Here is a 111,324-nt window from a genome sequence, read left to right on the forward strand (position 1 = left end):
CGAGCAGGGGCAGCGGCTCGGAGGAGGTGACCAGGTCCCGCAGCGGATGGCGGGCCAGGACCGCGTCCACCTCCGGCGTCAACGCCGCCGCCAGCCGGGTGGCCACGGGCAGCGTGTCGTCGAGCAGGGTCGCCGCCGCGGCGAGCACCACCGCCCGCCCCGCTCCCTCCGGCACCCCCGCGGCGGCCCGCCGGTACAGCTCGGCCCCCTCCTCGAGCACGAGGCCGGCGTCGATGCCGGCCGGGACCTTGATCCGTGCGGTGTGCCGCCAGGTGGCGACGGGGTCGCTCCACGCCTCCACCCGGTACGTCCAGTTGCCCGGCGCGCCCGGGGTGACCTCGGCGCCCCAGCGGTCGGTGCCCGGGGCCAGCTCCCGCATCGGCGTCCAGGGGCCCGGCCGGCCCTCGGGGTCCTTCAGCACGACATTGGCGGCCACCGCGTCGTGCCCCTCCCGGAACACGGTGGCGGTGACCTCGAACGTCTCTCCCGTCACCGCCTTCGCCGGACGCCTGCCGTGCTCCACCACCGGCTGGACGTCCCGGACCGGGATACGTCCGATCCCCACGGTCGCGCTCATCCGCATCTCACCTCCGCCGTGCTCGGGGCCGGGCGCGGGCCCGGCCGATTGGGTTGGGCCGAAAGGCTCAGGCCGCGCCGGAGGGGGCCTTGAACCCCGACGGGGCGAGGCGCTCCGGCTGCTCCTGCGCATGGGTGACCAGGTTCGTCCGCAGATACCTTTCGGCGGCGTCCGCGGCCTCGCGTGCGCACCGCTTCCCCATCAGCACGCAGAGGGTGTAACCGGAGTCCTCGAAGGTGGTCCGGACGGTGACGTCCGTGGGGGACGCCAGCATCGAGCGTTCCCAGGCGCGGTAATGCCGCAGCTGCCGGGCGACTTCGCTCTTCGCGGGGAGCAGCATGGCCGGTCACCTTCCGGACGGTCCGGTGATACGGACGATCGAGTTCTTCACACATGGTGCACGGCCGGTCACCCCCCGTCTTGTTGGATCTTCAACCGCTTTCCGTCGCCCGCTCCCGCCCGGATTCCGACCCCCGGACCGCTCGTGTTGCACGAATGGACTACCGCTCCCACTCTGGAGTGACTCAGAAGCGATCAGCGCTCACGCTTCGTGATCGGGGAGCCCGTCCCCCAAGGGACGAGGAGGAGCGAGAGCCTTCGCGGTGAGGAGCCACGACGATGAAGACCGCAGTGCCCTGCTACTACCACCTCGACGTGGAAGTGAGCCCGGAACGGGTCGGACAGGTCAGGCGCATCCTGGCCGCCCACCTCCGGTTCTGGAATCTGGAGCACCTCGTCGAACCAGTCTGCTCGGGCGCCGAGATGCTGCTCCGGGCGATCGACGAGCACGCCGGCGACAAGAACACGTCGATCGAGATGTGGTGGAACCACCAGCACCTCATCACGGCAGTGGGGGGCAACGACCGGGCGCTCCGGGTCGACCAGGACCTGCGCACCTGTCTGCAACACCTCGCCGCCAACAGCGACGGCTGGGGCTGCTGCGCCACCGACACCGGGGCGAAGGTCATCTGGTTCTCGCGCCGCGCCCGCGCCGGCGAACGCGTTCCGCTGGTGGCGAGGCCGCCCGAGCCGATCACCCAGGAGGGGCTGGAAGTGCCGCGAGAGATCATGCCGGTGGCCCGGGTGGCGGGCCGGGCGCGTACCCGCGAGGGCGTTCTGGAGGAGGCCCGGTGACCCGCGCCAGGCCGAAGTGGAAGGGGTCGCCCGTGTGGAGCGGGCACCCCTACCCCCTGGGGGCCGCGTACGACGGACAGGGCACCAACTTCGCCCTGTTCAGCGAGGTCGCCGAGCGGGTCGACCTGGTGCTCGTCGACGACGACGGCAACCACGTCGTCATCCCGCTGCCCGACGTGGACGGTTTCGTCTGGCACTGCTACCTGCCCGGCGTCGGTCCGGGGCAGCGCTACGGCTACCGGGTGCACGGCCCGTGGGCCCCGGCCGTCGGGCACCGCTGCAACCCGGCCAAGCTGCTCCTCGACCCCTACACCCGGGCCGTGGACGGGCTGGTGGACAACCACGCCTCCCTCTTCGAACGGGCCAAGGGCAGGGCCGATCCGGGCGACAGCGCCGGGCACACCATGCTCGGCGTGGTCACCGACCCCTTCTTCGACTGGGGCGACGACCGACCGCCCCGGCGCCCGTACTCGGAGAGCGTCATCTACGAGGCCCACGTCCGCGGACTCAGCAGCCGCCACCCCGAGGTGCCCGAGGAACTGCGGGGCACCTACGCGGGGCTCGCGCACCCGGCGGTCGTGGAGCACCTGACGTCCCTCGGCGTGACGGCCGTGGAGCTGATGCCGGTGCACCAGTTCGTGCACGACGGCGTGCTCCTGGACCGCGGCCTGTCCAACTACTGGGGCTACAACACCATCGGCTTCTTCGCGCCCCACAACGGCTACGCCGCCCTCGGCACCCGCGGCCAGCAGGTCAGCGAGTTCAAGTCGATGGTCAAGACCCTGCACGAGGCCGGCCTCGAAGTGATCCTCGACGTGGTCTACAACCACACCGCCGAGGGCAACGAGAAGGGCCCCACCCTCTCCTTCCGCGGCATCGACAACGCCTCGTACTACCGCCTGGTGGACGGGGACTGGCAGCACTACTACGACACCACCGGCACCGGCAACAGCCTGCTGATGCGCCACCCCTACGTGCTCCAGCTCATCATGGACTCGCTGCGCTACTGGGTCACCGAGATGCACGTCGACGGCTTCCGCTTCGACCTCGCGGCCACCCTGGCCCGGCAGTTCCACGAGGTGGACCGGCTGTCCGCGTTCTTCGACCTCATCCAGCAGGACCCGGTGATCAGCCGCGTCAAGCTGATCGCCGAGCCCTGGGACGTCGGCGAGGGCGGCTACCAGGTGGGCAACTTCCCGCAGCTGTGGTCGGAGTGGAACGGCAAGTACCGCGACGCCGTACGGGACTTCTGGCGCGCGGAGGACCACTCGCTCGGCGAGTTCGCCTCCCGGCTGACCGGCTCCTCCGACCTGTACCAGCACAGCCGCCGCCGCCCGCGCGCCAGCGTCAACTTCGTCACCGCGCACGACGGCTTCACGCTGCGCGACCTGGTCTCGTACAACGACAAGCACAACGAGGACAACGGCGAGGACAACCGGGACGGCGAGAGCCACAACCGGTCCTGGAACTGCGGCGCGGAGGGTGAGACCAGGGACCCGGCGGTGCGCGAGCTGCGCGCACGGCAGCAGCGCAACTTCCTGGCCACGCTGCTGCTCTCGCAGGGCATCCCGATGCTCTGCCACGGCGACGAACTGGGCCGCACCCAGCACGGCAACAACAACGCCTACTGCCAGGACAACGAGATCTCCTGGATCGACTGGCGGCTCGACGCCGAGCAGCGCGCGCTGCTGGACTTCGCCCGCCGCCTCATCGCGCTGCGGGCCGACCACCCGGTGCTGCGCCGGCGCCGCTTCTTCCGCGGGGAGACCCTCACGCACGCGGATCAGCCGCTGCCCGACCTGATGTGGCTGCTGCCCGACGCGCGCGAGATGACCGACGACGACTGGCAGCGCTCCGACGCGCACACCGTCGGCGTCTTCCTCAACGGGGACGCCATCGCCGAACCCGACTCCCAGGGCCGGGCCGTGGTCGACGACTCCTTCCTGCTGCTGCTCAACAGCCACTGGGAGCCGGTCGACTTCCGGCTGCCGGACGCCGCCTACGGCGAACGCTGGACGGCCCTGGTCGACACCGCCGACCCGGACGGCCTCCCCGACGAGGCCGAGTACAAGGCGGGCACCCGGCTCACCGTCGGGCAGCGCAGCCTCGTGCTGCTCTCCCGGCCGTCCCGCACCGGCCGGTGAGCCCGTGAGATCAGCTGCCGAGGCGGCGCGCGGTCACCGTGAACTGCGCGCCGTCGGCGTCGCGGAGCACCGCCTCGTCCGTATCCAGCACAAGCACACTGCCCCCGTGCCGCTCCGCGGCGCGGGCGCAGGCCGTGACGTCCTCGACCGCGAAGTGGACCTGCCAGTGCGGCCGGACGGCCGGGTCGGGAGCCGCCCCCAGCGCTCCCGACTCGATGCGGGCCACGACCTCGCCCTCGTGGCGCAGGACCACCTCGTCGCCCTCGTAGCGGACCTCGCAGCCCTGCCCCGACGCCCACTCGAAGATCTCGCCGTAGAAGATCGCGGCGTCGAAGGCGTCACGGGTGTGCAGGCGGATGAAGGCGGGGCGCTTGGTGCGCCAGGTGTCCCAGTCCGAGAACAGCTCGCCCTCCCAGATGCCGAAGGTCGCGCCGTCCCGGTCGGCGAGCAGGGCCGCCCGCCCCGGCGGCAGGGAGATCGGCCCGACCGCGGCGGTGCCGCCGCGCTCCTGCGCCCGCGAGACGGCCTCGTCGGCACTGCGCACGGCGAAGTACGGCGTCCACGCCACCGCCATCTGCCACATCGCGGCGACGGCGGCGATCCCGGCCACCGGCACCCCGTCGGCCAGGGCGATCCGGAAGGGCTCGCCCAGCCGGACGGGCCGCCACTGCCAGCCCAGCACGGCGGAGTAGAACTCCTCGGTGGCCTTCAGATCACGGCTGGTGAGACTCACCCAGCAGGGGGCCCCGTACACGGAGTGCGTGGACAGGAGGCTCTCCCCGCGGGTGGAGGAGGTCGTGTCGTGGTTCATGGCAGTCGCGTCCTGGTCTCGTCCACCGGCAGCCACCGGCTCCACACCAGTGTCCGGCCGGGAGTGCGGCGGGCGCCTGGCGAGTACCCCGCACAGGGCGCCGAAACGGTGGCGTGCCCGCCCCGGACGGCCCAGTGGCGCGACGGCGCGGGGCTGGCCAGGATGGAGGCCCGGAGGTGAGCGTGCCCCCCGCCGACGTGTGCCCGGGCCCCGGCCCGGATTCCGACCCTGACCAGATCTTCCGGTTGCAGGAGCAGGTCCGGCAGCTCAAGGAGGCGGTCGTCTCGCACGCCGTCGTCGACCAGGCGATCGGTGTCGTCATCGCGCTCGGCGGGGTGACGCCGGACGAGGGGTGGATCGTCCTGAAGGAAGTTTCCCAGCATACGAACATCAAACTCCGCAATGTGGCGGAAACGATACTCATCTGGAGGCGCACCGGAGTGATGCCGCCGCAGATGCTGGCCGCCCTGGAGGACCGCCTCGGGCGGCCGGGGGTCGACGGGCCCCCGCTCGACGGGCCCGCGCTCAGCGGGCCTCCGCCAGGATCTCCTCGCGTATCCGGTCGAAGCAGCCGGTGAGCAGCCGGGAGACGTGCATCTGGGAGATGCCGAGCTGCTGGGCGATGCGGCTCTGTGTCATCCCGCCGAAGAAGCGCAGGTAGAGGATGGTGCGCTCGCGTTCGGGCAGCGCCTGGAGGCAGGGCCGGACGGCCACCCGGTCGACGACCGCGTCGAAAGCGGGATCGGGACCGCCCAGCGCGTCACCCAGGGCGTACCCGTCGGTGCCGGGCATCTCCGCCTCCAGCGACAGCGCCGAGAAGCACTCCAGTGCCTCCATGCCGGTACGCACCTCGACCGTGGTCAGCTGGGCGTGTTCGGCGATCTCCTCCACGGTCGGGGGCCGCCCCGGCGTGGTCTGCGCCAGCTCCTTGGCCGATCTGCGGACCCGGTTGCGCAGGTCCTGGATGCGGCGCGGCACGTGCAGCGTCCACATGTGGTCGCGGAAGTGCCGTTTGATCTCGCCGGTCACGGTCGGCACCGCGTACGCCTCGAAGGCGTGGCCCCGGCCGGGGTCGTAGTGGTCGACGGCCTTGACCAGGCCGAGGGCCGCCACCTGGTAGAGATCCTCCAGGTTCTCGCCGCGGCCCCGGAAGCGGACGGCGATCCGCTCCGCCATGGGCAGCCAGACCCGGATCAGTTCGTCCCGCAGCGCCTTGCGCTCCGGTCCCTCGGGCAGCCCGGCGAGCCGGTCGAACGCCGCGGCGGTGTCGGGGGCGTCGTCGTGCGGGTGGGGCTGGGTTCTGCCGGCGACACGCATCACGCGCACCTCCCTCAGCAGGGGTGCTGGCAAGTCCTCGTATATATGGATACTGAGCGCGAATGACGCAAACGGCCACTCGAACGGCCGCGTACCGGTGCGGTGCGCCCGCCCCGTCGCGGGACGTGATGTGCGGCACGCTCCCGGTGATCGTGCGGACCGGTGCCGGCGGATCGTCCCTGCGCAACGCTTGATCATCGATCAAAAGCGACGAAGCCCCTGGCCACAGCGCATTCCGCTCATTTGACAGTGCGCTGAGCGTGCGGATAGGAAGCAGCGTCGAGAGGTCGAGAGGGGCACCGTGTACGAGCCGAACGTGGTCGGGGACTGGCAGGAGTACGACGAGCACCCCGGCCTGCGGGTCCGCGTCCACCGTCTTGAGCCGGCCGAGCCGCCGCGCGGCCGCGACGACGCCGCCGAGGGGCTGACGTACTTCCGGGTCCGGGTGACCGTCGAGAACCGGGGCGGGCGGCACCTCGGCATCCACCTGGAGGACGGTCAGATCGACGTGCGGACCGGACCCGAGGGGGAGAGCGCCTTCCTGGACTGGCGCAACTGCCAGTTCATCGAGGGCTTCGACGTCTACCCGCTGCGCCGGGCCACCGCCGTGCTCTACGCGGCCGGTCCGGAGGCGAGCCTGAGCCAGGTGGACGTGCAGGTGCAGCTGAGGGTGGACGAGGAGTGGGCCGACCGCCGGCTGTGGAGCGGCGCGCTCGGGCTGCCCGACGGCGCCGGCGCCACCCCGTGCGGCGGGGTGCGGGAGGAGGGACTCGCGCACCAGGTGAGCGCGTTCCTGCGGGGCCAGTCCGAGGAGGGCTCCGCCTGACCGGCAGGCGGCCGCACCTCAGTGGGCGATGCCGTCGATGATCTCCCGGGCGCCCTGCCTGAGCAGGGCCACGGCGACCGAGGTGCCGAGGGTCGCCGGGTCGAGCCGGCCCGCCCACTCGTGCGCGTTCAGCCGGGTCTTGCCGTCGGGGGTGAAGACGCAGGCCCGCAGCGAGAGTTCCCCGCTGGGGTCCATTCGGGCGTACCCGGCGATCGGGCTGTTGCAGTGCCCCTGAAGGACGTGCAGGAACATCCGCTCGGCCGTCGCCTCCCGGTGCGTCGCGGGGTGGCCGAGGCCGCTCACCGCGTCGATCAGGCCGCTGTCGCCCTCCCGGCACTGGAGGGCGAGGATGCCCGCGCCGATCGGCGGCATCATCGTCTCGGGGGAGAGGACCTCGCTGATCACGTCGCCGCGGCCGATGCGTTCCAGACCGGAGACCGCGAGCAGCAGCGCGTCCGCCTCGCCCGCGGCGAGCTTCGCCAGCCGCCGGTTGGCGTTGCCGCGGAAGGGCACGCACCGCAGGTGCGGGTGGGTGGCGGCCAGTTGGGCGACCCGGCGCACCGAGGAGGTGCCGATGCGCGTGCCCTCCGGCAGCTCGTCCAGGGTGAGCCCGTCGGGGTGGACGAGCGCGTCCCGCACGTCGTCCCGCTCCAGGAACGCGGCGAACACCGTACCGGCGGGCAGCGGCCGGTCGGCGGGCACGTCCTTGACGCAGTGCACCGCGAGATCGGCCTCGCCCGACAGCAGGGCGGCGTCGACCTCCTTGGTGAACGCGCCCTTGCCCTCCACCTGGGAGAGGTCGCCGAGCCACTTGTCGCCGGTGGTCTTCACCGGGACGACCTCGGTGCGCACGCCGGGGTGGAGGGCCGTGAGCCCGGCCCGTACGCGCTCGACCTGAGCGAGCGCCATGGGGGAGTCGCGGGAGACGATGCGGATCAGTTCGGGGGCGGACATGCGGACACGATAGTGCCCCGGGGCGCCCGGGGCGCACATCCCGCCCGAGCGGCCCCGGTTCGCCCCCTCGTCTCAGGCGTTCGGATCGAAGGGGATGCCTGCGGGCTTGGCGGCGGCCAGGTGGGAGGCGAAACTGCCGTCCTTGAGGCCGAAGTTGGCGCTGCCGAAGTCATAGGCGCTCAGCCTGTCGCGCAGGCCCGCCGGATAGCCGTTCCAGCCCACCAGCGCCGGGTACTGCCAGGTGCCCTTGTGGTTCTCCGGCGGTTCGTCGCCCGAGGTCGCCAGACGGAAGCAGTGGGTGCCGATGCCGTCCTTGTGGTAGACGATCTTCGGATGGGTGCCGTCGAAGCGGACGGCCGACCGCTCGTGCACGCTGAACGAGCCGTGGTTGGACGTCGACACGTACTGCACGGTGTCCTCCTTCACCCACACCACCACGTGCTCCCAGTCGTGCCGGTGGCCGCCGAGGCTCGTGCCGGGCAGGGCCTGGTCCTTCTCGAAGTAGAGCCCGTACATGTAGGCGCACCAGCCGTTGTCGCACTTGGCGCGCGCGTAGCCGTTGGTGTTGTCCAGGTCGGAGGCGTCGCGGCAGTTGCCGTTGAGGGCACCGGTCGGGTTCAGCCCGCCGTTGACCGCTCCGTCGGCGCCGATGGCCGGGGTGGGATAGCAGCCGTCGGTGTCGTAGTCGTAGGCGGGCTGGTACGCCCGCTCCAGAGCGTCGGCGTTGCCGGGCAGGCCCGGGGGCGGGGCGGCGAAGGCGGTGGCGGGGAAGGCCACGACGAGGGCGAGGGCACCGAGCGGTACGGTGAGCCATCTCCTGCGCGGTGTTGCGGCGGTACGCGGCGGCATCGCGTTCTCCTCAGGCTGCGGCAGCCCAACGGCTTTGGGGGGAAGGGGAGTTCAGGGTCCCTTCTTTTCCCTCCGGCGCCAAGGGCGCACACGCGTCCCCGCGGTGAAGGGCAGCCCAACACCTGACCGCGCGTCACCCGCTCACACCAGGTCGTCCGGAATGTCCGCGGCCGACTCCTCGGGTGCCAGGTCCGGGCGGAGCCTGAGCCAGGAGGGCTGGCGCAGCATGCCCTCCCGGGTGCGGGTGCTGTAGCGGACCTCGCCGACCAGCCGGGGCACGACCCAGCGCGCCCCCGGCACCCGCGGTACCGGGTCGAAGGGGCAGACATCACTCGCGGCGGTCGCCAGCAGCGCGGCCAGCTCGGTGCGCTCGCCCTCGCTCCAGCCGGTGCCGACCCCGCCGACGTAGCGCAGTCGGCCCGCGGCGCGCTGGCCGACCAGGACGGCACCGGGAAGGCCGCCGAGCCGTCCCCTGCCGGGCAGCCAGCCGCCGACCACGACGTCCTCGCTGCGCATGTTGCGGATCTTGATCCAGGCCCGGGAGCGGACCCCGGGCTCGTACACCGAGTCCAGCCGCTTGCACACCAGCCCCTCCAGGCCGTGCTCGCGGGTGGCCCGCAGGGCCTGTTCGCCGCGGCCGACCAGCGCGGTCGGGGTCGACCACGACGGGCCGCCGAGACCGAGGTCCGTCAGCCGCTCGCGGCGGCCGGTGTAGGGCAGGCGCAGCAGGGAGCGTCCGGCCAGGTGGAGGGCGTCGAACAGGACCAGGTGGACGGGGGCCCGCGCCGCCCGGTGCGCGGCCCGGGCCGGGGCGTGCGCGAGGCCCATCCGGGACTGGAGCAACTGGAAGTCGGCACGGCCCTGTTCGTCCAGGGCCAGTACCTCGCCGTCCAGGACGGCGGGGGTCCGGCCGAGCGCGGTGGCGAGCGGCGCCAGTTCCGGATAGGCGGCGGTGATGTCCCGGCCGGAGCGGGCGCGCAGCAGGACGCTCCCGTCGCCCGGCAGGTAGACCACCACACGCTGCCCGTCCTGCTTGGTCTCGTAGGCCCAGCGCGCGTCCTGCCCGGCCGACGGCAGGGCGCCGGGGGTGGCGAGCATCGGAGGGATCAGCGGCAGCTCCACGGGTCAGTACTCGACCCGCCCGGGTGCCCTTACGCGCGTTGCCCGCCAGGTTCGCCTGAACGGCGCCGGTCCCCGGTCCGGCCGGCGCCGTCGCGGTCAGCGCACGGAGGCGGGCTCCGTCGCGGCCCCGTCGGCCGGTGCCGGGTCGGCGACCGGACCGGCCGGGCGGTGCCGGGGGATGAAGGACGCGATGGCGGCGGCCAGCAGGGCCGCGCCGGCGCCGATGGCCATGACCACCTTGAACGCGTTCTCGGACGGCAGGGCGAAGCCGCCGAGGTCGATGGTCAGCTGGGCCAGGATCACACCGGCGATGGCGCTGGCGACCGAGGTGCCCAGGGACCGCATGAGGGTGTTGAGGCTGTTCGCGGCGGCCGTCTCGCTCGGCGGCACCGCACCCATGATCAGCGACGGCATGGCGCCGTAGGCGAAGCCGATGCCCGCGCTGATGACGCAGGAGACCAGGACCAGGTGCCAGACCTCGGCCATCAGCACGATGTTCAGGGCGTAGCCGGCCGCCACGATCAGGGCGCCGATCATCAGCGTCACCTTCGGCCCCCTGGCCTTGGAGACCTTCGCGGAGACCGGGGCGAACGCCATCATCACCAGACCGGACGGCGCCATGACGAAGCCCGTGGTCAGCAGGGAGCGGCCGAGCCCGTAACCGGTGGCCTCGGGCAACTGGAGCAGCTGCGGAAGGACCAGCGACATCGCGAACATCGAGAAGCCGATGGCGACGGACGCCAGGTTGGTGAACAGCACCTGGCGGCGGGCGGTGGTGCGAAGGTCCACCAGGGGCTCCAGGGTGTGCAGCTCCCACCACCCCCAGACCAGCAGGATCACCACGGCCGCCGCGAACAGGCCGAGGACGGTGCCCGAGGACCAGCCCCAGTCGCCGCCCTTGGAGATGGCCAGCAGCAGGCTCGCCAGACCCGCGGCCATGCCGAGGCCGCCGAGCACGTCGAAGCGGCCGCCGGAGCGCACGGCCGACTCGGGCACCAGGGCCAGGACCAGTACCAGGGACACCGCCCCAAGGGCGCCGGCGAGCCAGAACAGCATGTGCCAGTCGAGCTTGTCCGCGATCAGCGCGGCGGCGGGCAGGCCGAGCGCGCCGCCGACCCCGAGGGAGGCGCTCATCACCGCGGTGGCACCGGCCAGCCGCTCGACCGGCAGTTCGTCGCGCATGATGCTGATGCCGAGCGGGATCACGGCGGCGGACAGGCCCTGCAGGGCGCGGCCGACGACCATGGGCACGAGCGTGTCGCTCAGTGCGCAGACCGCCGAGCCGGCGATCAGCAGCACCAGGCTGAGCAGCAGCATCCGCCGCTTGCCGAACATGTCGCCGAGCCGGCCGACGACCGGCGTGGCCACCGCGGAGGCCAGCAGCGTGGCGGTCACCGCCCAGGCCGCGTCCGAGGCCGACGCGTCCAGGAGCTTCGGCAGCTCCGGGATGATCGGGATGACCAGGGTCTGCATGAGCGCGACGACGATCCCGGCCAGGGCCAGGACCCCCACTACGGCGTTCGGCCGTGGTGAGGCGGGGGAAGCGGGCATGGAGAAGCCTTTCCAGCGATGAGTGGTGGTGCGACGAGTACCGGAGGCAAACTTTAAGTCAGTCGCTTGAAGTATCGTACGGGGTGATGCGCGGGAACGCCCGTCCGGGCCGAGCGGTGACCCGGCGCCGCCGCGCCGTAGGCTTTCGTCACGACCCGCCGCACCTCGGCGGACCTGCGACGACTCGAGGGACTGGTCGTCGTGGGCGGTAAGGAGAGAGTCCCGCGCGGTGGTGATCATGGCGGGCAGGACGGTCCGGACGGAACAGGTCAGCGCGACCCGGCAGCTGATCCTGACCACCGCTGAGCGGCTGTTCGCCGAGCACGGGGTGTACGCGGTCTCCAACCGTCAGGTCAGCGAGGCCGCCGGACAGGGCAACAACGCGGCGGTCGGCTACCACTTCGGTACGAAGACGGACCTGGTCCGGGCCATCGCGCAGCGCCACTCGGGACGCGTCGAGGAACTGCGCGCCCGGCAGCTCGCCGCCCTCGGCGACTCGGCCGACCTGCGCGACTGGGTCGACTGCCTGGTGCGCCCGCAGTTCGACCACCTGGCGGCGCTGGGCAGCCCCACCTGGTACGCGCGGTTCTGCGCCCAGGTCATGACCGACCCGTCGCTGCGGCAGATCATGACCGAGGAGTCCCGGGCGTCGGACTCGCTGCGGGCGATCATCGAGGGGCGCGACCGCTGCATGCCGGCGCTGCCGGACGAGGTCCGCGCGGAGCGCGGCGACATGGCCCGCCACCTCATCGTGCACACGGCGGAGGAGCGCGAGCGGGCCCTGGCCGAGAACCGTCCCACCCCGCGGGCCAGCTGGCAGGACGCCGCCGACGGGCTCGTCGACGCGATCGTGGGCATGTGGCTGGCGCCCGTCACGCCCCGGGGCGAGGGGTGACGGGCGCCGGGGCGTGAGGCGCGCGGTCCGGCCCGCGAGCCGGATCCGGGTCCCGGCGTCCTCGGCGGCGCCGACCGGCCGCACGGCGGCTGACCGGGTCCGCCGCTCTGCCGCCGGCGGGATCGGTGACCGGGGTGGCGGGCGCCGCCTGCCTCGCCGGCTGCCGCGTGCCTCGCCGGCTGCCGCGTGCCTCGCCGGCTGTCGCGTGCCTCGCCCGGCTGCCGTGCGGGGAGTGCGGCGGCTTCGGGCCGTGACGGGCGGGTGGCCGGCCGGTGGGCGGTGCTGCTGGGGCAGCGGTGCGGCCCGCTGGGGGAGTGGGCTCTGGAGCTGCGGTCGCGCTGTGGTGGGCGGCTGACCGGCCGGTGCGGGCACTGTTGTCGCGGTGCGGGTGCGGCCGAGTTGGGGCGAGTGGGCTCCGGAACCGCCGTGGCCAGGGCGGCCCGAAACGGCTCCCCGGGGGCTCATCGAGGGGTCTTCGGGGGCTCTTCGGGGGCTCACAGCCCATCGGCGTCCTGTGCCGTCCTCCTCCCCGTGCACCCCCATCCGGCACTTCCGCCGCGCGCTGGACTGCCCGCCCGGGGTTCGCGACCGCCGGACGCGAACCGTTGCCCACCGGTTCTTACCGTCGAGTAATATCGCGCGCCAGGCCCCCACGAGGAGGAACCGTGCCACGGTCCGAACGCTCACCCCTGCTGCTCGCCGGCCTGCTGGCCACCGCGGGTGTCGCCCATTTCGCCCAGCCCCGCCCCTTCGACGCCACCGTGCCGCGCTCCCTGCCGGGCACACCCCGGGCGTGGACGTACGCCAGCGGCGTCGCCGAACTCGCGCTGGCCGCCGGGCTCGCCGTGCCGCGCACCCGCAGGGCCGCCGCCTGGAGCGCCGCGGCGTTCTTCGTCGGGGTGTTCCCGGCCAACGTCAAGATGGCCTGGGACTGGCGCCACCGCCCCGCCCCTGCACGGGCCGTCGCCCTCGGACGGCTGCCCGTGCAGGTGCCGCTCGTGCTGTGGGCCCGCGCCGTCGCCCAGGGCGACGGGGGCCGGTCATGAGCGCGCTCCCCGCTGTGGGCGACACCGTGGAGGACTTCACGCTGTCGGACGAGACCGGCGCCCCGCGCCGCCTGTCCGAACTGCTCGCCGACGGCCCGGTCGTCCTCTTCTTCTACCCCGCCGCCCTGACCACCGGCTGCACCGCGGAGGCCTGTCACTTCCGCGACCTCGCCGCCGAGTTCGCCGCGGTCGGCGCCCGGCCCGTCGGCGTCAGCGGCGACCCCGTCGAGCGCCAGCAGGAGTTCGCCGGGCGCCACACGCTCGGCATGCCGCTGCTGTCCGACGCCGACGGCACGGTCCGCGAGCGGTTCGGGGTGAAGCGGGGCCTCAGCCTGGCCCCCACCAAGCGGGTCACCTTCGTCATCGGGCAGGACCGCACGCTGCTGGAGGTCGTCCGCAGCGAACTCAGGACGAACAAGCACGCCGACCGCGCCCTCGCCGCGCTCCGCGCTCACCGACAGTGACGTGACCACCCGCGCCCCGCCCCGGTTGATACCGCATCGTCCTGGGATGATCCTGGACGACATGGAGGATTCCTCCGCCGCGATGATCGTCGACGCCCGCGGACTGGTGACGGGGTGGAGCGACGGCGCGCGGCGGCTCACCGGATACGCCGCCGAGGAGGCCGTGGGGCGCCCCGCGCGGGACCTGCTCGCGCGAGGCGTCCCCGCCCGCCCCCAGGGCCGCACCGACCCGAACGGCACCGACCCGAACGGCACCGGCGCGACCCGCACCGTCGTGGTCCGGCACCGGGACGGCCACCCCGTGAGCCTGCGGCTGCGGGTGTGCCCGTTGCTGGGCGCCGACGGCGCACCGGACGGCTACCTGGCGACCGCCGACGTTCCCGGCGGCCCGGCGCCCTCGCTGGTCGACGATGCCGTGCGGCAGGCGTCCCTGTCCATGTCCGTCCTCGATCCCGACCTGCGCTTCGTACACGTCAACGACACCGCGTGCCGGATGATGGGCAGGTCGGCGGAGGAACTGGTCGGCCGCCACCTGCCCGAGGCCGTGGCCGAGTTCGAAGGCGACCCGCGAAGCTTCCTGCACCACCTTCGGGTGGTCGCCGACCGAGGGCGGCCCGTCCAGTACGAGAGCTACTCGTCCGCGCCCGCGGGCAACCGCATGCACGCCTGGACCGTGGAGATCTGGCCGGTCCACGACGCCTCCGGCAGGCTCACCGCCGTCGCGATGGCAGCGGTGGAGAGCACCGAACAGCACCGGGCCCGGGAGGGCCTGGCCCTGCTGAACGCGGCCGGGGCGGTCGGCAGCACCCTGGACGTCGTCCGCACCGCCGAGGAACTGGTCGGTCTCCTCGTGCCCCGGTTCGCCGGTTTCGCCAGCGTCGACCTGCTCGACTGGGTGCTCGGCAGCGACGAACCCCTCGCCGTACCGACCGAGACGGGTGAACTGCGCCGGGTGGCCCACGCCTCCGCCACCGAGGGCTTCCCCAGCCCCGCCGTGCACCTCGGCGGGCACGAGGTCCACCCGTTCGACAGCCCACCCGCCCGGGCGGTGCGGGAGGGCCGCGTCGTCCTCAGCGGCCCCGGCGACCCGGACTTCGACCGGTGGATGCGGGCCCGCGAGGCCGAGGCCCCGCACAACCGCCCGTTCCGCGAAGCCGTCTGCTCGACCCTGGCCGTGCCGCTGCGCGCCCGCGGCACCACCCTGGGCGTGGCCCTTGCCGTCCGGACCGCGCCCCGGGAGCCGTACGCCGTGGAGGACGCCGTACTGGCCGAGGAACTGGTTTCGCGGGCCGCCGTCTCCGTGGACAACGCCCGCCGGTTCGCCCGCGAGCGCTCCACCGCCCTGGCGATCCAGCACAGCCTGCTCCCCAGGGACCTGCCCGGACAGGCCGCGGTCGAGGTGGCCCACCGCTACCTGCCCTCCGCGTCCGCGGCGGGCATCGGCGGCGACTGGTTCGACGTCATCCCGCTCTCCGGCACCCGCGTCGGCCTCGTCGTCGGCGACGTCGTGGGCCACGGCATCCCGTCCACGGCGACCATGGGCCGCCTGTGCACGGCCGTCCGCACCCTCGCCGACGTCGACCTGCCCCCCGACGAGCTCCTCACCCACCTCGACGACCTCGTCACCCACCTCGCGGCCGGCGCCGCGGACGACAGCGGCGAGACGGAGATCGCGGAACTGGGCGCCACCTGCCTGTACGCCGTGTACGACCCGGTCTCCCGCCGACTGGCCCTGGCCGCCGCCGGCCACCCCGCGCCCGCGCTCCTGCTGCCCGACGGCACCACCCGTCTCGTCCCCATGACCGCAGGGCCGCCGCTCGGCGTGGGCGGACTGCCCTTCGAGGCCACCGAGCTGGAGGTGCCGGAGGGCTCCGTCGTCGCCCTCTACACCGACGGACTGGTCGAGGACCGCGACCGCGACGTCGACCACGCCACCGCCGAACTGTGCCGGTCGCTGGCCGCGCCCGCGACCTCGCTCGACGCGCTGTGCGACGGCGTGCTCAAGGCCGTACTGCCCGATGAGCCCGGCGACGACGTGGCGCTGCTGCTGGCCCGCACCCGGGCCCTGGGCGAGGACCGGGTGCGCATCTGGGACGTCCGCCCCGACCCGTCGGGGGTGGCGGCCACCCGGCGGTCCGTCGGCGAGCAGCTGACGGCGTGGGGGCTGGACGACGCGGCCTTCGTCACCGAACTGGTCGTCAGCGAACTGGTCACCAACGCGATCCGGTACGGCGAGCCGCCCATCCAGTTGCGCCTCATCCGCCACACCACCCTCATCTGCGAGGTCTCCGACGCCAGCTCCACCTCGCCCCACCTGCGCCGCGCCCACGCCTTCGACGAGGGCGGCCGGGGGCTGCTCCTGGTCGCCCAGCTCACCCAGCGCTGGGGCAGCCGCCAGACGGACACCGGCAAGACCATCTGGGCGGAACAGCCGCTTCCCATGGACTGAGCCTTCCGAACCGTCTGAACCGTCTGAACCGCATGAACCGCCCCCTACCCCTGGCCGTCCTCCGCCGTCACCCGCGCCAGCGTGCGGCCGGTGCGCGCGGACCGGGCCCGGCGGGGGTCCGGGGTGCCGTGCCCGCGTCCGCCGCCGGCCGTCTTCACCAGCAGCCACGCCGCGTCCCCACCGTCGCCGTCCGGGCCGCCGCGGAACCGGGTCAGCGCGTACTCGCCGCGCAGCTTCGCGCCGTGCAGCCGGAACCTCGCGTGCCCGTGCGCCAGCGACTCGGCGAAGTCGACCGGTCGGCCCCGGCGGTCGTGGCTCAGCGGCTCGTAGGTGCCGTGGTCCCACACGATGACCGTGCCGCCGCCGTACTCACCCGCCGGGATCACGCCCTCGAACTCCTCGTACTCCAGCGGGTGGTCCTCCGTCGGCACCGCGAGCCGCTTGTCGCGCGGGTCCGCGGACGGCCCCTTCGGCACCGACCAGGACTTCAGCACGTCGGCCACCTGCAGCCGGAAGTCGAAGTGCAGGGTGCTCGCGTCGTGGATCTGCACGACGAAGCGAGGCGCCCCGCCGTCAGCGGGGCCCGCGCCCTCGCCGGGCGCCGCCGCTCCGGCGGGCTCACCGGTCCGGCCGAAGTCCCGTTTGCCGTGGTAGTCCCGCAGCCCGTCGCCCTCGCCGTCCACCCGCCGCCCCTTCCCGAAGACGCCCGAATTCCGCCGGCCCGGACCGGGTACCCCGCTCAGAACTCCTCGTGCGCCTCCGGGTCGCCGCCGATCCGCCGGAGCGCGCGGTCCGCCACGGCGCGCATCTGGGCGGCGTCCAGCTCGAAGCCGAAGACGTCCAGGTTGGCCCGCTGCCGCGCCGGGTCGGCGGACTTCGGGATCGGCACCGCGCCCAGCTGGGTGTGCCAGCGCAGGACCGCCTGGGCCGGCGTCACACCGTGGGCCGCGGCGACCGCGGCGACGGCGGGGTCGTCCAGCAGGTCGCTGCCCCGGCCCAGCGGGCTCCAGCTCTCGGTGCGGATGCCCTTGCGCTCGTGGAAGGCGCGCAGCTCGTCCTGGGGGAAGAGCGGGTGCAGCTCGATCTGGTTCACGGACGGCAGGACACCCGTCTCCTTCTCCAGCCGCTCGATGTGCTCCGCCGTGAAGTTGGAGACGCCCACCGAACGCACGAGACCCTCCTCGCGCAGCTTGACCATGGCCTTCCAGGAGTCGACGTACTTGTCCACGCGCGGCAGCGGCCAGTGGATCAGGTACAGGTCGACGTACTCCACACCGAGGCGGGCGCGGGACTCCTCGAAGGAGGCGAGCGTCTCCTCGTAGCCGTGGTGCCGGCCGGGCAGCTTGGTCGTCACGACGATCTCCTCGCGGGGGAGACCGGCGGAGGCGACCCCGCGGCCGACGCCGGTCTCGTTGCGGTAGTTCGTCGCCGTGTCGATCAGGCGGTACCCCGCCCGGAGGGCCTCGCGGACCGCCCGCTCGGCCTCGTCGTCCGTCATCGGCCAGGTGCCCAGCCCCAGGGCGGGGAGGGTCGTGCCGTCGTTGAGTGTGTACGCCGGGATGCTGATCACCGTGGGACCTTCCCTCGACTGTGCGCGGCGGTGTGCCGCCCCTCCAGCCTCGCCCACGCGCGGACCGGTGATCAACCGGACGGCGCGGCGGAGGTTCTGCCACGATCTCCGCATGACGACGGACAGCGCCAGGGACACGGCAACGGACAGCACGACGGGAATCGAGGTGGAACCCGTCGCCGGGCACATCGGCGCCGAGATCCACGGCGTCGACCTCGCGGCGGGCCTCGACTGCGCACAGGTCGCCGCGGTACGGGCGGCGGTCCTGCGCTGGAAGGTGGTGTTCTTCCGCGACCAGCGCCTCGACCACGCCGGACACGTCGCGTTCGCCCGCCTCTTCGGCGAACCGGTCGTCCTGCCCCGGCGCGGCAAGGCGTCGCCGGACGGCTTCCCGGAGGTGGAGACGACCGCCGACCGGCTGGAGCTGGGCGGGCGGTTCGGGATGGAGCACGAGGAGTGGCTGCGGCGCCGGCGCCACACGCTGCTGCGCGGCTGGCACTGCGACCACGGCGCCCGTGTCGACCCACCCGCGGCGACGATCCTGCGCGCCGAGACGGTGCCCCCCTACGGCGGCGACACCACCTGGGCGAACCTCGCCGCCGCCTACGCCGGACTGTCCGCCCCGCTGCGCGCCCTCGTCGACACGCTGCGGGCCGAACACCGCCTCGGCGTCGGCTACCAGCCCCGGCCCGGCGACGACGCCTACGTCCGGCACCTCCTGGACCACCAGACCGCGACGGTGCACCCCCTGGTCCGCGTCCACCCGGAGACGGGGGAGCGGGTGCTGTTCGTCAACGGCTACTACGTCGAGCAGATCACCGGGCTCTCCCGCCCCGAGAGCGCGGCGATCCTGGAACTCCTTCTCGAGCAGGCCACCCGCCCCGAGTACACCGTCCGCTTCCGCTGGGAAGCGGGCAGCGTCGCCTTCTGGGACAACCGGGCCACCATCCACCTCGCTCCCGGCGACCACGCCCACCTCGACCACCCCCGGACCATGCACCGGGTGATGCTCACCGGCGAGGTGCCGGTGGGCGTCGACGGCACCCCGTCGGAGCCGGTGGTCGGCAGCGAGGCGGGCCGCTGGTGAGCCGGGATTGCCGAGCGGCGAGACGCGCCCCGGTCACACCAGTGGGATCGTCACCTCGTCCTCGACCGGCGGCTCCTCCTCCTGCGCCCGGTTGCCCGTGGCGGCGTAGCAGCGCAGCCTGACCGCCTCCGGCGTCACGTCCAGGCGCAGGAAGCACTTGAAGAAGGGCGGGCTGTACGTCGCCGAACCCGGCGAGAACAGCGAGGTGTAGATCTTGCGCACGGGCAGCCGGAACCGCTTGCGGCGCTCGGGCCGCCGCGCGGTGCCGAGCAGCCCGGCCACGATCCGGGTGCGCAGGGTGATCCGCGCTCCGTCGCCCGGGGCGCGGCCGGTGCGGATGCCGAGGCGCTCGGCGATCACGGCCGTCGCCTCGGCCTCCGTCAGGGTGAAGAAGCGGCGCAGCCGCAGTCGGCGGCCGTACAGCGCGCTGTAGAAGGCGAGCGAGTCGCCGCGCAGCGGATAGGAGCGGAAGTCGTCCTCGGTGACACCGGCCACCGAGACGCGCGGGATGGTGTGGGTGGCGTGCATGAACGCGCCCCCGCCGCCCGCCACGACGTACTGCACGGTGCGGCCGGCGACGTCGACCGGGTAGCGCTGGTAGTTGTGGATGTCGCCGCCGATCGCCGCGACGTAGTGGTGGGCCGGGTCGCGCACGATGTCGTCGACCGTGCCGCCGCCCTCGATGGCGCACGGGTGGTACGCGCCGTCCACGTACAGGGGCGAGCCGGTGACCAGGATCTTCGGCCGGTCTCCCGCCGACACCTCGCGCAGCCAGGCGCCCTGCTCGGCGTCGACGGTGCCCAGCAGCCCCGTGTCGATGCCGACGATCCTGACCGGACCGGCGTCGACGGCCCAGTACGGTCCGGGCTGTTCGGCCTGCTGGGCGGGTGCCGGGCGCAGCTTGCGCGCCTCGTCCAGGTGCCGGCCGTCCTCCGGACGCGGCCGGTGCCACAACAGGGACCGCAGCCACGCGGGGCTGAACCGGCGCGGTGGGGGTCCCGGCGGCAGGGGCGGGGCGTCGTCGCAGAAGACGCGCATGAACGCGCCGAGGTCCTCGTACCAGTCGTGGTTGCCCGGTATCGCGTATATGGGCGCCGGGTAATCGCGGTAGGGGCGGAAGAACTTCGTGCCGTAGTCGTCGGCACTGCCCACCGGGTAGATCACGTCGCTGGCGAGGACGGCGAACCGGGTGTCCCGGCCCGCCCTCAACAGCCCCGGCACGACGGCGTACTGGGGATCGTCGCCCTCTCCCGTGTCGCCGATGACGAGGAAGGAGAACCGGTCGGGGTCGTCGCGCCGGATCACCTTGTCGGCCGGCGCCCCGGCCGCCGCGCGCTGGGCCACCCAGCGGGAGCGGGTCTCGCCCGTCGGGTCGCCGAACCAGGAGGCCAGCACGCCGTTGCGGGCGGCCCAGAGGGTACTCGGGTTCAGCCAGGACAGCTTTTCGGTGCGCGCGGGCATGAGCGCCCGGTAGGCGCCGGGCTCGGCGGAGCCCCAGCCGGCGCCTTCGGCGGAATCGCGTGAGGAGTTGGACACCGGGGCACGGTAACAACGCCCCGACCGGGGGCCGGTGGGCGGGAGGCTCGCCAACTCCCGTCCACCGGTGGCCGTATGGCGGCGAACCGGGTCAGAAGGCCCGCTTCAGGAGGTCGAGCAGGGCCGCCCAGTGCCGCTCGGCCGCCTGTGGGTCGTAGGCCGCGGTGTCGGCCTGCGTGTAGCCGTGGTGGGCGCCGGCGTAGACCTCGCAGCGGTGCCGTACACCCGCCGCCGTCAGGGCCGCCGCCAGGCGCTCCTGCTGCGCGGCGTCCATGCCCGGGTCCTGGTCCGCGTGGGCGAAGTACGCCTCGGCGGTGATGTCCCCGGCCACCAGGTGCGGACTGGCCGGCCCGTCCGTGGCGAGGTTCGCGCCGTGGAACCCGGCCACCGCGGCGACCCGGTCCGCGAAGGCGCCGGCGGTGCGCAGGGCGAGCCCCGCGCCCATGCAGTAGCCGACGAGCGCGACCGGGCCGTCGGCCGCGGTCCCGGCCGCCGCCAGCCGGCGCAGATAGGTGTCGGCGTCCAGCATCGCCCGGTCGGGGGTCAGCGACCGCATGATCGGCCCGAGCCGTCGGAAGATCTCCGGCCGTGCCCCCGGGTCGATGAACCCGGGCAGCTCCACGACGGGCGCCCGTCCGGTGCGGTAGAAGACGTTCGGCACCAGGACGGTGTACCCGGCGCCGGCCAGCCGGTCGGCCATCGCCCGCAGGGACGGGCGCAGCCCGAAGGCGTCCATGTACAGCAGGACCGCCGGGTACGGTCCGCCGTCGGCGGGGTGGGTCAGGTAGGCGTCGGCGGTGCCGTCGCCGGTGGGGATGTCGACGTCGGTTCCCACGGTGGGAGTCATCGGGTGTGGTCTGCCTCTCTCGGGTGCTCGGCCGGTGGACGTCTGCTACTCGAACCGGGCCGTGTCGCCCGCGCCCCGCCGCACGATCTCCGCCTCGCCGCCGGAGAAGTCGACGACCGTGGTCGGCTCGGTGCCGCAGTCCCCCGAGTCGACGACCGCGTCCAGCACGTGGTCGAGCCGGTCCTTGATCTCCCAGCCCTGGGTCAGCGGCTCCTCCTCGTCGGGCAGCAACAGCGTGCTGGACAGCAGCGGTTCACCGAGCTCGGCGAGCAGGGCCTGGGTGACGACGTGGTCGGGGATGCGTACGCCCACGGTCTTCTTCTTCGGGTGCTGGAGCGCGCGCGGCACCTCCCTCGTCGCGGGCAGGATGAAGGTGTAACTGCCGGGCGTCGACGCCTTGATCGCCCGGAACACGTCGTTGTCGATCTGCACGAACTGCCCGAGCTGAGCGAAGTCCTGGCAGACGAGGGTGAAATGGTGCCGGTTGTCCAGCTGACGGATCGACCGGATCCGGTCGATGCCGTCGCGGCTGCCCAGCCGGCAGCCCAGCGCGTAGCAGGAGTCCGTCGGATACGCGATCAGCGCGCCGGAGCGGACGCTGTCGGCGACCTGGGCGATGCTGCGCGGCTGGGGGTTGTCGGGGTGCACGTCGAAGTACTTCGCCATTCACCGAGCTTATGCCCGCCTGCCCGCCCCGCCCGACAGGCCCGGCGCGCTGCCCGCCGCCGACGCCGGAGGGGAGCCGCGCACAGGACCATGGGGTAACGTCCCCGGCCTGGGCCGGGGGGCGAGGCGAGACGAGGAGAAGGCCGACGTGACGGGCCGAGAGGACGGCGGACGACAGCGGACATCCGGGGCCGACGAGCAGTCGGGCTGGGCACAGGAACTGCTCGAACACCTGCGGCCGGCCGGACGCGACCCGAACCGGGTCGTGGCCTGGCTCGCGGGCACCGCGCAGGCGACCGTCTCCTTGCAGGACGCCACCGGCCGACTGCTGGCCGGGACCCGCTTCCCGCTCGACGAGGCCCTGGCCGCCGACGTCACCTCGGGCCGGATCGCCTCCGCCGCGCTGGAGGACCGGGGCCGCCACCTGCGGCTGGTGCGCGTGGAACGGTCCCGCCCGGCGCCGGCCGCCGTCCTCGCGGTGGCCCGCGTACGGCCCTTCGACCGGCGCGTCTCCGAGATCGTCACGCACGCCGCCCAGGTGCTGGAGCTGCTGCTGGCCGGCCACGAGTCGACCGCGGCCGGACACCGGCTGCGGCGGGCCACCTCCGACCTGCGCCTGGCCATCCTGCAACTGCTGATGGTGGAGGACACCGTCTCCGCCCGCCGCGTGGCCGCCGGACTCTGGCCCGGACTCCTCGACACCGACACCGCGTGCGTGTACGTGGTGGAGAGCAGCCCCGCCGAACGGGACCGCCTCGCCGAGGAGTGCCTGTCGGCGACGGGCGAGCGGGCGCTCGTCGTGCGGTGCCCGGCGGTGGACGGCCACGTCATCGTGCTCGCCCCGCGCGACACGGCCGGACCGGAGCTGCGCGCGCTGGTCGGCAGCCGCCCCGGCGTGTTCGTCGGCGGCAGCACCCGGCAGGGCCTCGCCCGCACCGCGGCCGCCTACGGGCAGGCCGTCAGCGCCCTGGCCGTGGCCCGGTTCCACCCGCGTCAGGCGGCCCTGTACGCCGAGCGGACCCGCCCCGAGCGGCTGATGGACCCGGCGCGGCTGCACGACTGGACGGCCGGCGTACTGAGCCCGCTCGACCGGCTGTCGCACCACACGCGCGCCGAACTGCTCGCCACCACCCGGCTCGGCCTGGAGTTCACCGCCGTCAACACGGCGAAGATCCTCGGTGTCAGCCGCAACACGGTCCGGGCCCGCATGGACCGGGTCGAGTCGCTGCTGCGCACGGACTTCGCCGACCTGACCGTACGGGCCGCCGTCCACCTGGCCCTGAACGCCCAGCTGGGCCTCGCCGAACCCCCGCCGGGCGCCGGAGCACGGGCGGTACGTGCCGCCGGGCTCACCGACCTGCTGTCCGGGCCCGCGCTGCGCACCTGGGCCGTCGACCTGCTCGGCCGCCTCGACGAGGACGGCCGGGCCCTGCGGCGCAGCCTGCGCACCTGGATCGCGGTGGGCGGCAACGCCGAGCGCGCCGCCCAGAGACTCGGCATGCACGCCCAGACCGTCCGCGAGCACGTCCGCAGCGCCGAGCCCGTCCTCGAACGCCAGCTTCTGGCCGCCGGCAGCGACCTGTACGAGGTCGTGCTGGCCCACCTGGCGGCCGGTGACCTCGACCAGCCGGTCCTGCACGGGACGAAAACGGGCCATCCGGACTCACCTGTGCACGAGTGAGTCCTCGGGGCCGGGCAGCGGGCACCGGCACGATTCACAACGGCGGACCCGTCCACGTAGGTTCGACGGGACAGGGGGCACGACCGGAACGGGGGACCGGTCGCGCCCCCCCTGTGCTCCGTCAGCCGTGCGGCAGGATCACCGCGCGGCCGTTGACCTTCCCCTCGTGGAGGCGCTCGTAGGCGAGCGGGGCGTCGTCCAGGGAGTACGTCTCGGTGTGCACCGACACGGCACCCGAGCGGGCCAGGTTCAGCACCTCGATCAGCTCGCTGCGGCTGCCCCAGTAGGGGGCGTTGACCGACACCTCGAACGGCAGCATGCCGAAGCCGACGGGCAGCGACCCGCCGCCGATGCCGACCAGGGTGACATCACCCTCGACGGCCGCGACGGCACCGGCGGTCTTCACCGTGGGCGCCACGCCGACGAAGTCGAACACGGCCTCGGCGCCGAGACCCCCGGTGAGCTCGCGCACCGCGTCCGCGGCCTTCGCGTCGGAGAGCACCGCCTCGTGCGCGCCCACCGCACGGGCGAGGCGCAGCTTCTCCTCGCTGACGTCCAGGGCGACCACCCGGGCGGACGACAGGGCGCGCAGCAGCTGGATGGCGACGTGGCCGAGACCACCGGTGCCGATGACCACCGCGGTCGACCCGGGGACCAGCTTGGGCAGCGACCGCTTGATCGCGTGGTACGGCGTCAGTCCGGCGTCGGTGAGCGGCACCGCCGCGACCGGGTCCAGTCCGTCCAGCGGGACCAGGTGCCGGGGGTCGTCGATGAGCAGGTACTCGGCCATGGAGCCGGGGCGCCCGAGTCCCGGCGGGCGGATGCCCAGCTCGTCGGCGCGCAGGCAGTAGTTCTCCTTGCCCTCCGCGCACTTGGCGCAGGTGCCGCAGCCCCAGGGCCCGTACACGGCGACCGCATCGCCCTCGGCGAGCCCGGTGACGCCGGCGCCGAGCGCGGCCACGGTGCCGACGCCCTCGTGGCCGAGGGTGAGCGGCAGCTCGTACGGGAAGCCCTCGGCGGGCCAGCTCATCACCGCGATGTCGGAGTGGCAGACACCGGCCGCGGTCACCTTCAACAGCACCTGGCCGGGACCCGGTTCCGGGTCCGGGACCGTGACGACCTCGGGCGGGGCCCCGATGGTGCGGTACTGCAGTGCCTTCATGATCGAACTCCTTTGTTCTCTCCCCCCGGGGCGGTTGGGCGCCGGTCAGACGGCGGTGTAGGCGCCGTCGACCAGGTGGTAGCTGCCGGCGACGAAGGACGCGCGGTCCGACAGCAGGAAGGCGATCAGCTCGGCGACCTCCTCGGCCTGTCCGAGGCGACCGGCCGGGTGCAGGGCGACCAGGCCGTTGTAGGCGGCCTCGTCCATGGTCTTCAGCAGCGGGGTGTCGATGAAGCCCGGGCCGACCGCGTTGATCCGGATGCCCCGGGCGGCGTACTCGGCGGCGGCGGCCTTGGTCAGCCCGACCACGCCGTGCTTGGCCGCGACGTAGGCGGGGGAGCCGGCGAAGCCGACCGAGCCGAGGATGGAGGCGACGTTGACGATGGCGCCGCCCTTGCCGGCCGCCTCGATGGCGGGCAGTTCGTAGCGCATCGAGTAGAAGACGCCGTCGAGGTTGGTGCGCACGACGCGCTGGTAGGCCTCCACGTCGTACTCGCCGGTCGGGGCGCTGGGGCCGCCGATGCCGGCGTTGTTGACGGCCAGGTCCAGCGAGCCGTACGTGTCGACGGTGAAGCCGACGGCCGCCTCGACGGACTCCGGGCGGGTGACGTCCAGTTCGACGGCGGCGGCCTCGACGCCGGCGGCCCGCAGGTCGGCGGCTGCCTTCTCGGCGCCCTCGGCGTTGTAGTCGGCGACGACGACCCGGGCGCCGCCGGTGCCGAGCCGGCGGGCGGTGGCCAGGCCGATGCCGGAGGCGGCGCCGGTGACGAGGGCGGCGCGTTTGGCGAACTCGGTGGCGGGCGCGGGGGTGGTGGCGTTGGTGCTCATGGTGCTGTTCTCACTCTTCGGTGGTGGTGCTGTCGGGGGTCGCGGCCGCGGCCTCCGAGGTCAGGGCGTCGTAGGCGCGCTCCACGAGGGCGGCGAGGTCTGCGGCTCCCGAGTCCTGCTCGCCGCCGCGTGCCCACAGGCGCAGGGCGGCGATCAGGACCCCGGCCGCGGCGTCGACGACGGCGGCCGGGCGCACGTCCCGGGCGTCGTCGCTGCCGAGCCGGGCGGCGACGATGCGGATCGACTCCTCCTGGGCGTCGACCCGGATGCGCTGGTAGGCGGCGAAGAGTCCGGGCTCGGTGTCGGCCAGGGCCAGCAGGCGGCGCATCCGCGGCCGCACGTGCCACGCCGGGTCCTCCCGGTCGGTCAGCCAGTCCCGCACGGCCCTGCGATAGGCCAGCAGCGGGGGCTCCTCGGCGGGGCGGGACCGCAGCAGCGCGTTGATCCGGTCGCCGTCCCGGCGGACGAAGTCGAGCGCCGCCTCCTCCTTGCCGGCGAAGTGCCGGCTGAACGTGCGGCGCGTGACGTCCGCGCGCTCGGCGATCGCCTCCACGGTGGTCGCCGCCGACCCGCGTTCCAGGATGAGGTCGCGGGCGGCGGTGGCCAGCGCGTCGCGGGTCTGCCGCGCCTTGCGCTGCCGCCGGTCCTCGGTGGTGGGGGAGGGCTTCGTCGCCGTCATGCCTTTGAGCGTACACCTCGCAATGTCCCAGTGAGACATGTGACCCGGTGAGACATGTGACCCGGTGGGGCATGTGATCCGGTGGGACATGCGGCTCGTTGGGACACCAGGCGCCGGGCGGGGGAGTGCCGGACGGATACGGCGTCCTCGGCGCCGTACCCGGCTCACCCGAGGTGCCGCAGCGCCGCATGGGCCGCCGCGAGCGCCTGCTCGGCGTAGCCGCGGCCGAACAGCACGGCGTGCACGAGCAGCGGGAAGAGCTGGTGCACCCCCACGCGGTCGGTCCAGCCGTCGGCGAGCGGCGCGGTCTCCTCGTAGCCCGCCAGGATCCGCTCCGGAAACGGGCAGCCGAAGAGGCGCAGCATCGCCAGGTCGGTCTCCCGGTGCCCGCCGTGCGCGGCCGGATCGATCAGGCGGACGTGCCCGTCGGCGCCCCACAGCACGTTGCCGCTCCACAGGTCCCCGTGCAGCCGGGCCGGCCGCTCGGCGGGCCCGGCAAGGTCGGGCAGCCGCTCGCAGACGCGCTCGACGTCGGCCGCCTCGGCCGCCCGGACGGTGCCGGCGTCGACCGCGAGGCGCAGATACGGCAGCACGCGGTGCGCGGCGTACCAGCGGGGCCAGTCGTCCCCGCTGACGTTGCGCATCGGTGCCCGCCCGATGTACGCCTCCTCGGGTCCGCCGGGCGGCGCGGCCCCGAACGCCGGCGCCCCGGCGGAGTGCAGCCCGGCCAGGTCCCGCCCGAACCGGACCGCCGCCCCGGCACTCGCCGGTCCCCGCACCACCCGCTCCGTGACCAGCCCGCGCCCGTCCACGCCGTGCACCTCCGGGATCCGCACCGTCCCGGCCCCGGCCAGCCAGCGCAACCCCGCGGCCTCGGCCCGCGCGGCAACGGGGTCGTCCGCGAACTTGACCACCACGGTGCGCCCGTCGTCGAGGGCGACCTCGGTGAGCCCTCCGGCCAACGGACGCTCACCGGTCACCGCCCGCCCGGTGAACCGGGCCGCGACAAGCGAGGACGAGCCGGCGAAACCCATACCGCCGAGCCTAGGACCCGACCCCACCCGCAGCAGCCCGACGCCGCAGCGGAGGGCGGCGAGCGGTGGCGGACGGGTGGGCGGCGTGGTGGGGGCGGGGCGGTCCCGGTCGGGGCGATGGCGCGGCGGGCCGGAGTCGCCGTACCCGGGTCGGGTCCGCGTCGCGGCCGGTCGGAAGCACACCCGCCTCGGCCGGTCGGGTCCCGCCGCCGGGCGCGTGGTCACGTCGTGGGGCGGCTGCCGCCGACCCGGTGAAATCCGTGCGGTGCGCCGATCGGACCCCCGGGGCGCGGGGGAGCAATGGGACTATGACCAGTTCAGCGTTTCACCGGACCATCGTCCTGCCCGCCTCCGTGTGCCAGCAGGCCGCGCACCACCTCGAACAGGCGGTGCACAAGGCCATCGACGGTGCCGCCACGCCGTGGCGCGCCTTCCGCGGGGCCGACGGGGACGACTTCGCCTTCTCCGTACCGGTCGTCGAACAGGCCGCCGGCTGTCTGCTGGTGCTGGCCGCCGAGAGCGCCCAGAGCCTGCGCCCCTCCGCCCTGCGCGCCCTGATCACCGTCGCCCTGCACCTGCGGGACGCCGCCGAGGCCGTCCGCCGCCCCGCGGTCCCCAGCCCGGCGTGGTGAGCGCGGACCGCGCGCGAGGGCGCCGGGACGCGACGGGCGTGGGAAACGCCGTGCCCGCGACCTGAACCTGTGTTTGGCTCGACGCCATGGAGTTCTCCCGCTTCCTGGAATGCCTCGCGGCCGACCACGACCGACTGCGGACCGTCGTCGAGGCCGACGCCGACGCCCCGGTGCCGCCCTGCCCCGGCTGGACGGTCGCCGACCTGACCCGTCACGTCGGCGAGGTCTACCTGCACAAGACCGCCGCCATGCGCGACGGCGCCGAGCCCGAGCCCTGGCCGCCGAAGGAGTTCGCCGAGGAGGCGCCGACGGCACTGCTCGACCGGGGCTACACCGCGCTGCGTGCCGAGTTCGCCACCCGCGCCCCCGAGGACCCCGCCGGTACCTGGTACGGCCCCGACCAGAGCGTCGGCTTCTGGATCCGGCGGATGGCCCAGGAGACGGTCGTCCACCGCATCGACGCCGAACTGGCCACCGGACGGCCCGTCACCGCCGTACCGGACGACCTCGCGGTGGACGGCGTCGACGAACTGCTCAAGGTCTTCGCCGCGTACGCCGTGGCCGAGTGGGGCGACTACTTCGCCGGGATCCTGGACGGCTCACCGGGCCGCACGGTCCTGGTGCGGGCCGGCGACGACGCGGCCTGGCGGGTGCGGACCGGTCCGGGGGAGTTCACCGTCACGGACGGCGTGGGCGACGGTACGGCCGACGCGACGCTGAGCGGCTCCCCGCAAGACGTGCTGCGCTCGCTCTGGAACCGGGCGGGCGCCGAAGGGGACCGCGGTGTGACCGTCGAGGGCGATCCCGGGGCCCTGGCGGAACTGAGGCGCTGCCTCGTCGTGGCGACCCAGTGAGCGGACCTCCGGCACCCGGCGGCGCCCCGGGCGTCAGGCACCGATGAGGCGCAGCGACCCCCACAGGGCCACCGTCGAGGCGGCGACCGCGGCCGGCACGGTGAGCAGCCCCAGCACGGTGAACCGGCCCAGCTCCACCTCGATGCCGTGCCGGTGCAGGATGCGCCGCCACAGCAGGGTCGCCAGCGAACCGACATAGGTCAGGTTGGGGCCCAGGTTCACCCCGATCAGTACGGCGAGGACCGGGGCCGGCCCGCCCGGCGAGGCCAGCGGGAGCAGGGCGAGTACGGCCGGCAGGTTGTTGACCAGGTTGGCCAGCACCGCGGCGAGGGCCGCCACCCCGAGCAGCGCCGGCAGCGAGTCCCCGTCCGGCAGCAGCCGCCCCAGCCCGGTCGCCGGCGCGCCCGCCACCACGCCCTGCACCACGATGCCCAGGGCCAGGACGAACAGGCAGAACAGCGGCGCGGCGGCGCCCACCAGCTCCCGGGGCGCGACATGGCGCCGGGCCAGCGCCCGCACCCCGAGCACCAGCACACCGCCGAGCGCCGCCCACGCGGGGTCCACCCCGGCCGGCGAGGCCACGGCGAATCCGGCCAGGGTCAGGGCCACGACGACCACGGTGAAACGCGGCACGGACGGCGCGGGCGGCGCTGCCGCCCGGGCGGGCCCGTCACCGGCGGCAGCGCCCGGCCCCCGCACGTTCGAGGACCCGGCGCGCCCGCGGTCGACGGGTGCCGGGTCGACGCGCGCGGGGACCACCGACGCCGGCTCGGCCAGGTCCGCGCGGAAGAAACGGCGGAAGACGGCGTACTCGACGGCGATCGCCGCCAGCCAGGGCAGCGCCATCAGCGCCGCGAACCGGGTGAAGGTCAGCCCACTGGCCGTGAACGCCAGCAGGTTGGTCAGGTTGGAGACCGGCAGCAGCAGCGAGGCGGAGTTCGCCAGGTGCGCCGTCGCGTACACGTGCGGGCGGGCCCGAGCACCGGCCCGGGACGCGGTGGCCAGGACCACGGGGGTGAGCAGGACCGCGGTGGCGTCCAGACTGAGCACGGCCGTCACCGCGCAGGCCACGGCGAACACCCCGGCCAGCAGCCGCCGCGGGCTGCCGCCGCACCGCCGGGCCACGGCCGCGCCGACGGCCTCGAACAGTCCCTCCTTGGCGCACAGGTACGCCAGCGTCAGCACCAGCGCGAGGAAGACGACGACCGGCAGCAGCGTACGGGTCTGCTCCCACGCCCGGTGCGGGGACACCATGCCGAGCGCCACCACCAGCACGGCGGCGGGCACGGCGGCCACCGCCTCCGGCAGCCCCCTCGGGCGCAGCACCGCGAAGGCCAGGACACCCAGCAGCAGGACGACGGGCACGGCCTCGGAGAGGACGGTGGTACTCAGGACTTCTCCTCCACACCGGTGAGCCGGGCGGGAACCCGGTGATCGGCGAACGCGCTCAAGGGTCGCATCCCCGGGCGCGGACGGGGCCCGGGGGGCGTGCTGTGGCCGACGCCACGCCCAAGCCGAGGACCGGGCCGTGTCCCGCGCGACGCGCCGCGGGCTACCGTTTCCACGGACCCCGAGTTCCCCACGACGAGCAGTTCGGACGGCCCGGCAGTGCACACAGATCTCTCCCCCGTCATCGCGGCGACCGCGCAGTGGCTCACCCGCGCCTACCCGGCGTCCGGCGGCGCCCTGTCCGACGCCCTGTGCGAGGTGCAGGCCCGCCAGGCCGTCACGGTCGCGGCCCGGCTGCGCTACCCCACCCCGATGGACGTGGCGCTGCTGGGCGTGACGGGCCCCGGCGGCTCCGCCCGGCTCGACCGGGCCACCGGCGCCGGCGGCGCGGCGTCCGCAGACCCGGACGCGGACGTCTGGCGGACCTGGGTGGACGAGGTCGTCGCCAGCTGGGCGGCCTGCCTGCTGACCGACCCGGCGCTCGCCGGACCGGCCGTGGCCGCGCTGGCCGACGGCGGCCCCTCGGCCGGGACACCGGCGGAGTTCCGCCGCCTGCTCGCGCCCGACGACACCGACCGCCGGGCGGCGGCCCTGCTGCGCCACCCGGACCTCGTCGCCCCCGTCGCCGCCCTGCACCACGCCGGGCTCGTGGCCCGACTGGGCCCGGGGCAGGCCCTCGTCGCCTGAGCGTCGCCGGGACCGGCCCGCGCTCGTCTGTGCGCGCTCGTCGGTCCGCGTCCGGTGGTGCGCGTCCGGTGGTGCGCGTCCGCCGGTGCGCGTCCGTCGGTCCGTGCTCGTCGGTGCGCGTCCGGCGGTGCGCGCTCGTCGGTCCGCATCCGGTGGTGCGCGTCCGGCGGTGCCCGTCCGTCGGTCCGTGCTCGTCGGTCCGCGTCCGCCGGTCCGCGTCCGCCCGCGCGGGCGGAGGGGGCCCTCAGGCAGCCGTCTCCAGGGTCGCCACCGGGGACACCCTCGCCACCGTCGCCCGGCGCTCGCGCAGGAGGTGGCCCGCGCCGATCGTGCCGGCGATGATCAGCCCGCCCGCGATCAGGGCGCCGCGGGCACCGGCCAGCTCCATCAGGAGGCCCAGCGCGGGCGGCCCGCCCAGGCCCCACACCGTGCCGATGCTGCCCCACACCCCGAGCACCCGGCCCCGCAGGTGCGCGGGCGGGTCGGTCTGGAGCACCGCCGTTCCGGCGGTGTCGGAGACGGACTCCACCACGGCCATCGGCAGCACCATCACCAGCAGGACGGCCAGCGACGGCGACAGCCCCGCCACCACCTGCAACAGCCCGCCCGCCGCCGCCAGCGCGCCCACCACCCGCACCGAGGGGCGGCGCAGCCGGGCACCGAGGACGGCGCCGACGATGCCGCCGACCGCCAGCACTGTGGAGACGGTGCCGAAGGAACCCGCGCCGCCCGCCAGCGGCCCGGTGACCAGCACGGCCAGGGTCAGCTGGTAGTTGCGCCCGAAGACCGCGCTGACCCCGGTGACCCCGGCCAGGGCCAGCAGCCGGGGGCGGCGGGCGAAGAAGGCCAGCCCCTCGCGCACGCTCATGGTGTCCTTCGTGCCGGGGTCCTCGGCCGCCCCCGTGTGCCGGACCGCCCCCGGGGCCGGGCGCAGGAAGGGGATGACCGAGGCCACGAACAGGAACGACAGCCCGTTGGCGGCGTACGCGGCGGCCGTGCCGAGGAAACCGACCGTCACACCGGCGAGCGCGGCACCCGCGAGCCGGCCCGCCTGGTGCACCAGGGCGCCCACCCCGATCGCGGAGGGCACGTCCTCGCGCGGGACGAGGTCGTTGCCCAGCAGGGAACACGCCGGGCCGTCGACCGTGGCGATCACGCCGGTGACGGCGGCCAGCACCATCAGGGTGGCCACGTCGAGCCGGTCGAGCGCCACCATGAGCGCGGTCACGAAGGCGACCGCTCCGAGCAGCGCCTGGCTGACCGCGGCGGTCAGCTTGCGCGGCCAGCGGTCGACGGCCGCGCCGCCGAACACACTGATCAGCAGCGCGGGCGCGGCCTGGACGGACATCGACAGACCCGTCGCCGCGGCGGAGCCGGTGATCTGCAGGACCAGCAGGTTCTGCACGGTGAGCTGCATCCACGTACCGGCGTTCGACACGAAGTTCGCGACCGACCACCAGCGCATGCTGCGGTGTCTCAGGGACCGCCACGGCGAGCGGCTCGTCGAATCGGACAACTCTGACGACTCTGACGACTCGGACGGCTTGGACGGCGGGGCGGCAGGGGGCGGCGGGGCGGAGAGGGAGGAAGAAGACACAGTGCGCCACTCGAAGGCGGGTCGTGCGACCCGGAGGGGAAACGGAGGGGAACCAGGAGGCCGGCTGCGCTGCGCGGCCGTTCCACCGATCCGGCTGGGGCGCCGACCATCGTGACAGAACGGACCGGCCAGTCGTCGCCCGTCAGCACCCCCGCCGCCGGCCCGGCCGGGGCAACCGCCCTCGACCGCGGCGCACTTGACGGCGCGAGTGTGCTTGATCACAGCACTTCGCGGACGGGCCCAGGGTCCGCCGGCCGTGACCGTCGTCACGGTGCGTGGTCCCGGCGGCGGGCGTCGGAGCATGTGAGCGCCTCGGTGGGGCACTCGGGGCCCGCTGTTCAGCGCTGCGAGGCAGAAAGGTCGTCCTCATGATGCCGATGGCGGCGTTCAGTCCCCGGGGGGAGTCGCGCGCGCCCTGGGACCGTGTCCTGGTGACCGGCGGGGCCGGATTCCTCGGCTCCCACCTGTGCACCCGGCTGCTCGACGCGGGGGCCGAGGTGGACTGCCTGGACAACCTCTCCACGGGGCGGGCCGAGAAGGTGGCCCATCTGGCGGGCCGCCCCGGCTTCCGCTTCCTGGAACGGGACATCTCCCGACCCGGCGGCGCGGACGCGCTGAGCGGCCCCTACGACCTCGTCCTGCACCTTGCGGGACCCGCGTCCCCGGGCGCCCGGCCGGACCGGCCCGTGGAGGCCCTCGACGCGGGCAGCCTGGGCACGCGTACCGCACTGGCCGTCGCCGGACGGGACGGTGCCAGGTTCCTGCTCGCCTCCTCGCCCCCGGTGGGCCCCCGCCCCCGCGGCCACGCCCCGGACGACGCCGACCCGGTCGGCCCGCACCGTGCCTGCGCCGAGGCCGTCCGGTTCGCCGAGGCCCTGGTCGCCGCGCACGCGGGCGCCCACGGCTCGAACGCCGGGATCGTCCGGCTGTTCGCGGGATACGGTCCCGGCATGCGGGCGGACGGCGGGGGGACACCGGCCGCCCTCATCGAGCAGGCGCTGGCCGGCCGGCCGGTCACCGTCCCCGGGGACGGGGGCGGGAGGCACCCGCTGTGCTACGTCGACGACATGGTCGACGGCGTCCTGCTGGTCGCGGCCGGGCGGTCGGTGCGGCCCGTGGACATCGGCGGCGACGAGGAGCCAACGGTCGCGGAGATCGCCCGCCTGGTGATCGAGCTGACCGGTTCCGACTCGCCGCTGGTGTTCGTGCGGGACCCGGAGGAGGGAAGCGTCCCGCCCCGCCCGGTCACCGGCTTCGCCCGCGAGATCTTCGGCTGGCTGCCCAGCGTGACCTGGCAGGACGGCCTGGAACGCACCGTCGCCGCCTTCCGCGGACGGCGCGAGCCCTTTCCGGCACCGGGCGGGCAGACGCCGGGCGGGCAGACGACGGACGGGCGGGCGGGGGAGGAGTGGTGTGCGTGAGGGCCCGCGCCGCCCGGCCCACCTCCCGCGCGGCCGGCCCACCTCCCGCGTGCCCGGCGCACCTCCCGCGCGCCCGGCGCATCACGTGCGGGTGCCCGGCACACCACCCGCGCGCCCGGCGCATCCCCTGCGCGGGTGCCCGACGCATCGCCCGCGGGGCCCGGAACACCGCCCGGGCCCCGCAGGTGGTGCCGACGGAGTCCCTCAGCCGGACTTGCCCCGCCCCGACAGCGCGTCCCGGACCCGGTCGACCATGCCCGCTCCGGGGGCCAGGAGCTTGTTCGCCGGGGGCTTGTCGGGGGCCGACGGGTGCGGCCGGGTCGGCGCCGTCTTCTTGGCCTGACGGACCTTGTCCCCCAGCTCGTCCAGGGCCCGCGCGGGACACGCCTCGCGCAGCCGCGGGAACAGGTTGCCCTCCTCGTCGGCGACGTGCTCACGGATCTCGCTCATCAGCATGCCGATCAACCGGTCGAACTCGGCGTCGTCCGCCGCCCGGCCCTCCAGGTCCTTCATGATCCGTTCGGCCTGGGCGTGGTCCGCCAGCTCCTTGTCGGCGAGAGCGCCCCCGCCGGCCACGTGCTCACGAACCGCCGGGTAGAGATACGCCTCCTCCGCCACCGAGTGCCGGATCAGCTCGATCGTGGCCCGGTCGGCGTACAGCTTGCGGTCCTTGTGACCGGGCGGCAGTGCCTCGATCCTGCCGAAGAGCTCCTCGACCTCACGGTGATCGGTCGTCAGCTCGTCGATGACGTTTCCTCCGTGTCCCACGGTCCACCTCCAAGAGGGTCGTGGCGGTCGCGGGTCCGACCGCCACGGCGTCGGGTCCCCCGCGAGAGGCGGTCGACGCCCGGTCAGACTCCCAGCCTGGCCCGGACACCGCCGGCCCGGGCCGCGGGGCCGGCCGCGGCCCGCACCGAGCGGTGCACCAGGTGCGCGTCGTGCCGCAGGTCCCGGGCGGCGTGCCGGCCGCGCCACAGCAACGAGGGCGCGCTGCCCGTGTCGTCGGCCGCGATCAGCAGCCCGCCCATCATGGACAGGTTCTTGAGGAAGTGGATGCGCTGCTGGGTGCGGTCGGAGGCGTCCGCCGCCTCCCAGTACCGGTGGGCCGCCAGTGTGGTGGGGACCAGCGTCACCGCGAGGGCCAGCGCGGCCAGCCGCGGACACCGGCCGAGCCCGAGCATGACGCCGCCCACCACGTGCACGGCGCCGTTGAGCCGTACGAGCTGCTCGGTGCTGTCCGGCAGGACCGGCACGCGGTCGGTGACCGGCCGCACGATCGGCTCGGCCGCCGGTGCCACGTCCTGGGGCCTGCGCAGAGACTGCAGACCGCCCGCGACGAACATCGAGGCGAGCATCGGCCGGCCGGCCAGACGCAGAAGACTCATGACGCTGTCTCGCTCTCTTGGAGGGGGTGCCGACGGGAACACCGGCGGGGTGGTGCCCCACTGGGATCATCAGGTGCCCCGGCCCGCCCCCGCCATTCGGCGTCCGGTGGAGCACGGGCGCTCGCGGGCACCGCGCCGCGCCGGGAAGACGCAGCTCAGAGGCTGGTGAGGATCTGCGGCGACAAGTTCTTGATCATGGTGTTGGTCCAGCGCATCTGGCGCAGTGTCCGAGGGTGGCAGGAGGAGGCGAGCGTCAGCAGTCCGCTGTCCCTCGACGCCTGGGCGGCCTGGGCCAGCATCTCCCAGTGCAGCGAGTTCTCCGCCGCGGCGACATGCAGCTCCCGCAGGTCGCGCAGGAGGAGCAGGCCCGGCTCCGGCCGGTGCGCGACCGCCTCGGACGCCTTCTCGCGCAGGGTCGCGAAGACGCCGTCCGAGGAGTGGTCCGGCGCCTCGCCCAGCCGCACCCCGTGCTCCGCGGCGGTCTCGGCGAGCAGTCGGACGTGCTCGCGCGACCAGCGGGAGAGGTCGGTGGCGACGTGGTGGACCTCGTGCTCGGTGCGGTGCCGCTCGGCGACGGTCACCAGGTCGTGGGCCAGGCGCCGCTCACCGCGGTGCAGCGTGCGCAGGGTCAGCGTGATGCCGTTCACCGGGCACCTTCCTCGGGCTGGTGCGGGGAGCCGGTGGGTTCCCGGCGCGTCGTGCGCGCCGCCGGTCCGCCCGAGGTGGGCGGGACGGCGCCGGCGTCGACCGGTGCCGACGCGGTGGTGGTCGGTGCCGGGGAGGGCCGGCCGTCCCCGCGTTCCACGAGGGTGAGCGCGGCCGTGGCCGTCTTGAACAGCGGCTGCTTGGAGACCGGGTCCCAGTCGGTGACGGTGCTCTCGTTGGCGGCCCGCCCGGGAGTGTCCGGGCCGGGACCCGACCCGCCACCGGTGTCCCAGTAGCCGTAGTGGAACGGCACGAACAGCAGCCCGCTCCGGATGCCGCTCACCCGCAGCCGTCCGCGCAGCGAACCGCGCCTGCTGGTGACCTCGACCAGGTCGCCCTCGCCGAGACCGAGCCGCTGCACGTCCCCGGCGGAGACCTCCACCCACACGTCGGGGGCGGCGTCGTCGAGCTGGGGCGCGCGTCCGGTCTTCGTCCGGGTGTGGAAGTGGTAGAGCGTCCGCCCCGTCGTCAGCTGGAACGGGTACTCCTCGTCCGGCTCCTCGTGCGGCGGCAGGTAGGCGGCGGCCTTGAGCATCGCCCTGCCCTCGGGGTTGAGGGAGCGGTACTCCACGACCTCCTGCGAGGCGCCGGTCTCCAGGTCCTTGCCGTAGCTCTCGCACCTGTCGGGGTGGGCCCAGGCGATGCCCTCCGTGTAGAGCCGGGCGGTGCCCTCGGGGGCCCGGTCGTCGCAGGGCCACTGGATGCCGCCGGCGTCGCGCAGCCTGGCGTAGGACAGTCCGGTGTAGTCGCAGGGGCGGCCCGCGCTGCACCGTTTCCACGCCTCGAACGCCGACTCCGGGTCGTCCCAGGTGACCAGCGGTCCGCCGTCCTTGTCCCGGAAGTCCATGCGCCGCGCGTAGTCCAGGAAGATGTCCAGGTCGGGCCTGGCCTCGCCGGGCGGTTCCACCGCCTTGCAGGACAGGTGCACGGTGCGGTCCGCGTTGGTGAGCGTGCCGGTCTTCTCGCCCCAGGTCGCGGCGGGCAGCACCACGTCGGCGAGCTGCGCCGTCTCCGTCAGGAACAGGTCCTGTACGACGGTGAACAGCCTGTCCTGGCCCAGGATCGAGCGGATGCGCGGCAGTTCCGGCATCGAGACGGCGGGGTTGGTGCCGCTGATCCACAGCATCCGCAGCGAGCCCTGCTCGGCGTAGCGGAAGATCTGCATCGCGTGGGTCGGCGGCGCGAAGTGGGGGATGGTCTCCGGCTCGACGTTCCACACCCGGGCGAGGTCGGCGACATGGGCGTCGTTCTGCCAGTTGCGGAAGCCCGGCAGGTCCCCGTCGGCCCCGCACTCGCGGGTGTTCTGGGCGGTGGGCTGGCCGTTCATCTGCAGGAGGCCGGCGCCGGGGCGGCCCAGCATGCCGCGGATCAGGTGCAGGTTGTTGACCTGTACGGCGGCGGCGGTGGCCTGGTGGGACTGGTAGACGCCCTGGAGGACCGTGGAGACCAACGCGTCGGTGGTGCCGACGAGTTCGGCCGCCTCCTCGATCCGGGCGGCGGGGACGTCGCAGATCTCCGCGGCCCACTCGGGCGTGCAGTCGGCGACCCGGGCGGCCAGTTCGTCGAAGCCGACGGTGTGCGCGGCGATGAAGTCCCGGTCGATCCACTCGTGCCGGATCGTCTCCCGCAGCAGGGCGTTGAGCAGGGCGACGTTGGTGCCGCCGCGGGGCGCGAGGTGCACGGCGGCGTGTTCGGCGACCCGGGTGGGGCGCGGGTCCACGCACAGCAGCCGCGGCGGGTCGGCGCCCGCCAGGCGGTCGAGGAGCCGCATCCACTGCACGGGCTGGGTCTCGGCGATGTTGTGGCCGAACAGCGCGACCACGTCGGCGTGGTCGAAGTCGTCGTAGCTGCCCGGCTGCCCGTCGCAGCCGAAGGTCTCCTTCAGCGCCTCCGCGGCGGTGGCGGTGCACAGCCGGGTGTTGCCGTCGAGGTGGTTGGTGCCGATGCCGGCCCGGGCCAGCACCGCGAGCGTGTAGTACTCCTCCAGGAACAGCTGACCGCTGGTGTAGAAGCCGATCGAGCCCGGTCCGCGCGCGTCCAGCAGTTCGCGCGAGCGGGCGGCCACCAGGTCCAGCGCCGTGTCCCAGTCCGTCTCCGTCAACCGCCCGTCGCGCCGTACCAGCGGCCGGGTCAGCCGGTCACGGGAGGCGTTGGCCTGCCAGCCGAACAGGTCCTTGGGGCCCAGCCGCCCCCGGTTGACCCGGTCCACCTCCCGGCCCCGCACGCCCACCATGCGGCCGTCGGCCACCGCGATGTCCATGGCGTCGCCGTCCGAGTGCAGGATGGACGCGGACTGCACCCACCGCTGCACCGCGCCGGGCTCCACCCCGTCCGCGAGGAACGTGTCCACCCGGGCCGGCCAGGTCCCGTGCCGTCCGTAGGGCGCCCGCGCGCCCCACGGCCGCGCGATCCGGTCCGTCGCATCCTCCATCGCGGCCTCCCGCCGACCTTCCTTCCGGCGACCTGCCGCCGGTCTCCGTCATCCCGCGGGCCGTCGGGTACCCGGACGTCACCGATCGAAGCGGACCACTTGTGGGAGCGCTCCCAAACGGCGAGGATGCTGCGGTGACAGCGACTGCCTCCGTACGTCCCTACCGCCCGGCCGACGCCCCGGCCCTCGACGAGATCTGCGTCCGGACCGCCCACAATGGGCGGGACAGCCGCCCCGTGTACGCCGACCCCGCCGTCCTGCCGGCCATCTTCGTCGCCCCCTACGTCCACCTGGACCCCGACCTGGCCTTCGTGCTGGACGACGGACGGGGCCGAGCGGTCGGCTACATCCTCGGTACCGCGGACACCGTGCGCTTCGCCGAGGAGTTCCGGGCCAAGTGGCTGCCGCGGGTCGCCGACCGGTACCCGGCCCCGCAGGGTCCGCCCGGCACCCCGGACGAGGTCATGGCCGGGCTGCTGCACGACCCGGAGCGCATGATCATCCCCGAACTGGCCGCGTACCCCGCCCATCTGCACATCGACCTGCTGCCCGACTGGCAGGGACAGGGGCACGGCCGGGCCCTGATGCGGACCTTCTGGGGGGCGCTGCGCGGACGCGGTGTCCCGGCCGTCCACCTGGTCATGGCGACGGCCAACACCCCGGCCAGGGTTTTCTACGACCGTCTGGGCTTCCACGAGATCGCGGCGGCGGGCCTCGACCCGGCGGACGTCACCTGCCTGGGACGTACGACCGAGGACGCCGAACGGGCCTGATGCGGGGGCCGGGTCCGACGGCCGGGGCCCGACGGCCGACGGCCGGGCCGGATGACGGACCCGGCGGCCGGACCCGAGGCCGGACCCGGCGGCGGACCCGAGGCCGGACCCGACGGCGGACCCGAGGCCGGACCCGGCGGCCGGACGGTCGGTCAGGCCGTGCCCAGCCGGTAGACGTTGAAGGCCCGGCGGATCACCGGCTGCGCCACGTTGCGCACCCGGACTCCACCCGCCGTCATCCCGTGCTCCGTGCCCAGGTGGGCGTGACCGTGGACGGCCAGGTCGGCGCCGGCCGTGTCGATCGCCTCCGCCAGGAGGTAGCTGCCGAGGAACGGATGGATCTCCGGCGGCTCCCCGGCGAGCGTGTCCGCGACGGGGGAGAAGTGCGTCAACGCCACCCGCGCCGTGCAGTCCTCCTCGTCCAGCTTCTTGAGCGCGGCGTGCAGACTGTCCGCCGAACGGCGGGTGGTGCGCACGAACTCCTTCATCACCGGCTCACCGAACTCACCGGCGCTGCGCCCCACGAACCCGCCGCCGAACCCTTTGGTCCCGGCCACTCCCACCCGGCCCCCGGCACACTCCACGACGGTTCCCTCGCCCTCCAGCACGGTCGCACCGGCCTCCCGGAGGATCTCGGTGACCTTCTCGGGCTGTTCGTCGTGGTGGTCGTGGTTTCCGAGGACCGCCACCACCGGCACCGGCAGGCCGCGCACCTCGCGGGCGACCACCCGGGCCTCCTGAGGGGTGCCGTGCCGGGTGAGGTCCCCGGCGAGCAGCAGCAGGTCGGCGCAGTCGGGCAGGGTCTCGAACGCGGGCCGCAGCAGCCCTTCGCTGTCGGGCCCCATGTGGATGTCTCCGACGGCGGCGACGCGGATCATCACAGCTCCTCCGCATGGTCGGGGCGGGCGGTCTGCGCCACCACGAGGTCGGCGTGCACGGTCAGCCCGGCCAGCTCCTCACGGGCGAGGCGCAGCACGGTCTCGCGGCACTGGGCCGAGGGCACCGTGCCGGTGAGCGCGATCGCCCCGGCCCGGACCTCGGCCCGTACACCGAGTTCACCGAGCTCCTCGGCGGCGAGCCGGTCCTGGAGGTGGGCCACCCGGTACTCGACGTTCTCGGGCATCCCGGCCGCGGGGGCGGGGCCGCTCGCCGCGGGCCCCTGGTGTCCGACGGGGTCGCTCATCGCGGGCCCTCCTTCGAGGCAGTGGCCGGTGGACCGGCGGGAGGGATGATCTCCAGCCGTTCGAGGACGTAGAAGAACGCGGCGGGCATCGGATCGTCACCGCAGTCGCGGCGCAGCGCGGCCCAGTCGATCTTCTCGCGCAGGGTGCGGGCGATCGGCAGCACCGCACCGAAGTCGCAGTGGTGCTCGGAGAAGGCCGCCAGCAGACCGTGCAGCAGGTCGGTCGGCGACAGCACCGGCATCAGCACCGAGTCGACCGACAGGTCCCGCGCCCGGGCCAGCAGCTCCGTCGTGACCGGCTCGTGCGCCAACTCGAAGATGAGGTCGACCTGCTGGCCCAGGCAGTCCGCCTTGAGCAGCCAGTCCTCGGGCGGTGTGTACACCGTCAGCCCCGCCCGGCGCAGCGTCGCGGCCACGGCGTCCGCGTCCTCGGGCCGGATGCAGAAGTCGACGTCGTGCTGGAGGTTCTGGGTGCCGCCGTGCGCGTACACGGCGACACTGCCGGCCAGCGCGAACGGGTGCTCCGCCTTCTTGAGGGTCGAGCCCACCTGCTTGGCGGCCTGGAGGATCGCCTGGTTGCGGTCGAGCGGCAGGTCCTCGTGAGGTGCCTCGTGCCGGGGGAGGGGACCACGGTCCCCGGGGGCCGGGCGCAGCTCGCGGACGTCGGAGCGTCGGCCGGTGGTGTGGTCGTCGGCGGGCTGCCTCATCACTGTCCCCTTCCCGGGCTGTCACCGTCGGCGGAACGGACCGGACCGGACCGGCCCTCCCCCTCGAAGGGCGGGTACCCGGCGCCGTACCGCCGACACCGGGCGCCCCGACGCGGCCGCCGGCGCGGGCGGCGGTGGGGCGCCGGGGATCGAGGGCACTCGCCCGGCATGAGCGACAAGCGGATGCGACAGGGGGCCAGCCCCGACGGCCGCCGGACCGTGGAACGGCTGGTGGCGGCCTGGCTGGCCGAGACCGAACGGCACGAACCCGAGGCCGCCGCCGAGGCCCGGAAGGGCTGGGAAGGGGGCGCGCTGCCCGAACGGGCCGCCCAGGACCTGGCCACCTGGGTCACCGCCCGGGTCACGGACACGGGCTTCACCGAGGACGAGGGCCCCTACGTGGCGGGCCCCGTGCGGATCACACCGGCGGACAAGGACACCGTGCACGCCTGGCTGCGCGCCCGGGGGCACGCCGTGTGAGGGGGCCACGGGTGGACCCCGGTCGGCACCGGTGCGGGACCGATGCGGCACCGGTGCGGCACGTGAGCCGGCCCCGGTGACGGCTCACGAAGGCGAGCGTTCCCGCACCATGCCCGCCCAGCACGAGCAGGTCTTCGACCAGGCCGCGAACGTCGGACAACTGGAGACCTGGCTGCCCCGGGACCTGCACGTGGAGCCGGAGGAGCCGCCCGCGGTCACCGTGCACGAGGACCGCACCGACCAGGACACCTCGGCGCTGCTGAGCGCCCGGCCCGAGCAGATGCGGCTCGAGTGGGGCACCCGCGAGCAGGGCAGCTATGCCGGCTGGCTGCAGGCCGCCGGACTCGACAGCGGGGCCAGCGAGGTCACCGTGCACCTGTCGTTCTTCGACGACAGCCACGACCCGGGCCCTCGGACGGTGGACCAGGCCCTCGACGGCAGCCTGCGGCGGCTGGAGGACCAGGTGAGGATGCGTACCGACAACGCGGCCGGCTGAGGAGGACGCCGAGGCGGCGGCCGGCACGGTGGCGGAGTGGTCGCGTGAGGCGTCGGTCGCTTCGATGAAACCGAGACGGGCAGACCGCCGTACGCGTCGCCCGTGAGCCCGTGAGCCCGTGAGCCCGTGAGCCCGTGAGGTGGAGAGCGCCGACGCGGCCGACGACCGCGCAGGACGCCACCGCGGTCCCCGCCGGTCCGGCGCCGGCGGGCCCGGTGTCCGCCCTCCGTCCCGGAACACCCACCCGCCATGGACGCTCACCGCCGCCCCCTGTTGGACCGCATCCCGGCACTTCTCGCCGAGGGGTACGCCTGGCTGCCCAACCGCATGCGCGACAGCACCGGCTCCGTGCTGCGCGCCCGGCTGCTCGGCCGGCCCGCGCTGGCCGTGCGGGGCCCGGAAGCCGTGCGCTTCTTCTACGACGAGTCGCACGTCCGCCGGCACGGCGCCGTCCCGGCACCGGTGCTCGACACCCTGTTCGGGCAGGGCGCGGTCCACACCCTCGACCGGTGACGCCCACCGCACCCGCAAGGAACTCTTCCTGCCGCTGCTCGAGGCCGACCCGTCGCCCGCCTGACCGACCACGTCACCACGGCCTGGGACGAGGCGGCCGTCGTGCTCACCCGCGGGGTCCGCGACTGGGCGGGACTCCCACCCCGGTCCTTCGACGCGGAACCCCTGGCCCGGGACCTCGTCGCGATGGTCGACGGCTTCGCCGTCACCGGCGTACGCGCTCCCTGACCGGGCGTCAGCCCACCCGTCGACGCCACGTCACGCGACCACCCGTACAGGGCCGGTTGGCTGATCGTTTGCAGCCCTTGGGGTGTGCGTCGGCCCCGGGCGGCCGAAGCGGTCGTCACCCGAATGGACCCCGCGCGTTACTGGTCGGGACCGAACCGGTGTCTCCTGGAGGGTGTCAGCGGCGTCCAGGCTGGGAGGCCGATCATGTACGAAATGTGCGTGGGCCCGGAGAAGGCGGGCGGAGCGTTGGTGTGGCACGTACTGTCCAAACAGGCCGCGGCCACACTCTGCGGACAGCGGCTCCGCGAACGTATCGAGGCATCCGACGGTGAACGGGCGCGTCACTGCCCGGACTGCATGGCTTCCTTCGAGAAGTTGATGGCAAGCACACCGTGCTGACGGACCGTCCGCAAGCCGTCCGCCCCGTCGCATCCCGCGGCGGGGCGGACGGCGTACCCGGGCCGGGGCGACCCGGTCGGGGTGACCGGATCGGCGTGACCGGGTCCTGGCCGCGGCGTGACGGCCCCTGACGATCACTCGGTCGGCGCAGTCTCATGGCCGGGAGCCGGGGCAGGCGCCGGTCATGCCCCGGCGCGTCGTCCTCCCGCGCCCGGGGCGGCGGGACGCGCCGCGGCCGGGATCCCCGAGTCGGCCGCGGCGCGTTCTCCCCGGGCCGCCGGGCGGCTCCGCACCGGCCGCGCCGATGGGTGTCGGCCGCCGGTCGATTTGGGTGTCGTCCCCGATGGCCGGGCGAGGGTCCCGCGTGTGACCGTGGACCGACGCCGCACCCGGGGCTTTCCGGGTGCCGGGGGCAGGGCGCGGGCAGGCCCGTCCCGCCCGTTCACGCGAGACGTGTGTCGCCGCGGCGCCCGTTCGATCCGGGGGTGTGCCGTGCGCCCCCGCGTGCCGGGGACGGTGGCAGGGGCATCGGCGCCCGGGGTGGCGCACAAGGCGTCTGCCTGTCCGTCTGCCCGCCGGGCCGTCCGGGTGCCCGTCCGTCCGCCCGCCCGCCCGTCCGTTCGCCCGCCCGTCCGTCCGTCCGTCCGTCCGTTCGTCCGACGACGCATCCCCGAAGAAGGAGAACCCGCATCCATCCCCGTCAAGTGAAGCCCTCCCGAACCTCCGCGCGGTCGAAGGCGGTGACCCGTGGGACACGCTGACACCCTGCTCGCCATGGGCGGCGCCTTCGTCGCCGCAGCGTTCTTCGCCCGCCTCGGCGGGAGGATCGGACTTCCGACGATCCCCCTGTTCATGCTCGCCGGCATTCTGCTCGGCCCCCACACACCGGGCTTCGTCCTGGTCGAGGACGCGCACGACTTCGAGATGCTCTCCGCGCTCGGACTGGTGCTGCTGCTCTTCTATCTAGGTCTCGAATTCCACCTCGACGACCTCAAGAGCGGCGGCAAACGCCTGCTCACCGCCGGGGGCGTCTACCTGCTGCTGAACGTCGGCGCCGGACTCGGCTTCGGCTTCGTCCTCGGCTGGGGCGTGCGCGAGGCGCTGGTGCTGGCGGGCGTGCTCGGGATCTCCTCCTCCGCGATCGTCACCAAGATCCTCATCGACCTGGGCCGGATCGGCCGCCCGGAGACCCGGCTGATCCTCGGTGTCATCGTCGTCGAGGACATCTTCCTCGCGCTGTACCTGGCCGCCCTGCAACCGGTCGTCGCGGGCGCGCACGGCCTCGCCGACACGGCACTCCAGGCCGGCAAGGCCTTCGGCTTCCTGCTGGTACTGGCCGCCGCCGCCCGCTACGGCACCCGGCTGGTGGGCCGCCTGATCGACACGCGGGACAACGAACTGCTCGTCATCAGCTTCCTCGGCGCCGCGGTGCTCGTCGCCGGGGTCTCCGAAGTCCTGGGCGTGGCCGACGCCATCGGTGCCTTCATGGTCGGTCTGATCCTCGCCGGCACCCCCTCGGGGCCGCGGATCCGTGAACTGGTGCACCCGCTGCGCGACGCCTTCGCGGCCATCTTCTTCTTCGCCTTCGGGCTGGCCATCGACCCCGGAGACCTCGCCTCCGTCGCCGGTCCGGTCGCCGCGGCGGCGGCCCTGACCGTCGTCATGAACGTCGTCGCCGGGCTGTGCGTCGCCCGGGTCTACCACTACGGTTCCCAGCCGGCGGCCGAGATCGCCACCACCCTCGTCGCCCGGGGCGAGTTCGCGCTGATCCTGGCCGCCATGGCCGCCGGCGCCGGACTCGACGCCCGGCTCGCTCCCTTCATCGCCGGATACGTCCTCGTCCTCGCCGTCCTCGGCCCCGTCGTCGCCGGACGCGCCCACGTACTCGCCGGCGCGCTACGAGCCGCCGGCCGGATGCTGCCCGGCGGAAGGGCGCCGGCCGCGGTGGCGGACGGCGGGACCGGCGAAGAGGCGGGGGCGGACGGCGGGACCGGCGAAGAGGCGGAGGCGGACGGCGGGACCAGCGAGGAGGCGGAGGCGGACGGCGGGACCAGCGAGGAGGCGGTGGCGGACGGGCGGCCGGAGGCGGCCTCGGTGCCGGTGACGGCCCAGGCCGCTCGCTCGTGCGCGTCGTCGTCCACCTCCTCGGACCCCGCGGAGGCGGAGCGCTAGCCGGGGACGGTACGGCCGGTGGGGGAGGGCCGCGGGACGATGCCCGGGGTGGCCGATGGTCGACCCTGGGCGGCACGGCACCGAGGTGCCCGGTGGGACAATCTGCCCACAGGGTCGCTGCCCGACACCGTGGTCGGACGCGTCCGGGACCGGAAGGAGCCGTCAGCATGATCGAGTGGGTGCCCCTGGGCAGCGGTGCCAGACCCGTTCCCAGGCCGGTGGCGGCTCCCCTGGTGTGGGCGGGAGCGTTCGGCGGCGCCCTCCTCCTGGTCGGGCTCCTCAACGGCACCGTGGGCGTGGGGCGTCCGGGACTCGCCCTGGTCGCGCTCTCCCTGCTGGCGGCGGTGCTCGGGCTCTGCGCCCGGTTCACGGCCGCACCGGGCACGGCCGTGCTGTGCTGGCTGTCCCTCAACGGCTTCGCCATACCGCCGGCCGGCGTCCTCACCTGGGCCGGCCGGCGGGACGCGGCCTGGTTGGCCTGTCTGCTCGGTGCGGCTCTCGTCGGTACGGCGCTGGCCCGACTGGTCCACGCGCGGGCCGCCTACCGTCGGTTGACCACGGCGACGGGCGTGGACGCGCCAGAGCCGGGGGCCGGTCCCGGCGACGTCTGAGCGGCGCGGCCCGTGCGGGTGGTCCCCCGGACAGTGGCGGCCGGGGACGGCCGGGGAGGGCCGGGCCGTGATCCGGACCGGTCCTCCCCACCGCTGTCGGCTCAGGCCGTGTGCAGGGTCAGGCCGTGTGCAGGGTCAGGCCGTAGCGGTTCAGGATCTCGTTGACCGGCTGGAACCATGTCTCCCCGCCGCTGGAGCAGTTGCCCCAGCCGCCCGAGGTGACGCCCTGCGCCTGGTCACCGCTGATGAAGGAGCCGCCGGAGTCGCCGCCCTCGGCGCACACGCTGGTCTTGGTCAGCTGGTGCACCACCGAGCCGTCGCTGTAGTTGACCGTCTCGTTGTGGGCGAGCACGGTGCCGCAGTGCCAGTGCGTCGTGGACCCGGAGCGGCAGATCGAGGCACCGGCGGGTGCCACGTTCGAGCCGCGCACGAGCTGGTCGGAGACCGTGCCCCAGCCCAGCACCACCGGCACCGTCCACCAGCCGCTGCCCACGCTGACCCACGCGTAGTCGTTGTCGGGGAAGGACGAGCCCTGGAAGGTGCCGATGTAGGAGCGGTCCCAGCCGCTGACCGACGCGCCGGCCCGGCCGCAGTGCCCGGCGGTGACGAACCCGCCGTGCACCGAGAAGCCGATGGAGCAGCGGACGTTGCCGGTGTAGTACGGGTCACCGCCGACGGTGCCGGCCGCGAAGGTCTGCGGGGCCGACGCCACCGTCCGCACCGTGACCGGTCCGGTCGCGCGGGCCTGCTCCACGAAGCGCCGGACATCGTTGTCAGCACGCTTGGAGCCGACCACGTCCACGACGACCCGGTTGGCGGCCTGGTCGACGTGCCAACCGCTCACTCCGGCCGGTGCGTCGAGGCGGTCGACGCGCGCCTTGGCCGCGTCCAGCTCCCGTGCGCTGTGCTCCACGGTGCGGACCTGTGCGCCGGTGGCGCGGACCGCCCGCACGGTGGACGGTGCCGCGTCCGCGGTGACGGCCACGGTCAGCCGTCCGGCGCCGGCGTCGAACCACGAGCCGCCGAAGGTCCTTCCGGCCGCCCGGCGTGCTGCGGGCTCGATGCCGGTGGCGTCGCGTTCGGCCGCCAGCCGCTCCTCGGCCTTGGCCCGGGTGAGGCCGAAGTCCCGCTGCATGGCCTCCAGCAGACCGGCGGAGGCCGGCTGCTCGGCGGAGGGCACGGACGAGGAGGAAGAGGAGGAAGAAGGGGACTGTGCGGGGGCGTCGGCCGCCGAGGCCGGCAGGGTGCCGACCGCGCTGAGGCTGCCGAGCACGAGGAGTCCGGCCAGGCCGAGGTGCCTGAGTCTGCTGCGTTTCACGGAGTTGCCCTTCGTCGTTCCAGCAAGGTGGGGGTGGAACAGATGGCATGGAACAACCGCGGTTAGAGAGCGCTCTCATCGGGTCGCTTCGAGCTTATCCAGGCCTTGTCATCAGGTCCATGCCAATGCACGGGCTTTGTGTGCCGCCGGTCCCGGTCACCACCCGCCCCCGTGGTTGGCCGGTCGCCCACGGGGCACTCAGGCTGCGTCCTCGCAATGACGGCCGCATGACGGCCACCGAACGTGGGAGGCACGCGTGGCGGTTCGGCACAGGCTCATCCAGGCGACCCCGGACGCGGTCTGGGACGTCCTGGCGGACGGCGACCTGTACGTGGAATGGGTCGTCGGCCCCTCGGAGGTCACCCCCAGGGCCGGACAGTGGCCGCAGGTCGGCGCGACGATCGCGTACGAGGTACGGCTCGGGCCGCTGCGGCTGAACAACGAGTCGGTGGTCAGACGCTGCGTGCCGGGCTCCGAGCTGGAGCTGGAGGCGAAGGCGGGCAGCCTCGGCACGGCCCGGATCGCCGTCGAGCTGCGGCCCTGGGGCGAGCAGTGCCTGGTGATCGTGGACGAACACCCCCTGCGCGGCCCGGGGGGACTGCTGCACAACGTCGGCGTCGAGGCGCTGATCCAGGTGCGGCACCGGGCCATGCTCGCCAGGCTCGCGAAGCTGTGCGAGGTCCAGGCGGGCGACCGGTGCCGTCCCGACCCGCCCGACGCGGTGGGATCCGTGCAGTACCGTCCGGGAACCGGCCGTGCCTGACGCCGTCGTGGTCGGGGCGGGGCCCAACGGCCTGGTCGCGGCGAACCTGTTGGCCGACGCCGGCTGGAGCGTGACGGTCCTGGAGGAGCAGCCCGAGCCGGGCGGCGCGGTGCGGCACGACCGCGAGGTGGCCCCCGGCTTCGTCAACGACCTGTTCAGCTCCTTCTACCCGCTCGCCGCCGCCTCCCCGGTACTCGGCGGACTGCGGCTGGAGGAGCACGGGCTGCGCTGGGCCCACGCGCCCCACGTACTGGCCCACCCCCTGACCGACGGGGCCTGCGCCGTCCTCGACCGCGACCTCGCGACCACCGCCGCCTCCCTGGACGCCTTCGCCCCGGGGGACGGCGCCGCCTGGGAGCGGCTGCACGAGGTGTGGGACCGCTACCGCCCCGACATCCTGGACGCCCTCTTCACGCCCTTCCCGCCACTGCGCGCCGCTGCCCGGCTGGCCCTGCGGCTGCGCGGCGCCGGCGGGCTCAGGCTCGCCCGCACCCTGGTCCTGCCGGTGCGCCGGATGGGCGAGGAGGAGTTCCGGGGCGAGGGCGGCAGGCTGCTCCTGGCGGGCAACGCCCTGCACGCCGACCTCGCCCCCGAGGCGGCCGGCAGCGGCGGCTTCGGCTGGCTGATGTCGATGCTCGGGCAGACCTACGGCTTCCCCGTGCCGGTCGGCGGTTCCGGCGCCCTCACCGACGCCCTGGTCCACCGGCTGCGCGCCCGCGGCGGCACCCTGCACTGCGGACGGCGCGTCGAACGGGTCCTCGTTCGCGACCGGCGCGCCGTCGGCGTGCGCACCACCGACGGGGAGACGGTCACCGCCCGCCGCGCCGTCCTCGCGGACGTCTCCGTCCCCGCCCTGTACGGCGCGCTCGTCGCCCCGGCGGACCTGCCGGACCAGGTCGTCACCGACCTGCGGCGCTTCCAGTGGGACTTCGCCACCTTCAAGGTGGACTGGGCGCTGGACGGGCCCGTGCCCTGGACCTGCGCGCAGGCGGCGCGGGCCGGCACCGTGCACCTGTCCGACGGGCTCGACGAACTGACCCGGTTCGCCGCGCAGATCGCCATGCGGCAGGTCCCCGACCGGCCCTTCTCGCTCTTCGGCCAGATGACGACCACGGACCCGACCCGCTCGCCGCACGGCACCGAGTCCGCCTGGGCGTACACCCACGTCCCGCACGACGTCCGCGCCGACGCGGGCGGAGAGGGCATTACCGGCCGCTGGGACACCACGGACCGGGAACGGATGGCGGACCGGGTCGAGCGCCAGGTGGAGCGGTTCGCGCCGGGTTTCCGCTCGCTGATCCGGGCCCGCCGCGTGCTCGCCCCGCCGACGCTCCAGGCCATGGACGCCAACCTGGAGGGTGGGGCCATCAACGGCGGCACCACCGCCATGCACCAGCAACTGGTCTTCCGCCCGCTGCCCGGCACCGGGCGGCCGGAGACACCGGTGGCCGGCCTCTTCCTCGCCTCCGCGGGCGCCCACCCGGGCGGCGGGGTGCACGGAGCGCCCGGTGCCAACGCCGCGCGCGCCGCACTGCGCCGGCACCGGTTCGCGGACCTCGCCCGGGTGCAGCGGGCCCTGTCCCGGCGGGACCGGGCGGGCGACCGGCGGTGAACGCCCGTGAAGTGTTCCAGGAGTCCGAGGAAGGGGCCGCACCCGTGACCGACAGCCCACTCCAGAACCGCACCGTCGTGGTGACCGGCGCCGCGCGCGGACTCGGGGCCGCCCTGGCCCGCGCGTGCGCCCGGCGCGGCGCCCGCATCGCGCTGCTCGGCCTCGAGAAGCCGCGACTGGACGCCCTGGCCGCGGACCTGCCGACCCCGGCGCTCGCCGTCGAGACCGACGTCACCGATCCCGCCGCGCTGGCCGACGCGGCCGGTGAGACGCGTCGGCGCCTCGGGCGGCCGTCCGTCGTGGTGGCGAACGCCGGTGTCGCGTACGGCGGACCGTTCGCCACCTCGGACCCCGCCGAGTGGGGCCGCGCCGTCGACGTGAACCTGACGGGCAGCGCCCACACGGCCCGCGCGTTCCTGCCGGACCTGCTCGACACCGCCGGGTACCACCTCCAGATCGCCTCGCTGGCCTCGCTCGGCGCGGCCCCCATGATGAGCGCCTACTGTGCCTCCAAGGCGGGCGTGGAGGCCTTCGCCCACTCGCTGCGCGCCGAAGTGGCCCACCTCGGGGTCGCCGTGGGCATCGCGTACCTCAACTGGATCGACACCGACATGATCCGCGACGCCGACCGGTACCCGGTCCTGCGCGAACTGCGCGCCCACATGCCGCCGCCGGCCCGCCGCACCTTCCCGGTGGACGAGGTCGCCGCCCGGCTGGTGCGCGCCGTGGAGCGCCGCCGTACCGCCGTGTACGTGCCGGGCTGGCTGCGCCTGGTCCAGTTGGGGCGCGCGTCGTTGCCGCCCGCGGTCCTGCGGCTGTCCCGCCACGAGTTGCCCCGGCTGGAGGCCGAGGGCGCCCTGGGGCAGACCGGCCCGCTGGGCGCGGGCGGCCGGGCCGACCGCGCGGCGGACACGGGTGGGTGACGGGCCGGCGCCACCCCGTACGCGCCACCCCGTACGCGCCAGGCCGTACGCGCCAGGCCGTGCGGGTCGCCCTACGGGCGCCGGTCAGCGGGGCCCGAACCGTCGCACCGGCGTACGCAGCGGCGCGCAGCGGCCCCGGTCGGGCACCGTCCACGGCGTCTCGCCGCGCACGCGCCACCGCTCCAGCAGCGCGTTGGCGGCGAGGACCCCGGACGTGGCGGCCCCTCCATCAGCGCCACGGGACGGCCGGGCCGGGGTGCGGCCGGTGCGCCGGGGAGAGCCCGGCCCCTCCCGCGCCGACGACCACGATGCGGCCATGCTGCGTACGCGAACGTACGGCACGCACAACGGCGAGACCCAGGTCTCGGCCGGGGACGGGATTCCGCCGGGCGGGTGACCGCCGGACGGGAACCCGCTCCGGTGGCGTCGTGCCGGAAGCGAAGGGGGAAGGCATGACGCCGACCCGACGAGAGGACCCGCGATGTTCCCCAGCACGGCCGCCGAACGCCGCGGACAGGTGCGCGCCCGCGGCCGGTACCCCGGCTGAACGGAGCGGCACCACGATGCAGACCTTCCTCCCCCACCCCGGCTTCCGGGACTCGGCGCTGGCGCTGGACCGGCGCCGCCTCGGCAAACAGCGTGTCGAGGCGCTCCAGGTGCTGCGCGGACTCACCGTCCCCGGCTACGGCTGGCGCCACCACCCGGCGGTGCGGATGTGGACGGGCTACGAGGAGGCACTCGTCCGCTACGGCCTCGACGTCTGCCGGGTCTGGCGCGAGCACGGGCACCAGGACAGCTGTGCGGCCTCCCTCGTCGCCGGGCTCGCCGAGGTGCGTCCGGGCGAGCCGGTGCGCGACCAGCCGGAACTGGCGGCCGCCGGGGAACTGCCGCCCTGGCTGGGCGACGAGGCGTTCCACCGCAGCCACCGCTCGGCCCTGGTGCGCAAGGACCCCGCGGTGTACGCCGAGTTGTTCCCCGGCGTCCCGGACGACCTGCCCTATGTGTGGCCGAGTTCGGACCGGGCGCGCGGGCAGGCGGGCGGCGCCGAAGCCTAGGGGGGCGATCCGGTCACGCGGCGGAGAACCCGGAGGACGTGTGAGGGGCCCCGGCACGGATTGGTCCCCGACGGCGCACGCGGAGTGGACCTCTTGGCGGACCGCAGCGCTCCCTAGCGTCGTCGTCATGAACGCCACCACCGCCCGCGGCGCCCTGCTCGCCGCGCTCGCCTGTGTCCTCGTCGGAGGGTCCTTCACCGCCAACAGCCTGCTGGGCCACTACCCGTACGCGGGCGGCCAGTTCCTGCGCTACGGGCTGGCCTTCCTGCTGCTCGTCCCGCTGGCCGGGCCCGGCGCGGCCACCCGGTTGCGGATGCTCGGCGCCGCCCGCTGGCTGCGTCTCGCACTGCTCGCCGCCGTCGGCATGGTCGGCTTCAACCTGGCCGTCCTCGCCGCGGAACGCACGGCGGAGCCCGCGGTACCCGGCGTCTTCGTGGGCTGCGCGCCCGTGGTGGTCGCCGTCGTCGCCCCCCTCCTGGCGGGGCGCCGTCCGCAACGGGCGGTCCTGTACGGGGCGTCGGCCGTGGCCGTGGGTGCCTTCGCGGTCCAGGGCTGGGGACGCACCGACGGCGCGGGCATCGCCTTCTCGGTGTGCGCCCTGGTGGGGGAGGTCGGCTTCGCCGTGCTGGCCGTGCCCGTCCTGCGGCCGTTGGGGCCGCGACTGCTGTCCACCGTGGTGTGCGGCATCGCGGCGGCCGAGTCGGCGGTGGCGGGCGTCCTGGCCGACGGGACCGGGTGGCTGCCCCGCCCGGACGCGGTGGAGGCGGGCGCGCTGCTGTGGCAGGCGGTGGTGGTCACCGTCGTCGGGTTCGTGTGCTGGTACATGGGCATGCAGCGGATCGGGGCCGAGCGCGCCACACTGTTCTCCGGTCTGATCCCGGTCGCCGCCGCCGGTACCGCACCGCTCGTCGGTACCGGCTCCTACGGCGCCGCCCAGGCGGTGGGCAGCGCGCTGGTCTTCGCCGGGGTCGCCGCGGGGTCGGGCGCGCTCACCTTCGGCCGCGGACGGCGGCCCGCGGCCGGGGCCCGCAGGGCGCCCGAGCGGGCCCTGGAGAAGCTGTAGCGGTCCTTCGAGGTCGTCTCAGGGCTGTACGGGCATGCTCCAGCAGTTGGAGCCGGCGGGCTCGCCGGAGAGCCGGTCGGTGAGCCAGGAGATGGCGTTGCCCTGATCCGTGAGCAACGGGCCGAAGTGGTTGAGCAGGCCGCTGCCCACGTTCGGCAGCAGCACGGGAGCGTAGGTCACCTTCCCGCCCTTGGCGCACCAGTCGACGGCCAGTCGGCGGGCCTGCCCGTGGGGGACCAGGTCGTCGCTGACGCCCGTGGCCAGACGGACCGGTCCCGCGGGCTTCAGCGAGCCGATGCGCTGCTTCGCGAGGAAGGTCTGGAGTGCGGGCTCAGCCTCGATGACGTCGCTGATGGACTGCCCGGTCTTCGTCCAGTCGGTGCTGTCGGCGCCGCCGTAGCCGAAGAGCGCGTCGCCCACGCACATGGTCGACAGATCCTTCAGCGCCTCCTGACCGGCCTCGTTGATGTACCGGTCGGCGATGGGCCGCAGGGCCGGTTCGGTCTGCAGGAAGCCGTTGAGCGACCAGCCCAGCGCGCCCGCGAGGTCGCTGCCGTCGATCGCCCGGGTCACCTCGGTGAGGTCGGCGGGCGGCGCTCCGGCGTAGGTGCCGGCCAGCGGGACGTCGGGGGCGTAGGACGGCTGCAGTTCGGCCGCGGCGGCCGTGGCGCCGCCGCCCTGGCTGTATCCGAACAGACCCACCCGGGAGTCGGCGGTGACGGACGCCGAGTCGAGGGAGCGCGCGGCGCGTACGGCGTCCAGTACGGCGTGGGCCCCGTCGACCCGGTTGACGTAGGTGTGCAGCCGGTCGGTGGCGCCCAGGCCCACGTAGTCGGTGACGACGACGGCGACGCCGCGCAGCAGCAGCCGGTAGACCGACAGGTCCTCGTAACCGACCGACACCGTCTGCCCGTTGAGCTGCAACGGGTGCTCCAGGGCCATCGAGGCGGCGCACTGGTCGCCCTGCCCCATGGTGCCCGGCGCGACGGCGACCAGGGGGCGGGGTCCGTCGCCGCGCCACTTCGCGGCCGGTTCGATGTAGGCGCCGGTCACGGCGACCGCCTCGCTGTTCGCGTCGGTGGTCTTGTACATCAGCCGGGTCGCCCGGCCGGGGAGCGGGCCGTCGATGCCCGGCAGGCTCAGTGCCAGGGGGAGCGGCTCGTGGCGTATCAGGGTGCCGTCGGCGCCGGGGAGTTCGGACGGCGGGGTGTAGAACGCGGGGATCTCGATGCCGCGGGACGTCGTGGTCGCGGAGGCGTCGGCCGGGCCGTCGGCCGCGGCGGCGGGGACGGCCTGGGCGCCGAGGGCGAGGGCGGCGACGATCGCCGCGGCGAGCATGCGGGGACGTGGGGGCATGGCGAACCTCCTGGGGAAGGGCCGGATCCGGTCGTCCGCGGTCCCGTGGGGCCGGCACCGCGGTCGCGCTGCTCCTGTGGGGTTACGGGACCGTAACCGGGCAGGGGTTACCAGGGGTAGCACCTGACTCATTACGGTTCAGTAACTTGACGTCTCGTCTAACAAAGGCCGGGCCAGGCGCCGAGGCGGGCCAAGTGGAGCACCAGCGCGGCGATGTTCCAGGCATCGTCCACGCCCCGGTGGTGCCGCCCCTCCAGGGGCAGTCCGGCGATCTCCAGGGCCCGCGCCATGCCGGGGCGACGGCGCAGCCCGTGGGCGTCGGTGAAGAGCGCCTTGGCGTTGGTGTGCGCACGCTCGGCCGGGTGGCCGAAGGGGTAGGGCACCCCGTCGGCCGCGCACTGGCGGACGAACTGCTTGCGGTCGTAGGCGCCCCAACTCGCCCAGGGCCGCCCGCCCGCGCCGTGTTCCCGCACCAGCGTGTCGCAGGCCCGGGCGAGACTCACGCCCCGGTCGGCCTCGGCCTCGGTGATACCGGTCAGCTCCGTGCAGAAGGCGCTGACGCGGGAGCGGGCGGGCCGCACCAGGATCCGGTGCCGGGCCACCCGCTCCCGGGCACCGAGGTCGACGACGGCGAGCCCGATCTCGATGATCTCGCTCACCGCGCCGGGCGGCGGCTGCCCGTCCCAGCAGGTGGCCTCCAGGTCGATGACGTTCAGCAGGCCCGCGTGGCCCCCGTCCGCGGCGCGCCGGTCCATGACGGCACGGTACGGGGGCACGGCGTCCACCGGCACGCCGTTTTTCCCCGCGGTGCCTAGCGACGGCTCCGTACCAGCAGGTAGAGGAAGTACGGCGTGCCGATCACCGCCGTCATCAGGCCCGCGCCCAGCTGGGCCGGGGCGATGACCGTGCGGCCGAGCAGGTCGGCGGCGCACACGAGTGTGGCGCCGAGCAGGATCGCGACCGGCACCACCCGCACGTGCCGCCGGCCCACCAGGGCGCGTGCCGCGTGCGGGGCGACCAGCCCGACGAACCCGATGGTGCCCGCGCAGGCCACGGCGGTCGCGCTGAGGACGACGCTCAGCACCAGGAACCCGAGCCGCCCAGGAGCCAGCCGCAGCCCGAGCAGGCGCGGCGTGTCCTCGTCCAGCGAGATCAGGTCCAGTTCGGTGCGCCGGGCGACGGCGACGCCGATGCCGACCAGCAGCGCCAGCGCGACCGGCAGGACGTCCGGCATGGTCCGCCCGTAGGTCGAACCCGACAGCCAGGTCAGCGCCTTGTTGGCGTTGAACGGGTCGGTGAGCACGATCAGCAGACTGATCAGCGCAGCCGTCCCGGAGGCCACCCCGATGCCGACGAGGACCAGCCGGTTCTGCCGGAAACCGCCCCTGGCGGCGAGACCGAAGACGAGGACGGCGGTGACGGCCGACCCCGCGAACGCGGCCCCCGCCACGCCCCATGTTCCGGCGGCCGGCACGGTGGTCACCAGGATCACCGCGCCCAGCGCGCCGCCGCCGGTCACGCCGAGGACGTTCGGTTCGGCGAGCGGGTTGCGGGTGACGGCCTGCACGAGCGTGCCGGCCAGGGCGAGCGCCGCGCCCGCGCCCAGCGCCGCGAGCACCCGCGGCACCCGCGTGTCCAGGACGAAGGAGACGGTCCGGCCGGCCCGGCCCTGCGCCCAGTTGACGACGTCACCGAGCAGCAGCCTGGTGTCGCCCACCAGCACGGCGGCGATCACGAGGCCCACCAGCACCACCACCAGCACGGCGACCGTGGCCGAGAACACCGCCCGGCTCGGGATCCGCAGCCGGTCCGGCGCCCCCGCCCCCGCGGTGTCGCGCACCCGCAGCGCCATGGCGACCAGGAACACGGCGCCGAGCAGGCTGGTGACGACGCCCGTCGGCACGGCCACCGAGCGGTCGTCGGGGACCAGGGCCCGCAGCAGCACGTCCGAACCGAGCACCAGGGCCGCGCCGGTGAGCGCCGCCGCGGGCATGGCCGTACGGGAGCGGCTGAAACCGCGGAAGCGGCGGGCGAGCGGGCGCACCAGGGCGGGCGCGCACAGTCCCACGAAGCCGATGGGGCCGGCGAGCGTCACCGCGGCGGCGGACAGCAGCGCCGCGAGGACGACGACGGTGACCCGGGTGGCCCGCACCGGGACGCCGAGGCCGCGCGCCGCGTCGTCACCGAGGGCCAGCGCGTCCACCCGGCGGGCCGTCAGCATCAGCCCGGCCAGCCCGATCAGGGCGATCGGCAGCATCTGCACGACGCCGTCGAAGCCGTTCTGGGCGATGCTGCCCTGGTTCCACGCGTACAGGCCCTTCGTCTGCTCCGGGAAGAGCAGCAGCAGTGACTCCGTCATGGAGTGCAGACCCAGCATCAGCGCGGTGCCGGCCAGCACCAGCCGGACGGTGCCCGTGCCGAGGCCGGACAGTCCGAGAACGACGGCCGCCGCCGCCAGGCCGCCCACGAAGGCGATGCCGGAGGAGGCGAGCAACGGCAGCGAGAGGCCGGTCGCGCCGGCCAGCCCCAGCGCCAGGTAGGAACCCGCGTTCACCGCGAGGGTGTCGGGGGAGGCGAGCACGTTGCGGCTGACCGCCTGGAGCACGGCGCCGGCCATGCCGAGGACGACGCCGACCAGGAGCCCCGCGGTCATCCGGGGCAGCCGGGAGGCGACCACGACGGACGCGTCGTTCGGATCGGCCCGCCCGGTCAGGGCCTTGAGGACCTCGGACGGCCCGACGGCCGCGGTGCCCTGCGTGATGTCGACGACGGCGAGCACGGCGACCAGCAGGACGATTCCGGCCGTCACCGCGGCCGCGCCCGACCGGGAGGTGGGAACCGTCGACGGACGGGCCGCGGTGGGTTCGGTTGCGGTGACGGCCATGGCCCCGCTACTTCGTCAGGGCGCCGACGACGGCGTCGATGTACGCCTCCATCGACCCGGGACCGCCGAACATCCAGATGCCGTCGTCGAGGCGGTGCACGTCGCCGGCCTTCACGAACGGCAGGGACCTCCAGACCGAGTTCTTGGCCAGCTCACCGGTGAAGGGGGTGGCGCTCGGATCGTCGTCGTTGCCGATGTAGGCGAACCGGGTGTCCTCGGGCAGCTTGGTCAGGCCCTCGACGTCGGTGGTGCCGAGACCGTAGGCCGCGTCGCCCTTCACCGTCCAGGCGTTCTTCAGACCGATCGCCTCGTTGACCTCGCCGATGAGCGAGTTCGCGGTGTAGGGGCGGATCGAGACCTGGTTGGAGGCGACGTAGCCGTCGGCGAAGGCGAAGTCCTTGCCGGCCGACCCGGCGTCGGCCAGGGCCTTCTTGCCCTCGGCGACCTTGGCCTCGAAGCCCTCGCGCAGCGACTTGGCCCGGTCCGTGGTGCCGGTGGCCCGGGCGATGAGGTCGACGTTCTCCAGCATCCGGTCGATCTGGCCGGTGCCGTCGGCGGACTTCACCTCGATCACCGGGGCGACCTCGCGCAACTGCTTCACGGCGGCGGGGGTGAGATCCGTGGTGGCGACGATGAGGTCGGGCGCGAGGGAGGCGACGGTGTCCATGCTCGGCTCGCCGCGGGTGCCGATGTCCTTGGGCTCGTTCTTCAGCGGAACGGCGCTGTCCCAGGTCTTGTAGCCCTTGACGTCCGCGACGCCGACCGGGTCCACCCCGAGCGAGACGAGGCTCTCGACGACGTTCCACTCGGTGGCGACGACCTTGGTGGCCGGCCCGTCGAGCTTGACCTCGGTGCCCTTGCCGTCCTTGAGCGTGATCGCCTCGGAGGCCTTCTTCTCCGTCGTGTCGGCGGCGGGTTCGGTGGTGCCGCAGGCGGAGAGGGTGAGCGCCGCGGCGGTGGCGGCGGCCGCGGTGAGCAGGAGGCGTCTCATGAGGTGGTGCCGAGCCTTTCGGGGGTTCGTATGTGGTGGCGGCCGATCGGGCGGGTGCGCAGCCGGCCGGTCAGTGGGTCGGTGTCGACATCGATCCGGATGCCGTAGACGGCGGTCAGCCGCTGGGGCGTCAGCACGTCCTCGGGCGTGCCCTCGGCGACGATCCGGCCCGCTTCGAGGAGCGCGATCCGGTCGGCGACGGCCGCCGCCTGGTCGAGGTCGTGCAGGACGACCCCGACGGCGATGCCGTGGTCGTCCGCCAGGTCGCGGACGAGGTCGAGGAGTTCGACCTGGTAGCGCAGGTCGAGGTAGGTCGTGGGTTCGTCCAGGAGCAGTACGCCGGTCTCCTGGGCGAGGCAGCTGGCGAGCCACACCCGCTGCAACTGCCCACCGGAGAGGTGGTCGGCGCCGCGGTCGGCGAGGCCGTCGACGCCGGTGAGGGCGAGCGCCCGGTCGACGGCGGCCGGGCCGTCCGGATCGGGCCGCCCCCAACGGCCCCGGTACGGATACCGGCCGAACTCCACGACGTCCCGCACGGTCAGCCCGCCGGGCGTCGGCCGTCCCTGGGTCAGCAGGGCGACGTACCGCGAGAACTCACGGGACGTCAGCGCCAGTCCGTCGGTGGTGCCGTCCAGGCTGAGCGTGGCCCTGCGGGCCCGCTGCAGCCGGGCGACGGTCCGCAGCAGCGTCGACTTCCCGCTGCCGTTGGGGCCCACCAGGACGGTCACTTCGCCGGGCTTGAGCCTGACCCCCGCGTCGTGCACGACATCGACGCCGTCGTACGCGACGGTCACGCCCGTCGCCGACAGCTCATGTCCGCGCAGGCGCGGGGTACCGGCTGCGTCTTCAGCTGATCTCACGTAGCGAAGGTTAGCCTAACCTAAAAACGGCTGGTAGAGACGGGGCTCACAATGCCCCCGCGGCGCGTGCTCCGGCCCTCGCCGCCGGATGGTGCGCAGGGCTCAACTCGCCTGCGGGGACCGCTCTTTCCACAGTCCCGCCCGGTTCAGGGACATCGGGCAGTGGAGGTAGATCTCGTCGATCTCCAGGAGCAGGGCGAGCTCCGGACGCCTTCCGTCCCGCGCCATCGCGTCGAAGAAGGGCGCGTCGGTGAGGATCCGGGCCCGGCCGTTGACGCGGAGCACTTCCTTGCCGCCGGGGACCAGATACAGCAGACCGGCGTGCGGATTGTCGAGGATGTTGTGGAAGCTGTCCCCGCGCCGGTTGCCCGGCCGGTCCGGCAGGGCGAGGGTGCCGGGGTCGAGGACGTGGGTGAAGCCCGGTGCGTCGCCGCGGGGCGACACGTCGCAGTTGCCGCCCGCGTCGGAGGTCGCCAGGAGGCAGAAGGGGGAGCGGTCCAGGATGTCCCGGTCGTCGTCCGTGAGCCGGTCGTGCACCTTGTCGATGACGAGGGGCCAGGGTTCGCCCAGCAGCTCGCGCAGGTGTGCGCGTGAGTCGAGTTCGACCCAGCCGTCCTCGGTGACGGCCCGGGGCCGGGCTCCGGTCGTGTCGGTCGTGTGAGGCAAGGCCGGCTCCCGAGTGTGCTCGCGGAACTGCCGGAAGGGGTGCTTCCGGAAGTTGTTGCACACGAAACATTATCTGATCTTAGGTTCGCCTTACCTGATGGCCGTGGACCGGCCTCAGAAGGCGTACCGGATCCGCAGCCAGGGCGTGCGGGCGGCGACCAGCGCACGGAGCCGGGCGACCGCCCCGGCCTTGACGTCCGCCCGGTAACGGACGTTGAGCGCGCCGTTCTCCGAGCGCTTGGCCTGCTGGATCTCCGGCCGCCACAGCACTTCCTCGGCGCGGGGGTGCCAGCCCAGGTTGACCTCGTGCAGGTCCCGGTTGTGCGTCAGCATGATCACCTCGGCGGCGGCCTGCCGCTTGACCCGCTCGGGCAGGACGTCGTCGAGGTGCCGCAGCAACTCCGCCCAGGCCTCCTCCCAGCCCGGCCGCATCACCACGGGGGAGAGGTTGAAGTGCACCTCGTACCCGGCGTCCAGGAAGTCGCCGGCCGCGGCGATGCGATCGGCGACGGGCGAGGTGCGCACGTCCAGCAGCCGGGAGTCGTCCGGCGGCATCAGGGAGAACCGGATCCGGGTCCGGCCGCGCGGGTCCAGCGCGAGGAGGTCGGGATTGACGAACTTCGTCGCGAAGGACGCCTTGGCCGTCGGCCACTGCCGGAAGGCGTGCACCAGGTCCGCGGTGTTGTCGCAGATCAGCGCGTCCACCGAGCAGTCGCCGTTCTCACCGACGTCGTAGACCCAGGCGTCGGCGTCGCACTGGTTCGGCTCGCGCTTGGGACCCTGCCGGGCGATGTGCCGGCCGAGGTGGGCGATGATCCGGTCCATGTTCGTGAAGACGGTGACGGGGTTGGCGTACCCCTTGCGGCGCGGCACGTAGCAGTAGGCGCAGGCCATGGCGCAGCCGTTGGAGGCGCCCGGCGCGATCCAGTCCGCGGAGCGCCCGTTGGGCCGGGTGGTCAGCGTCTTGCGCTCCCCGAGGACGAGCGTCTCGCCCTTGACCCGCACCCACCGCTCGACGTTCCCCTCGTTGCCGTGCAGCCCCGGGATGCCCCAGTGGGAGTCCACCTCGACCACGCGGGCGTCGGGGAACCGGGCGAGGACCTGCCGGCCGCGCGGGGAGGCGGCGGCGGCCGGCTCGGCGTGGATCTCCCGCACCGGCAGCAGCCGGCGGGCGGCGGCGGAGTCCCGGAAGAGCGGACGGGAGGGTGGCGGCCCGGAGGCGGACGGTCCGGACGACGGACCGGGCGCGAGGGCGTCCAGGCCGAACAGCGTCCCGGAACCCTCGTCCGGCGCGGTGGACGGATCGTGCATGGGGGCTCCGGGGCGGGGTGCGGGAGGGGCCGGGCGGGTTCGCCGCGGTCCGCTCCCTCCACTGTACGAAGCGTGCGGCGCCCTTCGCCGTGTCACGCGGCCCGCCGGGGGCATACGCGAGGGGTGGCACCGCCCCGGTGCCGCCCGATCCGAAGGGATGTACACCGTGCTCGCCATCGTCGCGGCGGTTCTGTTCCTCATCGCCTGGCTGATCAACGCGGCGGAGGTGTCGACCAACGACGTCTTCACCTCCACCAACGTCATGCTCATCGGCCTCGCCCTGCTGGCCCTGCACGTCGCCGGGATCGGCAGCGGCTGGGCGACGCACCGGCGCCGCCGCTGAGCCGTCGTCCCGCACGCGTGGCACGCGTCAGGGGATGCGCGCCACGCCCGCGTAGACACCGCTCTCCTCCGGCGCGGGCGCCTCCAGGCCGTCGCCGGACCACTCGGTGGCCGTGACCAGGCCGGGCGGCACCAGTTCCAGACCGTCGAAGAAGCGGGCGACCTCCGCCCGGGTGCGGAAGCCGAGCCGGATGCCGCCCTTGGCGTACTGGGCGATCACCTGCTCCGCCAGCTCGGGGAAGAGGTCGATCGCGGCGTGCGACAGGACCAGGTGGCTGCCGGACGGGAGGGTCTCCACCAGCCCCCGGACGATTCCGTGGGCGTCCTGGTCGTCGGGGACGAAGTGCATCAGCGCGATCAGCGACAGCGCGATCGGCCGGTCGAAGTCCAGGATCCCGCGGGCGTGCCGCACGATCTCCTCGGGCTCGCGCACATCGGCCTGGATGTAGTCCGTGGCCCCCTCGGGGCTGCTGACCAGCAGGGCCTCCGCGTGCCGCAGCACGATGGGGTCGTTGTCGGCGTAGACGACCCTGGCGGTCGGCACCGTCCGCTGGACGATCTGGTGCAGGTTGGGCTCGGTCGGGATGCCCGTGCCGATGTCCAGGAACTGGTCGATGCCCCGCGCGGCGAGGTGCGCCACCGCGCGGTTCATGAACGCGCGGTTCTGCCGCGCCGCGTCCCGCGCCTGGGGCGGCAGGGTCTCGCCCACCGCCTCGTCGACCGGGTAGTTGTCCTTGCCGCCCAGCAGCCAGTCGTAGACCCGCGCCGGGTGGGCCCGGCCGGTGTCGATGTGGGGAGGCGGGGTGTGGTCCGTGGTCATGGCAGGCTCCGTGCTCCGGGAGGTGACGCTCCGCCGCAGTTCTGGATCATCGTACTGCGGCGCCGCCGTGCCATGTGCCGGGCGTTCGACGGCAGTTGCCGGCCCGCCGCGGTCACCGGCCCCGGCCCGTACCCAGGGTGCGGGGCGGACGGTAGGCCCACTCGCGGTCGGCGTCCGTGATCTCGCGCAGCACCCGGGCCGGGGCCCCGGCGACGACCGTCATCGGCGGCACATGGGCCGTCACCACACTGCCCGCGCCGACCACCGAGCCCCGGCCGACGGTGACCCCCGGCATGATCAGCGCGCCGGCCCCGATCCACACGTCGTCCTCGACGCGCACCGGCGCCGAGAACTGCGTGCCGTCCCGGCGCAGATCCGGGTGGACGGGGTGCCCGGTGGTGCTGACGGTCACGTGCGGGGCGAACATCACCCGGTCCCCGACGAAGACCTCGACGTCGTCGACGAGGGTGAGGCCGAAGTTGGCGTACACGTCGTCGCCCAGGCGCACCCGGTTGCCGTAGGCCACGTGCAGCGGCGGCTCGATCCACACTCCCGTGCCGAGCGAGGCGAGCAGCTCCTTCAGGAGCGCCCGGCGGCCCTCGTCGTCCCGCGCGCCGGTCCGGTTGTAGGCGTCCGCCAGTTCCTTGCCGCGCAGGCGTTCCTCCGCCAGGGCCTCCAGCCCCGGGGCGCCGTCCGAGTACAGCTCCCGGGCGGCCATCCTGCGGCGGACCTCGTGCTCACGGGGGTCGGTGGTCATGCGCTCTCCTCGTGTCCGTACGGGACGGTCGGCAGGGGCGGGCAGGGATCAGCCGGCGGACACGTCCGTCGGCGTCCAGCGCTGGTGGCACCGGAGTCGGGCGGTCAGGCCGTGACGGCCGCGCCCTCGTGGGGTGTGGTGGTGGTCGCTGCGGCGGCCCCTGCCACCCGGTGGCGGGCAGGAGGGGAGGGCCCCGGAGCGGGTGCGTGCCGCTCCGGGGCGACCGGAAGGTGCGGGTGTGCGCCTAGGCGGTGGGCGTGCGCAGGACGGCGACTCCCCGGGCCGCCAGGACGACGGCGCCCGCGTCCCCGGTGTCGCCCACCAGGACCTCTCCGCTGAGCCCGGGGACGGTCACGGGCTCGTCGGTCCGGTTGACCAGGAACAGGAACCGTCCGCCGGGACCGCGACGCACGGCGGTCTCGACCCGCCCGCGCACCGGGGCGGGCAGCTCGCTCGTCACCCCGGCCGGCTCCAGCAGCCTCGGCAGCAGTCCGGCCAGCCCCTCGGCGCCGAGCCGGGTGGAGACGTAGGCGGCCGAACCGGCGCCCGCGCCGCGCCGGGTGACCGCGGGGCGGCCCGCGTGCGCACCGGTGCGGTAGCGGACGAGCACCTCGGTCCCCGGAGCGGTGACGGTGACGTGGTCGGTCCACAGGCCGCCGGTGCTGTCGTCGTCCAGTTCCACGCTCTGCCCGGCGGGCAGCGGGCCGAACTCCTCGACGCGGATGCCGAGCAGGTCCCGCAGCGCGCCCGGGTAACCGCCGAGCCACACGTGGTCGTTCTCGTCCACGATGCCGGAGAAGTACGTGGTGACCAGGTGCCCGCCCTGCTCGGCGTAGCGGGTGAGATCCTTGGCCAGCTCGGCCGGGACCAGGTGCAGCACCGGCGCGATCAGCACCCGGTGACGGCTCAGGTCGGCGCCGGTGGTCACGACGTCGGCGCGGATGCCCAGGGAGAGCAGCGCCGAGTACCAGTCGAGCGCCTCCTGGTGGTAGTCGAGCAGCGAGGTGGGGTGCGAGTCCTGCTCGCTCGCCCACCTCGACTCCCAGTCGAAGAGGATGCCGACCTCGGCCGGCTCCCGCTCGCTCCCGGCGACCGGCGCGAGGGTCTTCAGCGTGTCGCCGAGCGCGGTGACCGCGCGGAACAGCTCGCTGTCCGCACCGGCGTGCGGGACCATCGCCGAGTGGTACTTCTCGGCGCCGGCCGCCGACTGGCGCCACTGGAAGAAGCAGACCGCGTCGGCGCCGTGCGCCACGTGGGTCAGCGAGTCCCGGGCCATCTCGCCCGGCCGCTTGGCCAGGTTGACGGGCTGCCAGTTCACGGCGCTGGTGGAGTGCTCCATCAGGAACCAGGGCCGGCCGCCCGCGATGCCGCTGGTGAGGTTCGCCGAGAACGACAGCTCGTCCCGGGCCTGCGGGTGCGGGACGACGTAGTGGTCGTTGGCGACGAAGTCCACCTCGCCGGCCCAGTCCGCGTAGTTCATGCCCTTGGTGCCGGGCATCACCATGAAGTTGGTGGTGACGGGTACGTCGGGGGTCAGCTCCCGCAGCAGGTCCCGCTCCGCGCGCAGGTGATCCTTGAGTGCGTCCGAGGAGAAGCGCTTGAAGTCCAGCTGCTGGGTCGGGTTCGGGTGCGAGGCCGCCAGCCGGGGCGGCAGGATCTCCTCCCAGTCGCCGTAGCGCTGCGACCAGAACGCCGTGCCCCAGGCGTGGTTGAGGGCATCCGTCGTGCCGTACCGCGCGCGCAGCCAGTCCCGGAAGGCACGGGCCGCGTCGTCGGAGTAGTCGTAGACGTTGTGGCAGCCCAGTTCGTTGTTGACGTGCCAGGCGATGAGGGCCGGGTGCTCGGCGTAGCGCGTCGCCAGCTTCCGCACCAGGCGCAGGGCGTGCTCGCGGAAGACCGGCGAGGTCGGGCGCCAGTGCTGGCGCGCTCCCGGCCACAGCGTCTCGCCCCGCTCGGTGACCGGGAGGATCTCGGGGTGCGCGGTGGTCAGCCAGGGCGGCGGGGAGGCGGTCGCGGTCGCCAGGTCGACGCCGACGCCGTGCTCGTGCAGCAGGTCCATCACCTCGTCGAGCCAGGCGAAGTCCCAGGTGTCCGGGCCGGGTTGGATCCGGGCCCAGGAGAAGATGCCGAGCGAGACGATGTTCACGCCGGCCGCGCGCATCAGCCGTACGTCCTCCTCCCACACCGCGCGGGGCCACTGCTCGGGGTTGTAGTCGGCGCCGTAGGCCAGACGCGGGGTGGGCGCACCGTCCGTCCCGCGGTGCGGGCGGGAGTGGAGGGTGGAGATCATGGCGGTCCTTCCGGTGGGGGCGTGCGCTACTTCTCGACGGTGAAGCCCTGCTCCTCGCCGTACTCGACCGAGGCCTGCTGCCAGGACTTGAGGCCCTCGGCCAGCGTGGTGCCGGAGACGTAGGCCTTGCCGACGGTGTCGTTGAAGACCGAGTTCGCGTAGACCTGGTAGGGCAGGTACGACCAGTCGTCGGGGACCTCGGCGGCCGACTCGGCGAAGATCTTGTTGGCCTTCTGGCCGCCGAAGTACGGGAAGGCGGTGTCCTGGAACCTCGTGGACTGCAGATCCGCGGTGGTCGCCGGGAAGGCGCCGTTCTCCAGCCGGGTCCGCACGCCGTCACCCGCGTTCGCGTACTCGACGAAGGCGTACGCCAAAGCCTCGTTCTTGCCCAGTTCCGGGAGCGCGAGCGCGCTGCCGCCGTTCTCGGCGCTGACCTTGTCGCCCGCCTTCCACTGGGGCATCGGGGCGACGCGCCAGTCGCCGGAGGCGGACTTCGCGCCGGACTCCAGGTTGGCGGGCATCCAGGCGCCGGTCGTCAGCGTCGCTATGCTGCCGTCGCCGAGGCCCTTGTACCACTCGTCGGTCCAGGCGGGGACCGAGGCGAGCAGCTTCTCGTCGATGAGCTGCTGCCAGGTGCCGGTGAAGGTCTTGGCGCCCTGGTCGGAGAAGTCGATCCTCACCTTGGTGCCGTCGACCGCGTACGGCCGCGAACCGGCCTGCCAGGGCATGCTGGTGGCGAATCCGGCGTCGCCGTTGTCGGCGGTGATGTACGCCTTCGGGTCGGCGTTGTGCAGGTCGCGGGCGGCGTCCAGGTACTCGTCCCAGGTGGTGGGCACCTTGATGTCGTACTTGTCGAAGACCTTCTTGTTGTAGAACAGCGCCATCGGACCGGAGTCCATCGGCAGCGCGTAGACGCCGTCCGAACCGGCCTTCACACCGTTCCACGGGCCGGGGGAGAACTTGGCGGAGAGCTTGTCGGCGCCGAAGGACTTGAGGTCGGTGAGCTGCTTGGTCAGGGCGAACTGGCCCATCGCGTAGTACTCGACCTGGGCGACGTCCGGGACGCCCTTCTTCGCCGAGATGGCGTTCTGAAGCGCCGTGTACTGGTCCTTGTTGGTACCGGCGTTGACGAGGTTCACCTTGACGCCCGGGTGCGCCTTCTCGAAGTCGGTGGCGACCTGCTTCAGCGTGGGCTCCCAGGCCCAGACCGTGAGGGTGCCGCCTTCCTTGAGGGCCGCCTGTATGTCCGCCTCGGAGACGGCCTTCTGGCTCGTCCCCCCGTCGTCGGAGTCTCCGCAGGCGCTCGCCCCCAGGGCGAGGGCGCAGACGAGGACCGTGCCGCGCAGGAGGCGGCGCGCGTGCTGGGACAGGTGTGTGGGCATGGGTGTGCTTCCACTTCTTCGTGGCCGGAACCGGCACCGTTGAGGGTGGGCGGGGTGTTCGGTGAAGGACAGGGACAGGGACAGGGACAGGGACAGGGACAGGGACAGGGACAGGGGGAGGGGGAGGGCTATTCCTTGACGCTGCCGGCGGCGAGACCGGACTGCCAGTACTTCTGGAGCAGCAGGAACGCGGCGATCAGCGGCACGATGGTGAGGAGCGAGCCGGTGACGACGAGGTTGAAGACGGCATCGCCGCCGGCGGTCGCGGCCTGCTGGTTCCAGCTGTTGAGCCCCAGGGTCAGCGGATACCAGTCGGGGTCCTTGAGCATGACCAGCGGCAGGAAGTAGTTGTTCCAGGTCGCGACCATGGTGAACAGCAGCACGGTGACGATGCCGGGGGCCAGCAGCGGCAGGACGACGCGGAAGAAGGTGCGCACCTCGCCCGCCCCGTCGATGCGGGCGGCCTCCATCAGCTCGGTCGGGATGGCCTCGGTGGCGAACACCCACATCAGATAGAGGCCGAACGGCGAGATGAGGGACGGGATGATCACCGCCCAGGGGGTGTTGGTGAGCCCCATCTTGCTGAACATCAGGAAGGTCGGCACCGCGAGCGCCGTCCCCGGCACCGCCACCGCGCCGATGACGACGGCGAAGACGGCACGCCGGCCGGGGAAGTCGAACTTGGCGAGCGCGTAGCCCCCGAGCACGGCGAGGAGGGTGGCGCCGCCCGCGCCGAGCCCCACGTACAGCAGGGTGTTGAGCAGCCAGCGGGTGAAGACGCCGTCGTTGTACGTGAACGTCTCGGTGATGTTGTCCCACAGCGCGAAGTCGCGGTCGAACCAGAGACCGGCGGAACGGGACAGCCCCTCCTGCGTCTTGGTGGCGCTGATGGCCAGCCAGACCAGCGGCACCAGGCTGTACAGCAGCACGAGTGCGGTGAGGGCGGTCAGCAGCATGCTGCGCCGGGGCTTGTCGGCCACGTGCCGGCGCCGGGATGCGCGCAGCCGCGGGACGGGGCCCGAGGTGCCGGACGGAACGGGCGCACAACGGTCGGAAACGGTGGCGACGGGACCGGTCATCGCTGCCTCACACTCCCTTGCGCATGCCGCGCAGCTGCACGGCGTAGGCGACGACCATGGTGATCAGCCCCATGACGATGGCGACCGTCGCGGAGTAGTTGTGCTGCTGTCCGTTGAAGGACAGCGCGTAGGTGTAGTAGTTCGGCGTGTAGTCCGTGGTGATGGCGTTGCGCGCCAGGGGTTGCAGGATGCTGGGCTCGTTGAAGAGCTGGAAGCTGCCGATGATCGAGAAGATGGTGGCGATCACCAGGGCCCCGCGGATGGCCGGGAGCTTGATGGCGGTGATGACGCGGATCTGGCCGGCGCCGTCGATCTGGGCCGCCTCGTAGAGCGAGTGGGGCACCACGCGCAGCGCCGAGTAGAAGATCAGCATGTTGTAGCCGACGAACTCCCAGGTCACGATGTTGCCGATGGAGGCCAGTACCAGGTCGGGGGAGAGCGGGTCGGGCAGCGAGACGCCCAGCGCGCCGTTGATGTCACCGACCAGGCCGAAGCGGGTGCCGTACATGAAGCCCCACATCAGGGTGGCCACCACGGCGGGCACGGCGTACGGCAGGAAGATCGAGATGCGGAAGAAGTCCCGGCCGTAGAGGCGTCCGCTGTCCAGGGCCAGGGCCACGAGCAGCGCGATGCCGAGCATGATCGGCACCTGCACGGCGAGGAAGAGCGAGACCCGGCCGAGCGAGGCCCAGAACCGTTCGTCCCGGAGCGCCTCGCCGTAGTTGTCGAGGCCGACGAAGGTGGTCCCGCCGATCAACTGGTCGCGGAAGAGGCTGAGATAGACCGAGTACGCGATGGGCGCGAGGAACACCAGGGCGAACACGGCCACGAAGGGACCGAGGAAGCCCCACCCCGTCCAGGAGCGGCGCTCCCGCCGCACCGGGGGTGGGGCGGGCCGCGGCTCGGCGGCGGCCGGCGGTTGCAGCGTCGTCATGTCGTCCTCGCTCGTCCACGTCCTGGAACATCGCCGATGTTTGCGTAAACATCACGCGCCGGGAGAAAGCGTCGAGCTGTTATGTTTACGTAAACATCTGATGGCGGCATGTCTACACTGCCCCGATGACGACGGTCAAGGGTCCTTTCGCACCGGGACCGACGACGACAGAGAGGCGGCTGACGGCGAGTGAGCACGGCTGAGGAAGTCCCCGCGAGCGCACCCGCGCGTGGCCGGCGCGGCCGGGAGCGCACGGCCTCCATGGCGGACGTCGCCCGGCTGGCGGGAGTCTCCTCGCAGACCGTCTCCCGGGTCTCCAACGGCTACGCCGGCGTGACCGAGGAGACCCGCCGGCAGGTGCTCGCGGCCATGAAGGAGCTGGGCTACCGGCCCAACAGCGCCGCCCGGGCCCTCAAACGGGGCGAGTTCCGCACCATCGGCGTCATCACCTTCACGCTGGCCACCACCGGCAACGTGCGCACCCTGGAGGCCATCGCGACCTCCGCGGCGAGCGAGGGGTACGCGGTCACGCTGCTGCCGGTCGCCGTCCCCACCCAGGACGAGGTGCGCGGCGCGTTCTCGCGCCTGGAGGAACTGGCCGTCGACGCGGTCATCGTCATCATGGAGGTCCACCTCCTGGACGCGGCCTCCCTCAAACTGCCGCCGCACGTCCAGGTGGTCGTGGTCGACTCCGACGCCGGCGACACCTACACGGTCGTCGACACCGACCAGGCCGGCGGCAGCCGCGCCGCCGTGCGCCACCTGCTGGACCTCGGGCACGACACGGTGTGGCACCTCGGCGGCCCCGAGGACTCCTTCGCAGCCCAGCGCCGCACCGACGCCTGGCGGCGGACGCTCACCGAGGCCGGACGCACCCCGCCGCCGCTCGTCCGGGGCGACTGGTCGGCGGAGTCCGGCTACCGGGCCGGTCTGGAACTCGCCGCCCGCGAGGACTGCACCGCCGTCTTCGCGGCCAACGACCAGATGGCCCTCGGCCTGCTGCGCGCCCTGCACGAACGCGGCCGGCGCGTGCCGGAGGAGGTCAGCGTCATCGGCTTCGACGACATCGCCGAGGCCGGCTCCTTCCTGCCCCCGCTGACCACCGTCCACCAGGACTTCGCCGAGGTCGGCCGGCTCTGCGTCCGGGCCGTGCTGCGCACGATGCGGGCGCCCGGTCCGGAACGGGGCACGACACTGGTGCCGACCCGGCTGGTGACCCGGGCGAGCACGGCGCCGCCGCCGACGCGGAGGCGGGGCACGGCGGCGGACGAAGGGGGCGCAGAGCCGGTTTAGGGGCGGCCGTGAGGGTAACCCCACAAGCCGACCGTCGTCCCCCCACGTCCGGGAGAGCCCCATGACCCAAGTCGCCGACTACGTGCTCCAGCGCCTGTCCGAGTGGGGCGTCCAGCGGGTGTACGGCTATCCGGGTGACGGCATCAACGGTCTGCTCGGCGCGTTCGACCGGGCCGCCGGCGAACCGGAGTTCATCCAGGCCCGGCATGAGGAGATGGCCGCGTTCATGGCCTGCGGCCACGCCAAGTTCACCGGCGAGGTGGGGTGTTGCGTCGCCACGTCGGGTCCGGGCGCCGTGCACCTGCTCAACGGCCTGTACGACGCGAAGCTCGACCACCAGCCCGTGGTGGCGGTGGTGGGCCAGCAGAAGCGGTTGTCGCTGGGCACCCACTACCAGCAGGAGATCGCCCTCGACCAGCTCTTCGCGGACGTGTCCGAGTACTGCCAGATGATCGTGCACCCCGGCCAGGCCCGGCACGTCATCGACCGTGCCTTCAAGACCGCGCTGACCACCCGGGGCGTCGCGACGATCATCATCCCCAACGACATCCAGGAGGAGGAGGCCCAGCCCTCCCCGCCCAGGGAGCACGGCTCCGTCTTCTCCAGCGTGGGCTGGAGCCGCCCCAGGGTCCTGCCCGACCTCGACGAGCTGCGCAAGGCCGCCGACGTCCTCAACGCCGGGAAGAAGGTCGCCATCCTCGTCGGCCAGGGCGCGGCGAACGCGGAGGACGAGGTGAAGGAGGTCGCCGACCTGCTCGGCGCCGGCGTCGCCAAGGCCCTGCTCGGCCGCCAGGTCCTGCCCGACGACCTGCCCTACGTCACCGGGCCCATCGGCCTGCTGGGCAGCAAGGCCAGCGACAACATGATCCAGGGCTGCGACACCCTGCTCATGGTCGGCAGCAGCTTCCCGTACTCGGAGTGGCTGCCCGAGGAGGGACAGGCACGGGGCGTCGAGATCGACATCGACGGCCGCATGATCGGCATCCGCTACCCCATGGACGCCCATCTCGTCGGCGACTCCAGGGAGACGCTGCGCGCACTCGTCCCGATGCTCCAGCGCAAGGAGGACCGGGGCTGGCGGGAGAAGATCGAGAAGGACGTCCGGGAGTGGCACGACCTGTGCGACCGCTGGGCGGGTGAGCACTTCGGCAAGACCATCAACCCGCAGGCCGTCGCCGCCGAACTCTCCCCGCGGCTGCCGGACGACGTCATCCTGACGGCCGACTCCGGCTCGGGCACCAACTGGTGGGCGCGCCACCTCCTGCTGCGCGACGGCATGCAGGCCTCCCTCTCCGGCACCCTGGCCACGATGGGCCCGGGCACGCCGTACGCCATCGCGGCGCGGTTCGCGTACCCCGAGCGTCCGGTGATCGCCTTCATCGGGGACGGCGCCTTCCAGATGAACGGCATGAACGAGATGATCACCGTCAAGCGCTATCTGGACCGCCTGTCCGGGACGGCGCCGCTGATCTTCTGCGTGTTCAACAACCAGGACCTCAACCAGGTCACCTGGGAGCAGCGCGCCATGTCCGGCGACCCCAAGTACCCGGGCTCCCAGGACATCCCCGACGTCCCCTACGCCGCCTACGCCGAGCTGCTGGGCCTCAAGGGCATCGTCTGCGCCGACCCCGGGAAGGTCGGCCGCGCCTGGGACGAGGCGCTCGCCGCCGACCGGCCCGTGGTCCTGGAGTTCAAGGTCGACGCGGAGATCGCACCGATCCCGCCGCACATCATGAAGGACCAGGGCAAGAAGGCCATCAAGGCGGCGCTGCACGACCCGGAGCTGACCGGCATCGCCACCAAGGGCGTACGCCAGAAGCTCACCGAGTACGCCGGCCACCTCCCGGGCCGGGGCAGGAAGTGAGCGGCACCCGGCACCGGGGTGCGAACGGCACCGAGGTCGTCGTGGTCACCGGCGCGAGTGGCGGCGTCGGGCGGGCCACCGCCCGGGCCTTCGGCGCCCGCGGGGCCGCGGTGGCCCTGCTCGCACGGGGCGAGCACGCCCTCGCGCGCGCGGCCGAGGAGGTCCGCGAAGCGGGCGGGCGCGCCCTGCCCCTGGTCGTGGACGTCGCCGACGCGGCGGCCGTGGACGCGGCGGCCGGCCGCGTCGAGGAGGAACTCGGCCCGATCGACGTATGGGTGAACGCCGCGTTCTCGACCGTCTTCGCGCCCGTGGCGGAGATCCGGCCCGAGGAGCTGCGGCGCGCCACCGAGGTGACCTACTTCGGCTTCGTCCACGGCACCCAGGCCGCCCTGCGGCGCATGACACCGCGCGATCGCGGCACCATCGTCCAGGTGGGATCCGCGCTGGCCGAACGCAGTGTCCCGCTCCAGGCCGTCTACTGCGGGGCCAAGCACGCCATCCAGGGCTTCACCGAGTCGCTGCGCTGCGAGCTGCTGCACGACCGCAGCGGGGTGCGGGTGACCATGGTGCAGATGCCGGGGCTGAACACACCCCAGTTCAGCTGGGTCCTCACCCGGCTGCCCCGCCATCCGCGCCCGGTGGCCCCCGTCTACCAGCCCGAGGTCGCCGCCCGGGCCGTGCTGCACGCCGCGGACCACCCCGAGCGGCGCGTGTACTGGGTGGGCGGCTCCACCGTCGCCACCCTGCTGGGCCAGAAGTTCGCCCCGGGGCTCCTGGACCGCTATCTGGCGCGCACCGGCTACGAGGGGCAGCAGACCGACCGCCCCGTCGACCCCTCGCGGCCGGTCAACCTCTGGCAGCCGCCCGACGACACCGCCCCGGACGACTACGGCGCACACGGGATCTTCGACGAGGAGGCCCATCCGCGCAGCGTCCAGTTCTGGATTTCCCGCAACCGCCGGCCGCTGGCCCTGGCCACGGCCACGGCCGGGGCGGTGGCCGCGGCACTCGCGGGCGGACTGCGCCGCCGCGCCGCTTGAGGACCCGCCCGGGGCCCGGGTCAGTCCGGCCTGCGGTCGATGTTCCGCGCCCACCAGTGGTGCTCGCAGAACCAGTGCCCCACCATCGCGCCGCCGAAGACGACGAACCCGACCCCGATCAGCCAGGACTCCACCACCAGCACGATGCCGACCGCACCGTAGCTGAAGGCGTTGTCGAGGATGAGCGGCGTGAAGAAGAGGTAGGAGAAGCCGCGCAGGCCGATCAGGCCCACCATCGTGGCGAACGCTCCCGGCAGCAGGTCGCGCCAGCGGACCTGGCCGCCCAGCAGGAAGTGCTGGCCCCACCAGAAGAACAGCATGCCGCTGGCGGTCGACAGCGCGATCCGCGCCGAACCGTGCAGCGCGGTCCGTGTCTGCACCTCCTGGTACAGGTAGGCGGTCAGCAGGACCACCCAGGTCATCTGGCGCCAGATGCGGTGCCACGGGCCGGCGGGCAGTTCCCAGATCCGCTCGTACCCGTTCTGGACGCTCGCCGCGAAGGACACGCCGAAGACGCCGAGCAGGATCCCGCCCCAGACGCTCGTCGTGCCGACGACCTTGGTCGGCGGACTGATGATGTCGGTCAGCACCTTGGCCGACCGCCCCGACAGCCCCATGCCGTCGGCCAGCCACGAGGCGAAGCCCCCGCGGCCCAGCGGGTCGGCGGCGGCCACCACGATCAGCAGCGGTGCGAGCGTGACCAGGGCGAGCGTGGCGAAACCCATGGCCCTGTGCATCAGCTCCAGGTCCCGGCCGCGCCGGACCAGGGCGGACGCGGCCAGCCAGTCCCACGCACGGTGGAACGGCCGCCACAACCGGTTCACGGGGTGCTCCTCGGGCCTCTTTTCGATGGCTCGCGACGGGGAACTGAGTGACCCGGCCCGCGCCCGGACAAACGTCGGTTGACCCGTACGGCCGCGCATGGACCGGACGACGCGGGGAACCGGGCCCCGGAACGAGAAGGCGAGGGAGCCCGCGATGACGACGCCGACCGGCCCGGGAACGAGGGCATTGGACGCGTGCCCGGTCGACGCGGTCGACGTGCATGCCTTCGAGATCCCCACCGACGGGCCCGAGGGCCGCGAGCAGGACGGCACCCTGGAGTGGGACGCCACGACCCTGGTCCTGGTGCGCGCGCACGCCGGCGGCCGCACCGGAGTCGGCTACACCTACGGGGACGTCTCGGTGGCGTCCTTCGTGGACTCGGTACTCAGGCCGGTCGTCGAGGGCAGCCCCGTCTCCTCGCCCCCCGCCCTGTGGGAGCGGATGGGCGGCCGGATGCGCAACGCCGGCCGGCCCGGCGTCGGGGCGATGGCCCGCTCCGCCGTCGACGTGGCGCTGTGGGACCTCAAGGCACGGCTGCTGGACCTTCCGCTGGTCCAGCTCCTGCCCGCCCACCACGACCGGGTGCCCGTCTACGGCAGCGGCGGCTTCACCAACTACCCCCTGGACCGCCTCACCGACCAGCTCGCCGGATGGGCCGGGCAGGGCATCGGGCGGGTGAAGCTGAAGACCTCGCGGGACCCGGAGGCCGACCCGCGGCGCCTGACCGCCGTACGCCGGGCGGTGGGTGACGGGACGGAGCTGTTCACCGACGCCAACGGTGCGCTCGGCCGCAAGGAGGCCCTGTACTGGGCGCACCGCTTCCACGACGAGTGGGACGTGCGCTGGTTCGAGGAACCGGTCGGCTCCGCGGACCTGGAGGGGCTGCGGATGCTGCGCGAGCGGGGCCCGGCACGGCTGGAGATCACCGCGGGGGAGTACGCCTTCACCGCTCAGGACTTCGCCAACCTGACCGAGGGCCCCGCGGTCGACTGCCTCCAGGCCGACGTCACCCGGTGCGGCGGCATCACCGGCGTGCTGGAGGTGGCCGGTCTGTCCGCCGTCCGGCACCTGGACCTGTCCGCGCACTGCGCGCCCGCGGTGTCCGCGCACGCCTTCTGCGCCGTGCGCCGGCTGCGGCACCTGGAGTACTTCCACGACCACGTGCGCGTCGAGCGGATGCTGTTCGACGGCACCCTGGCGCCCGAGGGCGGGGCCCTGCGCCCCGACACCTCACGGCCCGGTCTCGGCCTGGACGTCAGGTGGGCGGACGCGGAGCCCTACCGGGTGCACGGGGTCCGCCCGCCGCGCTGACGCGGGCCCCGGGACCCGGTGCCCTCAGGGGTCGCTGCGCTGCTGTGCCTCCCGCACGCGCTCGTTGTGCCAGGCGACGGCCGCGCGTATCTGGGGCTCCTGGAGACCCGTCCGGCAGCCGAGCTGGTCCATGGACAGGGCGGGCGGCCCGGTGGTCAGGGCCCGGCTCACCTTCGCCGCCCACAGCTCCTCGTCCACGAAGGGCCGGTGGGCGTACCCGTCCTTGATCTCGTCGAAGTGCTCGTCCGAGCACGCCGTGATGAGCCGCAGCCCGTCGAACCACTCGTTGGTGGCGTGCACCGCGGACGAGTCCGGCACGTAGCCCGTCACGGACTCGTCCTCGGGGAAGACCCTGGCGCACAGGTCGCACAGCTCCATGGGGACCGGCTTGGCGGCCCGACGGTCCTTCCTGCCCTTGCGCTTCCACATGGCGACTCCCGGGTTCGGTGTCCGGAATGCCGGAGTTACCCGCGGGACGGGAAGCAAACGCCCGACGCGGTCTCAGGGCATGGTGCCCCGTTCGCAGACCCGTGCCGCCACCTCCCGGAGTTTGACGTTGTGGTCCTGCGAGTAGCGGCGCAGCGCGGCGAAGGCCTGGTCCTCGGTGAGCCGGTGCCGTCCCATGAGGATGCCCATGGCCTCCCCGATGGTGTGCCGGGTGCCGATGGCCTCCTGCAACTGGGCGTGGGTGCGGGCGCTGGAGAAGGCGACCGCCGCATGCGAGGCCAGCAGCCAGCCGGCCGTCTCGTCGGCCTCGGTGAAGGCGCCGGGGCGGTAGGAGTACAGGTTCAGCGCGCCGAGGTCCTCGTCCTCGGTGAACAGCAGGAAGCCCATCATGCTGCCGAGGTTCAGCTTGCGTGCCTGAGGGACGTACTTGGGCCAGCGCACCGCCTCGTCGGTGAAGTCGACGATCCGGAATTGGCGCTCCCCCGACGAGGTGCGGGCGGCGTCGAAGCACGGGCCCTCCCCGACGCGCCCCTGCAGTTCGTCGCTGTCGACCACCACCTGTTCCGTGGGGGCCAGCGACTGCACCGTGCCGCCCCGCAGGATGAGGATGCCGGCGGCGTCGCAGTCCGCCACCAGCTCGGTGGCCGCGGCGGTGATCCGCCGCAGGGTGTCGTGCACCGATTCCTGGGCCAGCAGATCGCGTGCCAGCGACGCCATCTGCTCCGCGAACCCGCGCCAGTCGTCCATGCCGTTTCCTCCTCTTCCCCTCGGCTCCCGCGACGAGTGCCCCGGGGACGGAAGGACGCAACGGGAAGGGCGCCGCGACACATCTTGTTTCACGCTACATCTAAATGCATAATGCGCTTATGGATGTGCCGACGGAGGGCCCCGGCCCGCACGGTCCGCTCCGGAAGGACCCGGACCCCGACGACCTGATCATCGCCGCGGAGGAGATGATCAGGTACGTGCGGCACAGTGCCCGGACCGGTGGTCTGAGCACCGCCGCCGCCTCGACGCTGGCCAGGCTGAGCCGCGAGGGCCCCCGGCGGCTGACCGAGCTGGCCAGGGCCGAGGGCGTCTCCCAGCCGAACATGACCCAGCTCGTCACCCGCCTGGAACGCGCGGGCCTGGTCCGGCGCGCCGCCGACGTCAGCGACGGCCGCGGCGTACTCGTGGCGGTGACACCCGCCGGCGCCGAGGTCCTGGCCGCGCGGCGCATCGAGCGTGCCCGGGCCCTCGGGCAGCTCATGGAGGACATGACCGGGCCGGAGCGACAGGCGACCACCACCGCGCTGCTGGCCCTGGCCCGGGTCATCCGCAACCGTCCGTACCCCCCGGAGGAAGACCGCGCATGAGTGCACCCCGTGGAAAGGCCGCCAGTCCCTTCCGGCAGCCGAAGGCCGTCTGGGCCGTCGCCTTCGCCTGCGTCATCTCGTTCATGGGCATCGGCCTGGTCGACCCGATCCTGCCGGCGCTGGCCGAAAGCCTCGACGCCACCCCCAGCCAGGTCTCCCTGCTGTTCAGCAGCTACCTGATCGTCACCGCCGTCGCCATGCTCTTCGTCGGCTGGGTCTCCAGCCGCATCGGCGCCAAGCGCACCCTGGTCACCGGCCTCGCCGTCATCGTCGTCTTCGCCGCCCTGGCCGGCGCCACCGACTCCATCGACGGCATCGTCGGATTCCGGGCCGGCTGGGGACTGGGCAACGCCCTGTTCATCGCCACCTCCCTCGCGGTCATCGTGGCCTCCGCCAGCGGCGGCTTCAGCGGCGCGATCATCCTCTACGAGACCGCCCTCGGACTGGGCATCGCCGTCGGCCCCCTGCTCGGCGGCGAACTGGGCGGGATCAGCTGGCGCGGCCCGTTCTTCGGCGTCGCCGCCCTGATGGCCGTCGCCCTGATCGCCACCCTCGCCTTCGTCCCCGACCTGCCCCGGCCCGAGCGGGTCACCTCACCGCTGGCCCCCCTCAAGGCCCTGCGCCATCGCGGCCTGCTGACCATGGGCATCATGGCCCTGCTGTACAACTGGGGCTTCTTCACCATGCTCGGCTACGCCCCGTACCCGATGGAACTGGACGCCCACGAGCTCGGTCTGGTCTTCACCGGCTGGGGCCTGCTGGTCGCCGCCTTCAGCGTCTTCTTCGCGCCCCGCCTCCAGGCCCGCTTCGGCACCGCGCCCGTCCTCTACGCCAACCTGCTCGGCCTCGCCGTCGTCATGGCCGTCATAGCCGCCGGCGTCACCCACCCCACGACCGTGATCGTCGCGGTCGTCGTCAGCGGCGCCTTCATCGGCATCAACAACACCCTCACCACCCAGGCCGTTATGCTCGTCTCGCCGGTCGAGCGTCCCGTCGCCTCCTCCGCCTACGGCTTCCTGCGCTTCATCGGCGGCGGACTGGCCCCCTACGTCGCCGGAAAGCTCGCCGACGCCACCGACCTGAGCGTCCCCTTCTACCTCGGTGCCGCCACCTTCCTCCTCGCCGTCCCCGTCCTGGCCGGCGGACACCGGCTGCTGCGCCGGGCCGAGGCCGGCACCGGCGAAGGGGAGCCGGTGACCCCGACGCTGACCCCCGTCGGCGCCCCCGCCCCGACCGACGCGCCGCCCGTGGTCGTGGCCGTCGGTGCCCACCCCGGGGCCGCCGCCGTCGTGGACGCCGCCGCACGCCTCGCCCGCGACACCGGGAGCCCGCTCGAAGTCGTCCACGTACGACGGACCGCCGTCGTCGAGGAACAGGCCGCCGACACCGAGACCGACGCGGAGGCCAAGGCCGCCGTCACCGCGCACCTCGACCGGCTGGGCGGCCTCGGTGTCGCCGCCGGCGGCCAGATCCTCACCGGCGTCGGCGACCACGCCGCCGCGGGCCGCGCCCTGGCCCGGCACGCCGCCGAGGTCGGGGCCCGCACGGTCGCGGTCGGCCGCTCCCCGAGGGGACCGCTGACCCAGTTCGCCGACGGCAGCTTCACCAGCGCCCTCACCCACGCCGCCACCTGCACCGTCGTCCTCGTCGACCCCGACACGGAGCCACGCCCCCTGACGGCGCGGTCCCTCGCACAGCTGCGCACCGAGGCGCGGTGAACCGCTCCGGGACACGGCGGGCCGCCCCGGCCCGGGGCGCCCGCTCCCGCTGATCAGGCGCCGTCCTCGCCGAGGGAGCGGCGCAGCCGGTCGGCGGCCTGAGGGGGCTGGATGCGCATGCCGGGGCGACGACGGTGCACGGTCAGGTACGTCACCCCGTCCGGCCCGGCGAGGACGGCCCGCGTCGAGCCGTGCGGCAGCCAGGTCAGGACGCCCGTGCGCAGGGGGTGTTCGCCGTCGGCGCAGTCGAGGCGGGCCGCCCCGTCGAGGACGAGGAGCAGGACGTCGAGGTCGGGCTCGGTGTGCGTGTCCACCCTTCCCCCGGCGGGCAGGCGGACGACGTTGGCGTCGAGCTGCCGTCCGGTCTCCGCCAGTTTCCACAGCGCACCGGCCGGCGCGTCGCCGCCCTGGGACACGAGCGCAGCCGTGTCGCACAGCACCCGGGGGAGGGGGGAGTGCGCCGCCGTGCCCGGGGAGCCGCTGTCTTCCACTGCCATCAGATGTCGCCGATCCGTGTGCCAACCGTCCCTGTACGCCGCCCTCTTGAGCGGTGCGCCCCGTGCGGTCGGCCCAGTGACGCACTGCACAGGGCCCGTACCCCGGGTAAAGGCGAACCTAGCATGCGTATTTGATAGCGTCCTGGTGTGCGGCTGACGAAATTCACCGACCTGGCACTGCGTTCGGTCATGCGCCTGGCCGTGGTGGGGGACGGTGACGAACCCCTGGCCACCCGGGAGGTGGCCGAGGTCGTCGGTGTGCCGTACACCCACGCGGCGAAGGCCATCACCCGCCTCCAGCACCTGGGTGTGGTGGAGGCGCGGCGGGGGCGTGGTGGCGGGCTGACCCTGACCGGCCTGGGGCGGCGCGCCTCGGTGGGCTGGCTGGTGCGCGAACTCGAGGGCGACGGCGAGGTGGTCGACTGCGAGGGCGACAATCCGTGCCCGCTGCGCGGGGCCTGCCGGCTGCGCGGGGCGCTGCGCGACGCCCAGGAGGCGTTCTACGCCGCGCTCGACCCGCTGACCGTGACCGACCTGGTGGCCTCGCCGACCGGTCCGGTCCTGATCGGCCTCACGGACCGCCCCTCGGGGTGACGGGCGGCTGCCCCCAGGGTGCCTTCCTGTGTCCTAAAACACGAATATCGTCTACCAATTAAGGAGTCGCTGTGCTCTCCGAACAGTCCGTTCCCGTGGTCCGAGCCACTCTCCCCGCCGTCGGAGCGGCCATCGGTGACATCGCCGACCTGTTCTACCGCAAGCTCTTCGACGCCCACCCCGAACTGCTGCGGGACCTGTTCAACCGAGGGAACCAGGCCAACGGTGAGCAGCAGCGGGCCCTGGCGGGCTCCGTCGCCGCGTTCGCCGGCCTGCTGCTGGAGAACCCGGACGAACGCGCCGACGTGATGCTCTCGCGCATATCGCACAAGCACGCCTCGCTCGGCATCACCTCCGACCAGTACGCGATCGTCCACCAGCACCTCATGGCCGCCGTCGTCGAGGTGCTCGGCGACGCCGTCACCCCCGAGGTCGCCCGGGCCTGGGACGAGGTCTACTGGCTGATGGCCAACGCGCTCATCGCCCTGGAGGCGCGGCTCTACGCCGCGAAGGGCGTCGCGGACGGCGACGTCTGGCGCCGCATGGAGATCCTCGACCGGGTCGAGGAGAGCGCCGACGCGGTCTCACTGGTCCTCGGGCCGGCCGACGACCGTCCCCTCGTACCGTTCCAGCCCGGGCAGTACGTCAGTGTGCAGGTCGAACTCCCCGACGGAGCCCGGCAGATCCGCCAGTACAGTCTGTCCGCCGCGCCCGGCCGCCCCGGCTGGCGCGTCACCGTCAAGCGCGTCCGGGGCGACGGACAGCCGGACGGCGAGGTCTCCTCCTGGCTGTACGCGAACGCCCGCAAGGGCGACGTGCTCAGCGTGTCGCTGCCGGCCGGCGACCTGGCCCTGGCCGAGCACGACGGCCCGCTGCTGCTGGCCTCCGCCGGCATCGGCGTCACCCCGATCCTGTCCATGCTCGACCACCTGGCCGCCGCCGGCGCCACCCGCCCGGTCACCGTCGTGCACGCCGACCGCACCCCCGACGACCACGCCCACCGCCAGGAGCAGCTCGACCTGGTGCGCGCGCTGCCCGGCGCCCGGCTCCACCTGTGGTACGAGGAGCCCGGCGACGAGGCGCCGGAGGCGTCCACCGGCCGCGCCGACCTCACCGGCCTCGACCTGCCCGAGGACCTCACGGTCTACCTGTGCGGCCCGGTGCCCTTCATGCGCGCGGTCCGCGGCGACCTGCTGCGCCGCGGGGTGCCCGCCGAGGCCGTCCACTACGAGGTCTTCGGCCCCGACCTCTGGCTCGGACGGCAGTGACGGCGGTCCGCGGCCTCCGACGGCCACCGCGGAACTCCCCTCGGGGGGTTAGGCCGCGGCGGTGAACGCGGTGCTGATCGCGGTGTCGACGCGGGCGTGCACCACCAGGCGCGGACCCGAGGTGTCGGCGTTGTCCTCCAGCAGCCGCCGGACGGGGGCGCTGTGCGTCACCACGGACATCAGCACACCGAGCCGCCCGCACCACTGATGGGCCCGGAGCACCGCGCTGACCGCGGCATGGCCGCCCGCCCGCTCGGTCAGCACGATGACGACGGGGGTCGGCTGATGGGCGTCGACCAGGTTGGTGATGTGCGTGGTCAGCGTGGCCCGCCCGTCGATTCCCGGGTCCTGGTCCACCGTGATGACCAGGACCCCATGCTCCAGGGTGTGGGACAGCATCGCGGCCTCCGATCCGTCGCCTGGTGGCGAAGTTGTGTTCAGTGAAGGTGCCCCGATCCGGCTCCGCAACGCGCCCCGGCGGCAGCCCGGTCGGGCGGCCGCCGGGACACCGGCACTGAGTACGATCGTCCGGTCCGCCGCCGACCTCTGCCGGCCCTCTCCGATCACCGCTGGGAGCCCCCACCCGTGCCCGCCCTCCTGCCGCCGTCCCGCACCGGGACCGCCCCTCTGCTGGACCCGCGCCACCTGACCCGGGTGGAGGACGGCGAACGGCTGCACGCCCTGCTGTGGTGCCCGGGGCCCGGCTGGCGGATGGCCAGCAGCGCGGTGCTGGGCGGCGGGATCGCCGAGCGCGCGTGGGTGCTCAACGCCCAGGTCGCCCACGGCTACCGGCGCACCGACCCCGCCCGGCACCTGGCCGACCTGGCCCGGGCCGCCGGGGCCCGCGGATCCGGCGTGGGCCTGATGACCGCCGCCGACGTGTCCGCCCACGGACGGGCGCGGGACGGCGGGGCGGAGGCCGTGGCGACGGCCGGCATCTCGGTACGCGGCTGGGCGGCGGCGCCCGAGGAGTGCGCCGCCGGGGCCGCGCCGCCCGGAACGATCAACATCGTCACCGCGCTACCCGTCGCGCTGAGCGACGCCGCGCTGGTCAACGCGGTGATGACGGCGACCGAGGCCAAGGTCCAGGCGCTGCTCGACGCCGGTCTCGACTGCTCGGGCACCCCCACCGACGCGGTGTGCGTCGCAGCCCGGGCCCCGCGCGACGGCGCCGACGTGCACGCCTTCGCGGGCCCCCGGTCCGAGTGGGGCGCCCGGCTCGCCCGGGCCGTCCACCGGGCCGTGCGCGCCGCTCTCCCCGCCGTCGTGTGACCCGGAGCGGGGTGCGCCCCCGCACACGCGTGTGTGGGCGGCCCGGCCGGGCCGCCCACACGGTGGTCCGCCGTCGGCTCAGCGACGGGAGGTCTTCTCCAGCGCCTTGTCGAGGGCGGCCTTGAAGCCGTTGGCCCACAGCTGGTTCACCCGGCTGCGCTCGGTGGAGTTCGGGTAGGCGTTGGTGCAGGACGTGCCCGGGCCACCGCCCGACATCAGCTCGCTGCACGGCCCGGAGTAGTGGTCGGGCAGACCGAGCACGTGCCCGGTCTCGTGGGCGGTCACGCGGGTCGAGTCGTACTGCTGGTTCTGCCGGTAGTCGAGGAAGATGTACCCGCTGCCGTGCCCGTCGGTGGAGGCGTACGAACCGCGCGAGTCGTTGCCCTCGTAGTACGCGAAGTCCGCACCGGAACTCGACTCGGCGAGCCGCACGTTGGACACCGAGCTGTTCCAGATCTGGGCCGAGCGGGATATCTGGGAACGGAAGCTCGGCGCGTTGGTGGCGCTGTAGTAGACCGTGACGGCCGCGGCGGCCGACGGGTTGGCGGCGCGCTTCTCGGCGACGGACTTGATGACCGCCTCGAAGAACGCCCGGTTGGCTGCCGCGTCCTCGCCCGAGCCGGCCGAGGGCTCATAACCGAGCTGGGCGGCCCGGACCGGTTCCTGGGGGGCCGCGGCGCTCGCGGCGGGACCGGCGCCGAGCGCGGCGGCCGTCAGGCCGAGGCCGACCGCGGTGGACAGCAGGGGCAGGCTGATACGCATCGATGACTCCTTGAGTGGGGGAGTGGGGAGAAGTCGTCATCGGCGAGTGTGGGGCGCCCGTGAGCCCGCTGTGATGATGGCAACAGGTGATAGGGCCGGGCTATCACCCGCCGTCCGGCCACTCGTCGCGCCTTCGGCCGGAGTGCAGAACTCGCCCTGTTCCGCCGCCTTTTGTTCACCTGGCGCAACCAACTGTTCCGCCTTACGCTCCCTGCATGGAGCTCGAGGTGAGGCACCTACGCGCACTGTGCGCCATCGCCGACGCCGGCAGCCTGCACCGGGCGGCACGCCAACTGGGTGTGGCACAGCCCACGTTGAGCACCCAGTTGACCCGTATCGAACAGACCCTGGGCGGCCCCCTGTTCACCCGGGAGCGCACCGGATGCCGCCCCACCCCGCTCGGCCGGACGGTCCTCGGCCGGGCCCGGCCGCTGCTGGCCGACATGAGCACGCTGGTCCGCGAGGCCCGCGCCGCGGCGGCCGGCGGCGACAGCAGGCTGCGGGTCGGCTCCACGGCCAGCCGCGCCCTGGCCGGCTGGCTGCGCCGGCTCAGACGGCCGGGCCTGGAACCGACCCTGCAGATGGACGTCTCCGCCAACGCGCTGCTGCGCCGGGTCACCGAAGGACAGCTCGACGTGGCCTTCGTGCACGAGGTCGAGGGCTGTGCGCTGCACGTCCCCGAGGGCCTGCGGCTGCGCGTCCTGGTCGAGCGCGAACCGCAGTTCGTCATGCTGCCCGCCGACCACCCCGCGGCCGTCCGGCCCGTCGTCCACCTGGCCGACCTCGCCGAGGACCGGTGGATGGTCGACCCCACCGTCGACGGCGAATGGGACGGCGTGCACCGCATGCTGCGCGCCGTCGGCCTCAACCCCCGGGTGCTGCACGGCGATTACCACACCGCCGCCTCCCTGGTCGCCACCGGCGAGGTCGTCACGGTCTGCCAGCCCAGCTCCCAGTCCCGCCCCGACATGGCGGTGCGCCGCCTGTACGGCGACCCCCTCGGCGTACGCCTGCTGCTGGCGGCCCGCACCCGGGCCGAGCTGGACGCCGTCTTCCCGGCGCTGGAGGACGCGTACTGGGAGGTCGCCCGCCAGTCCACCGCGTACCGGGAGTGGCTGGAAGGCGGCGGGATCCGGACGCTGCCGCGCTGCCCGGCGACCGCCACGGGCGCCGGACGGGTGCAGTTCGTCCGGGCCCGCTGAAGGCTCCGCCGGCCCGCTGCCGACAGGTGCAGGGACACCCCCGGCCAATGGGGTGATTTTCATACCGGACCGGTGTGTCTGCGTGACGGAGCGGTTACGGACAGCATCATGAGCTCTGCACGACGACTTCCCCCCGTGCGTTCGCTGGCCGTGGCGGGTGCCCTGGGCGCCTCCGCCCTGCTGCTCGCGGCCTGCACCAACGCCGATACGACCCGTTCCAGCGTCGCGGAGGCGGCTCAGACCGAGTCCCCCTCCCCGACCGGCACCGATACCCAGTCCCCGTCCCCGACCGGCTCGCCCTCCCCCTCGGGGAACCAGGACAAGACCGAGCGCAAGGACCTCGTCTCGGCGGCGAAGGTCACCTGGGACAAGGCCGCCGACACCGCGGTGAAGGAGGTCCCCGAGGGAAAGCTCGTGGACCTCGAACTCAAGCGCACGGAGGCGGACGCGACCGCCTCTCCGACGGCCTCGCCGACCGGATCGCCCGGTCTCAGCACGCCGAACCCCGCGCCCAGCGAGGGCGCCCCGGAGTGGGAGGCCAAGGTCGCCCAGTCCGACGGGACCCTGCACCGGATCGACATCGACGCGGTGAACGGCAAGGTCTTCCGCACGATGGTCGACCCGGACCAGGACCCCGACGACAAGACCCAGGTCACCGGGTGGCTGGACAAGGCCAAGCAGACGCCGCAGCAGGCGGTCAAGGCGGCCACCGCGAAGGCCAAGGGCACCGTCACCCACGTCGAACTCGACGAGAACGACGACCAGCAGGTCGTCTGGGACGTCGACGTGGTCGACAAGGGCAACGGGAACAAGACCTCCGTCGTCGTCGACGCGGCCAACGGCAAGGTGCTGAGCCAGAAGACCGACACGGACTGAGACGCACACCCTCGACACCGACGGGAGCAGCGGGCCGCGCGGCCCACTGCTCCCGTTCCTCATACCGTCAGGGCGTCACCCGGCCGGTGCGGGCGGCGCGGCGGGCACCGTGGCCCCGGCCGCCTCGCCCCCGGCCGCCTCGCTCCCGGCGTCGCGCGGCAGCGTCAGCACGGCGAGGAAACCGAGGACCGCCACCGCGGCGAAGAAGTAGAAGTCCCACGGGTGACCGACCCCCGACGCGACCAGCGCACCGGTGATCGACGGGCCGACGATCGAGCCGATCCGGCCGATCCCGGACGCCGAGCCGAGCGCGGTGCTGCGCACGGACGCCGGGTAGTAGTGCGTCACGTAGGCGTAGACGAGCACCATGGCCGAGAAGACGAACACGCCGGTGAAGAAGACCACGACGTTGAGCAGCAGGTCGCTCTCCATCTTGATGCTCAGGCACCCCAGCATGAGCACCGAGACCGCGAACCAGACCATGGTGGTGCCCTTGATGCCCCGCCGGTCGGCGACGAACCCGCCGAGGACCAGGCCGACGACGCCGCCGATGTTGAGCACCAGGAGCTGGGTCACGGCCGTCGGCACGGGGTAGCCGGCGTCGTTCATCAGCTTGGGCAGCCAGGTGTTGAGACCGTAGACCAGCAGCAGGCCCATGAACGAGGCGACCCAGATGCCGACGCCCGCCCGCAGGTACGCCGGCTTGAGCAGCTCGGTGAACGGAACGCGCCGCGCCCCGTCCTCCTTGGCCCGCACGAAAGCCTCCGACTCCGGCAGTTTGAACCACTGGATCGCGGCGATCACGAGGCCGACGACACCGAGCAGGTAGAAGAGGATCTCCCAGTTGTCGGTCACCTGGAGCGCCAGCAGCGAGGTGATCACCGCACCCGTGTGGTAGCCGGTCATCGTCAGGGTGCTGGCCCGCGCCCGGCGGCTGGCCGGCATGTGCTCGGCCATCATCGTGAGCGAGACCGGCATGCAGGCGCCCAGGCCGAGCCCGGCGAGGAGGCGCAGCGCGGCGAACATCGCCACGGAGTTCGCCAGCGGCACCACGATGGTGAGGACCGAGAAGAGCACCACCGAGCCGATGAGCAGGCGGCGCCGGCCCAGCCGGTCGGCCAGCGGACCGACGCAGACCGCGCCGATGGCGACGCCCACGAGCGAGAGCGTCGCGATGGTGGTGGCGTCGCCCGCGGTCATGCCGAGGTGGTGGGTCTTGAGCAGGGTGGGGATGATGGCGCCGAGGACGACGAGGTCGTAGCCCTCCAGCAGGACCGTGATCCAGCACAGGATCACCGTCCAGGTGCCGCCGACGGCGCGGCCGGTCCGCGCGGGCGCGCCGGACGTGGTGGTGGAAGCCATGATGACTCTCCCCCCGGGAACGGGTGTGAGTGAGCGGAGTGGGACCGGCCGGGGCGGCCGGGTGGGACCGGTGCGGGTGACCGCAGGGATCAGAACGGGTAGTCGGCGATGTCCGGGCGGACCGTGAGCCACTGGGTCTCGGTGAACGCCTCGACGTTGGCCGCGGCGCCGCCGAAACGGGAGCCGGTGCCGGAGGACTTGACCCCGCCGAAGGGGGCGTTGGGCGCGTCGCCGACCGTCTGCTCGTTGATGTGCACCTTGCCGGACTCGATCCGGTCGGCGAGCTTCATCGCCGTGCCGACGTCGCCGAGGATGCCCACGGACAGCCCGAACTCGCAGTCGTTGACGATCCGTGCGGCCTCCTCGGTGGTGGAGAAGGAGATGACGGGCGCGACCGGGCCGAAGATCTCCTCCCGCCAGGCCGGCATGTCCGTGGTCAGGCCGGTCAGCACGGTGGCGCGGTAGCCGGCGCCGTCGATCTCGCCGCCCGCCGCGACCTCGGCACCCGCCGCGACGCTGGCGGTGACGATGCCGTGCACCCGCTCCAGCTGCCGCCGGTCGATGATCGGGCCCAGCGCCACGTCCTGACGGGCCGGGTCGCCGACCGTCAGTGCCTCGGCCTTCGCGGCGAGCGCGGCGGCGTACTCCTCGACCAGCGACTCGTGCACGATGTGCCGGCCGGTCGTCATGCAGATCTGCCCCTGGTGCTCGAAGCCCGCCTTGGACCGCACCGAACCGGCCTCGCGCACCAGCCAGTCCTCGATCTCGCCGGCGTGCTCCGTGAACAGCTCCCCGCGCGGCGCAGCACGGCGGCGCGCCGCTGCGGCGAGGTCGCCGCCCACTCGCGCTGGGCTTCGGCGGCCCGGGCGGCGGCGCGTTTCACGTCCTCGGCGGTGGCCAGGCCCACCGTGCCGAGCCGGTCGCCGGTGGCGGGCTCGGTCACCGGCTGCTCGGCGGGGGAGTCCTGCCAGCCGTCGCTGTAGAACTTGCCGCCCCAGACGTCGCTGTCCAGGAGTGTCATGGTCTTCCCTCTCCTCGGGATCTTCGGTCGGGCTCATCGGTCGGGCTCATCGGTCGGACTCGGCGACGGGGATCACCGGCCGGGTGTGTGGGCTGGTTCAGGAGGGCGTGGTGAGCGCCGTGTCGACCTGGATCAGACGGGGGTGGTCCGGCGTCTCGGCGAGCGCGGCGCGCAGCTCCGCCACCCCGCCGACGTGCCGGGCCCGGACGCCGTACCCCTCGGCGATGCGGGTGAAGTCGAGGCCCGGGATGTCGAGACCCGGCGCGTCCGGCACCCCGAGCAGGCCGCCGAACCAGCGCAGCGCCCCGTACGTGCCGTTGCGCAGCAGGACGACGGTCAGCGGGACCCGGTGCTGTGCGGCCGTCCACAGCGCGGTGATGCCGTAGTTGGCCGAGCCGTCCCCGATCACGCCGACGACCGGTCGGCCGGGCTGGGCCATCGCGACGCCGACCGCACCCGGCAGGCCGAAACCGAGGCCGCCGGCCGCCGGGAAGTAGTAGGAGCCCTGACGGCGCAGGTCCATCTGGCGCCACCACGCCGCGCTGGTCGACGTCGACTCGACGACGTACGCGGTGTCCTCGGGCATCTGATCGCGCAGCGCGGCGAAGACCTGCTCGGGATGGAGCGCCGGCCCCTCGGCGGTGAGCGGCTCGGGCACGGGCCGGTAGGGCTCCGCGGGCCCTCCCGGGGCGTCGAGCGATTCCAGGAGCACGTCGATGACGGCACCCGGGTCGGCGACCAGGGCCTCGCCCATCGGGGCCCGCGCGGCGGCGGACGCGTCCTCGGTCACCTGGATCAGGCGGGTGCCCTGCGGCAGATACCGGCCGGGGAGGTGCTCGTGGTAGCGGAAGACCGGCGCCCCGAGCACGAGCACCAGGTCGTGGCCCTCGAAGGCCTCCGAGACCGGCGCGATCCCGGCGGGCAGCACCCCCCTGAACCGCGGATGCCGGTTCGGGAACGGCAGCCGGAACTGCGAGGGCGCCGCCCACACCGGACCGCCCAGTCGCTCCGCCAGCCGCACGGCGTCCTCGAAGCGGCCGGCCGAGTCGATGTCGCCGCCCAGCACCAGTGCGGGGCGCCGGGCCGCGGCGACCCGCTCCACGAGCCACCGGCGTTGCTCGGCGCCGGGCACCGAGGCCCGCAGCACCCGCCGGTCGAGCACGGCCAGGGCGTTGTCGTCGACGTCGGCGGACCAGTCGTCGTACGGCACGGACAGGTAGGTCGGCCGGCGCTGGAGCCGCGCCTCGAAGACGGCCTGGGCGAGCGCGCGCGGCACGTCCCCGGCGCACGCCGGTTCCGCCGCCCAGCCGACCAGCGGCTTCATCAGGGCGGGGGCGTCGACGCTGGCCAGGTTGGCCTCCGGGCCGATGGCGGGGCGCACCTGCTGCCCGGCCACCACCACGAGCGGCGTACGGGAGGCGACCGCGTTCGTCAGGGCGCCCATCGCGTTGCCGGAACCGGAGGCGGCGTGCAGGTTGACCAGCACCGGGCGTCCGGTCGCCTGGGCGTACCCGTCGGCCATGCCGACGACGGCCCCCTCGTGCAGACCGAGGACGTAGCGGAAGCCGTCGGGCAGCCCGGCGAGGAAGGGCAGCTCGTTGGAGCCCGGATTGCCGAAGACGGTGGTGAGCCCCTGGCGCTCCAGGAAAGCGTGGGAGACACGGCGCACGGATGGCACGGACGTTCCTTTCGAAGTGACGCGGCACACGCTAGGCACCCCGTGACATGGGCACCAATAGATGTTTTGCCACTCCGATATAGAGTCAGTCGATATGGGCACCTTCGATCTCAACCTGGCCCGCGTCTTCGTACTGCTCTACGAGACCGGCAGCGTCACGGCCACCGCCGAGACGCTGCACGTCACGCAGCCCACCGTCAGCTACAGCCTGGGCAAGCTGCGCCGGCACTTCGACGACGAACTCTTCCGCCGCAACGGGCGCGGACTGACCCCCACCGCCGGCGCGCGGCGCCTGTACCTGCCGCTCCAGCACGCGCTGGCGGAGATCGACGGCACGGTCCGCCAGGGCGACGTCTTCGACGCCGGGACCATGTCGGGCCGTTTCACCATCGCCCTGTCCGACCTCGGGGAGGCGACGCTGCTGCCCAGGCTCGTGGCCACCGCGCGCGAGCGGGCGCCGGGGGTGTCCTTCATCGTCCGCCCCTTCGACGTCGAGGACGCCGAGGGGCAGCTGCGCCGCGGCGACCTCGACGCCTTCGTGGCCACCCCGGTGATCACCTCGCACCTGACCGTGCGCATCCCGCTCTTCCGCGAGCGCTACGTCCTGATGGTCGCCGCGGACCATCCGCGGGTGCGGGGCGACGCGGTCACGGCGGCGGACCTCGCGGCCGAGCACCACGCCACGGTGTTCGGACCGAGCGGCCACGTCACACCCAGGGCCCTGCTCGGAGCCCACGGACTCCTGGAGCGGGTGGCCGTGGACGCCACCCGCTTCTCGATGCTGCCCTACCTGCTGGAGCAGACCGACCTGGTGGCCATCGTCCCCGAGTACGTCGGCGAGGTCTTCACGGCCTCCCACCGGGTGCGCCTGGTGCGGCTGCCGTTCGAGACCGAGCCCATCGAGATCGCCCTGTACGCACGGCACGAGTCCTCGCGCAGCCCGGCCCAGCGCTGGCTCGTGCAGTTCCTGTCCGAGGTGCTGGGAGAGCAGGTGAGCCCGGCCCAACTGCCGCCGTCGAGCCCTCGTTAGGATCTGCGCATGACGGCACCGGAACCCACCATCCTCGCCACCTCGGGCGGCCACCGCGTGGGCGGCCGGACGATGGTGGCCTTCGACGCCCTGGTCCATCACGCCGTGGACCTCTCGGGCGCGCACGGCCGGCGCCCCCGCGTCCTGTACGCGGGCACCGCCATAGGGGACGCCGAGCACTTCACCGCCCGCATGACGGAGGCCGCGCGCGTCGCCGGGTTCGACCTGACCCCGCTGCACCTGTTCCCCATGCCCAACGTCGAGGACGTCGAGGAGACCGTGCTCGCCCAGGACGTCGTCTGGGTCATGGGCGGATCGGTGGCCAACCTGCTGGCCGTGTGGCGCGTGCACGGCCTGGACCGGATCATGCGCAGGGCCTGGGAGGCGGGCGTCGTGCTCAGCGGCGTGAGCGCGGGCTCCCTGTGCTGGTTCCGGGGCGGCGCCACCGACTCCTTCGGTCCCCAACTGCGGCCGATCACCGATGCGTTGGACTTCCTCCCCTACGGCAACGGCGTCCACTACGACGTCGACCCGGGCCGCCGCCCCCTGATCCACCGCCTCGTCGCCGACGGCACCCTCCCGACGGCCCACTGCACGGACGACGGCGTCGGTCGTCTACCGCGGCACCGAACTGGTCGAGGCGGTCACGGAGGTCCCGGGCAAGGGCGCCTACGTGGTGGCCCGCGACGGCGACACGGCGGTGGAGGAGCGCGTCGAGCCGCGGGAGCTGCCCGGCCGACGGCGGTGAACGGAACGGTCAACCCCCGGACGCCGGACTCCCGTTGACCGACCGGCCGGGCCTCGGCGCATCCGGGTGGGCCGTGCGCGTTTGCCGACGCGGTGAGGGGCAAGGCGGTGTCCATGAGCGAGCCGAACAAGGACACGAACAAGGACACGAACAAGAAGCCCGTCGGCACCAGGACCGTCGAGTCCCGGGCAAGTGACGCCGCGTCGGCGGCCAAGGCCGGTGCCCAGCGTTCCGCCGACGCCGCGAACGGCGCCGTGCAGACGGCCGCCAAGGGCGTCGCGGCCGGCCGCCAGGCCGTCGTCACCACCTCGGGTCAGGTCGCGGCCACGGCGAAGACGGCGTGGACGGTGATCGCCCACCGCAAACTCGTCGCCGCCGGCGTGGGCGCCGGCCTCACCGCCGTGACCGCCGCGTCGTACGCGATGGGCCGCCGCGCCGGACGCCACACGCACGGGCCCCTCACCCGCCTCACCGGCGGCCGGATCTGACACCCCCGCAACGCACGGCGCCACTCCCCCCACGGGGGAAGATGGGACCCGCGAGCGAAGTCCCGACCTATGCGGAGGAGTGGACGCATGCAGCACGACCGAGCCGGAAAGCCGGCCGGCCCCGAGGATCTGATCGACGTCGCCCGGCTGGTGACGGCGTACTACGCGCTGCACCCGGACCCGGCCGAGCCGGGGCAGCGCGTGGCCTTCGGGACGTCCGGACACCGGGGTTCGTCCCTGGCGGCGGCGTTCAACGAGGACCACATCGCCGCCACCAGCCAGGCCATCTGCGAGTACCGCTCGGCACAGGGCACCGACGGTCCGCTCTTCCTGGGCGCCGACACCCACGCCCTGTCCGAGCCCGCGCGGGTCACCGCACTGGAGGTGTTCGCCGCCAACGACGTGAGCGTCCTCATCGACAGCGCCGACGGCTACACCCCCACCCCGGCGGTCTCCCACGCCATCCTCACCCACAACCGGGGCCGCACCTCGGGCCTCGCCGACGGCGTGGTCGTCACCCCCTCGCACAACCCGCCCGCCGACGGCGGCTTCAAGTACAACCCGCCGAACGGCGGCCCCGCGGGCTCGGACGCCACCTCGTGGATCCAGGACCGGGCCAACGAGATCATCACGGCCGGACTGAAGGACGTACGGCGGCTCCCCTACGCGCGGGCCCTCGCCGCCCCCAACACCGGCCGTCACGACTTCCTCGACGCCTACGTCCGCGACCTGCCGAGCGTCCTGGACCTCGACGTGGTCCGCTCGGCGGGCGTCCGCATCGGCGCCGACCCGCTGGGCGGCGCCTCCGTCGCGTACTGGGGCCGGATCGCCGAGCAGCACCGCCTCGACCTGACGGTGGTCAACCCGCTGACCGACCCCACCTGGCGCTTCATGACGCTGGACTGGGACGGCAAGATCCGCATGGACTGCTCGTCGCCGCACGCGATGGCCTCCCTCATCGAGGGGCGCGACCGCTTCACCATCGCCACCGGCAACGACGCCGACGCCGACCGCCACGGCATCGTCACCCCCGACGGCGGCCTGATGAACCCCAACCACTACCTCGCCACCGCCATCGCCTACCTCTACGCCCACCGCACCGACTGGCCCGCCGGCGCGGGCGTGGGCAAGACCCTGGTGTCCTCCGGGATGATCGACCGGGTCGCCGCCGACCTCGGCCGCCGCCTGGTCGAGGTACCGGTGGGCTTCAAGTGGTTCGTGGACGGACTGGTCGACGGCTCCCTCGGCTTCGGCGGCGAGGAGTCCGCCGGGGCGTCGTTCCTGCGCCGGGACGGCTCCGTGTGGACCACCGACAAGGACGGCATCATCCTCGCCCTGCTCGCCTCCGAGATCACCGCCGTCACCGGGAAGACGCCCTCCGAGCAGTACGCCGCGCTCACCGCCCGGTTCGGCGAACCCGCCTACGCCCGCATCGACGCCCCCGCCACCCGCGAGGAGAAGGCCCGCCTGGCCAAGCTGTCCCCGGCCCAGGTCACCGCCGACACCCTCGCCGGGGAGGCGGTCACCGCCGTCCTCACCGAGGCACCCGGCAACGGCGCCCCGATCGGCGGCATCAAGGTGACCACCGAGAACGCCTGGTTCGCGGCCCGCCCCTCGGGCACCGAGGACGTCTACAAGATCTACGGCGAGTCGTTCCTCGGCGCGGACCACCTCCGGCAGGTGCAGGACGAGGCCAAGCTCGTCGTCCTCGGCGCCCTGGGCGGCTGACGCCGTACCGTCGCCGCCCCACCGCGCTTCCCGGGCCGGTCAGCCGCGGCCGGCCCGGGGGAGCGCCACGGTCAGGCCGCGGATCTCGTAGCCGTCGATGGCCTGCTGGAAGGCGACGCGCGGCTCCCCGACCGTGTGGAGGCCGTCGAGGGCGAACAGACGGCTGAGGAACACATCGGTCTCCAGGAGGGCGATGTGCGCCCCGGGGCACCGGTGCGGCCCGTCGCCGAAGGAGAGCCCCGCACCGACCGTCCCGGCACATTCCGGGCGGACCAGCAGCGGATCCTCGCCCACGGCCTTCGGGTCCGTGTTGGCGTCGTCCAGGTACACCTCGACGTACTCGCCCGGGCCCACCGTCACCGGCCCCTCGGGGCAGGACAGCTCGACGGTCTCCACGGCCCGCCTGCGCAACCGCCCGATGACGGGCTCCAGCCGCAGCAGCTCCTGGAGGACGGCCAGGCGCCCGGTCTCGTCCGCCGACCGGTAGTGCTCGCGCAACCCGGCGTCCGAGAACAGGTGCCAGGCGGCCAGGCACACGAACTCGCGCGTGGTGACCATGCCGGCCGCGGCGAACGTCAGGCACTCACCGAGGATCTCGACGTCCGAGCAGCCCTCGGCGATCAGGTGGGAGATCAGGTCGTCGTGGACACGGCGGCGGTGCGCGCGGATAGCGGGCCGCACGTCGGCCAGGTGGATGCGCAGCCAGTTGGTGTTCTGCCGCACCAGCCAGTACAGGCCCCGGACGCTGGTCAGCCCCGGCTCGCCGAACTCCTCGGGGAAGAACCGCTCCAGTCGGCGGCGGATGCCGGGCCTGCCGTACCGCAGCCCGACGACCTCGCTCACCACGCCGACGGCCAGACCGAAGGCGAGATCGGAGAGCGGGGCCTCGCCCGCCGAGCGCAGGACGGCCAGTTGCTCCTCGGCGATCCGCACCATCGGCTCGCGGTAGTGCTCGTCCACCCGGCGGGGAGTGAAGTAGCGGGCGGTCTGCCTGCGGTGCTCCCGGTGCTCGGGGCCGTCCCGGTAGAGCACGGGCCGGCGGACGCGCGGCGGGAGCTTCTCCACCGTCTCGACGCCGAGACCGGCCTGCACGGTGCCCGGAGCCCGCAGCAGCGCCCGCGCGCCGGCGAGATCGTGCACCTGCCAGGTCCCGTCCGCCGCCCGGTCGACCGGGCACCCCGGTCCGGCCCGCCCCCGGTCGGCCTTCCGCGCGGAGACCGGTCCGTCCTGCACCACTGGCCACCCCCAGGTCCGCCCGTGCGGCCCCTGCGGCCACCCGGCTCGACGACGTGGTCAACAGGATCGGCCACCCGCCCGGAGCCGACCAGCCCCCCAACACGCCGAGTCGGACGGCTCCGGACCCGCCGGGCGGGACGGCTGGGAAATCGGGTGCGCCGTCCGGGACGCCGTGCGAGGTTCCGCCGGTGGACCGTCAACAGATCTCCCTGCTCGCCCATGCCGACCATCCGATCGCGGCACCGCTCGACGACGACTCGGTCCGTCGGCTCCTCGCCCGCGCCGTCCCCGACGACGACGGCGCGCGCGTCCTCGACCTGGGCTGCGGCGGCGGCGAGTGGCTGCTGCGCGCCCTCACCCGGCATCCGCGTCTCGTGGCCGAGGGCGTCGACCTCTCCGGGAGCGCCCTCGACCGTGCCCGCGCGGCCGCGGCCCGGCTCGGCGTGGCGGACCGGCTGACCCTGCACCGTCAGGACGCCGCGCGGTTCAGCCCCGCGCACCGCTTCGACCTGGTCCTGTGCGTCGGTTCCACGCACGCGTTCGGCGGCCTGGCCGCCACCCTCGCCGCAGCGCGCGAGCACCTGGCGCCCGGCGGGCGCGTCCTGGTAGGCGACGGATTCTGGGAACGCGACCCGTCCGCCGAGGCCGTCGAACTGCTCGGCGCCCTCGACGACCTGCCCACCACCCTGGAGCGGGTCGCCGCGGACGGCTGGACGCCGGTGGACGGGCACATCAGCACCCGCGCGGAGCTCGACGCCTACGAGTGGTCCTGGACGGGGCACTGGCCACCTGGGCACTGGACCACCCCGGCGACCCGGACCGCGCGCAGGCACTCGGGACGGCCGCCGACCACCGCGACGGGTGGCTGCGGGGCTACCGCGACTGTTTCGGCTTCCTCTGCCTGGTCCTGCGCCCGACCGACGCCTAGCGTCGGCCCGCCGCGCGGGTCGGGGTGGGACGGGTGATGTTTGCCGGATTCGGGGGTAGACGGGCAGGCGTAACGGTCAAGGCTCAGGAAGAGGGCGGATCGGATGGACGGGGCTGCCCAGAGGGGGGACCGGCTGACAGACGTGCCGGTCAAGGTTTCGGCGGAGTACATGGGCAGGCCCGGCGACATCGCCCGGGGCCGGGAACTGGCCCGGAGGTTCCTGGCACGCGCGCGCACGGTCCGGGGGGTCGCGGTGTCCGACCGCGCGGTGGAAGTGGTGCAACTGGTGGTCAGCGAACTGCTGACCAACGCCTGCAAGTACGCGCCCGGTCCCTCGCTCGTCGACCTGGAACTGGCCGAGGACCGGGTGGAGGTCACGGTGTGGGACAGCGCGCCGGTGCTGCCCGTGCCCGAGTCCGCGGACCCCGGCCGGATCGGCCGGCACGGGCTGGAGATAGTCATGGCCGTCTGCCAGAGCTTCGAGGTGCACCGGGAACCGGTCGGCAAGCGCATGCGGGCCGCGGTGGGTCTCGCCGACGACCGGAACGACACGGCCACCCCTCTCGGCCGGCCCGCCTGACCCACCGCCCCCCACGGCGCCGGACCACGTACCCGGGTGGGCAGGCGCCTCCGCCTGCGACGGCACGGCCGACCGCCGTCGGCGGGCAGGCCGGCCCGGCCCGGCCCACAGCGCCGCGCCGTCCCGCGCGGCGGCGGGCAACGGGCCCGGGTGAGGACGCGCACCGGGCTCCGGCGGTGCGGCTGCTCCCGGCGCCTCGGCCCGACCGGCCGAGGCGCCGCGGCGCCGCGGCGTCATGCGGCAGTGGGGCACCGGCCAGGTGGCAGCGCGCCCCGGCCTCATCGGTGCGGCTGCTGTCGCCGAGTCGGCGTGAGCGCCGCCGCCGCGCCGGGCGGGGGGCCATCGGCTCCGGTGGCCAGTCCGGGGGGCGCGGGTCGCGCGCGGCGCCGGACCTCCGGGCGTACGAGGGCCCCGCCTTCGCCGCTACGTGGGCAGGGCCACCGGCGCGGCCGCCGTCGCCCGCCGAGTCGCGGTCCTTCGCCCGAGGCCGCGCCGGCGCCGCGCCCGCCGGCCACCCGACGGTCCCGGATCGCCCGTCCCGCCACGCCGGGACGAGCACCGCCCTACACGGCGGCCCGGCTACCGGCCGCCCGGCCGACGGTCCTCCGCGCGCAGGCGGTACACCACCGAGCGGCGCAGTGGGCTGCCCTCGGGGATCTCCGGGTCGTCGAAGTCCTCGGCCGGGTCGTATCGCATACCGAGGCGGTCCATCACCGCCCGCGAGCGCAGGTTGCCGGCCCCGGTCACCGCGAGCACCTCCGGCAGCGCGAGGCGCTCGAAGGCGTGGGTCACCGCGGCCCGGGCGGCCTCGGTGGCGTAGCCGTGGCCCCAGGCCCGGCGGGCCAGACGCCAGCCCGCCTCCACCCCGGTGAACGGCATGCCGTCCTCCACGGGATCGAGCCCGGCGAAACCGATGAACTCGCCGGTGGCGGCGATCTCCACCGCCCACCAGCCCCAGCCCCGCCGGTCGAGATCGGCCTGGAAGCGGGACACGGACGCCTCGCTCTGCGCCCGGGTCAGGACCTCCGGGAAGTACTCGCGGACCACCGGGTCGGCGTTCATGGCCGCCCACGGGTCCAGGTCGCAGGCCCGCCAGCCGCGGAGCACGAGACGATCGGTTCGAAGTTCTGGCATCACGCGAAGGTACGTGGTCCGGCCCGGCGGAGCGACCGGATTACCCGCCCGGATCCTCCCCCTTCGGTCGCGCCGGGCGGTTCGTCCCCGTCCGCTCGGGGAACCTGGCGCAGTGGACGGCATCGGAAGGCTGTGAGGGTCGTGACGTCACGCTGGGCGGGCCACCGGGACGGCGAGGAACCAGGGCACGCCGCGGCGGCCGGGCCCCAGGACGCGCCCGAGTCCGCGGAGCCCGCGGAGTCCGACTTCTCCCGCGCCGTCCTGCGCGCGCTCGGCGCCGGAGTCCTCACCCTCGGCCCCACCGCCCGGATCACCTCGGTGAACCCTTGGGCCGAGCAGCTGCTGGGACGGCGGGAACAGGAGATGCTCGGGCACGACGCGCACGACCTCCTGCACCGGCACGCCGACGGCAGCCCCGTGCCGCGCGAGCGCTGCGCCCTGCGCCGCCCCCTGCACGGCGTGCCCGCCGAGGAGGGGAGCGAGGAGTACTTCCAGCGGGCCGACGGCACCACGGTCCCCATCATCTGGGCCACCACCCCCCTCGTCCGCGGGGGACGGCAGGAAGGTCTGGTGCTCGTCTTCCACGACTTCAGCCTGCACCGCAGCGCCGCCGAGGAGACCGAGGCGCGGACCACCGCCCTGGAGAACCTCACCGCCCAGCTGCACCTGGTCGCCGAGATCTCCACCGTGCTGGTCCCCACCGAGCGCACCTCCACCACCCTCCGCCGCCTCGTACGGCTGCTGGTGCCGGAACTGGGCCAGTGGGCGGCGGTCGACGTCTACCCGGGCCAGTCGGACGTACTGGAACGGGTGGCCGTCCGCAGCAGCGACGAGCCGGAGGGGGCCCGAGCACTGCGCGGGCCCATGACCTCGCTGCCGGACCAGGCCCGCGCCGCGCTGACCCTGCTCATCAAGGGCGACCGGCCCGTACCGCTGACCGCCGACCAACTGTTCCACGACCCGGAGCACCCGCTCGCCGCCACCCACCGGGTGCTGTTCGAACGGCTCGGCGGTCACGCGGCCGTCGCCATCCCCCTGCGCACCCGGCAGCGGTCCTACGGAGTGCTGACCGTGGCCCGTGCGAGGGAGCGCCCCGCCCACAGCGAGGCCGAGGTCGCCCTGCTGGCGGACATCGGCCGCCGCGTCGGAATGGTCCTGGACAACGCCAGGCTCTACCACGAGCAGCAGAACGTCGCCGAGACCATGCAGCGTCAGCTCCTGACCCCGCTTCCGCAGGTCGACCACCTCCGGATGGCCGCCCGCTACTGGCCCGCCGAGCGCGCCATGGAGGTCGGGGGCGACTGGTACGACGCCTTCCTCCTCGGCGACGGGGTGATGACCCTGGTCATCGGGGACGTGGTCGGACACGACCTGCAGGCCGCCGCCCACATGGCCGAGGTCCGCAACATGCTGCGCGCCCTCGCCTGGGACCACCAGGAGCCGCCCAGCGTGATCATGCGCCGTCTGGACGAAGCCGTCACCAACACCAGCGACGCCCCCATGGCCACCCTCGTCTTCGCCCGCGTCGAAGGCGCCGAGGGCGGCCCCTGGCGGCTGCACTGGGTGAACGCCGGCCACCCACCGCCCCTGCTGATCACCCGGGACGGCGCGACGCGCTTCCTGGAGGGCGGCCACGGCCCGCTCATCGGCATGAGCGCCACCCTGCGCCTCGGCCTGGACTGGCCCGACACGCGCGAGGACCTCCCGCCGGAGAGCATCCTCCTGCTCTACACCGACGGCCTGGTGGAGAGCCGTGACCGCCCCATCGACGTGGGCATGGACCAGCTCCGCCACCACGCCGGCACACTGGCCGGCCGGGTGGGCAGATGGAGCGTGGACGACTTCTGCGACGAACTGCTCGCGCGCATCGCCCCCCGCGGCGACGACGTCGCCCTGCTCGCCCTGCGCCTGCCCGACGCCGGTATGGGCGCCCCCGGCGACACGGAGCCGCCCCCGCCGCCCCAGTCCGGGCAGAGCGAGGCCGCCCCCGACCGGGCCGCCCCCGGCTCCCGCCGCCAGGAGGCCGAGGTGCGGGACCCGACCCGCACGGACCCTGGGGAGTAGCGGGTCCCGGGGCGCTGCGCCGGGTGGGGGTGACGGTCCTCGCGGGGTGACACTCCGTCCGGACCGGCCCAACTCAGCTGTCCACCGGCGGTGTTCACGCCCCCGGCCACCGTGTCCCCGGCACCCGAACGGGCGGGGTGTTCACCCGGCTGAGCGCCTTGAGTGGTGCGAGACGGGCGGTGGGCTGACGGTGATTCACGTCGGGGCCGGGTCACTTCAGCTGACGAAGCACCAGCTGCCCGGTCGTGACGGAAGGAATCTCAGATGCGCTCTGCTCGCATGCTCCTGACCACGGCGGCGGCCTCGGCCGTCTTCGTCCTCGGTGCCCCCGGCGCCTACGCGGCGGCCGGTGGCGACTGGGACCACGACGACTCTTCCTACAGCAAGGAGCACGACAACGGAAGCAAGCACGACGAGCCCCGCGGCGGGATGCACACCGGCGGTGGCGCGCTCGCCGCGGTGAGCGAGGGCGACTGGGACCACGACAAGGCGTCCTCCGGCGAGGAGCACGACAAGGGCGGCAAGCACGAGGAGCCGCGCGGCGGGATGCACACCGGCGGCGGCGCCCTGACCGCGGTGAACGAGGGCGACTGGGACGGCGGCGGCCGTGAGTCCAAGGAAGGCGGCTCGCAGACCTACCAGCAGGACGAGGGCGAGAGCTCCAGGGGCGGCGGCGAGCACGAGAAGCCGCGCGGCGGCATGCACACCGGCGGCGGCGGCCTGGCCTCGCCGACCACGACCGCGGGCGGGCTGGCCGTCCTGGCCGTCGCCGCGACCGGCCTGTACGCCGTCCGACGCAAGAAGTCGGCTCACGGAGTGGCGTAAGCCGTGCCGGGCGCGATAGCAGCCGGGCCGCCACCCAGGAACCACGGGGCGGCCCGGCTCGCTCCCGCCGCCCTCCGAGTCCGCCCCGCCGCCGTGCCCCAGTGAGGTCGTCCCCGATGTCAGTCCCCCCTTCCGCCCCCGCCCCAGCCGACGACGACACGACGACCGGTCAGGGGTCCCGCTCCGGTCTGATGGTGCTGTGCGCCGTGGCCCTGCTGATCCTCGCGGTGAGCCTCGTCGGCGGCAACGACACGTCCGCGGACTCCGCCCGCCCCCCGCTGCCCGCCCACCCCGGCACGACCGCCTCGTCGGCCCCGTCCGCTCCGTACGCCCCCTCCGCGACCGGCGCGGCGGGAACCGCAGTCCTGCCCCGGTCGAAACCGGTGCGCCTGCTGATCCCCGAGATCTCGGTCGACGCCCCCTTCACCGACCTCGCCATCGGCGACAAGGGGCAGCTGCAGCCGCCGCCGGCCGGCGACACCAACCTGGTCGGCTGGTACGCCAAGGGCGCCTCCCCCGGCGAGAAGGGCACCTCGATCATCGCCGGGCACGTGGACACGAAGACGTCGGCCGCCGTCTTCGCCCGCCTCGACCAGCTCGACAAGGGCGACAAGTTCCGGGTCGAGCGCGCGGACGGGCGTGCCGCGACCTTCGTGGTCGACAGCCTGGAGACCTTCGCCAAGGACGAGTTCCCGAGCGACCGGGTCTACGGCGACGCCGACCGTCCCGAGGTGCGGCTCATCACCTGTGCGGGCGACTACGACCACAAGGCCAAGGACTACACGGACAACCTGGTCGTCTTCGCGCACCTCGCCTGAACCCGCGCCCACCGGCCCTCCGCGGCACCGGTCACCCGCGCAGTGCACACCGGTCGCGCGCCGTCCGAGCCGGGCACAGGATCGAGGCAAGCCGGCGTCGCATCACCGCGGCCGACGTTCCGTTCCGCCCCCGCGAAGGAGATGTGCGCAGGATGACCACCACATCCACCCCTGCTTCCGAATCGCTGACGCGACAGCTGTCGCACCAGGTCTCCCAGTCCGTCTTCGACGGCTCCCGCCTGAGGGTCGTCCTGCTGGTCGAGGTCTACGACGGGGCCCAGCAGCAGTTCCTGGAGACGTACGAGAACCTGCGCAGCCACGTCGAGTCCGTCCCCGGGCACATCGGCGAGCAGCTGTGCCAGTCCATCGAGAACCCCTCCCAGTGGCTGATCACCAGCGAGTGGGAGAGCGCACCGCCGTTCCTGAACTGGGTGAGCAGCGAGGAGCACGTGCGGATGGTCAAGCCGCTGCACAGCTGTGTCCGGGACACCAGGTCGCTCCGCTTCCACGTGGTCCGGGAGACCGGTCGTCCGGCGGCCGGAGCCGATGCCTCCCGGGGCGGGCTCCAGGCCGCGCCGCGGGTCGGCGACGGCCTCATCCGGCACGCGCTCACCTTCACGGTGAAACCGGGCAGCGAGGAGGCGGTCGGCAAGATCCTCGCCGACTACGCCTCCCCCGAGCCGCGGGTGGACGACAGCACGCGACTGTGCCGTACCTCCCTGTTCCTGCACGGCAACCGGGTGGTGCGGGCGATCGAGGTGCGCGGAGACCTGCTCGCCGCGCTGCGGCACGTGGCCGAACAGCCCGAGGTGCGGGCCGTGGAGGAGGCCATCAACCCGTACCTGGAACAGGACCGGGACCTCGGCGACCCGGAGTCCGCCCGGGTGTTCTACACGCGGGCGGCGCTGCCCGCCGTCCACCACGTGACCGCGGGCGAGCAGCGGGGCGAGGCGCAGCGGCACGCGCTGTCCTACCCGGCCCGGCCGGGCTGCGGCATGCGGCTGGCCGAGCTGCTCGCCGAGCACGACGAGGCGGCGGCCGGGGATCCCCGCAGCCCCGTCCTGTGCAGCACCATCTTCCAGCGCGACGACGTCGTGGTGCGGCTGGTCGACGTGCGCGGCGACCTCCACGAGGGCGATCCCGCGGTGACCCTCGGCCTGCCGGACGCCGACCGGGTGTCCGAGCTGACGACCCTCCTGGACGGCTTCACGGACGCCGGTTCCCCGACCGACGGCGGACTCGTCCGCGCGCTCGAGGGCGCCCGGATGGAGCTGGTCACCGACCGGCGCGCGCCGGACGCCTGAACGCCCCCCCCGCACGCGTCGGCCGGTTCGGCTCACTCGGGCACGGTGCAGTCGAAGGCGTGCAGATACGGGTTGACCGGGCGGATGTCGTCGATGACGAGCCCCGCCTCGGTCAGCCGGCCGACCATGCTGTCGGTGGTGTGCTTGGCACCGCCGACGTTCAGGAGCAGCAGCAGGTCCATGGCGGTGCTGAACCGCATCGAGGGGGTGTCGTCGACCAGGTTCTCGATGACGACGACCCGGGCCCCCGGACCGCCGGCCGCCATGACGTTGCGCAGCGCGCGGGCCGTGCTGTCGTCGTCCCACTCCAGGATGTTCTTGATGACGTACACGTCGGCCCGCACGGGGACGGCCTCGCGGCAGTCGCCCGGCACGATGCGGACGCGGTCCGCGAGCGCACCGCCCTCGCGCAGCCGGGGGTCGGCGTTCTCCACCACCCGCGGCAGGTCGAGCAGGGTCCCCTGCATGGCCGGGTACTTCTCCAGCAGGCTCGCCACCACGTGCCCCTGGCCGCCGCCGATGTCGGCGACCGAGCCGCTCGCCGACAGGTCGAGGAGCGCGGCGACGTCCTGGGCGGACTGCCGGCTGGACGTCGTCATGGCGCGGTTGAAGACCTCCGCCGACTGGGGCGCGTCCTCGTTGAGGTAGGTGAAGAACTCCTTGCCGTACAGGCCCTCGACGACGTTGGAGCCGGTGCGCACCGCCTCGTCGAGCAGCGGCCAGGCGTCCCAGGTCCACGGTTCGGTGCACCACAGGGTGATGTTGCGCAGGCTGTGCGGGTCGTCCTCGCGCAGCAGGCGGGACATGTCGGTGTGCGCGAACGTCCCGTTCCGGTGCTCGGTGAAGACGCCGTAGCAGGTCAGGGCGCGCAGCAGCCGGCGCAGCGGTTTGGGCTCGGTCTTCACCGCGGCGGCGAGGTCCTCCACCGCCATGGGGGAGTCGCCGAGCGCGTCGGCGACGCCGAGCCGTGCGGCCGCGCGGAGGGCGGCGGCACATGCCGCCCCGAACACGAGCTCCCTCAGCCGCATGGGCGGGGGTGGGGCAGTCTGTGCGGTCGTCATGTGCCGCTTTCCTTCCTTCTTCGGTCCATGGGCCTCGTCCGGTCCACGGGTGACTACGGCCGGCTCAGCACAGACCCGCGGGCTTGGAGGCGCCGCAGGTGTTGCCGGTGAAGGTGTTGCTCTTGCCGGTGTCGCCGGTCCCGGCGTTGACCAGGTCGGCGGGGGAGTTCTGGTTCAGCCGGTTGCCGTTGACCTGGTTCTTCGAGTTGGCGGTGCCCACCATGCTCGCGGCCAGGACGATGCCGCCGGACATCGACGACTTGCCCGAGTTGCCCTCGACCGTGTTGTCGGCGACCAGGACCTTCTCGACACCGGTCAGGACGATGCCGGAGCCCTGGAGCGCCTCCAGGCGTTCGGTCTTCGGGCAGGACTTGTTGTTGCGCAGGACGTGGTTGTCCCGCACGACCAGGTCACCGGCCTTGGGCGTGTTCTCGTCGCCCACGACGAACACGCCGGCGCAGTTGCCGGTGATGTGGTTGCCCGCGACGGCGAGGTTGCGCAGGCGCCGGACGGTGACACCGATCCTGTTGCCCTCGAGCCGGTTGTGCGCCACGAGGGTGCCCTCGGTGTCGGCGGAACCCTCCTCGGCCTTGATGGCGTTGGCGAGGAAGACGCCCGCGTCGCCGTTGTCGCGGGCGGTGTTGCCGCGGATGATCCCGTGGACCGAGCGCTCCTGGGCGATGCCCCAGACGCCGTTCTTCACCGCGTTCACGTTCCGGACCGTCAGCCCGTCGGTGGCGATCGAGAACACACCGGTGTGGGTGAACCCGGTCACCGTCAGGTCGGAGACGGTGACGCCCTTGACGTTCCGGTCCTTCGCGCCGATCACGCAGATGCCGTTGCCGTCCTCGGCGCACCGGTTGCCGGCCGCCTTCCGGGTGCTGGGCGTGATGACCGTGGAGCGGCCCATGCCCCGCAGGGTGAGACCGGGGGTGCTGACCTTCACGCTCTCGCGATAGGTGCCGGTGGTGACGAGAACGGTGTCGCCCGGTGCGGCGGCGTCCACCGCCTTCTGGATCGATTGCCCGGGGTGGACCAGATGGGTCCTGGGGACGGAGGACGCCGGGGCAGCGCCGAGCCCCGTCCCGATCACGGCTGCGGTGCACACCAGGTACACGACATGGCATTTCTTCATATTCCGAAAGGTATGCCGGACATATTCCCCGACGGCTCGGATGGGCCATCCGACGGCGTGTCATGAACGGACGCTGAACCGGTGGTTCTTGGGCACAAGACGTACGTGATCTTCATGTCGTCCACCCGGGAGGAACCACCGACGTGACCGTGCCCGAACGCCCTGTCCGCGGCGGACGCCTGGGGCGTCGCTTCGACCTCCGGGCGACGACCGTGACGTTCGCCCTCGCCGCCGTCGCCCTCGTCCTGGTGGGCTGGGTCGTGCGCATGGCGTTCGATGTGGCGCAGCGGCGGCCCGCCTTGGTGTTCGTCCTGGTCCTCGGGGCGGTCACGGCCGCCCTCCTGCGCCGCCGCGCGCGGAGCCGGAGCTCCGCCGCGCGGGCGGCCGTGCTTACCGCGGACGCCCTGGCGGCGGCCACGGCGACGGTGCTGGACGAACTGGAGCAGGGACGGGCGGAAGGGGTGGAGCGCGCGTGCGCCGAGGAGGCCACCGTGGTGGTCCGCGCCGAGCACGAGGGGCTCAGCCCCGAGGAGTTCGAGGAGGCGATAGCGGACCTGTGCAGGCGTGACGGCTGCACGGAGGTCGAGGTCGTGGGCGGGGCGGGCGATCTCGGGGCCGACGTGCTGGCGGTGGCTCCCGACGGCAGGCGGGTCGTCATCCAGTGCAAGCGCTACGCCGACGACAACAAGGTCGGCTCGCAGGACCTCCAGCGCTTCGGCGGCACCTGCTTCACCGTGCACGGGGCCGACGTGGCGGTCCTCGTCACCAGCAGCGACTTCACCGCACCGGCCGCCGACTACGCCGAGTGGTGCGGCATAGTCTGCGTGAACGAGGAACGGCTGCGCGACTGGTGCGAGGGCGGGGGACCGGCGCCCTGGGAGCGGCTTCCGCCCAAGGGAAACGGGACGGAGCCGTCCGAGCGGGCCCTGTGGTGAGCCGGGCGGCCGGCCGACCCGCGGTCGGCGGGTGCACAGGGTTTCACCGCCGTCCGGTGGCAACCTGTGCGGCATGGGCAAGACCGCACTGATCGTCATCGACATGATCAACACCTACGACCACCAGGACGCCGAGTTCCTGATCCCCGCCGTGGAATCCGTACTGCCGAAGGTGACCGGCCTGCTGGACCGGGCGAGGCGGCAGGGCGTCCCCGTGATCTACGTCAACGACAACTTCGGGGAGTGGCGCTCGCACCACGGCGAGATCCTCGACAAGGCCCTCTCCGGGCCGCACTCCCGACTCGTCGAGCCGCTGAAGCCCGACGAGTCCTCCCTCTTCGTGGTCAAGGCACGCCATTCGGTGTTCTTCGAGACCCCGCTGACCTATCTGCTCCACCAGCAGGGAATCGACCGGCTCGTGCTGTGCGGGCAGGTGACCGAGCAGTGCGTGCTCTACTCGGCGCTGGACGCCCACATCCGCCATCTCCAGGTCATCGTGCCGCGGGACGCGGTCGCCCATATCCACGCCGACCTGGCGGACGCGGCGCTGCGCATGATGGAGCGGAACATGGGCGCCCGGGTCTGCGACAGCGGCGAGTTGTGGACGTGAGACCACCCGCCGCCGCGCCGTGGGCGGGAGAAGCGCCCGGCGTCAGGTCCGCAGGCTGCGCACGGGCAGGACCACCTGCGCCGCCGAGGCGAGGGTGTCCTCGTGGTTGGCGAAGGCGGCGACCGCGGCGCCCTCGCCGGGCTCGCCCCCGGACCAGGGGCGCGTGGCGAAGATGAGGCAGGCGTACCCCCGCCGGTCGGCCGCCGCCCGCCACTGCGCGGTGGGCGCGAACTGGGCGTTGACCCCCGGCATGGTGAGGGCCGCCGCGCCCGGTACGACGAGCAGGCCGATCGGGAAGTCGGACAGGACGGTCGCGTCGAGGACGGTGTCGCCGCCCACCGACAGTCCGGAGCGGCTCAGCAGCCCCTCGACGGCGGCCGGGGCCGCCTCCGGGCCGCCCTCCCCGTCGCCGAGGGAGCAGGCGAGGAGGAAGGGGACGTCCCCATCGGGCGTCTCACGGCTCCAGGACATGATGACGAGGGTGCCGAGGTCGGCGGTTCGCAGCGGGCGCGGGTCAGTGGAGATCGAGGTCACCGCGAAACGGTAAGCGCGCACGGCGACGCACCCGGCCGGCCGTCACCCGACTGGAGGACACCCTCGCGCTTCTTCACACGAACGAGGGTCGCCCGCCGACCGGTCAGTGCTGCGACAACCGTCCGCGGATGTCGTCGAAGTGCCGGTGCACGGCCGTCTCGGCGGCCTCCGCGTCACCGGCGCGCACGGCCTCGACGATCCTGGCGTGCATCCGGGCCAGCTCCTCGCCGTCGGCCGCCGCGCCGATCCCCCGCGCTTGGGCGCGCACCCGGTGGAAGGCGCTCCAGAAGGCGTCGAGCAGCTCACTGAGCAGGTCGTTGTCGAGCGAGCGGTGCAGCACCCGGTGGAAGGCGCGGTCGGTGCCGGACGCGATCTCGCCCCCTTCGCGCACCTCCGTGTGCATCGTCTCCACCAGCGCGTCCAGCTCGGCCAGGTCCTCTTCCGGCAGCCGGCCGGCGAGCCGGTGCATGAGCCCCGCCTCCAGGGCCTCGCGCAGTTGCAGCAGTTCGAGCAGGCTGCCCCGGCCCCGGCGGTGCCCGACCACCGTGCGGAACGCCATGGCCTCGGTCATCGGCTCCAGCGACATGGTCCCGACATAGGTGCCGAAGCCCCGCCGGATCTCGACGATGTGCATGGCCTGGAGGGACTTGAGCGCCTCGCGCAGGGAGTTGCGGCTGACGCCGAAACGCTCCATCAGCTCCGTCTCGGTGGGCAGCGGGTCGCCGGGGCCGAGGCCCTGTTCGACGATCAGCTCCTTGACCTTCTCCTCGGCGTCGGCGGCGACCGAGCGCATCTGGTGTCCCCTCTCGACCCTTGACATCCCCTGCTCCGACATGTGTCACTCTAACAGGACGTAGGACATCCTACGTCCCTCGCCACCAGGGCCTCGGTTCGCTGCTGCGTGCCACCGTCCCGGGCGAGGACAGCACGACCTGGAGTACCGCATGCCCATCCCCACGCCGCTCGGCGGCGTCGTCCCCCCGGTCATCACCCCCCTCACCCCGACGGGGGAGGTGGACGCCGGGTCGGTGCGCCGGCTCACCGAACACCTGATCGCGGCCGGTGTGCACGGCCTGTTCCTGCTGGGGTCGAGCGGCGAGGCCGCCTACCTCACCGACGCCCAGCGGCTGACCGCGCTGGAGACCGCCGTCGACGCCGCCGCGGGCCGCGTCCCCGTCCTCGCCGGGATCATCGAGACCACCACCGCGCGGGTCCTGGACCGGGCGGCCGACGCGGTCCGGGCGGGCGCCGACGCGCTCGTGGCCACGGCGCCCTTCTACACCCGCACCCACCCCGTGGAGATCGCCGACCACTTCCGGCGCGTGCGCGAGGGCGCCGGCCTGCCGCTGTTCGCCTACGACATCCCGGTCGCCGTGCACACCAAGCTGCCGCGCGAGGTGGTCCTCGACCTGGCCGGCGACGGCACCCTCGCCGGACTCAAGGACTCCAGCGGCGACGAGGGTTCCCTGCGCCGCCTGCTGGTCGAACTGCGCCGCGGCACCCCCGGCTTCACCGTGCTCACCGGCTCCGAGCTCACCGTCGACGGCGCGCTGCTCGCCGGCGCCGACGGAGTCGTGCCCGGGCTCGGCAACGTCGACCCCCACGGCTACGTACGTCTCTACGAGGCGGCCCGGGCCGGGGACTGGGCGACCGCCGGGGCCGAACAGGACCGGCTCGCCGCCCTGTTCGCCCTCACCGACGCGGGCGATCCCGCGCGGATGGGCGGCAGCTCCAGCGCGCTCGGCGCCTTCAAAGCCGCCGCCCATCTGCTGGGCCTCATCGACTGCCCGGCCACCGCCGCACCGCAGGTACCGCTCGACGCGCCGGCCGTGGACCGGGTCCGCGACCGGCTCACCGAGGCCGGACTGCTGTGACCCCTGGACCGGGGCCGGCGCATCGCCGGGCCCGGTCCCGCCCGACCGTCCCGCCTCCGTCCCCGACGCGCGTCCCCCACCCGCATAGGATCGCCATGTCATCTGCGCGCACCACCCCGACCTCCGAGCCCTGGTACCGCGAGATCACCCGGGAGAAGTGGAAGTCCTTCTTCGCCGCCTGGATCGGCTACCTCCTCGACGGCTTCGACTTCGTCCTCATCACCCTCGTCCTGACCGAGATCGCCGACGACTTCGGACTGTCGACCGTCGAGTCCGCCAGCCTCGTCTCGGGCGCCTTCATCACCCGCTGGCTCGGCGGCGCGGTGCTCGGCGCGCTCGGGGACCGGTTCGGCCGCAAGAGCGCCATGGTTGCCAGCATCCTGCTCTACTCGGTCGGCACCTTCGCCTGCGGCTTCGCCTGGGACTACACCAGCCTGTTCACGGCCCGCCTGCTGATCGGCATGGGAATGGCCGGCGAGTACAGCGCCAGCGCCACCTACGTCCTGGAGAGCTGGCCCGCCCGGCTGCGCAACCGCGCCTCCGGCTTCCTCATCTCCGGGTTCTCGCTGGGCGGCGTCCTGGCGGCCGAGGCCTACGAACACGTGGTACCCGGGCACGGCTGGCGCTGGCTGTTCTACATCGGCCTGTTCCCCGTCGTCGTCGCCCTGTGGGTACGCCGGGCGCTGCCCGAGGCCGACGACTGGGAGGCACGGGTGGGGGCCACCGGGGAGCGGCCCAACCCCTTTCGGCCGCTGTTCGCGGGCCGCCGCCGGGCGACGGTCAACACGGTGCTCGTGGTCCTCGCCACGGGCTCCCTCTTCGCGGTGTTCACCCCGCTCGGCGCGGGCGCCGTACCCGTCCTGTCCGTCCTCGCGACGGCCTGCCTCCTCGCCTTCGCGGTGCAACTGGGCGGCCGCCGGCGGTGGGTGCTGTTCGTCGCGCTCTGCGTCACCGTGTTCTGCGCCTTCCTCTACAGCTGGCCGGTCCAGGCCCTGCTGCCCACCTACCTCAAGACCGAGCTGGGCTTCAGCCCGGCACAGGTCAGCGACGCGCTCTACTACGCCGGGTTCGGCACGATGGCGGGCTGCATCGTCACGGGCTTCGTCGGCGACCGGTTCGGCACCCGCCGGGCGTACGCCTGCACCCTGGCGGTGGGCATCGTATTCGTCTTCCCCGTCTTCGCGATCCGGGACAGCCAACTCCAGCTGGGCATCCTGCTGTTCCTGATGCTCGCCTGCATGCAGGGCATCTCCGGGCTGCTGCCCAAGTTCATCGCCGGGCACTTCCCGACCGGGACCCGGGCCGCGTCCCTGGGCTTCACCTACAACGTCGGCGCGCTGGGCGGCGCCGTCGCCCCGGTGCTCGGCGCCCGGCTCGCCTCGACCATGTCCCTGGGGCAGTCGCTCGCCGTGCTCACCTTCTCGCTGACCCTCGTGGTGATCCTGCTGATCGGCTTCGACGTCCCGAGCCGCCTCAACCGGCTCGTCGACAAGGAGGCGGTCCCGGACTACCTCGCCGTCGAGGCGGCGGTGCCGGACGGCGAGGGGCGCGTACGGTCGGCGCCGTGAGACGGGTGACGGACGGGGGACGAAGTGTGCTCCGACCGGCCCAAGACGCGACCGTCGGCGCGGCGGTGGGCGGTCGTCTGAGGTATCAGTCTTCGTATGATCTGTAGACGAAATGATCGTCAGAGCGACGTGCGCGGTTCGCGTGGCCGCAGGATCCGCACCGCCGCGGTGACCCTGGTCGCCGCCACCGCCCTCGGCGCGACCGGCGAAGCGGTGGCCGCGCCGTCGGTGCCGTCGCGCACCGACTGGGACGCCATCGCCGCGTGCGAGTCCAGCGGCAACTGGCAGGCGAACACCGGCAACGGCTACTACGGCGGGCTGCAGTTCGCCCGGTCCAGCTGGATCGCGGCCGGCGGCCTCCAGTACGCCCCGCGCGCGGACCTCGCCACCCGCGCCGAGCAGATCGCGGTCGCGGAGCGCCTGGCCCGGATGCAGGGGATGTCCGCCTGGGGCTGCGCCTGACGGGGCCGCCCTCGGCCGCCCTCAGCGGACGGGTGCCGCGGCGGGACGCGGCAGGCCGTAGTGCTCCCGAAGTCTGCGCCCGCGCCCAGTACTTCACGAGTTCACGGACGGCCGCCGACTTCTGTGCGTCGGCGACGGAGTAGGTCAGCGCCCACAGGTGCGCCGGGTCGTCCCGGAGCCCGTGCTTGAGGGTCGCGCCGCCTGCCTTGCCGTAGTTCGCCAGATGACGCTTGATGTTGATGTCGGCGAGCGGGGCGGCGTCCACCTGGCGGTTGCCGAGCGCGGTGGGATAGACGTCACCGGTGCTCGCCAGTTCGACCAGCTCGACGTCCTGCCGGGTGAGCCCGGCCTTGTGGAGGATGCGCAGGACCAGCGCGCCCTGGGCCTGCCCCGGGCTGTAGGCGATCTTCTTCCCGCGCAGGTCCGCGAGGGTCCTGATGCCGGAGCCGGGGGCCGTGCCCAGTTCGTAGATGGATTCTTCAGCGGATCGGTGCGCAACCTCACCGCCACGAGCTTCGTGTCGAGGCCCGTCCAGTGCGCGTTGATCGACGGGATGTCCGCGGCCGAACAGACGTCGAGGGCGTCGGCACGGAAGGCCTCCGAGCACTGGGGGCCGCCGCTGATGTTGCCCCACTTCCCGACCGTGAGCGTGGTGTCGCGGGCGACCGCGACCGGGATCCGTTCCTCGGAGACGTCCCTCGCGTCCGCCGCGGACCCGGCTCGGGTCGCACAGGAGGCGAGGGCGAACGGGAGGACCAGTGCGGTCAGGACGGACAGGTGCCGGAATCCGGGCATGGGTGTGCGAGAGGTCATGACGGCCTTCACGGGATACGGGGGAAACGGGCAGCCGAGCCGGGTGGTGGGGTTCAGCTGCACACCGCGGTGGCGACGCGCATCGGATCGATGGCGCGCCGCTTCGTGAACTGCCGGGATGTCCGCATGCCGTGGACGCTCACCAGGGGGTGAAACCCGGTCAAGGCCTACCGGGCGGCCCCGCCGGCGGTGCAACGACACCTTCGTGGGCGCGTCACGTTCCGGAAACGCGGCGGCCCGAGTAGGCCGACCAGCGGCCGTCGCGCCGGGCCACCGTGATGTCCCGGCCGAAACAGGCGGTCAGCAGGGAACCGGTCAGGACCTCGTCCACCGCACCCCGGGACAGGACCCGTCCCTCGCGCAGCAGCAGGGCGTGGCTGACGGCCGGGAACAGCTCCTCCAGGTGGTGCGTGACCGTCACGGTGGCCAGCTGCGGCCTGCCCTCGGCCAGTTGGTGCATCGCCTCGACGAGGTCCTCGCGGGAGGGCAGGTCCAGGGCGTTGAACGGCTCGTCCAGGAGCAGCAGGGCCGGATCGGCCATCAGCGCCCTGGCGATCAGGACCCGCGCCCGCTGCCCGCCCGAGCAGACCCCGTAGGGCCGGTCGGCCAGCTCCTTGACGCCCAGCTCGGTCAGCAGCTCGCGGGCGCGCAGGCGCACCTCCTCGTCGTACGTGCGCCACAGGGGCTGCACGGTGCCGCTGTGGCC

At 73.7% G+C, this 111,324-nt stretch carries 104 protein-coding genes and 6 pseudogenes (1 of these 110 only partly in view); 52 read left to right on the forward strand and 58 right to left on the reverse strand.

All coding sequences use genetic code 11. From position 1 onward, the window contains the following. Together IE94_RS0114140 and IE94_RS0114145 are read right to left on the reverse strand one after the other, a co-directional pair. The coding region (locus tag IE94_RS0114140) for a maltotransferase domain-containing protein (protein WP_030183318.1) at positions 1–583 on the reverse strand (583 nt) is incomplete at its 3' end. Positions 584–644: 61 nt separating this feature from the next. Next, positions 645–917 (reverse strand): DUF5133 domain-containing protein, encoded by a 273-nt coding sequence (locus IE94_RS0114145; protein WP_030183321.1) that lies wholly within the window; start codon positions 915–917, stop codon positions 645–647. Between the two features lie 278 nt (positions 918–1,195). On the opposite strand from IE94_RS0114145, the gene IE94_RS0114150 reads away from it, so the two are divergent. Then, positions 1,196–1,711 carry a hypothetical protein gene (locus tag IE94_RS0114150; protein ID WP_030183324.1) on the forward strand — a complete coding sequence of 172 codons (516 nt, stop codon included), beginning with the start codon at positions 1,196–1,198 and terminating at the stop codon, positions 1,709–1,711. After that, a complete protein-coding gene (gene glgX / locus IE94_RS0114155; protein ID WP_030183327.1) occupies positions 1,708–3,855 on the forward strand; it encodes a glycogen debranching protein GlgX in 2,148 nt (715 codons plus the stop codon). Before IE94_RS0114150 ends, glgX begins: the two co-directional genes overlap by 4 nt. A 10-nt stretch (positions 3,856–3,865) precedes the next feature. On the opposite strand, the gene IE94_RS0114160 is transcribed toward glgX, so the two are convergent. Next, positions 3,866–4,666, reverse strand: a complete 801-nt coding sequence (locus IE94_RS0114160) for a VOC family protein (RefSeq protein ID WP_030183329.1) — start codon at positions 4,664–4,666, stop codon at positions 3,866–3,868. A 176-nt stretch (positions 4,667–4,842) separates the two neighbouring features. On the opposite strand from IE94_RS0114160, the gene IE94_RS0114165 reads away from it, so the two are divergent. After that, complete coding sequence (locus IE94_RS0114165; RefSeq protein ID WP_030183331.1) at positions 4,843–5,244, forward strand: ANTAR domain-containing protein; 402 nt, start codon at positions 4,843–4,845, stop codon at positions 5,242–5,244. Here the strand turns inward: IE94_RS0114165 and IE94_RS0114170 are convergent. Next, positions 5,192–5,983 carry a SigB/SigF/SigG family RNA polymerase sigma factor gene (locus tag IE94_RS0114170; protein WP_030183333.1) on the reverse strand — a complete coding sequence of 264 codons (792 nt, stop codon included), beginning with the start codon at positions 5,981–5,983 and terminating at the stop codon, positions 5,192–5,194. The genes IE94_RS0114165 and IE94_RS0114170 overlap by 53 nt on opposite strands. Positions 5,984–6,284: 301 nt before the next feature. On the opposite strand from IE94_RS0114170, the gene IE94_RS0114175 reads away from it, so the two are divergent. Further along, positions 6,285–6,809, forward strand: a complete 525-nt coding sequence (locus IE94_RS0114175) for a hypothetical protein (RefSeq protein ID WP_030183335.1) — start codon at positions 6,285–6,287, stop codon at positions 6,807–6,809. Between the two features lie 18 nt (positions 6,810–6,827). Here IE94_RS0114175 and hemC read toward each other — a convergent pair whose 3' ends face one another. From hemC to IE94_RS0114195, 4 genes are all read right to left on the reverse strand, one after another. Beyond that, the gene (gene hemC, locus IE94_RS0114180) at positions 6,828–7,763 is read right to left on the reverse strand and encodes a hydroxymethylbilane synthase (RefSeq protein ID WP_030183338.1); all 936 of its coding nucleotides are present in this window, start codon (positions 7,761–7,763) and stop codon (positions 6,828–6,830) included. 72 nt (positions 7,764–7,835) lie between these two features. Continuing rightward, positions 7,836–8,612, reverse strand: a complete 777-nt coding sequence (locus tag IE94_RS0114185) for an NPP1 family protein (RefSeq protein WP_030183341.1) — start codon at positions 8,610–8,612, stop codon at positions 7,836–7,838. A gap of 141 nt (positions 8,613–8,753) precedes the next feature. Then, the gene (locus IE94_RS0114190) at positions 8,754–9,734 is read right to left on the reverse strand and encodes an ATP-dependent DNA ligase (protein WP_030183343.1); all 981 of its coding nucleotides are present in this window, start codon (positions 9,732–9,734) and stop codon (positions 8,754–8,756) included. A gap of 96 nt (positions 9,735–9,830) precedes the next feature. Next, the gene (locus IE94_RS0114195; protein ID WP_030183345.1) at positions 9,831–11,285 is read right to left on the reverse strand and encodes an MFS transporter; all 1,455 of its coding nucleotides are present in this window, start codon (positions 11,283–11,285) and stop codon (positions 9,831–9,833) included. Positions 11,286–11,523: 238 nt separating this feature from the next. Between IE94_RS0114195 and IE94_RS0114200 the strand changes: the two genes are divergently transcribed. From IE94_RS0114200 to IE94_RS0114215, 4 genes are all read left to right on the forward strand, one after another. Continuing rightward, positions 11,524–12,180: a TetR/AcrR family transcriptional regulator gene (locus IE94_RS0114200; protein WP_030183347.1), complete on the forward strand. Its 657-nt coding sequence runs from the start codon at positions 11,524–11,526 to the stop codon at positions 12,178–12,180. Between the two features lie 665 nt (positions 12,181–12,845). After that, positions 12,846–13,226 carry a DoxX family protein gene (locus IE94_RS0114205; protein ID WP_030183350.1) on the forward strand — a complete coding sequence of 127 codons (381 nt, stop codon included), beginning with the start codon at positions 12,846–12,848 and terminating at the stop codon, positions 13,224–13,226. Further along, on the forward strand, positions 13,223–13,690 hold the full coding sequence (locus IE94_RS0114210) for a peroxiredoxin (protein WP_030183353.1): 468 nt from the start codon (positions 13,223–13,225) through the stop codon (positions 13,688–13,690). The genes IE94_RS0114205 and IE94_RS0114210 overlap by 4 nt, the downstream gene beginning before the upstream one ends. 61 nt (positions 13,691–13,751) lie before the next feature. Beyond that, on the forward strand, positions 13,752–16,139 hold the full coding sequence (locus IE94_RS0114215; RefSeq protein WP_030183355.1) for a SpoIIE family protein phosphatase: 2,388 nt from the start codon (positions 13,752–13,754) through the stop codon (positions 16,137–16,139). Between the two features lie 44 nt (positions 16,140–16,183). Here IE94_RS0114215 and IE94_RS0114220 read toward each other — a convergent pair whose 3' ends face one another. Both IE94_RS0114220 and IE94_RS0114225 read right to left on the reverse strand, forming a co-directional pair. After that, positions 16,184–16,822 carry a DNA polymerase ligase N-terminal domain-containing protein gene (locus IE94_RS0114220; protein WP_030183358.1) on the reverse strand — a complete coding sequence of 213 codons (639 nt, stop codon included), beginning with the start codon at positions 16,820–16,822 and terminating at the stop codon, positions 16,184–16,186. Between the two features lie 56 nt (positions 16,823–16,878). After that, positions 16,879–17,709 (reverse strand): aldo/keto reductase, encoded by an 831-nt coding sequence (locus IE94_RS0114225; RefSeq protein ID WP_030183360.1) that lies wholly within the window; start codon positions 17,707–17,709, stop codon positions 16,879–16,881. A gap of 112 nt (positions 17,710–17,821) precedes the next feature. Here IE94_RS0114225 and IE94_RS0114230 point away from each other — a divergent pair, with 112 nt between their 5' ends. Beyond that, positions 17,822–18,796 (forward strand): TauD/TfdA dioxygenase family protein, encoded by a 975-nt coding sequence (locus IE94_RS0114230; protein ID WP_030183362.1) that lies wholly within the window; start codon positions 17,822–17,824, stop codon positions 18,794–18,796. 33 nt (positions 18,797–18,829) lie between these two features. Here IE94_RS0114230 and IE94_RS0114235 read toward each other — a convergent pair whose 3' ends face one another. From IE94_RS0114235 to IE94_RS0114245, 3 genes are all read right to left on the reverse strand, one after another. Continuing rightward, positions 18,830–20,332: a metallophosphoesterase family protein gene (locus IE94_RS0114235; RefSeq protein WP_030183365.1), complete on the reverse strand. Its 1,503-nt coding sequence runs from the start codon at positions 20,330–20,332 to the stop codon at positions 18,830–18,832. A 91-nt stretch (positions 20,333–20,423) separates the two neighbouring features. Further along, positions 20,424–21,179, reverse strand: a complete 756-nt coding sequence (locus IE94_RS0114240) for a dienelactone hydrolase family protein (protein WP_030183367.1) — start codon at positions 21,177–21,179, stop codon at positions 20,424–20,426. A gap of 45 nt (positions 21,180–21,224) precedes the next feature. Next, complete coding sequence (locus IE94_RS0114245; RefSeq protein WP_030183370.1) at positions 21,225–21,845, reverse strand: L-threonylcarbamoyladenylate synthase; 621 nt, start codon at positions 21,843–21,845, stop codon at positions 21,225–21,227. Positions 21,846–21,993: 148 nt separating this feature from the next. Here IE94_RS0114245 and IE94_RS0114250 point away from each other — a divergent pair, with 148 nt between their 5' ends. Beyond that, on the forward strand, positions 21,994–23,526 hold the full coding sequence (locus tag IE94_RS0114250; protein WP_030183371.1) for a helix-turn-helix domain-containing protein: 1,533 nt from the start codon (positions 21,994–21,996) through the stop codon (positions 23,524–23,526). A gap of 121 nt (positions 23,527–23,647) precedes the next feature. On the opposite strand, the gene IE94_RS0114255 is transcribed toward IE94_RS0114250, so the two are convergent. The 4 genes from IE94_RS0114255 to IE94_RS0114270 all read right to left on the reverse strand — a co-directional run bounded on the left by IE94_RS0114255 (position 23,648) and on the right by IE94_RS0114270 (position 27,229). Beyond that, positions 23,648–24,688, reverse strand: a complete 1,041-nt coding sequence (locus tag IE94_RS0114255; RefSeq protein ID WP_030183374.1) for an NAD(P)-dependent alcohol dehydrogenase — start codon at positions 24,686–24,688, stop codon at positions 23,648–23,650. Positions 24,689–24,733: 45 nt separating this feature from the next. Then, a complete protein-coding gene (locus IE94_RS0114260; RefSeq protein ID WP_030183376.1) occupies positions 24,734–25,516 on the reverse strand; it encodes an SDR family NAD(P)-dependent oxidoreductase in 783 nt (260 codons plus the stop codon). Between the two features lie 10 nt (positions 25,517–25,526). Further along, positions 25,527–26,195: a TetR/AcrR family transcriptional regulator gene (locus IE94_RS0114265; protein WP_030183379.1), complete on the reverse strand. Its 669-nt coding sequence runs from the start codon at positions 26,193–26,195 to the stop codon at positions 25,527–25,529. Positions 26,196–26,359: 164 nt separating this feature from the next. Then, on the reverse strand, positions 26,360–27,229 hold the full coding sequence (locus IE94_RS0114270; protein WP_030183382.1) for a fructosamine kinase family protein: 870 nt from the start codon (positions 27,227–27,229) through the stop codon (positions 26,360–26,362). 308 nt (positions 27,230–27,537) lie between these two features. Here IE94_RS0114270 and IE94_RS0114275 point away from each other — a divergent pair, with 308 nt between their 5' ends. Then, on the forward strand, positions 27,538–27,861 hold the full coding sequence (locus IE94_RS0114275) for a hypothetical protein (RefSeq protein WP_030183399.1): 324 nt from the start codon (positions 27,538–27,540) through the stop codon (positions 27,859–27,861). A gap of 86 nt (positions 27,862–27,947) precedes the next feature. After that, positions 27,948–28,715, forward strand: a complete 768-nt coding sequence (locus tag IE94_RS0114280; RefSeq protein ID WP_030183400.1) for a maleylpyruvate isomerase family mycothiol-dependent enzyme — start codon at positions 27,948–27,950, stop codon at positions 28,713–28,715. Between the two features lie 33 nt (positions 28,716–28,748). Here the strand turns inward: IE94_RS0114280 and IE94_RS0114285 are convergent, their stop codons facing one another. After that, complete coding sequence (locus tag IE94_RS0114285) at positions 28,749–30,080, reverse strand: SLC13 family permease (protein WP_037922651.1); 1,332 nt, start codon at positions 30,078–30,080, stop codon at positions 28,749–28,751. A 243-nt stretch (positions 30,081–30,323) separates the two neighbouring features. Here IE94_RS0114285 and IE94_RS0114290 point away from each other — a divergent pair, with 243 nt between their 5' ends. Next, positions 30,324–30,851: a hypothetical protein gene (locus IE94_RS0114290; protein ID WP_030183405.1), complete on the forward strand. Its 528-nt coding sequence runs from the start codon at positions 30,324–30,326 to the stop codon at positions 30,849–30,851. Positions 30,852–31,095: 244 nt separating this feature from the next. Here IE94_RS0114290 and IE94_RS0114295 read toward each other — a convergent pair whose 3' ends face one another. Further along, positions 31,096–32,448 (reverse strand): MFS transporter, encoded by a 1,353-nt coding sequence (locus IE94_RS0114295; protein ID WP_030183408.1) that lies wholly within the window; start codon positions 32,446–32,448, stop codon positions 31,096–31,098. Positions 32,449–32,816: 368 nt separating this feature from the next. On the opposite strand from IE94_RS0114295, the gene IE94_RS0114300 reads away from it, so the two are divergent. After that, the gene (locus IE94_RS0114300; protein ID WP_030183410.1) at positions 32,817–33,869 is read left to right on the forward strand and encodes an NAD-dependent epimerase/dehydratase family protein; all 1,053 of its coding nucleotides are present in this window, start codon (positions 32,817–32,819) and stop codon (positions 33,867–33,869) included. A gap of 204 nt (positions 33,870–34,073) precedes the next feature. Here IE94_RS0114300 and IE94_RS0114305 read toward each other — a convergent pair whose 3' ends face one another. The 4 genes from IE94_RS0114305 to IE94_RS0114320 all read right to left on the reverse strand — a co-directional run bounded on the left by IE94_RS0114305 (position 34,074) and on the right by IE94_RS0114320 (position 38,390). Continuing rightward, positions 34,074–34,637, reverse strand: coding sequence for a hemerythrin domain-containing protein (locus IE94_RS0114305; RefSeq protein WP_030183412.1), 564 nt, complete (start codon positions 34,635–34,637; stop codon positions 34,074–34,076). Positions 34,638–34,720: 83 nt separating this feature from the next. Then, complete coding sequence (locus IE94_RS0114310; RefSeq protein WP_030183414.1) at positions 34,721–35,254, reverse strand: DoxX family protein; 534 nt, start codon at positions 35,252–35,254, stop codon at positions 34,721–34,723. Positions 35,255–35,409: 155 nt separating this feature from the next. Continuing rightward, positions 35,410–35,901, reverse strand: coding sequence for a hypothetical protein (locus IE94_RS0114315; RefSeq protein WP_030183415.1), 492 nt, complete (start codon positions 35,899–35,901; stop codon positions 35,410–35,412). After that, entirely contained in the window at positions 35,898–38,390 is a 2,493-nt protein-coding gene (locus IE94_RS0114320; protein WP_030183416.1) for a molybdopterin oxidoreductase family protein, read from the reverse strand. Before IE94_RS0114320 ends, IE94_RS0114315 begins: the two co-directional genes overlap by 4 nt. Before the next feature lie 134 nt (positions 38,391–38,524). Between IE94_RS0114320 and IE94_RS0114325 the strand changes: the two genes are divergently transcribed. After that, the gene (locus tag IE94_RS0114325) at positions 38,525–39,163 is read left to right on the forward strand and encodes a GNAT family N-acetyltransferase (protein WP_030183417.1); all 639 of its coding nucleotides are present in this window, start codon (positions 38,525–38,527) and stop codon (positions 39,161–39,163) included. Between the two features lie 152 nt (positions 39,164–39,315). Here the strand turns inward: IE94_RS0114325 and IE94_RS0114335 are convergent, their stop codons facing one another. Genes IE94_RS0114335 through IE94_RS0114345 form a run of 3 tightly spaced genes read right to left on the reverse strand, consistent with a single transcriptional unit; the run spans position 39,316 to position 41,053 of the window. Further along, complete coding sequence (locus IE94_RS0114335) at positions 39,316–40,041, reverse strand: metallophosphoesterase family protein (protein WP_030183421.1); 726 nt, start codon at positions 40,039–40,041, stop codon at positions 39,316–39,318. After that, on the reverse strand, positions 40,041–40,346 hold the full coding sequence (locus IE94_RS0114340) for a BON domain-containing protein (RefSeq protein ID WP_425337966.1): 306 nt from the start codon (positions 40,344–40,346) through the stop codon (positions 40,041–40,043). The genes IE94_RS0114335 and IE94_RS0114340 overlap by 1 nt, the downstream gene beginning before the upstream one ends. After that, positions 40,343–41,053: a nucleotidyltransferase family protein gene (locus IE94_RS0114345; protein ID WP_030183427.1), complete on the reverse strand. Its 711-nt coding sequence runs from the start codon at positions 41,051–41,053 to the stop codon at positions 40,343–40,345. Before IE94_RS0114345 ends, IE94_RS0114340 begins: the two co-directional genes overlap by 4 nt. A gap of 168 nt (positions 41,054–41,221) precedes the next feature. Here IE94_RS0114345 and IE94_RS0114350 point away from each other — a divergent pair, with 168 nt between their 5' ends. The 5 genes and pseudogenes from IE94_RS0114350 to IE94_RS0114375 all read left to right on the forward strand — a co-directional run bounded on the left by IE94_RS0114350 (position 41,222) and on the right by IE94_RS0114375 (position 45,952). After that, positions 41,222–41,533: a hypothetical protein gene (locus tag IE94_RS0114350; RefSeq protein WP_030183429.1), complete on the forward strand. Its 312-nt coding sequence runs from the start codon at positions 41,222–41,224 to the stop codon at positions 41,531–41,533. A 109-nt stretch (positions 41,534–41,642) separates the two neighbouring features. Then, positions 41,643–42,029 carry a hypothetical protein gene (locus IE94_RS0114355; RefSeq protein ID WP_030183431.1) on the forward strand — a complete coding sequence of 129 codons (387 nt, stop codon included), beginning with the start codon at positions 41,643–41,645 and terminating at the stop codon, positions 42,027–42,029. A 249-nt stretch (positions 42,030–42,278) separates the two neighbouring features. Further along, positions 42,279–42,761, forward strand: a pseudogene (locus tag IE94_RS40355) (cytochrome P450 family protein); the annotation flags it as partial. A 1,155-nt stretch (positions 42,762–43,916) separates the two neighbouring features. Continuing rightward, a complete protein-coding gene (locus IE94_RS0114370; protein ID WP_030183433.1) occupies positions 43,917–45,341 on the forward strand; it encodes a cation:proton antiporter in 1,425 nt (474 codons plus the stop codon). A gap of 167 nt (positions 45,342–45,508) precedes the next feature. Then, positions 45,509–45,952 (forward strand): hypothetical protein, encoded by a 444-nt coding sequence (locus IE94_RS0114375; protein WP_030183434.1) that lies wholly within the window; start codon positions 45,509–45,511, stop codon positions 45,950–45,952. Between the two features lie 118 nt (positions 45,953–46,070). Here IE94_RS0114375 and IE94_RS0114380 read toward each other — a convergent pair whose 3' ends face one another. Further along, the gene (locus tag IE94_RS0114380; protein WP_030183436.1) at positions 46,071–47,270 is read right to left on the reverse strand and encodes a S1 family peptidase; all 1,200 of its coding nucleotides are present in this window, start codon (positions 47,268–47,270) and stop codon (positions 46,071–46,073) included. Positions 47,271–47,526: 256 nt separating this feature from the next. Here IE94_RS0114380 and IE94_RS0114385 point away from each other — a divergent pair, with 256 nt between their 5' ends. From IE94_RS0114385 to IE94_RS0114395, 3 genes are read left to right on the forward strand one after another with little or no spacing between them, the layout of a single operon-like run. Continuing rightward, entirely contained in the window at positions 47,527–48,033 is a 507-nt protein-coding gene (locus tag IE94_RS0114385; protein ID WP_030183439.1) for an SRPBCC family protein, read from the forward strand. Continuing rightward, positions 48,026–49,645 (forward strand): phytoene desaturase family protein, encoded by a 1,620-nt coding sequence (locus IE94_RS0114390; protein WP_030183442.1) that lies wholly within the window; start codon positions 48,026–48,028, stop codon positions 49,643–49,645. The genes IE94_RS0114385 and IE94_RS0114390 overlap by 8 nt, the downstream gene beginning before the upstream one ends. Positions 49,646–49,689: 44 nt before the next feature. Beyond that, the gene (locus IE94_RS0114395; protein ID WP_030183444.1) at positions 49,690–50,568 is read left to right on the forward strand and encodes an SDR family oxidoreductase; all 879 of its coding nucleotides are present in this window, start codon (positions 49,690–49,692) and stop codon (positions 50,566–50,568) included. An 84-nt stretch (positions 50,569–50,652) separates the two neighbouring features. Here IE94_RS0114395 and IE94_RS38045 read toward each other — a convergent pair. Next, a pseudogene (locus tag IE94_RS38045) lies at positions 50,653–50,822 on the reverse strand (isorenieratene synthase); the annotation flags it as partial. 309 nt (positions 50,823–51,131) lie between these two features. On the opposite strand from IE94_RS38045, the gene IE94_RS0114400 reads away from it, so the two are divergent. After that, positions 51,132–51,623, forward strand: a complete 492-nt coding sequence (locus tag IE94_RS0114400) for an MSMEG_6728 family protein (RefSeq protein WP_030183446.1) — start codon at positions 51,132–51,134, stop codon at positions 51,621–51,623. Between the two features lie 127 nt (positions 51,624–51,750). Then, positions 51,751–52,686: an EamA family transporter gene (locus IE94_RS0114405; protein WP_030183449.1), complete on the forward strand. Its 936-nt coding sequence runs from the start codon at positions 51,751–51,753 to the stop codon at positions 52,684–52,686. 18 nt (positions 52,687–52,704) lie between these two features. Here IE94_RS0114405 and IE94_RS0114410 read toward each other — a convergent pair whose 3' ends face one another. From IE94_RS0114410 to IE94_RS0114440, 7 genes are all read right to left on the reverse strand, one after another. Next, positions 52,705–54,042 (reverse strand): lipase family protein, encoded by a 1,338-nt coding sequence (locus IE94_RS0114410; protein WP_030183452.1) that lies wholly within the window; start codon positions 54,040–54,042, stop codon positions 52,705–52,707. A 158-nt stretch (positions 54,043–54,200) separates the two neighbouring features. After that, positions 54,201–54,797: a 3'-5' exonuclease gene (locus tag IE94_RS0114415; RefSeq protein WP_030183455.1), complete on the reverse strand. Its 597-nt coding sequence runs from the start codon at positions 54,795–54,797 to the stop codon at positions 54,201–54,203. 56 nt (positions 54,798–54,853) lie between these two features. Continuing rightward, positions 54,854–56,926 carry a siderophore ABC transporter permease CdtC gene (gene cdtC / locus IE94_RS0114420; RefSeq protein WP_030183457.1) on the reverse strand — a complete coding sequence of 691 codons (2,073 nt, stop codon included), beginning with the start codon at positions 56,924–56,926 and terminating at the stop codon, positions 54,854–54,856. A 7-nt stretch (positions 56,927–56,933) separates the two neighbouring features. Continuing rightward, a complete protein-coding gene (cdtB, locus tag IE94_RS0114425; protein WP_030183460.1) occupies positions 56,934–57,917 on the reverse strand; it encodes a siderophore ABC transporter substrate-binding protein CdtB in 984 nt (327 codons plus the stop codon). After that, entirely contained in the window at positions 57,914–58,777 is an 864-nt protein-coding gene (gene cdtA / locus IE94_RS0114430; protein ID WP_030183462.1) for a siderophore ABC transporter ATP-binding protein CdtA, read from the reverse strand. The genes cdtB and cdtA overlap by 4 nt, the downstream gene beginning before the upstream one ends. Positions 58,778–58,879: 102 nt before the next feature. Continuing rightward, the gene (locus IE94_RS0114435) at positions 58,880–59,443 is read right to left on the reverse strand and encodes an MSMEG_1061 family FMN-dependent PPOX-type flavoprotein (RefSeq protein ID WP_030183465.1); all 564 of its coding nucleotides are present in this window, start codon (positions 59,441–59,443) and stop codon (positions 58,880–58,882) included. Between the two features lie 114 nt (positions 59,444–59,557). Next, a complete protein-coding gene (locus IE94_RS0114440; protein WP_030183467.1) occupies positions 59,558–60,754 on the reverse strand; it encodes a spore photoproduct lyase family protein in 1,197 nt (398 codons plus the stop codon). A gap of 157 nt (positions 60,755–60,911) precedes the next feature. Here IE94_RS0114440 and IE94_RS0114445 point away from each other — a divergent pair, with 157 nt between their 5' ends. Further along, positions 60,912–61,097, forward strand: coding sequence for a hypothetical protein (locus IE94_RS0114445; RefSeq protein ID WP_030183469.1), 186 nt, complete (start codon positions 60,912–60,914; stop codon positions 61,095–61,097). A 27-nt stretch (positions 61,098–61,124) separates the two neighbouring features. Here IE94_RS0114445 and IE94_RS0114450 read toward each other — a convergent pair whose 3' ends face one another. The 6 genes from IE94_RS0114450 to IE94_RS0114475 all read right to left on the reverse strand — a co-directional run bounded on the left by IE94_RS0114450 (position 61,125) and on the right by IE94_RS0114475 (position 68,358). Beyond that, positions 61,125–61,916, reverse strand: coding sequence for an SAM-dependent methyltransferase (locus tag IE94_RS0114450; RefSeq protein ID WP_030183471.1), 792 nt, complete (start codon positions 61,914–61,916; stop codon positions 61,125–61,127). A gap of 112 nt (positions 61,917–62,028) precedes the next feature. Continuing rightward, positions 62,029–62,673, reverse strand: coding sequence for a sugar O-acetyltransferase (locus IE94_RS0114455; RefSeq protein WP_030183474.1), 645 nt, complete (start codon positions 62,671–62,673; stop codon positions 62,029–62,031). Positions 62,674–62,917: 244 nt separating this feature from the next. After that, the gene (locus IE94_RS0114460; RefSeq protein WP_030183477.1) at positions 62,918–64,963 is read right to left on the reverse strand and encodes a beta-galactosidase; all 2,046 of its coding nucleotides are present in this window, start codon (positions 64,961–64,963) and stop codon (positions 62,918–62,920) included. A gap of 26 nt (positions 64,964–64,989) precedes the next feature. Continuing rightward, positions 64,990–66,345 (reverse strand): ABC transporter substrate-binding protein, encoded by a 1,356-nt coding sequence (locus tag IE94_RS0114465; protein ID WP_037922658.1) that lies wholly within the window; start codon positions 66,343–66,345, stop codon positions 64,990–64,992. A 128-nt stretch (positions 66,346–66,473) separates the two neighbouring features. After that, positions 66,474–67,424 (reverse strand): carbohydrate ABC transporter permease, encoded by a 951-nt coding sequence (locus tag IE94_RS0114470; RefSeq protein ID WP_030183483.1) that lies wholly within the window; start codon positions 67,422–67,424, stop codon positions 66,474–66,476. Between the two features lie 7 nt (positions 67,425–67,431). After that, entirely contained in the window at positions 67,432–68,358 is a 927-nt protein-coding gene (locus IE94_RS0114475) for a carbohydrate ABC transporter permease (protein WP_030183486.1), read from the reverse strand. A gap of 189 nt (positions 68,359–68,547) precedes the next feature. Between IE94_RS0114475 and IE94_RS0114480 the strand changes: the two genes are divergently transcribed. From IE94_RS0114480 to IE94_RS0114490, 3 genes are all read left to right on the forward strand, one after another. After that, the gene (locus tag IE94_RS0114480) at positions 68,548–69,651 is read left to right on the forward strand and encodes a LacI family DNA-binding transcriptional regulator (RefSeq protein WP_051777504.1); all 1,104 of its coding nucleotides are present in this window, start codon (positions 68,548–68,550) and stop codon (positions 69,649–69,651) included. Between the two features lie 61 nt (positions 69,652–69,712). After that, positions 69,713–71,515, forward strand: a complete 1,803-nt coding sequence (locus IE94_RS0114485; protein ID WP_030183491.1) for a thiamine pyrophosphate-requiring protein — start codon at positions 69,713–69,715, stop codon at positions 71,513–71,515. Beyond that, positions 71,512–72,555, forward strand: coding sequence for an SDR family oxidoreductase (locus tag IE94_RS0114490; RefSeq protein WP_030183492.1), 1,044 nt, complete (start codon positions 71,512–71,514; stop codon positions 72,553–72,555). The genes IE94_RS0114485 and IE94_RS0114490 overlap by 4 nt, the downstream gene beginning before the upstream one ends. 20 nt (positions 72,556–72,575) lie before the next feature. Here the strand turns inward: IE94_RS0114490 and IE94_RS0114495 are convergent, their stop codons facing one another. Further along, positions 72,576–73,379, reverse strand: coding sequence for a hypothetical protein (locus tag IE94_RS0114495; RefSeq protein WP_030183500.1), 804 nt, complete (start codon positions 73,377–73,379; stop codon positions 72,576–72,578). 154 nt (positions 73,380–73,533) lie between these two features. Here IE94_RS0114495 and IE94_RS0114500 point away from each other — a divergent pair, with 154 nt between their 5' ends. Continuing rightward, positions 73,534–74,691 carry an enolase C-terminal domain-like protein gene (locus IE94_RS0114500; RefSeq protein ID WP_030183504.1) on the forward strand — a complete coding sequence of 386 codons (1,158 nt, stop codon included), beginning with the start codon at positions 73,534–73,536 and terminating at the stop codon, positions 74,689–74,691. Between the two features lie 24 nt (positions 74,692–74,715). Here the strand turns inward: IE94_RS0114500 and IE94_RS0114505 are convergent, their stop codons facing one another. Together IE94_RS0114505 and IE94_RS0114510 are read right to left on the reverse strand one after the other, a co-directional pair. Continuing rightward, positions 74,716–75,120 (reverse strand): hypothetical protein, encoded by a 405-nt coding sequence (locus IE94_RS0114505; RefSeq protein ID WP_030183506.1) that lies wholly within the window; start codon positions 75,118–75,120, stop codon positions 74,716–74,718. A gap of 72 nt (positions 75,121–75,192) precedes the next feature. Further along, on the reverse strand, positions 75,193–75,885 hold the full coding sequence (locus IE94_RS0114510; protein ID WP_030183508.1) for a GAF and ANTAR domain-containing protein: 693 nt from the start codon (positions 75,883–75,885) through the stop codon (positions 75,193–75,195). A gap of 119 nt (positions 75,886–76,004) precedes the next feature. Between IE94_RS0114510 and IE94_RS0114515 the strand changes: the two genes are divergently transcribed. Together IE94_RS0114515 and IE94_RS0114520 are read left to right on the forward strand one after the other, a co-directional pair. Continuing rightward, complete coding sequence (locus IE94_RS0114515; RefSeq protein ID WP_106977858.1) at positions 76,005–76,493, forward strand: MarR family winged helix-turn-helix transcriptional regulator; 489 nt, start codon at positions 76,005–76,007, stop codon at positions 76,491–76,493. Continuing rightward, positions 76,490–78,211, forward strand: a complete 1,722-nt coding sequence (locus IE94_RS0114520) for an MFS transporter (RefSeq protein WP_030183514.1) — start codon at positions 76,490–76,492, stop codon at positions 78,209–78,211. Before IE94_RS0114515 ends, IE94_RS0114520 begins: the two co-directional genes overlap by 4 nt. A 53-nt stretch (positions 78,212–78,264) precedes the next feature. Here the strand turns inward: IE94_RS0114520 and IE94_RS0114525 are convergent, their stop codons facing one another. Then, positions 78,265–78,708 carry a hypothetical protein gene (locus IE94_RS0114525; protein WP_030183517.1) on the reverse strand — a complete coding sequence of 148 codons (444 nt, stop codon included), beginning with the start codon at positions 78,706–78,708 and terminating at the stop codon, positions 78,265–78,267. Positions 78,709–78,855: 147 nt separating this feature from the next. Between IE94_RS0114525 and nsrR the strand changes: the two genes are divergently transcribed. Both nsrR and IE94_RS0114535 read left to right on the forward strand, forming a co-directional pair. Then, positions 78,856–79,302, forward strand: coding sequence for a nitric oxide-sensing transcriptional repressor NsrR (nsrR, locus tag IE94_RS0114530; protein WP_030183519.1), 447 nt, complete (start codon positions 78,856–78,858; stop codon positions 79,300–79,302). Between the two features lie 71 nt (positions 79,303–79,373). Next, complete coding sequence (locus IE94_RS0114535; RefSeq protein ID WP_030183521.1) at positions 79,374–80,570, forward strand: globin domain-containing protein; 1,197 nt, start codon at positions 79,374–79,376, stop codon at positions 80,568–80,570. A 48-nt stretch (positions 80,571–80,618) separates the two neighbouring features. Here the strand turns inward: IE94_RS0114535 and IE94_RS0114540 are convergent, their stop codons facing one another. Beyond that, positions 80,619–80,969 (reverse strand): hypothetical protein, encoded by a 351-nt coding sequence (locus tag IE94_RS0114540; protein ID WP_030183524.1) that lies wholly within the window; start codon positions 80,967–80,969, stop codon positions 80,619–80,621. A 186-nt stretch (positions 80,970–81,155) separates the two neighbouring features. Here IE94_RS0114540 and IE94_RS0114545 point away from each other — a divergent pair, with 186 nt between their 5' ends. Continuing rightward, positions 81,156–81,842: an adenosylcobinamide amidohydrolase gene (locus tag IE94_RS0114545; RefSeq protein WP_030183529.1), complete on the forward strand. Its 687-nt coding sequence runs from the start codon at positions 81,156–81,158 to the stop codon at positions 81,840–81,842. A 78-nt stretch (positions 81,843–81,920) separates the two neighbouring features. Here IE94_RS0114545 and snpA read toward each other — a convergent pair whose 3' ends face one another. Next, positions 81,921–82,604: a snapalysin gene (gene snpA / locus IE94_RS0114550; RefSeq protein ID WP_030183532.1), complete on the reverse strand. Its 684-nt coding sequence runs from the start codon at positions 82,602–82,604 to the stop codon at positions 81,921–81,923. Positions 82,605–82,819: 215 nt separating this feature from the next. Here snpA and IE94_RS0114555 point away from each other — a divergent pair, with 215 nt between their 5' ends. Together IE94_RS0114555 and IE94_RS0114560 are read left to right on the forward strand one after the other, a co-directional pair. Then, complete coding sequence (locus tag IE94_RS0114555) at positions 82,820–83,806, forward strand: LysR family transcriptional regulator (RefSeq protein ID WP_030183534.1); 987 nt, start codon at positions 82,820–82,822, stop codon at positions 83,804–83,806. A gap of 108 nt (positions 83,807–83,914) precedes the next feature. Further along, the gene (locus tag IE94_RS0114560; protein ID WP_030183536.1) at positions 83,915–84,682 is read left to right on the forward strand and encodes a PepSY domain-containing protein; all 768 of its coding nucleotides are present in this window, start codon (positions 83,915–83,917) and stop codon (positions 84,680–84,682) included. 75 nt (positions 84,683–84,757) lie between these two features. On the opposite strand, the gene IE94_RS0114565 is transcribed toward IE94_RS0114560, so the two are convergent. From IE94_RS0114565 to mdlC, 3 genes and pseudogenes are all read right to left on the reverse strand, one after another. Further along, entirely contained in the window at positions 84,758–86,044 is a 1,287-nt protein-coding gene (locus tag IE94_RS0114565) for an MFS transporter (protein WP_030183539.1), read from the reverse strand. A gap of 89 nt (positions 86,045–86,133) precedes the next feature. Next, positions 86,134–87,065: pseudogene (locus IE94_RS35585) on the reverse strand (aldehyde dehydrogenase family protein). Between the two features lie 97 nt (positions 87,066–87,162). Next, on the reverse strand, positions 87,163–88,743 hold the full coding sequence (gene mdlC, locus IE94_RS0114575) for a benzoylformate decarboxylase (protein WP_030183541.1): 1,581 nt from the start codon (positions 88,741–88,743) through the stop codon (positions 87,163–87,165). Between the two features lie 94 nt (positions 88,744–88,837). Here mdlC and IE94_RS0114580 point away from each other — a divergent pair, with 94 nt between their 5' ends. The 4 genes and pseudogenes from IE94_RS0114580 (at position 88,838) to pgm (ending at position 92,737) form a co-directional block, all read left to right on the forward strand. Further along, positions 88,838–89,773, forward strand: a complete 936-nt coding sequence (locus IE94_RS0114580; protein WP_030183544.1) for a LysR family transcriptional regulator — start codon at positions 88,838–88,840, stop codon at positions 89,771–89,773. A 9-nt stretch (positions 89,774–89,782) separates the two neighbouring features. Continuing rightward, positions 89,783–90,521 (forward strand): annotated as a pseudogene (locus IE94_RS35590) (Type 1 glutamine amidotransferase-like domain-containing protein). A gap of 113 nt (positions 90,522–90,634) precedes the next feature. Next, positions 90,635–91,009, forward strand: a complete 375-nt coding sequence (locus tag IE94_RS0114590) for a hypothetical protein (RefSeq protein WP_051777505.1) — start codon at positions 90,635–90,637, stop codon at positions 91,007–91,009. A gap of 87 nt (positions 91,010–91,096) precedes the next feature. After that, positions 91,097–92,737: a phosphoglucomutase (alpha-D-glucose-1,6-bisphosphate-dependent) gene (gene pgm, locus IE94_RS0114595; RefSeq protein ID WP_030183550.1), complete on the forward strand. Its 1,641-nt coding sequence runs from the start codon at positions 91,097–91,099 to the stop codon at positions 92,735–92,737. Positions 92,738–92,776: 39 nt separating this feature from the next. Here the strand turns inward: pgm and IE94_RS0114600 are convergent, their stop codons facing one another. Continuing rightward, a complete protein-coding gene (locus IE94_RS0114600) occupies positions 92,777–93,973 on the reverse strand; it encodes a cytochrome P450 (RefSeq protein WP_030183553.1) in 1,197 nt (398 codons plus the stop codon). Between the two features lie 188 nt (positions 93,974–94,161). Here IE94_RS0114600 and IE94_RS35595 point away from each other — a divergent pair. Both IE94_RS35595 and IE94_RS0114610 read left to right on the forward strand, forming a co-directional pair. Further along, a pseudogene (locus IE94_RS35595) lies at positions 94,162–94,901 on the forward strand (SAM-dependent methyltransferase). 103 nt (positions 94,902–95,004) lie between these two features. Beyond that, on the forward strand, positions 95,005–95,481 hold the full coding sequence (locus tag IE94_RS0114610; protein ID WP_030183556.1) for an ATP-binding protein: 477 nt from the start codon (positions 95,005–95,007) through the stop codon (positions 95,479–95,481). Between the two features lie 579 nt (positions 95,482–96,060). Here IE94_RS0114610 and IE94_RS0114615 read toward each other — a convergent pair. After that, positions 96,061–96,615, reverse strand: a complete 555-nt coding sequence (locus IE94_RS0114615; protein ID WP_030183557.1) for a GNAT family N-acetyltransferase — start codon at positions 96,613–96,615, stop codon at positions 96,061–96,063. Between the two features lie 141 nt (positions 96,616–96,756). On the opposite strand from IE94_RS0114615, the gene IE94_RS0114620 reads away from it, so the two are divergent. The 4 genes from IE94_RS0114620 to IE94_RS0114635 all read left to right on the forward strand — a co-directional run bounded on the left by IE94_RS0114620 (position 96,757) and on the right by IE94_RS0114635 (position 101,626). Next, positions 96,757–98,679 carry a SpoIIE family protein phosphatase gene (locus tag IE94_RS0114620; protein WP_037922681.1) on the forward strand — a complete coding sequence of 641 codons (1,923 nt, stop codon included), beginning with the start codon at positions 96,757–96,759 and terminating at the stop codon, positions 98,677–98,679. Between the two features lie 264 nt (positions 98,680–98,943). Beyond that, the gene (locus tag IE94_RS0114625; protein WP_030183560.1) at positions 98,944–99,504 is read left to right on the forward strand and encodes a hypothetical protein; all 561 of its coding nucleotides are present in this window, start codon (positions 98,944–98,946) and stop codon (positions 99,502–99,504) included. Positions 99,505–99,620: 116 nt separating this feature from the next. Further along, positions 99,621–100,322 carry a class F sortase gene (locus IE94_RS0114630; RefSeq protein ID WP_030183562.1) on the forward strand — a complete coding sequence of 234 codons (702 nt, stop codon included), beginning with the start codon at positions 99,621–99,623 and terminating at the stop codon, positions 100,320–100,322. Between the two features lie 152 nt (positions 100,323–100,474). Next, positions 100,475–101,626: a SchA/CurD-like domain-containing protein gene (locus tag IE94_RS0114635; protein WP_030183565.1), complete on the forward strand. Its 1,152-nt coding sequence runs from the start codon at positions 100,475–100,477 to the stop codon at positions 101,624–101,626. A 32-nt stretch (positions 101,627–101,658) separates the two neighbouring features. Here the strand turns inward: IE94_RS0114635 and IE94_RS0114640 are convergent, their stop codons facing one another. Together IE94_RS0114640 and IE94_RS0114645 are read right to left on the reverse strand one after the other, a co-directional pair. Next, the gene (locus IE94_RS0114640) at positions 101,659–102,687 is read right to left on the reverse strand and encodes a methyltransferase (RefSeq protein ID WP_030183568.1); all 1,029 of its coding nucleotides are present in this window, start codon (positions 102,685–102,687) and stop codon (positions 101,659–101,661) included. 64 nt (positions 102,688–102,751) lie between these two features. Beyond that, the gene (locus tag IE94_RS0114645; protein ID WP_030183570.1) at positions 102,752–103,822 is read right to left on the reverse strand and encodes a right-handed parallel beta-helix repeat-containing protein; all 1,071 of its coding nucleotides are present in this window, start codon (positions 103,820–103,822) and stop codon (positions 102,752–102,754) included. 143 nt (positions 103,823–103,965) lie between these two features. Here IE94_RS0114645 and IE94_RS0114650 point away from each other — a divergent pair, with 143 nt between their 5' ends. Together IE94_RS0114650 and IE94_RS0114655 are read left to right on the forward strand one after the other, a co-directional pair. After that, on the forward strand, positions 103,966–104,757 hold the full coding sequence (locus IE94_RS0114650) for a restriction endonuclease (protein WP_030183572.1): 792 nt from the start codon (positions 103,966–103,968) through the stop codon (positions 104,755–104,757). A 73-nt stretch (positions 104,758–104,830) separates the two neighbouring features. Beyond that, a complete protein-coding gene (locus IE94_RS0114655; protein ID WP_030183574.1) occupies positions 104,831–105,367 on the forward strand; it encodes a cysteine hydrolase family protein in 537 nt (178 codons plus the stop codon). Between the two features lie 42 nt (positions 105,368–105,409). Here the strand turns inward: IE94_RS0114655 and IE94_RS0114660 are convergent, their stop codons facing one another. Both IE94_RS0114660 and IE94_RS0114665 read right to left on the reverse strand, forming a co-directional pair. Next, positions 105,410–105,901 (reverse strand): DUF5949 family protein, encoded by a 492-nt coding sequence (locus IE94_RS0114660; protein ID WP_030183576.1) that lies wholly within the window; start codon positions 105,899–105,901, stop codon positions 105,410–105,412. A gap of 103 nt (positions 105,902–106,004) precedes the next feature. Next, positions 106,005–106,721 carry a FadR/GntR family transcriptional regulator gene (locus IE94_RS0114665; RefSeq protein ID WP_245235255.1) on the reverse strand — a complete coding sequence of 239 codons (717 nt, stop codon included), beginning with the start codon at positions 106,719–106,721 and terminating at the stop codon, positions 106,005–106,007. Between the two features lie 124 nt (positions 106,722–106,845). Between IE94_RS0114665 and IE94_RS0114670 the strand changes: the two genes are divergently transcribed. The 3 genes from IE94_RS0114670 (at position 106,846) to rpfE (ending at position 109,805) form a co-directional block, all read left to right on the forward strand. Next, the gene (locus IE94_RS0114670) at positions 106,846–107,775 is read left to right on the forward strand and encodes a dihydrodipicolinate synthase family protein (RefSeq protein ID WP_030183580.1); all 930 of its coding nucleotides are present in this window, start codon (positions 106,846–106,848) and stop codon (positions 107,773–107,775) included. Between the two features lie 95 nt (positions 107,776–107,870). Then, positions 107,871–109,343: a sialate:H+ symport family MFS transporter gene (locus IE94_RS0114675; RefSeq protein WP_030183582.1), complete on the forward strand. Its 1,473-nt coding sequence runs from the start codon at positions 107,871–107,873 to the stop codon at positions 109,341–109,343. 96 nt (positions 109,344–109,439) lie between these two features. Continuing rightward, complete coding sequence (gene rpfE, locus IE94_RS0114680) at positions 109,440–109,805, forward strand: resuscitation-promoting factor protein RpfE (RefSeq protein WP_030183584.1); 366 nt, start codon at positions 109,440–109,442, stop codon at positions 109,803–109,805. A 289-nt stretch (positions 109,806–110,094) separates the two neighbouring features. Here rpfE and IE94_RS41045 read toward each other — a convergent pair. Further along, positions 110,095–110,439 (reverse strand): annotated as a pseudogene (locus tag IE94_RS41045) (ABC transporter substrate-binding protein); the annotation flags it as partial. A 393-nt stretch (positions 110,440–110,832) separates the two neighbouring features. After that, positions 110,833–111,324 carry the 3' portion of an ABC transporter ATP-binding protein gene (locus tag IE94_RS0114690; protein WP_030183588.1) on the reverse strand. The gene runs 348 nt beyond the window's last position, so only the last 492 of its 840 coding nucleotides appear in the window; its start codon lies beyond the right edge, outside the window; the stop codon is at positions 110,833–110,835.

Source organism: Streptomyces violaceorubidus, assembly GCF_000717995.1.
Taxonomy (GTDB): Bacteria; Actinomycetota; Actinomycetes; order Streptomycetales; family Streptomycetaceae; genus Streptomyces; species Streptomyces violaceorubidus.

What these genes read in the sequence shown, in the direction of transcription:
- IE94_RS0114145 (WP_030183321.1), bottom strand. Translation starts at nt 917, where the DNA reads ATGCTGCTCCCCGCGAAGAGCGAAGTCGCCCGGCAGCTGCGGCATTAC.
- IE94_RS0114150 (WP_030183324.1), top strand. Translation starts at nt 1,196, where the DNA reads ATGAAGACCGCAGTGCCCTGCTACTACCACCTCGACGTGGAAGTGAGC.
- IE94_RS0114160 (WP_030183329.1), bottom strand. Translation starts at nt 4,666, where the DNA reads ATGAACCACGACACGACCTCCTCCACCCGCGGGGAGAGCCTCCTGTCC.
- IE94_RS0114170 (WP_030183333.1), bottom strand. Translation starts at nt 5,983, where the DNA reads ATGCGTGTCGCCGGCAGAACCCAGCCCCACCCGCACGACGACGCCCCC.
- hemC (WP_030183338.1), bottom strand. Translation starts at nt 7,763, where the DNA reads ATGTCCGCCCCCGAACTGATCCGCATCGTCTCCCGCGACTCCCCCATG.
- IE94_RS0114185 (WP_030183341.1), bottom strand. Translation starts at nt 8,612, where the DNA reads ATGCCGCCGCGTACCGCCGCAACACCGCGCAGGAGATGGCTCACCGTA.
- IE94_RS0114195 (WP_030183345.1), bottom strand. Translation starts at nt 11,285, where the DNA reads ATGCCCGCTTCCCCCGCCTCACCACGGCCGAACGCCGTAGTGGGGGTC.
- IE94_RS0114200 (WP_030183347.1), top strand. Translation starts at nt 11,524, where the DNA reads ATGGCGGGCAGGACGGTCCGGACGGAACAGGTCAGCGCGACCCGGCAG.
- IE94_RS0114210 (WP_030183353.1), top strand. Translation starts at nt 13,223, where the DNA reads ATGAGCGCGCTCCCCGCTGTGGGCGACACCGTGGAGGACTTCACGCTG.
- IE94_RS0114215 (WP_030183355.1), top strand. Translation starts at nt 13,752, where the DNA reads ATGGAGGATTCCTCCGCCGCGATGATCGTCGACGCCCGCGGACTGGTG.
- IE94_RS0114230 (WP_030183362.1), top strand. Translation starts at nt 17,822, where the DNA reads ATGACGACGGACAGCGCCAGGGACACGGCAACGGACAGCACGACGGGA.
- IE94_RS0114240 (WP_030183367.1), bottom strand. Translation starts at nt 21,179, where the DNA reads ATGACTCCCACCGTGGGAACCGACGTCGACATCCCCACCGGCGACGGC.
- IE94_RS0114245 (WP_030183370.1), bottom strand. Translation starts at nt 21,845, where the DNA reads ATGGCGAAGTACTTCGACGTGCACCCCGACAACCCCCAGCCGCGCAGC.
- IE94_RS0114255 (WP_030183374.1), bottom strand. Translation starts at nt 24,688, where the DNA reads ATGAAGGCACTGCAGTACCGCACCATCGGGGCCCCGCCCGAGGTCGTC.
- IE94_RS0114260 (WP_030183376.1), bottom strand. Translation starts at nt 25,516, where the DNA reads ATGAGCACCAACGCCACCACCCCCGCGCCCGCCACCGAGTTCGCCAAA.
- IE94_RS0114265 (WP_030183379.1), bottom strand. Translation starts at nt 26,195, where the DNA reads ATGACGGCGACGAAGCCCTCCCCCACCACCGAGGACCGGCGGCAGCGC.
- IE94_RS0114270 (WP_030183382.1), bottom strand. Translation starts at nt 27,229, where the DNA reads ATGGGTTTCGCCGGCTCGTCCTCGCTTGTCGCGGCCCGGTTCACCGGG.
- IE94_RS0114275 (WP_030183399.1), top strand. Translation starts at nt 27,538, where the DNA reads ATGACCAGTTCAGCGTTTCACCGGACCATCGTCCTGCCCGCCTCCGTG.
- IE94_RS0114280 (WP_030183400.1), top strand. Translation starts at nt 27,948, where the DNA reads ATGGAGTTCTCCCGCTTCCTGGAATGCCTCGCGGCCGACCACGACCGA.
- IE94_RS0114300 (WP_030183410.1), top strand. Translation starts at nt 32,817, where the DNA reads ATGATGCCGATGGCGGCGTTCAGTCCCCGGGGGGAGTCGCGCGCGCCC.
- IE94_RS0114310 (WP_030183414.1), bottom strand. Translation starts at nt 35,254, where the DNA reads ATGAGTCTTCTGCGTCTGGCCGGCCGGCCGATGCTCGCCTCGATGTTC.
- IE94_RS0114320 (WP_030183416.1), bottom strand. Translation starts at nt 38,390, where the DNA reads ATGGAGGATGCGACGGACCGGATCGCGCGGCCGTGGGGCGCGCGGGCG.
- IE94_RS0114335 (WP_030183421.1), bottom strand. Translation starts at nt 40,041, where the DNA reads ATGATCCGCGTCGCCGCCGTCGGAGACATCCACATGGGGCCCGACAGC.
- IE94_RS0114340 (WP_425337966.1), bottom strand. Translation starts at nt 40,346, where the DNA reads ATGAGCGACCCCGTCGGACACCAGGGGCCCGCGGCGAGCGGCCCCGCC.
- IE94_RS0114345 (WP_030183427.1), bottom strand. Translation starts at nt 41,053, where the DNA reads ATGAGGCAGCCCGCCGACGACCACACCACCGGCCGACGCTCCGACGTC.
- IE94_RS0114350 (WP_030183429.1), top strand. Translation starts at nt 41,222, where the DNA reads ATGAGCGACAAGCGGATGCGACAGGGGGCCAGCCCCGACGGCCGCCGG.
- IE94_RS0114355 (WP_030183431.1), top strand. Translation starts at nt 41,643, where the DNA reads ATGCCCGCCCAGCACGAGCAGGTCTTCGACCAGGCCGCGAACGTCGGA.
- IE94_RS0114375 (WP_030183434.1), top strand. Translation starts at nt 45,509, where the DNA reads ATGATCGAGTGGGTGCCCCTGGGCAGCGGTGCCAGACCCGTTCCCAGG.
- IE94_RS0114400 (WP_030183446.1), top strand. Translation starts at nt 51,132, where the DNA reads ATGCAGACCTTCCTCCCCCACCCCGGCTTCCGGGACTCGGCGCTGGCG.
- IE94_RS0114405 (WP_030183449.1), top strand. Translation starts at nt 51,751, where the DNA reads ATGAACGCCACCACCGCCCGCGGCGCCCTGCTCGCCGCGCTCGCCTGT.
- IE94_RS0114410 (WP_030183452.1), bottom strand. Translation starts at nt 54,042, where the DNA reads ATGCCCCCACGTCCCCGCATGCTCGCCGCGGCGATCGTCGCCGCCCTC.
- IE94_RS0114415 (WP_030183455.1), bottom strand. Translation starts at nt 54,797, where the DNA reads ATGGACCGGCGCGCCGCGGACGGGGGCCACGCGGGCCTGCTGAACGTC.
- cdtC (WP_030183457.1), bottom strand. Translation starts at nt 56,926, where the DNA reads ATGGCCGTCACCGCAACCGAACCCACCGCGGCCCGTCCGTCGACGGTT.
- cdtB (WP_030183460.1), bottom strand. Translation starts at nt 57,917, where the DNA reads ATGAGACGCCTCCTGCTCACCGCGGCCGCCGCCACCGCCGCGGCGCTC.
- IE94_RS0114440 (WP_030183467.1), bottom strand. Translation starts at nt 60,754, where the DNA reads ATGCACGATCCGTCCACCGCGCCGGACGAGGGTTCCGGGACGCTGTTC.
- IE94_RS0114445 (WP_030183469.1), top strand. Translation starts at nt 60,912, where the DNA reads ATGTACACCGTGCTCGCCATCGTCGCGGCGGTTCTGTTCCTCATCGCC.
- IE94_RS0114450 (WP_030183471.1), bottom strand. Translation starts at nt 61,916, where the DNA reads ATGACCACGGACCACACCCCGCCTCCCCACATCGACACCGGCCGGGCC.
- IE94_RS0114455 (WP_030183474.1), bottom strand. Translation starts at nt 62,673, where the DNA reads ATGACCACCGACCCCCGTGAGCACGAGGTCCGCCGCAGGATGGCCGCC.
- IE94_RS0114460 (WP_030183477.1), bottom strand. Translation starts at nt 64,963, where the DNA reads ATGATCTCCACCCTCCACTCCCGCCCGCACCGCGGGACGGACGGTGCG.
- IE94_RS0114465 (WP_037922658.1), bottom strand. Translation starts at nt 66,345, where the DNA reads ATGCCCACACACCTGTCCCAGCACGCGCGCCGCCTCCTGCGCGGCACG.
- IE94_RS0114470 (WP_030183483.1), bottom strand. Translation starts at nt 67,424, where the DNA reads ATGACCGGTCCCGTCGCCACCGTTTCCGACCGTTGTGCGCCCGTTCCG.
- IE94_RS0114475 (WP_030183486.1), bottom strand. Translation starts at nt 68,358, where the DNA reads ATGACGACGCTGCAACCGCCGGCCGCCGCCGAGCCGCGGCCCGCCCCA.
- IE94_RS0114485 (WP_030183491.1), top strand. Translation starts at nt 69,713, where the DNA reads ATGACCCAAGTCGCCGACTACGTGCTCCAGCGCCTGTCCGAGTGGGGC.
- IE94_RS0114500 (WP_030183504.1), top strand. Translation starts at nt 73,534, where the DNA reads ATGACGACGCCGACCGGCCCGGGAACGAGGGCATTGGACGCGTGCCCG.
- IE94_RS0114505 (WP_030183506.1), bottom strand. Translation starts at nt 75,120, where the DNA reads ATGTGGAAGCGCAAGGGCAGGAAGGACCGTCGGGCCGCCAAGCCGGTC.
- IE94_RS0114510 (WP_030183508.1), bottom strand. Translation starts at nt 75,885, where the DNA reads ATGGACGACTGGCGCGGGTTCGCGGAGCAGATGGCGTCGCTGGCACGC.
- IE94_RS0114515 (WP_106977858.1), top strand. Translation starts at nt 76,005, where the DNA reads ATGGATGTGCCGACGGAGGGCCCCGGCCCGCACGGTCCGCTCCGGAAG.
- IE94_RS0114520 (WP_030183514.1), top strand. Translation starts at nt 76,490, where the DNA reads ATGAGTGCACCCCGTGGAAAGGCCGCCAGTCCCTTCCGGCAGCCGAAG.
- IE94_RS0114525 (WP_030183517.1), bottom strand. Translation starts at nt 78,708, where the DNA reads ATGGCAGTGGAAGACAGCGGCTCCCCGGGCACGGCGGCGCACTCCCCC.
- IE94_RS0114540 (WP_030183524.1), bottom strand. Translation starts at nt 80,969, where the DNA reads ATGCTGTCCCACACCCTGGAGCATGGGGTCCTGGTCATCACGGTGGAC.
- snpA (WP_030183532.1), bottom strand. Translation starts at nt 82,604, where the DNA reads ATGCGTATCAGCCTGCCCCTGCTGTCCACCGCGGTCGGCCTCGGCCTG.
- IE94_RS0114555 (WP_030183534.1), top strand. Translation starts at nt 82,820, where the DNA reads ATGGAGCTCGAGGTGAGGCACCTACGCGCACTGTGCGCCATCGCCGAC.
- IE94_RS0114560 (WP_030183536.1), top strand. Translation starts at nt 83,915, where the DNA reads ATGAGCTCTGCACGACGACTTCCCCCCGTGCGTTCGCTGGCCGTGGCG.
- IE94_RS0114565 (WP_030183539.1), bottom strand. Translation starts at nt 86,044, where the DNA reads ATGGCTTCCACCACCACGTCCGGCGCGCCCGCGCGGACCGGCCGCGCC.
- IE94_RS0114580 (WP_030183544.1), top strand. Translation starts at nt 88,838, where the DNA reads ATGGGCACCTTCGATCTCAACCTGGCCCGCGTCTTCGTACTGCTCTAC.
- IE94_RS0114590 (WP_051777505.1), top strand. Translation starts at nt 90,635, where the DNA reads ATGAGCGAGCCGAACAAGGACACGAACAAGGACACGAACAAGAAGCCC.
- pgm (WP_030183550.1), top strand. Translation starts at nt 91,097, where the DNA reads ATGCAGCACGACCGAGCCGGAAAGCCGGCCGGCCCCGAGGATCTGATC.
- IE94_RS0114610 (WP_030183556.1), top strand. Translation starts at nt 95,005, where the DNA reads ATGGACGGGGCTGCCCAGAGGGGGGACCGGCTGACAGACGTGCCGGTC.
- IE94_RS0114615 (WP_030183557.1), bottom strand. Translation starts at nt 96,615, where the DNA reads ATGCCAGAACTTCGAACCGATCGTCTCGTGCTCCGCGGCTGGCGGGCC.
- IE94_RS0114625 (WP_030183560.1), top strand. Translation starts at nt 98,944, where the DNA reads ATGCGCTCTGCTCGCATGCTCCTGACCACGGCGGCGGCCTCGGCCGTC.
- IE94_RS0114630 (WP_030183562.1), top strand. Translation starts at nt 99,621, where the DNA reads ATGTCAGTCCCCCCTTCCGCCCCCGCCCCAGCCGACGACGACACGACG.
- IE94_RS0114635 (WP_030183565.1), top strand. Translation starts at nt 100,475, where the DNA reads ATGACCACCACATCCACCCCTGCTTCCGAATCGCTGACGCGACAGCTG.
- IE94_RS0114640 (WP_030183568.1), bottom strand. Translation starts at nt 102,687, where the DNA reads ATGACGACCGCACAGACTGCCCCACCCCCGCCCATGCGGCTGAGGGAG.
- IE94_RS0114645 (WP_030183570.1), bottom strand. Translation starts at nt 103,822, where the DNA reads ATGAAGAAATGCCATGTCGTGTACCTGGTGTGCACCGCAGCCGTGATC.
- IE94_RS0114655 (WP_030183574.1), top strand. Translation starts at nt 104,831, where the DNA reads ATGGGCAAGACCGCACTGATCGTCATCGACATGATCAACACCTACGAC.
- IE94_RS0114665 (WP_245235255.1), bottom strand. Translation starts at nt 106,721, where the DNA reads ATGTCAAGGGTCGAGAGGGGACACCAGATGCGCTCGGTCGCCGCCGAC.
- IE94_RS0114670 (WP_030183580.1), top strand. Translation starts at nt 106,846, where the DNA reads ATGCCCATCCCCACGCCGCTCGGCGGCGTCGTCCCCCCGGTCATCACC.
- IE94_RS0114675 (WP_030183582.1), top strand. Translation starts at nt 107,871, where the DNA reads ATGTCATCTGCGCGCACCACCCCGACCTCCGAGCCCTGGTACCGCGAG.
- rpfE (WP_030183584.1), top strand. Translation starts at nt 109,440, where the DNA reads ATGATCTGTAGACGAAATGATCGTCAGAGCGACGTGCGCGGTTCGCGT.